This is a genomic window from Sporosarcina sp. P12(2017) (assembly GCF_002743035.1).
Lineage (GTDB): Bacteria > Bacillota > Bacilli > Bacillales_A > Planococcaceae > Sporosarcina > Sporosarcina ureae.
Genome location: NZ_PDYL01000005.1, coordinates 57,672 through 173,014, shown reverse-complemented (window position 1 = coordinate 173,014; position 115,343 = coordinate 57,672). Strand labels below are relative to the sequence as shown.

Here is a 115,343-nt window from a genome sequence, read left to right as displayed (position 1 = left end):
CCTTTTTGTGTCCGGTATGTATGATACCATAAACTCTTTTGGTGTTCTTCTGATAGGCTGCGTTGAGAAACAGGTACCAGGTCCCCACACAACTTCCACACAATTCGCGTAGTTGAAAAGGGGGAATAGAAGGGAAAAGTTTTTGATTCTACCAGTCCGCTATTTATCGCTTACTCATCCCCTCTGTTGAAATCAAGAACGGGTGCAACGAGTAGGCGTCTTTTCGGTGTCTTTGGCGTGACTAGTTCATTGACATAGTTTTCAAAGTTCGTTGCGTTAAACAACGTAGAGGGTCGCAGGAATGCGCTGAATTCATGACGGTTTAACCACTGCTTGGTCTTTAGATCAATGACACGGATGAAATCTTCCTGTGTGTAGCCTTCTTTGATTCGACCGTTGATGAATTTACGGGTAGCAGCGGACTCTGCTTTAAACTGTTTTCCGGTTTTGTCGTTTAGGTACTGTATTACAGAATGTGCTACGTCGAGATGGTTCTCGACAATGGGTTTATTCTTTTTATTCTTTTTATTCTTAAGTTCTTTGGTTATTGGCCGTCCCATAGTGGGATACGCCACCGTCCCAGTGTGAGTTGGCACAGCGTCCAATTGTGGGTTGGTAGGTGTCTCATGTTGGGTGGGGGCCACGTCCCATTTTGGGTCAGCCGGTATCTCACTTGGTTTATAAACTGATGGCAGCTGTTCATAATCGATTCGATACCATTTCGTGTTATCTATTTTCATCTTGTTGTGCTTTGGGTGATGCACAGGCACTGGTTCTACAAATAGATGAAAACGTCAAAGGGGGGAGTGAAGTGAAAGTGCATGCCACATTCACAAGTCCGCTGTCCGGTGAGGTGGAGGAGGATCAGCTAACTATTCGTATTGCCGACAATACAATACCGGGAAAGGCTGTCCCTTTTAAAGAGGTTACATCCAAAATTCGCTATACTACAGAATTAGCGAATGAAAAAGGCGAAGCGTTCCTGGTACATTTGCTGGGCATCAACGACAAGAAGGAGATTATTACCATTAATGAAATGTGGGCAGGAGAAAATATCGGAGACGTCATGTATTCAGGAGATTTCGAACTTGGAGTACAGAAAATCGACAGCGATACCGTCTATTTGCAGCCTTATCCAATTCGAAATTATGATTATAACCAGACCATGGATCTGGCATTCAAAGTAGGAACCCAGTCCATTGGCCAGCCGGATCTTCTCTTCCTTTCTGAAATTGAAGAAACCATTCACCGCAGGGCAGATCTATTCTATATGCACGGTAATACACTGAAAATCGCTGAGGAATATGGATATTATCTCCGGCCGAAGACAATAGGTCATAACTTGATACAGTCTGTTTCCTATGTTAGAAACGAAGAACTGGGTTACTTCTTCGTAACCACTGAATTTGACCCGGAGACAGGCACATTTGAAAACAAGGGCCGTAAGTTTTTCGTTGGAGATAAACTATATGATCAAGGGGTAGAAGAAGTGAAAAAGTGGCAGGCAGACCCGGGATATTACGTGAAGACATGGTAAACGAAATACAGTAATCAGCATAAAGATCACCTTCATCTATACATTGTAATGCCAAATACAAATCGAAAGACCTTACTGCCACCATCGGAGTAAGGTCTATTTTAATTGGAGGGATTGCAGATGATGAAGTACGAAATGAGTGGGAAACAGATGGCGTGATCACTGGTAAATGAAGAGAGGAAGCCGATGTCTGCAAAAAGTGTGGATATTATGTCGATACCTCTTCTCCATAGAAGTTCCGTGTATCAGTCACTTCAGCGTTTTAAAGCAATAGGGGACTGATGTCTTTACCTTGAAATTAACACTAGACTTATTTACCATACACGCTGACCTCGAACAGTAGGACAAATGTAAGTTTTATTTTCATTTTTTGGGGTATGCCAACGTGTAAAGTAAATATTCTGATAGTAACTTGATGGCGGGGTCCATCAAGAACGCTGAAAGGGGTTTTGTTAAATGAAGAAAAATATATTATGTTTAATTCTGCCTGCTGTTTTTATAAGTGTTTTATCAGGTTGTAATAATAAGGAGCAGGCAGATTCTTTTGGACCGGAAAGTTGGGAGCAATACCGGTTGAACACTTCAAATAATGCAGTTTTTACAAATGACGATACACGTAAAGTAACGCAGAACTATAAAACAGATGACGAAGTGAGAGCGAATCCAGTGGTCGTGGGAGACAATATGTATGTGGGCACCCATAACAGCGGGACTTTGTATTCGTTTGATGTGTTTTCGGGCGAGGAAAATTGGCAACAGGAGCTTCCTAACTGGATTCATGAAGATGCCATTTACGCCGATGATACTGTTTTTGTCGGCTACGGAAACAGGAAATTTGAAGATGCACTCCACCCTGACGTCAGGGGAACAGAAGAAAGTGGTGTTGCCGCTTTCGAGGCTGAAACGGGAGAACAAGTTTGGCAATATGAGACACCCGGAGAAGTCATGCCGGCCCCTGCCTATCAAGAGGGCAAGCTTTATTTTGCTACTGGTGACAGTAAGCTTTATGCAGTTGATGCCGAAACAGGAAAACTGGAATGGGATCTTGACCTTCCAGGTTGGGCGAGCATGTCAGCACCACATATAGAAAATAATATTTTATATGTAGGAGCACTGGATAATCTGGTAGCTGTGGATCTTGAACAGCGAGAGATTAAGTGGCAGGAAGGCAAATTGGGTTCTGTTACAGATGTCCCGCCAGCCCTTTCAGAAGACGGTATAGTCATGGTAACCGGCGCAAAAATGAATCCTTCGTTAAGCAAAGATGAGCTGTATAAAAAATACGGTGAACACATGCCGAATCTCACTTTTACGCTAACAGAAGAAGATAAAATGAAGTATGGTGATGATGACCCAAACTATCATTTCATCTATGCATTCAACGCGGAAACAGGCGAGTTATTATGGAAAGATCTCATGGGAACAGGACCCGATCAAGACGTTCCCATCCCACATACCAATACATCCGGGGCAGTCACGATCACAGAAGATGTGGCTTATGTAGGCAGCCCTTATACAAAATCCATGATGGCCTACCAAATTTCCAGCGGCGAAAAAATCTGGGAGATCAAAACAAACACGTCTATTAAAGGGGCTCCGGCAGTAAAAGGTGAATTCGTGTACTTTGGCGATGCGGAAGGCACGCTGTATAAAGTACAGGCAGATGATGGGGAAATTGCCGAGGAGGAAGACGTTGGCGGCGCATTTGCTCCAGGCGGTCCTATTATTATTAACAATACCTTATTTATTGGCAACCAAGATCACAAAGTCTATACACGGAGTCTGGAATAGTTTGAAGCGGGTACCTACTAGTGTGCCAAACTTTGCAACGCTAGTGGGTACGCCTCACTAAAAAGGACTGTATACAAAGTCGAGGGTATCTCAACTTTGTATACAGTCTTAACTTTCATGGTTTAATTAACTGAAATACGAAACACTTATTTTTCTTTTTTACTTAACACTTACGAAATCTTCTTTTTGCGGTCCATTAACTCTTGCAAAAGACCTTGCCCCAGTAGAGACAGCCAATGCTACGAGAATTTCATCTTTTAATGGAGATCCTGGGACAGTGACTTCCATAGAGTCGGCATGAGAAACCACCCATTCCGAGTTTTTATAGAACAGTGGAACATCAATTGTTGTTCCTGGTAAACCGACCTTTGCTGTACACGGCATCACGGCTTTCGCATTGGCTTTCCCTCCAATGAATTGTCTAAGCAAGCCGAACTTCGGATGAATGATGGCATGCCCTTGTTCTAAATCACCGTCCACGCCTACTATCATTGCTTTTCCGTAACTATCAATTGCGTCGTTGGCGTCATCCTGTTCTACTTCAAGAGCTTTTAATGCGTCTCAAAAGCGTTACCTGTGCATGACACAAGATGCTTTGCTAGAGGGTAGAGGTTGGGACGTACTGAGCATAGCTTATAAAGAAGCTGGAACTATTACGATGAGCCGTGATCAAGAAGCAAAGAATGAAGCTGATATGGGTTATTTCCCTATTGCTGAAATAGATAAGAATTTGAAGTGAAGTTGGACAGGTCTCTATTGCTCACTTAGTTCAGACATGAATTTACTGATTTGAAATAGCCCAAAGTAAGAAGTCTTCTGATTGTACAATCGATTAGAAGTCTTCATTTTCTTTTTTTAGTTTTAGGTACCTGTACATCACTTAATTAGTGCATTATTACGACAATTTAACAATGAAAAAGAAGAGTCTACTGATTTTGAAATCTGACATAGTAGGCTCTTTTATCTCTTTCGCTACCCTATACACATCATTTTCCAACAAAACACCCAAATGAATATCATCATTTGAATTTTGATCTAACTATGAAGAAAATTACGATCCTGTTATAGTTGTTGGAGAAACAGAAACTCCAATAACTGTTGCAGGCACTGACTACCAAGGTAACCTATGACCTTACCGGGTTATATGTTTAATTCAGGTAAAGAGTTGATTATTCATTACAGTACTCATTAAAAGTCAGACATATAGTTCATTAATACGCGCTTCAATTTATTACGAAATAGAACAATATATTCGACTCCAACACTCTACTCTACAGATGAAATCTGTAGAGTAGAGTGTTGTTTTTATTTCAGGAAAATACGAAATATCATGTTTTAAAGTTTCCGTCAAGAGCTAAGAAAAATGTGTAGTAAAAATAAATATCGCAGTAAAATAAACGATTAGTTAGAATATTATGTGGACGAAGTATTACTCTTAGGCTATGCTAATCAAAATGGCACGGGGAGGAAGACTCATGTTGGATGCGGGGCTTACTACCAGGATGACTGGTAGTAGTTATAAACAGTTTGGAAAAGAAGTTCTTTGCACTCAAATACACTTTTCCATGCTAGAGGCGATGTTTGAGATAGATCATGAGGTGCAACGGCAATTGGATCCAAAGAAGCGTAGGGATATTCGGAATTTCATACTTGATAGTCTGAAAAAAGGGGAGCCGTTTTACTTTTCACCATTTGTGTTCTCTAGTCGAGGAAATATACAAGAAGTGGATGGCGGTTTCGTATTGAAACCTGGATGTAGTATTTATGTCCTTGATGCACAACACCGCATGTCTGCGATTGCTTCTGCTATTAGTCAGTTGAAATCGAAGAAGGAAGCAGCGGAAGAGACGGGGAATCAGGCGGAAGCTGAGGAGGCGCGGAAGTTCATTCAAATACTAGCGGGATATCCTGTCTCGATGCAAGTATATTTGGATTTGAATCAGCGGGAAGAACGGCAGTTGTTTACGGATTATAATACCGAACGACGAGAAGCACATCCAGGATTCATGTTGTTGTATGATCAACGGGACGCCTATTCTGAGCTGACGCGTACTATAGCAGAGCAGTTGAAAACGCGAATGGATATTGATCAAGTGCGTTCGCGGCTCACGGAAGCGAATACGTCTATTACTTCTTTGATTACGATGAAGAAGTGTCTGCTTGCGTTGTTTGAAGGGTGCTTAACAGTGAAAACAGGTAATCCGTATTACAAAGGTTGTAAAGCAAGTGAAGTACCAGCTATTGCAGAAGCATTCTTTTCCTCTTGGTTGCAACTGTTTCCTAAACGCATGACAGACCGGAAGAACTATGCGTGTGGTGTAACGGGTGTTCAAGTAGCCCTTGCTTATACGGTCTATACGCTAACGCGAGAGCAGTCATTGACGCATATGGAAGCCATTCAGCAACTGCAACTGTTGAAGAAGAGATGCACGTGGAAACATGATGATCCTGCTTTTGATCATATGTACAATAAACCATCCAAACAAGTACGAAATCATTCGAATTCCACAGCGATTAAGCGAACGATGCTGGAGTTTTTACTGATCATTCGTGAGGAAAGGGAGCGTTTGAATGATCGTCAATAAGATATTTTCCAAGAGGCAGACCATAGTCGTCTATACGGTGAAAGAGTTGACGAAAATGCTTGACGATCAGCGCTTGGTACTAAGGGAAGTCAATGCGGGGCAGGCTCGGATGATTCGGCGGTATATACTCGACAATGTGATACAGGAACAAATTTATCTGCCGCCGATCGTTGCGGCAATCGAGTCAGGAAGTCTTGCAGATGGCCGGCCGGATTCATTCATTGTAATTGACGGCACGCAGCGTATGAAAGCGCTCTCTCAGCTTGAAGCGGCGGTTTCTCGCATGACGAGTAGTGATGATGTAGCGGAACAGAAGAAAGGTTTTACGTTGCATTATATGCTCAATCAAATCGAAGTAGCAGTGCAAGTGTTTGAAGGGCTGTCGCCAAAAGAAATGGATCAGCTATACATAGATCTCAATACAAAAGGAAAAAAGGTGTCTTTATCGAAGCGGATTTCTTACGACTCGCGCAATGAAGTGAACTCGCTTACGAACAGGTTACTCGAAAGTCATCAGTTGCTTCGAAAAGCGGGAGTGGAACTAGAGAAGGCTGCCGTCATGAGACCGCGTAATACGAATTTGGTTTCGTTGTCGCAATTGAGGCGATTGGTTGGCTATTTTTTGACAGGTAAAGTAGTGAGCGGAAAAATTGCGATGCACAGTGAAAATACAGGAGAAGTTGAAGAAACTTACGAACTACTGATGACATGGTTTGATGAATTGTTCAATTTGCATGATGCGAAAACAATAGGAAACTATACGGTATCTATGTTGGCAAGCTATTCAGTATTGTCAGCACTAACTCAGTATGCTTACAGTGGGGTGGAGAACGAAACGTACGCAGTGAAACAACAAACGATCCAAGAGCGTATGCGAAAGCTTTCCCATGTAGATTGGTCACCGAAACGGGATGTTTGGAAGAAATTCGATGGTGATGAAAGAGGTAAAGACAAATTCTATTATCTTAAACACGATAAGAAAACCAATAAGGCTTTGATTGACTGGCTACGCCTTGAAGGAGGTGAGTAGGTAATGACAGGAAAAAATCCCCGAGTGTTAGCAGTCTGCGGAGACTCACTCGGGGATTACCGATTGGAGTATACCAATCTATAGACAGTATACTCTTTTTTGATTGATTTCTAAAGTAATTAAGAAAAAAGGAGGCAACACAATGAAAGTTGAAACGAACTTTATGATGACGAAAGCAACCTGCATGATTTATCCTACGTACAATGAGGTAGGTAAACTGCAGTCAGTGGTGATGGAAAACAAAGAGTTGATCCAAGTTGATTTCAAGCCGACCGATTTACTGGACCAAAACATTCGTTACCATGGATCCAGTTTGCGAGGTGCCTGGGAAGGATCGCGCGCCATTTTAGGCGGAAGATTCGCCATGATACCCGTTATAGTCAATGAGAAGCTGAATATGTATTGGTTTCCTCTTTACTCTCCATCTCGACCTGATTGTGTGTGGTTTGCACTGCAACGGATCCACAGCTACCATCGTCTGAATAAAAAACAAACACATGTCTTGTTCGACAATGGCGAAAACTTCATTGCGAACATTACGTATACTAATTTTGATGGCAAATATGAACGAGCCTGCAAGTTGAAGAACTGGACGGACAGAAGGACAGAGTCACTGATGGTGTGTGAGAGTCCGCAGTCTGCGACGTATTTGATTAGTAGGGACACGAGTGACAGGAACTATAGTGTGGAACTGGATTGAATGGAGTAGTTCAAGAAGTACGGGTATGAACATGAGGGATCCGATTACCGGGTGACCGGTAAGGGTGTACCACTAGTACCGGCATTATTCTAATGGCGTATGTTTCTATGAGTACACGATGGACTGTGGTAAAATAATTGTATTAAATGAATGAACGGAGTGACGGATGTGGCGAGTAATCAGCTCCTATATCATATGACACACATAACTAATCTACCTTCTATTCTCAAATGTGGAGGATTACAGTCACATGCAGTGATGCAGATGAATCAACTAAAGCATCAGGACATTGCAAATCAAGATGTCCAAGCACGGAGAGACCGAATCAAAATACCTGTAGGTAAAGGTGGAACATTACATGACTATGTTCCTTTCTACTTTGCACCGCGTTCGCCTATGCTGTATTACTTGCACAAACAACATCTTCAACAAGAAGACGTTGTTTATTTCATGACAAGTATAGCGTCTATCCAAGTACATGCATTAGACTTTGTATTTACAGATGCACATGCTATTAGACGCTTGACGAAATTCTTTACTGATCCAATTCATTTAAATCAAATTGATTGGAAAGTTATGACCTCAGATTATTGGCATGACATAGATGAAGACATGAGCCGAAAAGCTAGAAGACAGGCTGAGTTTCTAATCCATGAAGCAGTACCCCTCTCAGCATGTTTAGGCTTTGCAGTTTTTAATGAGCGAGCGAAAGAAAAGCTAGAGAAAATGTTACAAGATGCAGGCAGTACATTATCGGTTGCTGTTCGAAGACATTTCTACTATTAGGAGGTGATGGAATGATCTATTCAATGAAGGGGAACTTACTGGAAGACCAAGCGGAAGCGTATGTAAATACGGTAAATACGGTAGGGGTCATGGGAAAAGGAATTGCATTACAGTTTAAACAAGCCTTCCCAGATGTGTTTAAGGAGTATGCTAAAGATTGTAAGACAGGTAGCGTACAAGCCGGGAAGATGCATGTGGTTCCTGTCCATGGTTTAGCTTCTCCAAAGTATGTCATTAACTTCCCAACAAAAGAACATTGGCGCAATCCGTCTACACTTGATTATATACTCGATGGCCTTCAAGATTTAGTCCAAGTGATCCAAGAGCTTAACATTCAGTCGATTGCCTTACCTCCATTAGGATGTGGAAATGGTGGCTTGGACTGGTCCATTGTTAGACCTTACATTATTGAAGCACTACAGCCACTTTCGATTGACGTACATTTGTATGAACCGGTAGGTGCACCGCCACTAGATAAAATGATTATCCGAACGAAGCGTCCTAATATGACAATGGGCAGAGCTTTATTATTGAGCGCTATGGAACAGTATGCTGGTCCAGGGTATAGAATGTCTTTGCTAGAGGTACAGAAAATCGCATACTTTTTGCACGAAGTAGGGGCTTTACCTAAACTACACTTTGAGAAGAATCGTTTTGGTCCTTACGCTGAAGCGCTCAATCATGTATTACAAAACATGGAAGGTCATTGGATTCGGGGGTATGGAGATCGAACAACGGGTGCAGAAATCTATCTATTGGATGGTGCGATTGAAGAAGCGAAACAGTTTTTAGATAAACATCTTGAAGCTAAGCCTTATTTAAATCGAGTATCTGAATTGATTTATGGTTTTGAAACACCTTATGATATGGAGTTACTGTCCACTGTCTGTTGGGTGCTAAAAGAAAACGCGTCCAAAGCAACTGACAAAGAATTCATTGTCCAATGTGTTCAGCAATGGAATGATCGAAAGAAAAAGATGTTTCCGGTTAGCGACATTGAACAAGTGTGGAACTATTTAATTCATGAAGTGAAGTTTGCATCGTAAGTAAAGAAGGTGCCCACTAGCGTTGCATAGAATACACGTATAAACATAAATGTTCATTTATTCCATATATATATCTAAGATCAAATGAAAAAAGGGAACAGGGGTATGCAACTAAACCAGTTCCCTTTTTTGGTTATTCATTTATTTATCTTTCATCCGTTGTTCTTGTGCTTTCTTCTTCTTTTCCTTTTCCCGGTCTACAAAATGTTGACGGTTGATCGGGCTGACAACCGCATGATCTTCACCGAAATTGCGCTGCTTGTCGCTTTTGATAGGTACTTTCTGTCGCCCCTTGCTTTTTCGAAGCGTTCGGGTAAAATCCTTCTTCAGCCGACTGATCGGTTCGAATAAAAACTCCTGTAGCGCACTAAGAAATGTCCAAGTGGTCTTTCCAGGCGCTGTTAAAAGACGCATAATCTCGAAATGAAGACTTTCACTATGGCAAGATCGGTAAGTTTCCGGGCATCATAATTGAAAAGTGGGCAGGCTAGTACATGATTCGGCAGGTTCGATAGATATTGACAAAAGACTAAATTTTGGTTTACACTTTTCATGAGTAGTGCTCCTTTTGATAGTGTAGGGAACTGATTTAGTCGTCATCCCTATCTACAATAGGAGCTTTTTTAGTGGGGGGTGCCAGGTCCCCACACAATTCCCACACAATTCGGGTAGTTACTATGGAAATGCTAGAGAGTCTTCTGATCGCGAAAACGATTGGGAGGCTTTTTTTTGTTTACGTACCAGGTTCCAAGACAATTACAGCTATACAGTATTAGTGGGGGAGGAAGTAGAATGGGGTAGTCGGGAGAACAGCAAGTGACTACCGCCATAGCCGATTATTCTGGGGATGTGGAAGAGATTTCGAGACCTTTTTTTGGTATTGTTTTTTTCCTTCTTTTCATGGCTTTTAGCAAATAACCGCCTTTAAACTTTCTAGGTTCATAGGTAATAATAAATGCGTTTGGCTGATATTCACCAATCATTTCATATAAACCTTCTTCTTGATTTCGCTTCGTCAGGATTTCAAGTTTGTACCTGATACTGTCTCGTCCGGTACCTTCGAAAACGGTTACGCCATAACCTTCTTCCCGAAGTTTGTCGATGAGAGGCTGGTTCAATGTAGGAATATTTACTTGAATGCATGTGTAGCCAATTGCAAGCTTTTCTTCTATCATGGTTCCGATATAGATGCCGATACTGAACCCAAGCGCATAGACGAGCATGCTCCAAAAACTTTGTTCTCCGTCAAATACTAGCGACAAACCAAAGATATAGATCAATGATTCCACCGCACCAAGGAGTGTAGCTTGCGTTCTAAGTTGCTTCACGATGAAAATCGTGCGCAAAGTAAAGCAGGGAACGTACAACAACTGCAAAATCAAAATCATGAGAATATTATTCATTACACATCTCCCTTCAGGCATGTAGAGAAGCTATTAATATTGTATTCTACTCGTCTTCCATATAATCAAAACAGTCCGCGGAGAAGGATCACGATTTTCTCTGCAGACTGTTTTGGTAGTAATAAAAGCATTGTTGTTATTTTTTAGAAGTGATATTTTGCGTGATAGGAATTTGCTGTGGCTCCATTGAAACGCCTAATGTTGTTCCTTCTTTTTGTTCCACTAAAGAAGGGAGTTTATCTATCGTTCGCGATGGAATCTCTTCCTTTGATAATTCCTTAATGAGCGCATAGCACATAAATAGCATTAAAATGGTCAGCGGGAATGATGTGATAATCGCCAAAGTTTGTATGGTCGACAAGTCGCCGGTTAATAAAAGAAGACCTGTAACGACTGCCATGTAGATCCCCCAAGTAGCTTTTACTTTTCTGCTAGGATGCAGTTCGCCGTTTTGACTGATCATCGCCAATACGAATGTAACCGCTTCGGCATTTGTAATGAAGAATAAAGAAATCAAAAGAATAGTGATAATACTCATAAATGTAGTTAACGGCAAGTATTCCAAAAACGCGAACATACTGAGTGCGTTATTTGCAAATACTTGATCGGCCAATGCCTGATAGCCAAGGTCATGTAGGAAATGCAAGCCTGTTCCACCGAAAACCGAGAACCAGAGCATCCCTAATAGTGACGGGGCAAGAAGAACTCCGGCAATAAAGCCGCGAATTGTCCGCCCGCGAGAAATACGTGCGACAAAGATGCCGACTGCAGGGGCCCAAGAAACCCACCATGCTAAATAGAACACCGTGTATTCACCAAGCCATTTATTATCTTTAAATGGTTGGATTCCTAAACTCATAGAAACGAAGTCGCTCATATATGCGCCAAGTGAGCTGACGAACACTTGGATAATCTGAAGCGTTGGTCCAAAGAAGAAAACGAAAAGTAACAGGAATGCGGCCAATGCAATATTAAGACTAGACACAAACTTAATTCCTTTTTCAATCCCAGAGACGGCAGCGGTGATATAGATCAACGAAATGACGCCGATGATGATAAACTGAGTCGTCATAGTATTAGGGATGTTAAATACGTGTTCCAAACCCGCTCCCATTTGCAATGTCCCGACTCCGTAAGAAGCAGCAACCCCGAATACAGTTGCAACTATACAGAAAATTTCTACTGTATATTTGAAAACCTTTTCATTTTTTCCTTTGTAAAGATCGATAACAGTTGAACTGATCAGTGCTGGCCTGTTTTTTCTATATTGAAAGTAAGCTAATGCTAGACCGAAAATGGCATACATGGCCCATGGATGTAGACTCCAATGGAGAAAGCTGTATTTCATGGCGACTGTTGCAGATTCCGCTGTATTCCCTTCACCGTATGGAGGGTTTACATAATGGTAGATAGGTTCAGCCAGTCCAAAAAATACTAAACCAATTGCCATTCCTGCAGTAAATAGCATAGCAAACCATGTCATGTTTTTATAAGTGGGACGATCAGTATCCTTTCCGAGCCGAATTTTGCCATAAGGAGAGATACACAACCATGCCAGTAATACAATGACTAGAAAAGCGGAGGTTAAGTAAAACCAACCGAAATAATCTACAGCTAAACCTAAAGCGGACGAAGCGAAGTTACCAAGAGCCTTATTAAAGAAAAAAGCAAAAACGATGAAAACTGTAATGATTGAAATGGAGACTTTAAAAATTACATTGTCTTTTTTGATATGATCTTGCATAGTCATCCTCCTCGAATAATAAAGTAAATCCCTCCAACATGCCTTGGCACAGTATTTCGACAGTAAAACGTATTCATGACCTGAAAATTATTGAATCTAGGTATTAACCACTTACCCATCCCCTTCCTAATCGCATGAACTTGTAATTTAAATGAACAAGTTCTTCTAGTGAACATATTATAGGTTAAATTATTTGAAAAGTAAATATCTTAAAAATATTAACTTTATTTTCAGAAAAGCCATTGTAAAAGAAATATAATAATGCTATTATCTGAACATGTTCATGAACGCGTTCATTAATTGAACTTGATCAAAGTCTGGAAAGGTGATGATTACAATGAATCAGCTGGAAGAATTTATCCCTGTTGCTCTGATTTCGGAATTGGAAGATGAAGAAATGATTAGTGTGGAAGTGGATGACGAAGAAATTATGATTTGTCAGGTAGATGGGCAGTATTATGCGATTAATAATATTTGTAGTCATGCACATGTCGAGTTATCCGATGGAGAGCTTGAGGGATGTTTTGTTACCTGCCCCCTTCATTTTTCTCAATTCGATGTCCGGACAGGGCAGCCGCAAGGTCCTCCTGCAAAAAGTCCGGTAGAAACATATGAAGTCCTAGTAGTAGATGATCAGATCTTTATCAAACTTTAATGAATGGAGGCGGAAATTTTGAGTACTACTAATCGTATCGTTATTCTTGGAGCAGGCATTGCTGGGGTAAATGCAGCCAAAACATTACTAGATCATGACTTTGAGGGGAAAGTGATTCTGATAGATATGGATGAAAATCTCCCATATGATCGGCCGCCATTGTCAAAAGAATATCTGGCGGGTACCAAGGATCATAACGATATCTTGCTGCATCCCGAAGAATTCTATCAAGACAATAGAATTGAATTGAAATTAGGAAAAGCTGTAGCGGACTTGCAAATTGATAGAAAAATAGTGATTCTTGAAGATGGAGAAGAAGTTGATTTTGACAAATTGTTGATTACAATAGGTTCCAAACTGAGACGCTTGCAACCATTAGATGATCAAGAGTTTGATAATGTCTTTTATTTGAAGACGAAGAGGGATGCAAATCGGCTACAAGAGCAATTATCTTCTATTAACCATCTGGCCATTATCGGTGCGGGTTTTATAGGGCTCGAAGTAGCAGCATCGATGCTAGCATCAGGGAAAAAAGTAACCGTATTCGAAGCAGCAAAAACACCTTTATCCAGAGTGCTCGGTGAAGATATGGGCAATTATATAGCTTCCAAACATCGAGAAAAAGGAATTGAGATTTTCACGGATGATTATATTACACATTTTATTGGCGATTCAGCTATACATGCCGTCGAGACAAAAGAGGGTAGAAAAATAGATTGTGACGCTGTATTGGTAGGAATAGGAGTTTCAACTGATGGTTTGTTAGTACAAGATCAATTGAATTTTAATGACGGAATCATAGTAAATGAGTTTTGTGAGACGTCTGTTCCGGATATTTTTGCAGCAGGGGATTGCGCCAGATGGACTTATCCGGTGAGTGGAGAAGCCATCCGGATTGAACACTGGGATCATGCTATGAATCAGGGGGCTACCGCCGCAGTGAATATGCTTCAGCCTGGTTCAAAGCCTTTTACAACAATTCCTTATTTTTGGTCTGATCAGCATGATTTGGCCATCCAATATGTAGGGCATCCGACTCAATGGGATCAAACGGTGATGCGAGGGACGATAGAAACGGACCAATTTACGATGTTCTATTTACTAAATCAACGAGTGGTGGGGGCGTTGATTGTGAATCAGCCTGTGAACGTATTACCTGTACGCCGTTTAATCAGCCAAGCTGCATTGGTTAGCACAGATCAACTGGGCGATGAGAAAGTAAAATTAAAAAGTATCATTAAACAAGCTGCGGCTATTAAATAAAAGGGGTGTTGGGTATGGTGATTAATACAGGAAATACACAAGTCAATGATATGGAGTCAAATAAGAAAACGCAATTGATTGACGTAGATGTTCACTGCTTTTTAGGGTCTTTGGATGAGTTGGTGCCATATTCTGACGAATGGTTGCAAAAGATGATGAACTTCGGAAAGTTCAGCAATAGATTTTTGACTTCTCAGACTGCGGGTGCATTCGAATTTCCAAAAACACGCTATCATAATCCGAATCACGTGTTGCGCTTGGATGCTACAACTCCGTCGGGCGGGGTTCCGGGTTCTGATCCTGCATTTGTAGGAACCGATTTATTCGATAAATTTGGGACAACGTACGGGATATTGAACGTTGGTCACGGTACGATGGCACCTTATCATAATGTAGATGTAACTACCGCCTACAGTTCAGCCTGCAATGATTGGCTATATGATAAGTGGGTAAATGTAGATGAACGTTTCAAAATTGACATGGTTGTATCGACTGTTGATGCCAATGCGACAGTGAAAGAAATTGAGCGAATCGGCAAGAAGCCAGGGGTTGTCGGAATTAATTTGCAAAATATCAATATTCCTTTAGGTAAGCGTCATTTCTGGCCAATCTATGAAATTGCTGAAGCATATGGTCTGCCGATTGTTCTGCATCCCGACTCTGAAGGTTCAGGTGAATACTCACCACCGCAATACATCGGACCTGCATCTACTTATATGGAATGGCACTCATCATTGTCAATTGTGCCGATGCGACAGATTAACAGTCTGATTTGTGAAGGAGTCTTCGAACGATTCCCGAAGCTGAAAGTAGTCTTCGTTGAATATGGTTTCTCTTGGATGCCGCATTTAATGTGGAGATTAGATAAAAACTGGAAGGCATTGAGAGATGAGATTCCTTGGGTGAAAATGTTGCCAAGTGAATATATTAGAAGAAACATCCGCCTGGCCACTCAGCCATTCGAAGAACCTTTCCACCCGAAGGATTTGGTAACATTAGTGGAGATGATCGATGCGGAAGACATGCTCATGTTCTCTAGTGATTACCCACATTGGGATGGAGAACATACAATGGATATTTTCGCGCATTTCCCGGATGATTTAAAGCATAAAATTTTCTATAAAAATGCTTTGGAAACGTACAGATTCTAACATAGGGAGGGAATAGAATGGTCACAAAACCCAAAAATGAAATTGTCGTCTGCAAGGCGGAGGAATTACCGAACGGTAAACGTAAAATTGTAGCTATCAAGAATATGTCGATTGTAGTCGTGAACGTAGAGGGGAAACTGCAGGCATTTAATAGTACGTGTCCACATCAGGGAGCACCGTTGGAATTCGGCTCGATTTCGGGTGTCATGGAAGCATCTGATCCCCAGCAGTATAAATACGGCTGCCATGACAAGTTCGTTAAATGTCCTCTGCATGGCTGGGCTTTTGATATGGATACAGGGAAATCGCTTTTCAGTGATAAAGTGAAGATCAAAACATTTCCAGTGAGGGAAGAAGAGGGGTATATTCTTCTATCTGCGAAAGGAAAGCAGGAGGATGTTGTAATTTCAGATGTTCAGCACGCATGTGAATAATGCATAAAAAATCATTCCGGTTATCAGCCGGAATGATTTTTTATTTTACTTTGTATAATGGCTCATGATTTCCCGGATGTAATTCATTGTGATGGCGGTAGCTTCTTCAGGGGTATAATTGGCGCGGTTATTAAGAAGAGTTGTCAGCATGCCTTTCCACATGAGGATGGTGATATCAACGATCGCATCTAGTTTTTCATCAGTCAGGTATCGTTTCTTTACTGCATCGGAAATCATCCCTTTGCTTCGCTTCGATAGATCATTTTCCATCACAAGCATTTTGATTTCCTCAGGTAGATTCAACAAGTCATTTGGATAAATTTTATAGTATCGCTTCAATAACTCATTTGGTTCAGAACCTAAATCAGAAATGAAGATCATGTTATAAATTTGAGGATTGTTGAAAGAATGTTTGCAGAAGCATTCCCAAGAAGAGAGGTATTTCTCAAAAGGCTCCTCCTCTTTATCCATGTATTTTGATAAGTCATTTACATACTCATCCAAAAACCGGAGTGAACCGAAGAAGATTAGATGATTAAGTTCTTCAAAATAATTATAGATTGTCGAGCTAGTATACCCTGCTAATTCTGCGATCTTTCTAGCTGTAACATGCTCTATGCCTTCCTCTTCGATGACTTGCTCGGTTGCTTCGATGAAAAACTCTAGCATTCGCTTAACTTTAATCTCTCGTTTCTTCATCATAATACTAATACTCCTTCATTTTTCTTTAAAAATATAAATAGATAATTTGAACTGTAATAAGGTAGTGGTACTGCAGTGGTTTGTTTTCTGGTGTATCTAATCATTCACCTCATATAACTATAGTGTAATAATACGGGGGAGAAATATCAAACTTTAGATGAATTACGATTCATATGAGGGGATTCAAAAAGAATAGTAGATCCTCACTAAATTATAACATAATTCCGACATTTTACTCTACATATTTGTAGGGTTCATCTAATCAAACAAGAAGTATATGATTCATTTATCACCGGTTAAAAAAGATTCAAGTCCCCATACAAAATACTACTTCTATGACAGATCCTACAAATTAAAATATTTCTTCAGAATACCCTCTTCCAAGTCCTATCAGTCATTATGTGTGAATAAAATGACAGGACAACATATTATAGGGGGGATTTTGTGAATTCAATTTTTCTATATATATTCTTGGGAGCATCCTTAGCCGCGCCAATTGGTCCTGTTAAAACTGTTCTGCTAAATACAGGAATTAAAAGAGGTTTTTTTCATGCTTGGGCTTTTAGTTTTGGTTCCGTGACCACGGATATTATGTATATGTTCCTTGTGTACTTTGGAGTCGGACAATTTATTGATTCACCGTTAATTAAAATCATTCTCTGGTCGTTTGGGTGTTTTGTGCTGATGTATACAGGTATAGAAAACTTGCTAACGTTGAGTAAAGTTGAAACGAGTGTCAAATTAGGTAAACGGGTCAGACTACGAACATCTATGATGACCGGATTTTTGATGTCATTGTTGAATCCGCTGACGATTATATTTTGGCTCGGTATATACGGTTCTATACTTGCCAAAACAGCTAGTGGAACAACGGGATATCAAATCATTATCAACAGTCTTGCGATTTTATCGGGTATCATCATCGTGGATTTGTTCATGGCTTTTTTATCCAGTGGAGCACGCAAGTTCTTATCCTCAAGACTTTTGCTAATTGTTTCCATTATATCCTCTATATCTATGATCGGTTTTGGAATATACTTCGGTATTCAGGCTTATCAAGCGTTATTTTAACAACTCTTCACTAGACTGTGTTTGCTTGATTTTTTACATAATCTCATGATTGTGCCAATAAAAATATTGAAGTATAAAAAAATCCCGTTAGGAAACCATACCTCTAATTAGTAGAACTAAATAAGATGAGGTGTGGTAATGGATAAAAGTGCGGACAAGGTTAGTGTATGGTGCATTGTTAGTCTGGCTTCAATTCCTCTTATTATGACGCTGGGGAATTCTATGCTCATACCCGTGCTCCCTTTATTGGAAGATAAAGTGGGAATTACATCGTTTCAATCGAGTATGATTATTACCAGTTACTCGGTGGCGGCTATTTTTCTTATCCCAGTAGCCGGATATTTATCAGACCGTTTCGGACGGAAAATGGTGATATTGCCAAGTTTAGTCTTTGCATTGATCGGGGGTCTGATTGCTGGATTTGCTTCGTGGAAGATGGATGACCCGTATATGATGATTATTATTGGTCGGGTATTACAAGGTATAGGAGCAGCCGGTGCCATGCCAATCGTGCTACCGCTAGTGGGTGACTTATATAAAGATGATGGTGAAAAAAGCAGTAAGTGTTTAGGAATTATTGAAACGTCAAACACGTTTGGAAAAGTATTAGCTCCTATCTTAGGTTCAGCATTTGCTGCTCTATTATGGTTCCTGCCATTCTACTCTATTTCTGCACTCAGTGTCATTTCTTTTGTACTCATCTTCTTCTTTGTTAAAGTCCCGAAAGAAAAAGATGAACCCGTAAAGTTTAAGGTGTTTATCAAGAACACTAAAAAGATATTTGCGTCAGAAGGTAAATGGTTGTATACCGTATTTTTGAATGGAGTTCTGGTCATGCTGGTATTATTCAGTATGTTGTTTTTTTTATCGGAAAACCTGGAGAAAACACATGATATTGAGGGGATTAAGAAAGGATTCGTTTTGGCCATTCCGTTATTATTTCTTTGTATTGCTTCCTTTTTATCGGGTAGAAAAATTAAAGGCGAACTGAAAACTATAAAAAGAGTCATGGTCATTTGCTTAATCGCCATGTCTGCTAGTGTCATCTTTGTTGGGTTTACAAGCAAGAAATTGATCCTCTTGTTGATTGTGACGAGTATAGTCGGAATAGCCATAGGCGCATTATTGCCTGCATTGGATGCCATTATTACGGAAAATATTGAAAAAGAGCTACGTGGCACGGTTTCCTCTTTTTACAGTTCAGCCAGATTTATCGGTGTAGCCGCAGGCCCTCCATTGATGTCAATTGCCATGAAAGATTTTCTGAACGGCAGTTATATCATTGCCACTGTACTGGGAGTCATTTTGACATTTATGGTGTTTAAGTTCATAAATGTCGAAGAAATTGAAGAATCCAATCAAAGAAACTGAAAAGGACCCGACAGTAAAAAACTGTCAGGTTCTTTTCTATTTATAGATATGTATGGAATGAAGTATTTATTTAGATTTTAAACTAAAGAGGATGAGAAAAATACCTGTGAATAGACAAATCATTCTTACTAAAGATACTTTTTCAGTGAGGCCGTGTAATGCGATTCCTGTCGTTACAATTAATATAAATGGCCCTACTAATGCAAGTAAAGAGTTAATATAAAACGCTTTTTCTAAGTCATTGAATTTAAACATGAGTGCAGCAGCTGTTATTTCTATACTACCTGAAATAACTCGTAATAGAATAATGAAAAGCAGCGCCCTTTCTATCATGAAGACCACTTCCTTTGATTGTATTTATGCTCACTATATGCAGCACGTCCATCAGTTATTTAACCTCTGCTTATATATACTCGTTGCGTGTAAAATTCTATGTTTGACTGGAATAATTGACGGTGTATCTCCACCGTGAATACATACATAAAAACAGCAACTACACATAGTATGAATAGGGAAGAAGGCTACTGAAAATGGAAGTCTCTTTACACTTTATTGGCGTGTGAAGAGAATATCTACTGTCAGAGACCTCAATGAATAGGGAGGGAATGTATTGAAAAGTTTACAGGAAGAGATGTCATTTGAACTGCGTTTTTGGTTACAGATATTAGGTGATCATGCACGCTTCATTCACGATTCTTTAGCGCCGGATGAAGTGGCAAATATTGAGACAGCCAGTTATTATATACAGTTATTTGATGGCCTTCTTGCTAAAGCAAAGGGAGATCTCGATACACAATCTCTACGGACAATAGCGCAAGAAACTCTAAAAGCGAGTGAAGATATTCGCAAGTTTAAATTATTATTAATACAGCAGCATTTAGTCGGCAACATCAAAATTTCTCTGCCACCTTCATTTATTAATCACATGGTGAATGAAGTAGAGGAGGCTATACGCATATTTAAATGCTTTGCAAAAGGAGAGAAACCACCGACTGTACATCCTCTTCACCATGACTTGCTGTGGTTACTCGATGCGGCAGGGCATGCAGGCGCTCTTGATGCAAATTTAGACCGTGTGGAAACTAAGCTCAAAAAGAAAAGTGAACGATTTACTAAAGAGTGGGAAGCATTTTATTTAAAAGCAATTGAAATGGCTGGTTATTTACGTACGAATATTATGAAATTCCCAGCGTTAACTAAATTCCATCAAGACATTAACTTAGAGATGACTATTTTTAAAGCATTTTTAAGAGAGTTGGAAGAGATGGATTTGAAGAAGGAAACGCTGGGGACACTTACTCCTTTAATGGCTGATCATATGGCGCGTGAAGAATTGTATTATTTAATGAAATTAGCGGAGTCTACTGACATTCCATGGCCAACGGGTGATCCGACAAAATCACGTATTGAATCGTAAATGGGATGACGTACCAGGTACCCAATTTGCTCATCACCTCTGTTGAAATCGAGCACGGTGCAACGAGTAGTTGTCTTTTCGGTTTCTTTGACACGACTAGTTCATTGACATAGTTTTCAAAGTTCGTTGCGTTAAACAACGTAGAGGGTCGCAGGAATGCGCTGAATTCATGACGGTTCAACCACTGCTTGGCCTTTAGGTCGATGACACGGATGAAGTCTTCTTGCGTGTAGCCTTCTTTAATACGACCGTTGATGAATTTACGCGTAGCCGCGGATTGAGGTTTGAAGTGTTTTCCGGTTTTCACGAGTACCAGGTCCCCACACAATTCCCACACAATTCGGATAAACTCACTTATGCATCACTCAAGCAGTTTTCAAAACCATCCAACGCATGATAAAAGTCATTTTTTCATCTTTATAGCATCACAAACCATACATAGTACATCATCAAATCTCAACCTATCCAAAGAATTCATTCACCTCTATTCCTATTTCCAACATAACCTATAAAAGCACTGCTAAAAGTAGGAAGGGGAATGATGTATGACAAATGAATTTCATTATGGAGAGTCACAACCGAACATTCTGTTTTTAATGGTGGATCAGGATCGATTTCCGCCTGTTTATGAAACAAAGGCGATACAAAAGTGGAGAAGAAAGAATTTAGTTGCGCAGAACCTATTACGAAAAAATGGTCTTTCATTTTTGAACCATTATGCAGCGAGTACGGCTTGCGCTCCCAGCCGGACATCATTATATACAGGGCACTATCCTTCATTACATGGTGTCACGCAAACGCCGGGTGCTGCAAAGGGTTCTTTCGATGCGGATTTATTCTGGTTGGATCCGAATACAGTTCCAACTACAGGTGACTACTTCCGCGCTGCGGGCTACAAAACGTTTTGGAAAGGGAAATGGCATGCGTCGGAACCTGATATCCTCATTCCAGGAACAAAGAATTCGTTGCCCAGTTATGATCCAAATACGGGGCTTCCTAATAAACAAGACGAGAGATTGTATCGAAAAGCAGACCGACTGAATGAATACGGTTTTTCTGAGTGGATTGGCCCAGACCCGCATGGTGCGAATCCCAGAAATTCAGCTTCATCTGCAGGCACCGGTACGAGTGGACGCGATGAAGTGTATGCAGCGGATACCGTGAAACTGATTAAACAATTAGATATAGATAGACAGTGTGATAAAAAGGATACCCCTTGGTTTATTCAATGTTCATTCGTCAACCCACATGATATCGCATTGTATGGTATATTTTCTGCCATTTCTCCTAACTTTAATTTCGAAGTGGATCCCACACTACCTTTCATCCCTCCCGCCCCAACAGTTCACGAATCGCTGCAGTCTAAACCGTCAGTACAGGAAAGTTATCGGCAAACGTATCCAAAAGGACTTCAGCCCATACATGATAATAATTTTTACCGTCAGCTTTATTACAGTCTTCAAAAAGAAGTGGATAACGAACTCCTCAAAGTTCTTACCGCTCTCCAACAGTCCAGTTTTTTGGATAATACGATTATCGTGTTCACATCGGATCATGGTGAGCAACTGGGTGCACACGGCGGCCTGTATCAGAAATGGTACACGATGTACGAAGAATCCATTCATGTTCCTCTCATCATTCATAGCCCGACACTTTTCAATAAAGCAGCATCTACAAACATGCTAACGAGTCATGTCGATATTTTACCTACTCTTCTAGGATTAGCCGGAATTGACCCCGCGGCTATACAACGGAAACTATCCTGCGATCATACAGAAGTACAGCCGCTCGTTGGACGGAATCTAACACCGCTCTTTTACGGCCGTGACCATTTCTTCCGAGCAAATGAACCGTTGTATTTCATGACAGAAGATAATGTCTTCAAAGGCCTCCACCAAACCAACCCGATTACCGGGCGTCCCTATGAACAGGTTGTCCAACCAAGCTCTATCGAAGCCGTCTTTGCCTCATTTCAAACGGGATGCAACAATGAGTATGAAATTTGGAAATTCGCCCGATACTTCGACAACCCTCAATTTTGGTCGGACCCCGGAGTTAGTGATACAACACTAGTTGAGAAAGATGGGTGCTGGGTGGAGATCATCAAAACAGAGCCGGTTGGCGATCAATTTGAAATCTACAACCTTGCCGAGGATCCGCTAGAGACGAAGAACTTGGCTGATCCTGCCCATGCGTCGGAGGAAATAGATGTGATTCGTTGTAAATTGGAACAGTTGTTGGCGGATCAGCGTTCTGAAAAACGATTGAGTCCAGGGGATTAAACAGGTACCAGGTCCCCACACAATTCTCGCACAATTCAGGTAAATGAATATAGGAATGATCATTCCTCCTATAAAGAAAAGCGTCAACTCCAAGATTTCGGAGTTGACGCTTTTTGATAATTGAGCTAGATAAAAACAGTTTTTGCGTAAAAAGTCATGCATGTTTACATATACATAGATAGTCTGCAATACAAAAGCGTACTGACTCTACTATGAGTTACTAACTCAATAAAAATACTAAATTGAAAGAAATCAAACGTTACTATATACTAATATTAAGATTAATGAACTACAAAGATGGTAGTTATAGTATTATTACTAAGTATATTAATTTAAAAGTGGAGGTTTTAATATGAAACAAAGTATCCTCTTGCGCAATAATGTTAAAGTCACTGGGAAAGGTGAAAGAACGATTATATTTGCGCCTGGCTTCGGGTGTGATTTGAATGTATGGAACTTGACAGCGCCTTACTTTGAAGACCATTTCCAAGTTGTTTTATTCGATTATGTTGGTTCGGGACAATCTGATTATCAAGCGTACAGTGCGGAAAAATATCAAGATCTTAATGGGTATGCACAGGACGTGCTCGATGTGTGCAATGCTTTAGAATTGAAGGAAGCGATATTCGTCGGACATTCTGTCGGAGGTATTATCGGTATGCTAGCGGCAATTCAGAAGCCTGATTTATTTGAACATCTTATATTAATAGGTCCTTCTCCTTATTACCTGAATGAAGTACCTGATTATTACGGTGGGTTTGAGAAGGAAGATTTAGAAGGTTTGATTCAGATGATGGACATGAATTATATCGGCTGGGCGAATTATCTAGCGCAAGTCATAATGAAGAACCCTGAAAGGCCGGAACTTTCACAGCAATTGGAGGATAACTTCTGCTCGACAGATCCGGAGGTTGCCCGTCGTTTTGCGATTGCGACCTTCTTCTCTGATCATCGAGATGATGTGAGGAAAGTGATAGTGCCATCGCTCATTCTCCAATGTTCCGATGATAGTATTGCGCCTGTTGAAGTGGGACGTTATATGCATCGGCACCTCCAGAACAGCACGCTTGAAATCATGGATGCGACAGGACATTGCCCTCATATGAGTCATCCAGAAAAAACCATTCAGCTGATTAGAAATTATTTGACTTCCGTATACAAGAGTCTTGTCACAAATGGATAGACAGCTAGATTCTGCGCCGTTCGGTTATTTCACACTGGATGATACAGGGATGATTGTTGAAATCAATCAGACGCTGCTTAGTTTACTTGGCTATCAGCTTCATGAGGTAAAGGGGAAACACATCAATCTGATATTGCCGAACGCAAGCCGGTCTTTTTATCAGCTGTACTTTTTTCCGATGATTCGATTGCAGAATAAAGTAGAAGAGATGTATTTTTCATTCAAGTCCAAAGACGGGCAGGAAATTTCCGTGCTATTGAACGCATTGCGTAATGAACGAGATGGAAAGGCTTTCAATGATTGTGCATGTCTGCGCATGAAGAATAGAATCGAGTATGAGGAAGTGATTCTTGCGGCCAAAAAGGACACGGAAACACGCAATCTACTGAAGGTGAAGCAGATACAAGAATTGGAGCGCTTGCGGATCGAGTATGAAGCGAAGCAAAATAAGTTATTAGCGTTAAATGAGACACTTCAGGAGATGGCCATTACGGATGGACTCACAGGTCTCAAGAACCGTCACTACCTACAAGAAAGTCTTTCTTCCTATTTTATGCCGCACAACGAACGGTCCTTGTCTCTTTCTTTTCTGTTAATCGATATAGACTTTTTTAAAAAGGTAAATGATACATATGGTCATTTGACGGGCGATAGCATATTGCGGGAGTTGGGACGCTTGTTTAGGGAAGAATCCAGGACAGAAGATGTGGCTGCTCGTTACGGGGGAGAAGAATTTGCTTTAGTTCTTCCAGCAACAGAGAAAGTGGAAGCTTTAGAAATAGCGGAGAGAATTCGTTGCCGAGTTGAGAATGCGGATTGGAATAGCTATGGTGTTACCGTCAGTATTGGGGTAGCGACCAAGGTGCCAGGAGATACGGAGAATTCTTTGCAGTCTAGAGCAGATTGGGCATTGTATACTTCAAAAGATAATGGACGGAATCGGATTACGTTTGGTTAAGGTACCAGGTCCCCGCACAATTCAAACACAATTCGGGTAATTGAATATGGGAAAGATAAAGGCGGTAAGGCCAAAACATTTTATCGAACGACTGGCATCCTTGGTATATGGAATTTCTGTCTGCAGCATGGACTTCCTTCACATCAGTCAATCACTGCGGAGCAAAAGAAGAATATGGCAGACGGGTTGTCGAGTATTGCGATCACCAATCTAAAGAAGAGTGGTGGCGGTGTAAGTAGCAATATGGACGAAATTCTACTACAAGACGAATATGCAAAAGAATTGTGGATGAAAGAGATTGAATTGATTAACCCCGATATAGTTGTGTGCTGTGGCACGTTCTCGGTCGTTAAATCAGTAGTAGGTTTTCAGACAGAAGTCTGTGACTCAGGTGCGCTGTATGGAGATGCTCTTGGCACTCGCTTTGTTGAATTTATGCATCCAATGTATCGTGTCAGTCCGAAGATTATTTATGCTTATTTCAAGGAAACTATGCAGTCGTGCCGTTCATAAAAAAGGGGTACTGATCCACTAAGTAAATTAGAAAACTTAACAGATCAACAACAAAAAGCCTCCTTGGTTATTTTCAGTCGAGGAATTTTTGTTGTTTTCAAATTGAAGCATTAACTAAAGTAGTTGCGTGAAAAATCTAAAGAGGAATCGCTTTCGGGTACGCTGTGCACGAAACTATTCAGCCCATACACTACAATTGCATGCAAAATCACCTTGCACAGGCACCGATCCACAATAAATTTAAAATGACAAATTCTAACTAGTATGTTAATCTGAAAAAAATGAATATTCATCCACTGGAGGTGCCTTTGAAAAAAGGCTGAGATCAAAGTGATTGACTTTGGGACTCTTGGAACCTGATCCAGCTCGTACTGGCGAAGGGAAGTGGCACTGCTTACATCACTTGTATGTTATGGACTGTATACATGAGGCGCTGCTTTCTTCTATGAAAGTGGCGTTTTTCACTTCCTAACAGGCCGGTATAGATGTTCAATGGTATCAGTATTTAGGTCATCTTTGAGGAGTGGAAACAATGAAGACATATGATCATATTGTTATTGGCGGAGGAGTAATAGGTTGTTCCATTGCTTATCGACTGGCCAAAGAAGGCTTAAGCGTAGCTGTTTTTGATGCAGGCAAAGCCGGACAGGCCTCTATGGCAGCAGGAGGGATGCTTGGGGCGCAAAATGAGTTTGAGCAGGACAATCCGTTGTTGGGAATCGCACTGGAAAGCCGAGCGATGTTCCCTCAACTTCGTGATGAATTGCTGTCCGAAACGGGTATAGACATTGATTTACGAACAGCTGGCCTGATCAAAACGGCCGCGACAGAACAGGATCGTGACGAGCTGCATCGGCAGTATCACTTTTTATCCGAAAAGGACCCATCCATTCAGTGGCTTGAGCCGGAAGAAGTGCCGAAGATCGAACCTTGTATGATGTCCCAAACTGCCGGTGCTATTTTTCTGGAAAAAGACCATCAAGTGAAAGCCCCCTTGCTCGCACAGGCCTTTTTGAAAGCAGCAATGAATGCCGGTGCCCATGTATATGAAGAAACAAAGGCTCTTCGTCTGCTGATTCAGCACAACCGGATAGTGGGGGTTGATACTTCAATCGGCTCGCTTTATGCAACTCAAGTGACGATTGCAGCCGGTGCCTGGAGCAGCCATCTCTTAGCTGACACTGATTTTTCCTTGCCCGTCATTCCTGTGAAAGGTGAATGCTTGTCAATCCGGCTGGCCGGCCCTGCACCGGTCAAAACGGTTTTTGCGGTAGACGGCTGTTATATTGTGCCGAAACGAAATAAGGAAATGCTCATCGGTGCAACGTCTATTCCCGGTTCCTTTGATACATCAGTAACGGCTCATGGCATTCTTTCGCTATTACAACGGGCTTCCCGCCTATTGCCTGTGCTTAGTGATGGAGTGATCCACCGAACATGGGTCGGTGTACGTCCCCAAGCCGCAGACCATCTGCCGATCATGGGGTCTCATCCGTTCATCGACGGGCTGCATATATGTACCGGTCATTACCGAAACGGCATTTTGCTTAGCCCGATTACAGGTATACTGATGAAGGATTACATAAACGGCTGTCAGAAGACGCATGAGTTGCTTACTCCTTTTGCTTTAAGTGGCGCCAGGTTGAGTTACCAAGCCTAGGTTGCAGCATATAGTGGGTGGAAGTCCTGCCGAGAATGAATTAGCCATTCACTCGTAGCGAGTCTTGGAGGATGTGAGGAACATACTGTGCATGTGTTAAATGGGCGAAACGAATGCTATCATTGCTGTTGATTTTGGATAGTTATCGCGGTGATTATGTTGTCGTTTGCGGTCCAGTGTAATTTTTAGGAATCATTACACTACGTAAAGTATGTGCTACTTAAATATTTTTTCAATTCACGTAGTTCAATATATGTAAAAATACAGCTGCCACTATTAAAGTGGCGGCTGCATTTATTCATCAGTGTTTACGATGATGAAACAGACGGGACAGGCCTTTCAGAATGATCGCCAAGGCGAACAACACGATGATGATCACGATGATCACTGCAACGGCTAAAAGCAGCAGGTTTGTACCGACGACCGCCAATACAGCGGGCACAATTAAAAACAAGCCGAGCAAAGCATATCCGGCTATAAGCCCGAAGAAGAAAAGCTGTTCTTTGCTTACATGTTCATGTTTTGACATAAACTTCACCTCCTTGCTGTACTATATGTAACCTCCAGCAAGGCGAACTAATGCAATACACACGGTTGTTGTAAATAAAAGAGTATTTATATAGAAACGGTAAGAAACGGTACCAGGTCCCCACACAATTCAAAACTATTCAGACAATTATAGTTCTATAATACGTAAAACACCTTCTCTCTGTTTAAAACAAAGAGAAGGTGTTTTCATATTGTATAGTACTTACTCCCAACGACCAGTAAGTACTTTTTGACGTGTATAGAAGTTCAGTCCATCTTTTCCATTGGCGTGAAGATCACCATAGAAGGAATCTTTCCAACCGGAGAACGGGAAGAAGGCCATAGGAGCAGGTACGCCGATATTTAATCCGAGCATTCCTGCATCGATGTTTTCACGGAAGTTCCGTACATTTCCACCGTCTCTTGTGAAAATACAAGCGCCGTTTGCGAACTTGGATTTATTTGATAATTCGATTGCTTCATCTAAGTTTTTCACACGGCTGATGGATAGAACAGGAGCGAAAATTTCGTCTTGCCAAATTTTCATCTCGCTCGTTACATGATCAAAGATGGTAGGGCCGACAAAGTATCCTTTTTCTTTAGCTGCGCTGTCTTGGCGGCCGTCGCGAACGAGTGTTGCGCCTTCTTTTTCACCAGTGGCGATGTATTGTTCTGTTCGTTCTTTGTGAGTATCACGAATGACAGGTCCAAGGAAGATCCCTTCGTCCAAACCGTTTCCGATGGTGAGTTCATTCGCACGATTAAGTAAAGTTTCAACAAACTCGTCTGCAATGTCATCTTCTACGGCAACGACTGAACATGCCATGCAACGTTCTCCGGCTGAACCGAATGCTGCGTTGATAATTTGAGTAGCGGCGTTGTCCAAGTTCGCATCTTTTAATACGATGGAGTGATTTTTTGCTCCAGCAAGTGCTTGAACGCGTTTTAGATTATCCGTTCCGCGTTTGTAAACATACTCTGCAACAGGCTGAGATCCTACGAAGGAAATGGCAGCTATTTTTTCGTGATCGAGAATGCTATTTACTACGTCATGTGCTCCGTGCACAATATTGAAGACGCCTTTTGGTAAGCCGGCTTCTTCGAGTAGTTCAGCTAAGCGGTTTGCCAGCATCGGCGTACGCTCGGATGGCTTGAGTACAAATGTATTTCCTGTTGCAATCGCCATCGGGAACATCCAGCATGGCACCATCATCGGGAAGTTGAATGGTGTGATCCCGCCGATGACACCGATTGGGTAACGGTACGTTCCGGATTCCAAACCTGATGAGACGGATGGCAAGTTATCTCCCATCATCAAAGTAGGCGCTCCTGCGGCAAATTCTACACATTCAATTCCGCGAAGTACTTCACCGTGCGCTTCGGTAAAGTTTTTTCCGTTTTCGACTGTGATGATTCTAGCGAGTTCATCCCAGTGATCTACTAATAGCTGCTGATATTTGAATAGAATACGTGCGCGACGTGGGACGGGTACTTCTTTCCAAGTAATGAATGCTTCGCTTGCAGCTTGTACTGCCCGATCCAAATCTTCAGTAGTTGAGATCGGAACGTGTGCAACTACTTCTCCAGTGGCGGGATTATATACAGGCTCTGTTTGGTCTGTCGTAGCGGATACCCATTCACCGTTAATATAGTTTTGTACTGTCAATGTAGAGTTTGTAGTCATATAGATGACCTCCTATTGTAATTACATATGATATTAAAATTGGTATTCATAGCATATTTGATATAGCTCTGCGATTTCCTCTTTTGAAGGCGTTTTAGGATTATTGCTTGGACTTCCGCTATCAATCGCGTCTGTAGACATTTTTCTGAGAGCGCTTACAAATTCTTTGCGTGGGATTCCCCATTGTTCAAGATTCGGGATCTCTAATGATTTACATAAGTCCTTCACGGATTGTACAGCAACTTCTGCAGCGTCTTCATCTGATAAATGTTCTGCTTCGGAAGAAAAAATTCGACCGATGTCTGCCAGTCTATCAATACATGCGTCTTTGCTATATTCCAGTATAGCAGGTAAAAGCATCGCATTCGAGAAACCGTGCGGCACATCAAATAGGGCACCGATTGGTCGGGACATACCATGGATTAAACAAACAGACGCATTGGAGAACGCACTTCCAGCTTGAAGGGCAGCGAGTGACATGCCTTCTCTAGCTTCAATGTTTTGACCGTCCGTGAATGCTTTATGCAAATTCTTTGAGATTAACTTGATTGCGGATAAGGCCATCATATCTGTCATCGGCTGAGATTTTTTAGATATGTATGCTTCAATCGCGTGACTCAGTGCGTCTACGCCGGTCGCAGCTGTTACTTTTTGAGGAGAAGAGAGCGTCAGCAATGGATCGACGATCGCTACATTCGGCATGAAAGCGGGCTGTTTAATCATCATTTTTACTTTAGTTGCTGAGTTCGTGATGACAGTTACGTCTGTTGCTTCTGAACCGGTTCCTGCAGTAGTTGGAATGGCGATATGAGGTACAGGTGCTATTTGCGCAATTTTCTTCATGCCAACGTAATCCTCAATGTTTCCGCCATTAGTCGCAACTACTGCAACCGCTTTCGCAGTATCGATACAGCTTCCGCCACCTAATGAAATAATTAGGTCGCATGTTTCATCTTGAAATAATTGAAGTGCATCCTCTACATATTGATCATTAGGTTCTGAAGCTACACCGAGGAATACTACGCTGTCGACAGAATGATCAGATAATTTCTGCTGGCAATTTTCTACGTAACCGAGCTTCTGCATAATTTGGTCGCTGATGATTAGTGCTTTTTTACCGAGAAGCTCGGCTTTTTCACCGATCTGTGCAAAAGAATTTTGCTGATACAGTATCGTCGGCGGCATTTGAAACGTTTTGCAAGTTTCCATTCGGTCAGCTCCTTAAATTATAATACTTGTAATAGAGTAGTACATTTAAAGCAGGAGTGAAAAAAGTGTAGCGACTAGGCTACACTTTTATTTATAAAGCGAGTCTTCCTAAAAAACAAGTAGAAGGTGTTTGGTGTTTACTATAGTTGAAACCGAGTGCTTTCGTGTAGTTTCTGTTGTGCATGAAAGAAGCAATATATAAATAACAAGCGAGTGGTAAAAGGAGTCTAATATGTTATTACACTCTCTTGATAGAGTCACATTCACTATCACATTTCAATCCATCCAACACTACAGAAGTGATACTGTGGATTTCTACTACAGGATCCAGACGTTCTCTAAAAATGATCCAATCGTAGATCGTTCCGCGCATGCAACGTGTGACGAGCATTGAAATCTCGTCAACCGAAAGCTCTCGTTTAAACTCTCTTCGTTCTACTCCTTCTTCAACATAAGAGCGAATGATTTGATACAGTTGGCGATTTTGGTCAGTTAAATAATGATCGTCATTTATCGTTAATGCTAGCGCACTTGTGTAAATCGTATGAATGAAATCTTTTCCTAAAATATCCCTCAAATACGTCATTTGACCTTTATAAAAAAGAAGAATTTTTTCTGAAGCCTTGAGATCAGCGGGAATGCTAGGAATGAATGATAGGTAAAATTCATCGATATCTTTAAACTTTTCCAAGAAGACATCATATTTCGAAGTAAAATGGACGTAGAATGCTCCTTTGGAAACATTACATGCTTTTGCAATACTTTCTACCGTTACATTATCGAAACCTCTTTCATGGAAAAGCTCTAAGCCTTTTTCTAGGAGGTTTTTCTTCGTTTCTTGCGCTTTTAATTGTCTAGGTGTAAGTTCTGTCATGTTTGTTCCTCCTCTACCATGTTTGTTAACAGGATACCATGTTCACGAATATATTTAAAATTTTTAGAAAACGGGTTGACTATTTGGATAATTATAGATATTATTGAGTGACTGTAGTATGTGACTACGGTATGCGAAAGAAATTATTACTTAATTGAAAAATAGTTTAACGTTTACAAACTGTTAGGTATCTATATTTTTTTATTATTAATGATAACGCTTACATACGTTAAGCGAATTAAAAAGGAGGAATATGTATGGCTAATGAAAAGAAGATTGGATTTATTGGGCTTGGGAATATGGGCTTCCCGATGGCGCGTAATTTATTGAAAAAAGGTTACGCGGTTTATGCGTTGGACATCAATAAAGAGTCTGAACAGAGCTTCGGTGAATTGGGGGGGCATGTCAGTCTGACAACTGCTTCATTACTAAAGGAAGTGGATCTCGTTTTCACTAGTCTACCTACTCCTGCTGTTGCGGAAAATGTGTATTTAGGCGAAGAGGGTATTGTAAATAGCGCTACAAAGCCATTGGCGTTAGTAGATTTAAGCACGATCTCACCTGATTTGAACAGGAAAATTGAAAAAGAAGCATTGCAAAAAAATCTTGAATATTTGGGAGCTCCAGTCAGCGGAAGTGTCAGTGGTGCGGTGAACGCTACGTTATCCATCATGGTAGGGGGCGATAAAGAAACGTTTGAATCGGTACTGCCTTATCTACAGGCTATTGGATCGAATGTATTCCATGTAGGAAAAGATCCGGGTGTTGGTACTATCGTTAAGCTCATTAATAATATGATGGCAGGTATACACAATCAAGCCGTTGCTGAAGCACTTTCATTAGCAAAGCTTGCAGGTGTTGATCAGGATATCGTGTATGACATCGTCAACGTCAGCTCGGGTGCAAGTACAATTCTTACGCGTAATTATAAGACGTATATTTCACAAGATGAGTACACTAAAGGTGCATTCACGACTTCATTACTATTAAAAGATTTGAAGCTTGCAAAGCACGTATCGGATTCTCTTGACGGAGAGCTACCGATTGCGTCGCAACTTATTGAATACTATGAAGCGGAAGTAGAAAAGGGTCACGCACATGAAGATATGTCTTCTTCCTACTTGATGATCCAAGATAAGTTGAATAAACAAAAGCAAAACGTATAAGAAAATCTACTATAAATTAGGAGGAATGGACATATGCAAAAAACAGATGTAAAGACATTGACTCATTTTATTAATGGTGAAGAGGTAGAAGGCAAGAGTGGACGATTTGGGGATGTCTTTAATCCATCCACTGGAGAGAAAATTGCAAAAGTACCATTGGCTTCAACAGAAGAAGTGAATGAGGTCGTGAAGCTAGCGAAAGAAGGATTTACTCATTGGTCTAAGGTTTCAGTAGGCAAGCGAGTGGAAGTCCTTCACAAGTTTCGTGCCTTACTTGTAGAAAACACGGATCGATTGGCCTATGCGATAGGTGAGGAAAATGGAAAAACCATCTCTGATGCAACAGGTGAGATTACACGTGGTATCGAGTCAGTGGACTTTGCGATTGGCGCTCCACACTTGTTAAAAGGTGAGCACTCGGTGAATGTAGGGGGAGAGATCAATTCGTATTCCATGCATAAGCCATTAGGAGTTGTAACATGTATTTCACCATTTAACTTCCCGGTAATGGTACCTGTCGCGATGAGTACGATGGCAGTAGCAGTGGGTAACGCAATGATTCTGAAACCTTCAGAAAAGGTGCCTCATTCTGCATTAATTCTTGCGGAACTATGGTCTGAAGCAGGACTGCCAGCTGGTGTTTGGAATGTTGTCAATGGCGATAAAGAGGCTGTGGATGCACTGCTTACGAATAAAGACGTTATGGCTGTTAGCTTTGTAGGATCGACGAAGGTAGCTGAAGCAGTTTATGAAAAAGGAACGAAAAATCATAAGCGTGTACAGGCATTCGGTGGCGGAAAGAATAATATGGTCATCATGCCGGATGCGGATATCGATACAGCGGTCAATTCATTCCTCGGTGCAGCTTATGGAGCCGCATCACAAAGATGTATGGCGATCTCTACTGCGATTCCTGTAGGTGAGAAAACAGCTGACGCATTTGTTGCGAAGCTAACAGAGAAAGTGAACGAGCTAAAAGTCGGCAAGTTCGATGACCAAGAGGCGGATTTTGGACCTGTGATTAGTGCAGAGGCAAAAGCGAGTATTATAAAATCCATCGATTTGGCTATAGAAGAAGGAGCCGTTCTTGCAGCGGATGGACGAAATCCTAAAGTAGCGGATGAAAATGGCTATTACTTAGCGCCAACATTGCTCGATCATGTAACAACCGATATGAATGTGTATAAGGAAGAAGTCTTCGGTCCTGCACGAATCGTTGTTAGGGTAAATACGTTGGAACAGGCGATTGATCTGATTAATGAGCATGAATATGGTAATGGCGTTACGATCTATACCAACAGTGGAAGCGCTGCAAGAACGTTCACGGATCAAATTGAAGTGGGAATGGTAGGAGTGAATGTTCCGATTCCGATTCCGGTTGGTTACCATAATTTCGGTGGATGGAAGCGCTCCAGATTTGGTGAAGGGCAAATGTTCGGTCCGGATACTGTTCGTTTCTTTACAAAAACTAAAACCGTTTCTGAGAGATGGTTCGATACTTCTTATAATGATGAAAGCAAAACAGATTTCGACTTCCCGAGTAGTTGATTGACCATAAGCAGGATCGTAGTGAATATAAAACTTCGATCCTGTTTTATTTCTAACATAAAGTAGTTTGACAATTGAAAAGTATACAGCCTGATGGAGGAGGGATAGGATGTTAGGGATATTTATAGGCTTAGTGTTGCTTATGGTATTGGCTTATAGAGGTTGGTCGATCATCTGGATTGCACCGATTTGTGCAGGAATTGTTGCGTTATTTGGTGGATTGAACTTATTGGATGCGTATACGGATACATATATGACGGGTTTCGTTAACTTTGCGAAGCAATGGTTCCCGGTATTTATGTTGGGGGCGATTTTTGGGAAATTGATGGAGTACAGCGGCATGGCCCATTCAGTAGCTATTGGAATTTCACGTGTTTTTGGTAAAGAGCGTGCGATCATTGGTGTCATTGTGGCAGCAAGTGTATTGGCTTACGGTGGCGTGAGTGTGTTCGTTGTAGTATTCGCAGTCTATCCATTGGCACTTAATATGTTCCGTGAAGCGAATATAAGCAGACGTCTCCTACCGGGAACGATTGTTGCGGGGATGATGACATTCGCCATGACGGCATTACCGGGCACACCGCAAATCCAGAATCTAATCCCGACACAGTACTTTCATACGACAGCGGCAGCGGCTCCGATTATAGGACTTGTTTCATCAGCGTTCATGATTGTCTCTTCCATATTGTATTTGAATCGTAGAGTTCGCGTGTTAAGAGAAGCAGGGGAAGTTTTCGAAGAACGTGAAGAGGATTTGAATGCAGAACCACGTACGAAGTATCCACATATCATTCTTTCTTTACTACCTTTACTGGCTGTAATTATAACATTGAACTTTTTAAAATGGGATATTGTCATATCTCTTGCAACGGGAATTGTTCTTATATTAATCATTTCAATCAGAGAATTTAAAGGCTTCACAAAAGCGGTAAACAGCGGAGCTAGCGATTCCGTCATGGCGATGATTAACACGAGTGCTGCAGTAGGATTCGGAACGATTGTACGATCGGTTCCAGGCTTTGAAAAGTTAAGTGATGCGATTTTAGGAATCAATGCAAATCCTTTAATCTCTGAAGCCATTGCGGTAAACGTTTTAGCAGGAGCGACAGGGTCGGCTTCCGGTGGTCTTGGTATCACATTAGAAGCACTAGGCTCGCACTACTATGAAATTGCGACGACTACTGGTCCTGCGCCTGAAGCTTTTCACCGAATTGCATCGATTGCTTCGGGTGGATTGGATTCCCTTCCTCATAACGGGGCGATCTTGACGATTTTGATTGTGACAGGGATGACGCATAAGGAATCGTATAGAGAGATGGGTGTGATTGCGATTATATTCCCTATGCTCTCGTTGATTCCTGCGATTGCGCTTGGGATTATGGGGATTTATTGATGGTGCTGGTGGTTGTTGGTCGGTGGCGGTACCAGGTCCCTGCACAACTTCGGTGGCGGTACCCGCAAACGGTACCAGGTCCCTACACAACTTCGGAACTATTCAGACAATTAAGTTTGCAGTGCAAAAAGACTTCTAATCCAGTACATTAGAAGTCTTTTGGTGTTTCATTTTATTGGAATTACGATAGTACTTCTAGAATGTCCTTACTTTTGTGGTGGTTCAAAATATCCTCTATGTCCATCAAACAATAGTGCACGTAGGCTTCTGTAGTTTTCTCGAATGGTTGAGGTAGGCAGTGTGGGAGTTTTGATGTATCAAGATAAGGATAAGGTGACGGAGCAGATGAGTGGTAGTAGGGGAATGTACTGAATGGATAATCAGCTAAATGTTTGACCATAGGTGTTTTTGTTGCGATTGGATTTCGGTGAATATAGCGGCTTACGGCAAGCATTGCGTAAGGAGATTTTACTTCCTTACAATAATATCGACCCTGGTAAAGCTGTCCAACATATCCGTAACGTTTAGAGTAATAATCACTGTATTTCCGATTGATATGCCGCATGATTTTAGATAGGTTGTCTTCAGATTGTAGCAAAATGTGATAGTGATTTGTCATGATACAGAACGCAAAAACTGTAAACTGATAATCGATAGAAGCATGGCCCATGCATCGCATCCAATGCAACATGTCTTCATCGGTGGAATAGATGTTCTGTCGGTTATTCCCGCGCATGACGACATGGTAGTTTGCACCCGGCCTCCAATTTCGTTTACGTCTTGCCATTGACCTCTCCTCCAATTATTTTGTGAATATATTGAGTATAGAGGAAAAGTTTTATTTTGGTCAAAAGGGCGAAATTGAATTTTGGAAAGTGGAAAGTGTGTACAGATCATGTTGTGAATTTGAAGAATTGAATTCTTGCAGCAATTTCAATAGAAGAATTGAATTTCTGAGTGAATTGTGTCTGAGTTGTACGGGGACCTGGTACCGTGCCGATATTTACGCATATGCAACGCTAGTGGGTACTGTGCCGAAGCAGAATTGTGTGCAAATTGTGTGGGGACCTGGCACCGTACCACCCACCCCAAAAACCCCTTGCAACCCCAAAACATATCCCGTATAGTAAGTGTAATATTCAGAATATACCAACTGGTTAGTATAAACGAAAGGAAGTCAAAAACTATGAATTTTTCTTATTCCGAGAAAGTAGTGAAGTTGCAAGAGCAATTGACGCAATTTATGGAGGACTATATTTATCCGAATGAAACGGTGTTTCGCCAGCAGCAAGAGGAGCAGGGGGATCGTTGGAATACGATCCCGCCGATTATAGATGAATTGAAGGCGAAGGCGAGAGAGAAGGGTCTTTGGAATCTATTTCTTCCTGCCGATAGTTATGGAGCAGGATTGACGAATCTGGAGTACGCGCCACTTTGTGAAATAATGGGGCGTTCATTCTTGGCGCCGGAAGTATTCAATTGTAATGCGCCGGATACTGGCAATATGGAAGTGTTGGCTCGTTATGGCACGGAGGAGCAGAAGAAGCAATGGCTCGAGCCTTTACTTGAAGGGGAAATCCGCTCTGCGTTTGCGATGACGGAAAAAGACGTGGCGTCGAGTGATGCGACGAATATTGAATCGAGTATTGTACGCGACGGCGATGAGTATGTGATAAACGGTAGGAAATGGTGGACTTCGGGCGCCGGGGATCCTCGCTGTAAAGTGATGATCTTTATGGGCAAGAGTGATCCGAACGCTGCGAAACATGAACAACAATCGATGATTCTTGTGCCAATGGATGCGGAAGGTGTGACGGTGGAGCGCATGCTACCAGTGTTCGGCTATGATGATGCCCCGCACGGACATGCAGAAATTCTCTTTACCAATGTACGTGTGCCAGCAGAAAATATATTATGGGGTGAAGGGAAAGGATTTGCGATTGCACAAGGTAGATTAGGGCCTGGCCGAATTCACCATTGTATGCGTTTGATCGGAGCGGCTGAACGTTCGCTAGAATTGATGTGCAAAAGAACAAGTGAACGAGAGACGTTTGGTCAGAAAATTTCCAATCATGGTGTCGTGCAGCAATGGATTGCGGAATCACGGATGGATATTGAACAGGCGCGTCTGTTGACATTAAAAGCCGCGTACATGATGGATACGGTCGGCAATAAAGTAGCAAAATCAGAAATCGCTATGATTAAAGTGGTGGCGCCGAATCTGGCATTGCGTGTGATTGATCGGGCGATTCAAGCATTTGGCGGAGCGGGTGTTAGTGAAGACTTCCCGATTGCGTATATGTATGCAGCAGCGCGGACGTTGCGCATTGCAGACGGTCCGGATGAAGTGCATTCGAGACAGATTGCTAGATTAGAATTAAAGAAGTACCGATAAATATTGGATATGATAGGTCTACTATTTCGTTCGTTTTGCATGAGGATTCGATCCGCTGAAATGTGATATAGTATGAGGTAAATAACATGAAGAGGGTCGAGGAATGAGTATGAAAGCTAAAATTACACAAGCGAGTGTGTTGTTGTTTGAAGAAAAAGGATTTAGCGATACATCGATTCAAGATATAGTCGAAGCAATCGGTGTGACAAAAGGGACATTTTATTATTATTTTAATAGTAAAGAGCAATTATTGATGGAAATTCATCTCGAATATATTTCGGATTTGCTGAAACGCCAACAGTCGATTTTAGAATCGGATCATTTATCAGGTCGTGAAAAGCTTGAAGCTATTATCGCGTTGCTCATCCATGATATTCAGTATAACGGGCCAAGTGGTCGTGTGTTTTTCCGTGAGATGCGCCATTTAGTTGAACAGAATGTCGATACCATTGAAAAACAACGAGATCTATTTCGTCTAAATATCGAGCAGCTGATTACGGATAGCATCGAAGCGGGTGAATTCCGCCAAGATTTGCGTGCAGATATTGTGGCTTTTGGCGTATTAGGCATTACGAATTATAGCTACAACTGGTTTAATCCAAAAGGGAATATGTCCGCTGATGAATTAGTTGAACTATTTTCGAGTCTATTGCTTGAAGGAATCATTCCACGCTAAGCTGAGCAATCAGCTTACGCACAACATACCTACTGGTTAGTATAAAGGAGGATTAACTATGGAGAATGCTACTACAATTGATGTACGGTCTGGGGAAGGACTGAATAAAGAGAAGCTACAATACTTCATTCGAGAACATATTCCAGAAGCACCAGAAGGAGAATTGCGCATTCGTCAGTTCAGTGCAGGGCATTCCAATTTGACGTATCTTTTGCAAATTAATGAATGGGAAGCGGTATTACGCAGACCGCCACTAGGGCCGGTTGCACCGAAAGCGCATGATATGGAGAGGGAATATCAAATTTTATCGAGTTTGCATCCGTATTTTAAACCGGCTCCAAAATCATATGTCTTTTCTAAAGATAAAGAGATTGTTGGAAGTCCGTTTTTCATTATGGAACGTCGGAATGGCATCGTGCTAGACACCGAATTCCCTACCGACACGGTGTATACGCCTGAACTCGGCCGGAAGATTTCCGAATTACTAGTGGAGCAACTGGTTAGCTTGCATCAAGTGGATTATAAGAAAACGAAGTTAGTAGATATGGTAAAACCTGAAGGCTTTATGGAGCGCCAAGTTGCGGGGTGGATCGGGCGCTATGAACGTGCGAAAACAGATGACGTCAAAGATCTGGACGAATTGACGGAGTACTTGCAGCGTAATGTGCCGGAGTCCGCAGAGCCTACAATTATTCATTATGATTATAAATTAAACAATGCAATGTTTTCGGAAGACTATTCTGAAATGACAGGGTTATTTGACTGGGAAATGACGACCGTAGGTGATCCGCTCGCTGATGTGGGCGCTGCGATGAGTTATTGGATTCAAGCAGACGATCCTGAAATGCTGAAAAAAGGACTGGGTAAACCACCGGTCACAGTGATGGAAGGGTTTTTCACAAGAGATGAATTTATCGAGCGTTATGCGGAGAAAAGTGGACGTGATGTGAGTTCAATTGATTATTATTTGACGTTTGCCTATTTTAAATTGGCGGTCATTTGCCAGCAGATTTATTACCGCTATAAAAAGGGACAAACGCAAGATCGACGTTTTGCTCACTTCAATGTGTTTGTTGAAAATCTGATTCAGTACGCGTTAATTAGCGCTAGGAAGTAAGAGGTGACAGGATGAGAATTCATTTGCTTTTTAAGAAAGAAGAGTTGGATGAGGCGAAGCTCGATGCAACCAAAACAGTTGTAGTCTTTGATGTGTTGCTAGCGACTTCTACGATTTCTGCCTGTCTGTCGTTTGGCGCACGGACAGTGATTCCAGTTGCTGATGAAGAGGAAGCGCGTGAGATTGCGAAAAACTTGCCGACTGAAGAGTATTGTATGGCCGGTGAATGGAACGGTTTACCTATTGAAGGGTTTTCCTATCCATTGCCGCTAGCCCTTCAAGGGAAAGTCGCGGGTAAAACGTTGATACTGAGAACGACTAACGGTACAGTGGCCATCCGAAAAGCTGCAGCTGCGCGTAAAGTGTGGATTGCTTCATTACTAAATAGTCCAGCAGTTGCCAGAAAAGTATATGACGAATATGAAGATGAAACGATTTTGCTCACTTGTGCAGGATCTGCCAATCAATTTTGCTTAGAAGACTTCTACGGTGCAGGGTACTTTTTATCCGAGCTGATTCAGCTAGCAGGGGAGAATGCTGTTCAATTAACGGACAGTGCGCTCGCTGCCAAGTTGTTTTACGACAGTCGGAAAGATCAGAATGAAACGTTACTCGCACAAACGCAAGTAGGCAGAGCAATGCTGGAGATGGGTGTAGGTGAAGATTTACATTTCGTCAGTCAAAAAGGGCAGTTGGAGGTTGCGCCTTATTTGTCTGGACATAAAGTCGTCTGTGATACGTGTGTAAGCGTATACAATAATTGAGGAGTGAATCGAATGAAACATACAGCTCATTATGAATTTTGGCCGCCACGCATTGCAAAATCCCTTACATTACCTGAAACAACGATTTATGATAATTTGGCGATCACCGCGAAGAAATATCCGAATAAAACTGCGTATGAATTCTATGGCGGATCCGCAACATACAGTCAATTACTGGACGAAACAGAGAAGATGGCGGGGTATCTGGAACAGGAGTGCCAGGTGAAGCAAGGTGATCGTGTCTTGTTGCTTATGCAGAACTCGCCACAATTTCTTGTGAGTTTGTTTGCGATATTGCGCGTGCGGGCAGTAGTGGTCGCGATCAATCCGATGAGTACGACTAAAGATTTGCAGTTTTTCCTAGAAGACGGCGACATTCGACTGGCATTTATCGGACAGGAACTGTATCCGAAACTAGAGCCGCTAATAGGTACGACGACACTTCAAACGGTGATTTCTGCCGCTTATTCGGATTATATTGATGAAGGGAAAGCGTTGGCTGAAATTCCTGGAGAAGTAAAGGCGCCTGCTAAAAAACTAGCGAAGACTGTTTCGTGGAAATCCGCGTTGGATGCGGCTCAAACTCCGTCAGACTACGCAGGTGAGAGTGACGATATGGCGATGATCCCGTATACGTCAGGAACGACAGGAGCCCCTAAAGGGTGTATCCATACGAATCGTACGGTGCAGGCCAATACGACAGGTTCGTATCACTGGATGACGATGAGTCCGGACACGGTCGTATTGACAAGTTTGCCTTTATTTCATGTGACTGGACTCACGCATAGTGCGTTGAATCCTATTTTGGCAGGGAGTAATATGGTGATTCTGACGAGATGGGATCGCGACTATGCGATGAAGGCGATCGAGCAGTTCCAAGTTAGTCACTGGATCAACATCAGTACGATGCTGATCGATTTCCTCGCGAATCCTCAACTCGCGGATTATGATATTTCATCTCTTGAGCTTGTCGGTGGCGGAGGAGCTACGCTTCCTATCGCAGTGGGTGAAAAACTGCGTCAACGAACGGGACTTGATTATGTAGAAGGGTACGGTCTATCCGAAACGATGTCGCATACTCATTTCAATCCGCCAAACCGTCCTAAGTTGCAATGTCTTGGTATTCCGGCATTCGGTGTAGATGCCCGCATTATCGATCCGACGACAGGAGAAGAGCTCGGAGTAGAAGAGGAAGGCGAGCTAGTGGTCCATGCGCCTCAGATGTTTAAAGGCTACTATAATCAGGAAGAAGAAACGAAAGCGAGTCACATGATGCTAGACGGAATACAATTCTTCCGCACTGGCGATATCGTGCGAATGGATAACGAAGGCTATTTCTTTATCGTAGACCGCGTCAAGCGGATGATCAATGCGGCCGGCTTTAAAGTGTGGCCGACGGAAGTGGAGTCGATCCTTTATAAACATCCAGCGGTTCAGCAAGCATGTGTCGTTCGGTCTCCTGATGAAGTGCGTGGTGAAACGGTTAAAGCACTCATTATTTTGGATCCGGAATATAAAGGAAGTGTAACGGGCGAAGAGATTATCGAATGGTCGAAGGGGCAGATGGCTAGCTATAAATATCCGCGAATTGTCGAGTTCCGGGATAGTTTCCCGACTACGAGTAGTGGGAAAATCTTATGGCGTCAGTTGCAGGATGCGTAAGAGATAACTAGATGAAACACCATGACTATTATATAGAAGTGACCCAAAAAGCTGCACCGAATAGACCGAATCTTGCGGTCATCTCGGTGCAGCTTATAGTTGTTTCCTATCGATCAAAGTCCGACTGCGGATTGATTACGAAGAGCTAGAAGGTCTTTCAACGACTCTACTTGTTCGTCAGGCAACGCAATCATTGGTAAACGAACGCCACCCACCGGTACACCTGTCAAGTTCAATGCAGCCTTTGTAGGTGAAGGGTTCGGAGCAGCGAACATCGCTTTCATAATGGGCAATAGACCGCGGTAGATGGTAGCCGCTTGCTTTGTATTGCCTGTTTTGAAGTGACGCACCATTTCTTGCATTTCATTGCCTATAATATGAGCGGAAACTGATACGACGCCTGTGCCGCCAATAGCTAGTACAGGAAGTGTAGACGAGTCATCACCCGTATAAACAAAGAAGTCGTCTCCCGTATGCTCGATAATCGCTGCAACAGCATCTAGATCACCGCTTGCTTCTTTGACAGACGTAATATTCGAAACGTTGTTAGCTAATCGGATAATCGTATCTGGGAGCATATTTACAGCGCTACGTCCCGGGATATTATAGAGCATGATCGGTAATGTAGTCGTTTGTGCAATCGTTTGGAAGTGCTGGTACAACCCTTCTTGACACGGCTTATTATAGTACGGCACGACAAGCATGATTCCGTCGACGCCAGCTTCTTCTGCTTGGATCGTCAAGTCAATGGACTCTCTTGTACTGTTCGTTCCTGTACCTGCAATAACCGGTGCACGACCTGCAACTGTTTGCACAGTGAACTTGAATAGTTCCACTTTCTCTTGCGCAGTAAGAGTAGGGGACTCACCTGTCGTACCTGCGACGACTAATGCGTCTGTTCCATTGGCTAGTAAGTGATTGATTAAGTTTTGTGTTGCTGGGTAATCGATGTCTCCTCTTTCATCAAACGGAGTAACCATCGCTGTCATAATTGATCCGAAATTCATTATTCTCCACATCCTATCATTTTATTAAAAAACATAGAGGTGGGGGCGATACGTAATTGAACGCAAAAAGCAACAACGAGGGCTCGCTGTTGCGTTGAAATAATGAATTATTTCTTTGCACGAGATAGCCCACCATATAGTCTCCTATATGACAATCCTGCACTTGTTCAGTCCAGGATCAGCTTAGAGATCATGAGCATCTCGCCGCTTCGGCAAATTCCCCTTTCCACAATCTTCACAGAACCTCATGATTCTCCGATTGTGTACTAATGGTTTTTGCGCCTCTATCCTTATTTCCGAATTATCGAAATAAGTGAAAGTTTAATTAACCTTACTGTACTTGTTATCCGCGAGAAATGCAACCTTAATTTTTCTAGATGTTTTATAGGTGTACCTTCTGTCTATCTATGACACATTGTGCAATAATACGTCAACCCGTGTATCGTAGTCGCCTCATTCCTTCGACAATTCGTGGCCCAGTATTGTGTTAGCCACCAAAAAGTGCTATCTTATCAGTATAATAGCCTAAGCTTAGACTGGGCTTTTCTTGCTTGATTTATGCATTATATGTTTTCTGAAAAGGGGAATTCGATGAGTACTATACATGAGTCCGCGAATAACAGGCCGGAAGAGTTACAGCGTTTATTGGATAAAGAATTATTACAACTGGAGAAAATTACGATTGAAGATTTCGAAGTAGATCCTATTGAGAAACCCGTTACGCAAGAAGACTTGAAGCAGTTTCAGCAGTTTACATCGACCAGTTTCCGATCTCTAGAAGAGTTGCTCGAAAGCAATCAAGCTGTTTTGCCCGTTGATGAGGCCATTACACGTTTGCAAGATGAAGCATTGCAAGACCGTGTACAAATGGCGAAACGTGCAGTGCAGATCTTTACTTTATTTGAAGATGTACGTCAGACGGTTGACCCTGAATCTGTCGATTTACTTGCACAGTTAGATGCAGCGATGGATCAAGCACATCTTTTGCTTGAAGAAATCGGTATACAAGAGTTATCAGTGTACGATGAGTATTTCGATGAAAGTTATATGGAAGCGGTTGGAACTATACCCGCTGAAGAAGCGCAAGGAATTGAGCGTTTTAAAGTAGCGGCTGTATTCCGTAGAGCCTTTTCAATAGAAGGTCTAGTCATTCAAGATGCGTTAGTGAAAACGGTTTCGTAAAAGGGGGGACGTTTATGACGAGCATTACAAATGATCAATGGGTGAGTCACTACGTACGCCCGTTTAGTAGGTGGAGGTGATTCGATGAGTTCATTCACTAACGTTCCTATGCTGATTCAGCAAATGCAACAAGCAATACGACAGAAGCGTTACACGCTGGCGCTTGATACGATACGCGAACTGGAAAAACTGAATGTTAGCCGTAAGCAAATTCTGTGGCATAAAGCATTGCTTGAAAGTAAGGTCGGGAATTTGCATGTGGCCTTAGCCTACTTGAAGGAATTAGATAGCGACGAGCTACATGCTATCAAGTTACAGCAAACGATCGTCGACAATTGGGACACGTATACGCAGATCATCGCTAAATATAACGATGCCGTATCGGAAATTCAGTTAGGATTTGGCGAAAAAGCACTACATATTATCGATCACGCGATGGAACTTGCAGGAAAACTGCCTATTCCGATTGAATTATATCGCATGAAAACGGTGTTGTTGGCACGTTATGAAAGTGACCCTTTATCTCGCTATACGGCGGGGTTACCTATGTATGCGCTTGATGATCCGACAATCAAACGTGTCGTGGCGGCAGAACCTCCACGTCCAGATATCCCACGGCCGGTTCCGAAGCCGAAAGTTAAGCGTAAGCTAAAAAAAGAAGCGGCAGTACTACTCGCTAGTATAGCAACCGTCCTATTAGTATTCGTCGTCTGGTTAGTTGCCAATCTCATGGCACAGCCTGAAACCGCTACGGAGTCGCCAACTACAGCACCCGTGAAAAAGCCGGCTATAACGGAGACTGCGTCTAAGAAAGACGAGCCGGTTAAAGAAGTGGTCGCAACACCTAAAGAAGAAACTAAGCTTGAATTCGTTTCCGATGAAGCGGCGAGAACGTATTATAATGAAGGCTATAAGCAATTTATGAAAGAAGACTTCCCAGCGGCTGTTGTGTACTTGGAATATGCTATGCGTACGGAGGAAAGTGATTACTTCACGGACGATGCCTCGTACTTCCTAGCTTCGAGTTATTTGCGTGAGCAGAAGTATGAAGACGTGGTGAAAATCGCGAAAGCATTCCGTAAAGAAAAAGATGTGAATTATAAGGAATCACCTTATCGAGAGGGAATTCGTCTTCAAGAAAGCCGCGCTTTGTGGCAGCTTGGTAAGGAAACTCAAGCTATTTCGATTTTGGATGAATTGATTAACAAGTCCGATGAAGATTGGGTGACGTATGAAGCGAGAGCTATGAAGAAGTTCGTAGTGGATGGTGAGAGTAGTAGTGAGGACGAGGAAGAGACTGGTTGAGTTAGCATGGGGTTGCGATTTTTTTGTCGACATCGCGCCCTCCACCAGTGCGCCCAAACCACACAAAGAAGGAGCAAACCGGGAAGTCAACATGACTTAACGGATTGCTCCTTCTTTTATTCCAGTGATTTAATCAATTCAACATTATGTTTCTCCCACTCGGTCATCTTGCCATCGAAGGATGGATCCGGGCTGTACCAAGACTGTGAACCAAAGTAGTTTTGCATTTCTTTTGATTGGAATACATAGCCATGTCGTGCATAGATTTCATTGCGCGCTAAACGTAAATCATCTTTTGACAGTCCTTTTAAATCGGATTCGTCGAGGAACACGTCACCGCTGTATGAGATGATGAAGTGGTCGTTTGAAGCGTCAGCTGGAACTTCTTTAATCACCTCTTTGACAATAACGGTTTCGACGGGTTCTTCTTCCACGACGTCGTTTTGCACGACTGGCAAATCATTGTCGGTTTCCACGTTCGTTGCAATGGCCAATTCTTTGATGGAATCAAAAGCGAGGTGAACTGATTGCTTCGCTCCAAATACGTTCGCCTGAATTTCTTCTCGCACGCTTTCGTCATTCAAAGTCGTGGTCATTTTGATGGGATAAATTCCTGCCATATACGGGCCGAATTCTGCTTGTTCTTTACTCTTTTTAATATAGCCCATCTCGGTATCGTGAATGGATAGCACCGTTTCGTCTCCGATCGATTTCACTTTGAGGATATAGCCCGCTGGATTAATCGTATAGCGGGGAAAGAGGCCGAATCGCTTACCATCCGCACGTATGGAGAACATGCCGTCGTCGGTCTTTTCTCGTAAATTGTTTTCTATTACTTGTACGATGGAAGGGTTTTTCTCGACCAATGTAAGTAAGGCTTGTATGCTAACCCCGTTGATCGAAATACGACTATCTTTCGGTACAATCAATTCATGCAACTCGTCTTGATCCTGCTCAATCAGCGCTGAAATGAATTGCTCGGTTATTGCCTTCCGACCATATTTATTTTCAATAGTGTAATAACCTATAATCGCGACAAGCACAGCAGTTATCAATAAAAGGGGATACAGTGGTGTTTTCAATAACGAACGTTTTTTATTGGAATAGCGGGATGCAAGAAACGCTTTACAGTGTGTACAGTACTCTTGCTGATTTGTATTCATTTCTTTACATATCGGACATTTTTTCATGTGAATTCTCCTACTTCATGCTATGGCTCTATCTTTTGAAAGCGAGTATAGATACCAATGTAGTCAAGATTATACTATGACTGACGGGATTATTCTAGATGTAAGGACGGTTGTTGTGTAAAGGAAGTAGGTCGCAGGATATTCATTACAAGGGATTTTTCAAAATTCGCCATTTAAAGTAGTTCTATCATACGCCTAGGATGTATGAAGATGGTAAATAGTGAGTTATAATGGTTTAAAAGAATCCCATATTACTAAAGTGTGGCAGGGAAGAAAAGAGGGGCGAATGAAAAGACAGCTTCATATAGTTTTGATTGCCTGCATTGGATTGCTGGCGGTACTTGGATTTAAAGGGGTAGTCAGTGCAGAAGCTGCTTCAAATGAGTTATTGGTAGAGTACGAAGAAAATCGTCATACATTTTCTGTAGACGAAAACTTACCCGGTGTAGAAAGCCGCGAACCTATCACAGACGAAGTGGAGTTATGGAGCTTTACAGATTCAGCTGAGATGCTATTAATGAAGGAACAACTTCTCGAAGATCCTAACGTCTTACATGTTGAACCGAATTATGAGCGCTATTCGCATATCGTATTCGATGATCCTATTCTCGTGAAGCAATGGTGGATTCCACAAGTGAAGCCGCAGTGGATGTGGTCTAGGGTGCAAGAACAAAAGAAAATGACCGTCGTGGCGATCATTGATTCCGGCATTGATCTACAACATGAAGATTTACAGGGTCGAATTCAGCCAGGCGGTTATAATTTTTACGCAAATAATTCGAATGTTCAGGACGTCAATGGCCATGGCACAGCTGTCGCAGGCGTAGTCGCGGCTAAGGCTGGAAATAATCTAGGCGTAGTAGGTATTGCGGGAACATATGAAACCAAAATATTGCCGTTGAAAATCTCGCATCTGAACGGTCTCAGTAAAGTGTCGGATAGTATTAAGGCGATTGATTACGCCATCAAGAAACAAGTCGATGTAATCAATATGAGTTACGGAAGCAGCATGTCTTCTCAAATGGAAGAAAAAGCGATTCAGCGTGCAGTCGAATCGGGTATCACGGTCGTATCGTCTGCAGGGAATGATGCAACGAAAGGGAATTCGATCATGTTTCCTGCATCTTATCCTTCCGTTATTTCAGTTGGCGCAACGGAAAGAGATAATCAGCGCGCTTTCTTTTCAAACTATAACTCTCACGTGAGCTTAGTCGCTCCAGGTGCGGCAATCTATACGACAACCCTTGCTAATAGCTATAAGTCAGTCAGTGGAACATCTTTTTCGGGACCAATGGTAGCAGGTGCAGCGGCTTTGGTAAAATCATTGAAGCCTGAAGCAACCCCAGCTGAAACCAAACAGTTACTAGAAATGACCGCGACAGACCTAGGCGCGCCAGGTAAAGATATTCATTTTGGAGCAGGGGTTGTAAATTTAGAGAAGCTGAGCCATGCGTTACCAGCTAGTTCTACACCCATTCCGCCAAATGAATTTACAGGCGATTTTCCAGAACTGAAAGTACAAACGAATAAAGTATTCACAATCAAATTTACTAATGAATTACTACTTGGAAAAGACTACTCAAAACATATTTACATTACCCGTTCGCCAAATAGCGCAGAACGTATCGAAAGCTTTACAGCGAAAGTGGATCCTACAAATAGCAAGCAATTATTAATTACACCAACTAAAGAGTGGCAACTAGGAGTTCATTATTTACGCGTGGAGAAAGGGTTGCAGAATAAAAAAGGTGTCGCAATGAAAAAGTCATTTGCTGTGAAGTTTACGGTACTTCCTCGCTAATTCTATAGAATAGAAAAAGGCTATTGCAGCCAGTCATAGAGACTTTTGCAATAGCCTTTTGTGTGTTACTTCGTTATTTTAGAAAACATGTCACCTGTGCTGACGTCTAAAATCATATCGTCCACTTCAGGTTTCGTCTTGATCAATTCCATCTCATGTAGCCAGTCACGCACTTCTTCCCAAGATGTTTCATCAAGCGTACCAAATGCTTCACCGTCTGTATCCATCTTCGGTAATAACACATTTAAACTTTCCGTTTCAATTGCTTTGTCTAACGGGAAGTTCGCTTGATCTTGGTTGCTTAGCAAGAGGTCGAGTGCTTCTTCGGGCTGTTCTACCATAAATTCATACCCTTTTTGTGCTGCCCGCCAGAAAGCCTGGATTGCGTCTTGTTCTTTGTCCCATGTATCATCACTCGTCAACAACACAATTTCACTATAATTTGGCACGCCATAGTCTACTGGATTAAAGTAGCGCGTTTTGAAGCCTTTCGAGTTCATGACAGGCACTTCGTGGTTAATAAATGTTCCTGTCACGGCATCAACACGTTTTGAAACGAGTGAAGATTCCAATTCGAATCCAACGTCGATCATATTCACTTTGTCATAATCGCCGCCGTCATTCGTTACCATCGTTTTAATCAAAGATTCGTTTAGTGGAATCCCTGGATAACCGATTGTTTTACCTTCGAGATCTTTAGGTGATTGAATCGAACTTTCCTCTAGCATGACAGTATAATTTAGTGGCTCTCGCACAATCGAGGCGATTGCTTTAATCGGAATGTCTTCATTGGCTTGCGCTAAAATGACATCCGGTTGGTAATACAGTCCAAGAGTCACTTTTCCTGCTGCGGTCAAGTTCATTGGATCGGTCGGATTGGCAGGGAATTGTATGTCCACTTCCACGTTCTCTTCATTAAAATAACCTTTTTCCTGGGCTACATAAATATAGCTATGTACTGCATTTGGATACCAGTCGAGCATGATGCTGACTTTTTTCTTTTCATTGTTCGGTGTCTCTTCGTTATCTGCGGGAGTCTTATCATTATTGCACCCAGCTAGCAGTACAAGAAGAAAAATGATGCTAAGGAACAGACGTTTTCTCATTGGTGATTCCTCCATTGTAAAAAGTGTTTTTCCAATACGACGACGAGTAGAAAGAAGATAATGCCTACTGCAGATAGCAAGACGATCGGTGCGAATACGGCGGCACTGTCAAATTGCGTCATCATTCTTCTGCTGAAGTATCCAAGTCCTGCCTGAGCACCTAGCCATTCCCCAATGGCCGCACCGATTACACTCAGTGTGACCGCCACTTTGAGTCCAGAGAAGAAAGATGGCAAAGCGGAAGGCAGGTCTAATTTATAGAAGATATCTTTTGCGGACGCACCCATTGTTAGCATTAATTCACGTAAATTTTTATCTGAAGAGCGCAAGCCGTCGAAAACGCTGACGGTAATCGGGAAAAAAGTAATCAGTACCGTAACCGCGACTTTACTCCAAATGCTGTAGCCGAACCATAAGACGAAAATCGGTGCGAGCGCGATGACCGGAATCGTTTGCGACGCGATCAGGATAGGGTAAAACGCCTGCTCGATCGGTTTCTTACTATACATCGCAATTGCCAGTGTGGATCCGAGCATGATTGAAATCGATAAGCCGATTAAGATAGTTAAAGCAGTCGGAGGTAAGTGGTGGATAAACAGCTCCGTCTTCAGCTCCCATAATCTGATCAGAATCGCTGAAGGGGACGGGAAGAGAAAGCTTTTGTCGTAAAGACGTGCGCTAATTTCCCATAGGCCCAGTAAGATCGCAACGAAAAGTATAGACCAACTATACGAAGTGATTTTCTTCATAGCCGCGCCTCCGAACGAAGCTCGCTAATAAGTTGCTCCTTCATTTCCATCACTTCGGGCTGTGCCAGGTCTCGCATAGTACGTGGTCGGCTGAGAGGCACGATGACTTCGCGAATCGTCTGTACTGGTCTTTCAGCGAGTACGAAGATGCGATCGGATAGAAATAAAGCTTCGTCGATATCATGTGTGATGAAGACAATCGTTTTATCGAGCTTCTGCCATTGATCGATCAGCCACTCTTGCATCGTCAGCCGTGTGATCGCATCGAGTGCGCTGAATGGCTCGTCCAGCAATAAAATATTGGAGCCGGTCAGGATCGTTCGTAAAAAGGAAACCCGTTGTCGCATCCCGCCTGATAAATTTCCAGGATAAGCGTTTTCTTCGCCTGCCAGTCCGAAATCAGCGAGTAGCTGGATGATCTGGTCGGCAGTAGGTTTACCGCCTTGAAGTTCTACTGGTAATTGGACATTTTCAAGAATCGTTCGCCACGGCATGAGTAAGTCTTGCTGCGGCATATAGCCCACTTTGCCTAATCGCTTCGTTGTCACTTCTCCGTTCAATGAAATCTCACCACTGTCAGGATTCTCTAGACCGGTGACCAGTCGGAATAAAGTGCTTTTCCCGTAACCACTTGGTCCAATGATGCTGACAAATTCGCCTTCATTTACATGCCAATCGACTTGGTCAAAAATTGCGGTTGGTTTAGAAGCATTGGTTGCTCGATAATGAAAAGATACATTCGTAAACTCTAAAACCTTATTCGTCATCATTCTTACCACTTCTCATTTCTTCAAAAAATACACACAAAAAACCACTTCTCTGTGCGAAGTGGTTGCATAGTACGGTCGAAATCCGTCATATGTCCACTTCCCTCCGCTAGCATTATCTAGAGCAGGTTTCGAGGGTTAAGGCGAACGCCTCTCTCAGCAACAGCACCCCTAGTGTTTATCCATATCTTATCGTTACATAGTCTGAAAAGATAGTCAAGATAGGACAGGAATAAATTGGTCATTTATAGGGAGTTGGAAAATATCCTACACGTCAAAAATCTCGCTATTGCAATTGTTTTGTCGACTCATTATGATTAAGGATAGTTTATAGCGTATTTTGGTGTCTTGCTAGTTTGCAAGACGTAAAAAGGAATCAGGTGAAAATCCTGAACGGTCCGGCCACTGTAATTGGAAAGTAACTTCTGACAACCACTGGTATTCATACTGGGAAGGTTGAAGTTGCGTTCGTATCCAAAAGTCAGGAGACTTACCATAATACAATGCTTACAGCCTTCCGGAAAAAGGTGTGTATGTTGTGTTGTATTATGTATGTCTAAACACGCATCCATCCATCCTTGTCTCTTTCCGGAGGCGGGATTTTTTTATTGAAAAAAATAGGGGGTAGGAGTCGTTGAGGAAAGGTAGTCGAGTAAGCAAGACATTATCTGTGTTGCTAAGTTTATTGTTGGTGTTGTCGGTTTTAACTCCAACAGTACAAGCAGTTGATACAGGAGTAGAGAATACACAAGGAATGGTTGAAGAGCAGACAGATGTGGAAGAATTATTAGCTAGAACCGTTCAGTTTTATAAAAACAAAAAGATGAAATTGGATTCGTGGCAATTATTAGTCGGGCTTTACGCAGCAGGTGAAGACCTGAATGATGGCGAGTGGGTATTACCAGAATGGCAAAAAGAAGATCCAGATTATCTAGAACCTATACATTATGGTACAGATCATATTCGCTTTATCTTCGGATTGCTTGCAATGAACGAAGATCCAGCCGATGCATGGGAAACGAATCGTAATCTTTATGCGGAATTAGCATCGCAACAAAACGAAGAGACAGGCTCATTTGGCGGCATTAATAAACATATGTGGGCCGTGCTTGCGATGGATACAGGCGAACGTCTAGGAGCCGATTTAGGTGAGTGGAATACAGATAAGAAACAAAAAGCGCTACAATTTTTGATCGATAACCAAAATGAAGATGGTGGATATTCATTCTTTGGTCCGGTTTCAGACCCAGATATGACAGGTATGGGCATGATCGCGTTGTCGAACTATCAAGGGGAAGAAGCGGCAGATGCAGCTATTGAAAGAACGAAGGACTTATTACGAGCTAGACAACTAGACTTAACGACGGGTGGATTTAATTCGCCAGGTAATTTTGGAATGGGCGATAATGCCAACTCCACAGCGACAGCGATTTGGGGTCTAGCTGCAGTCAATGAGAATGTACTAGCAGAAAAGTGGCATGTAGGCAATCAGACAGTAGTAGATGCAATAAAAGGTTTCCAGTTTGAAGACGGGTCTTATAAGTGGAAAGTGACTGATAAAAGTACTAATTTAATGGCGACAGAACAAGTATTACTTGCGCTAGCAGACATGAAAGCGGGAAGTTCTGTTTGGAATCGAATTGCTTTAAAAACAGAGCGGCCTACAGCCTACGTGAAAGTCGATGGGGTAGATGCACCGATTCTTGCAGATACTGCAGTGGCATTCGAAGCAGGCGATACGATTGTACAAGTTGTTGAACAGTTGTTAAAAGAACAAAATATTCCTTACGAGTTGGATCAAGCGAAAGAGAATTTTGTATCGATTAACAACGTTCAAAATGGAAATTTACATGGCAATGATCAGTGGGTTGTTGATGTTAATGAAGGATCATCTACTTCACTTTTCGATAATGTAGTAAACGACAATGATAAGATTCACATTTTCTATAAACGCAATGCAGTTCTTGAATCCATTACGAAGTTGAAAGTCGGGGACAAGGATCCGACTATTGAACTCACATTAAGTGGAGACACGTTTACGGAAGCGGCTTCAAATGTTAGTAACTGGACTATAGGTAATGGAGCCCTAACAGTTGGCTCAGTCACAGTTGAAAGTAGTCAGAACGTACTTCTACATGTGCAAGGCGAAGTACCAAATGTAACGTTATCAATAACTGGGCTTGCTAAAGCAGTGCAGTCGAATGTAAACACTACTGCAAATAATACTCCTGCTATACCAGAAACTATTCGTACGGTAGACGATATGCTTGCGGATACGTTACGTTTCTATGAAGTGGAGAGATATAATAAGGATAATTTCAGATGGAGTATGCCTGGAATCAGTTGGACGGAATTGGTTGCATTGGGCGCGTCCAGTTCACAATTAAGTGATGGTACAGCACAATTACCAGAGTGGCTCACTAAAGATCCAGGATTACAGAAAGATGAAGCAGATACGGATCATATTCGCTATATCTTCGGTTTGCTAGCAGTAGGTAAAGATCCATCTACTGCATGGGAATCTAAACGAAATCTTTATGCAGAGCTAGCGGCACAACAAAAGGCAGACGGATCAATTGGTGGTATAAATAAACACGCATGGGCGATGCTCGCTTTAGATACAGGTGAGAAGCGCGGGCAGGACGTAGGAACATGGGGTGCCAATGCAAAAGAGAAAGCGTTACAACATTTGTTAAAGCAAGAAAAGGAAAAGGGTGGATTTTCGCTTTCATTAAATGAACAAGACACAGCTGATCCTGATATGACGGGCATGGTCTTGTTGGCACTAGCAAATTATCAAGATGATAGTGCGGCGAATGCTGCAATTGAACGTGCAAAACAAGCCTTGCGCGAACAACAACTTGATACAGCTGGCTGGGGCGCTTGGGGAGAAAACTCCAATAGTATTGCGACAGTCATTTCAGGTCTGGTTGCGGTAGGAGAAGACGTTACATCGGATAAGTGGCAAAAAGGTGAGGAATTACCCTTAGATGCTTTAAGCAAATTCCAAACGAAAAATGGTGCATTTGCCTTTACTTTACCGGCCGATCAATGGGTCAATACGAAAGCAGTAGAACAATCCTTAATTGCCCTACAAGAAATTAAAACGGGGAAATCTGTATGGCAACAATTTTCTGAAGTAGAAAATGTAGAGCCGCCAGCAGATGAAACGTCTATTACATTTTCCGTAGAAACGCGCACAATGGATACGGGGGATATTATTAGCCCGAAATCGTTGAAAATTGAATCAGGAGATACCGCATTTACGGTACTAAGACGTGAAGTAGAAAACCGTTCCATACCATTTAAATTCACTGGTGCAGGTCCAACTATATACGTCAAGAGCATTAATAATATAGGTGAATTTGATGGCGGCCCACTAAGTGGCTGGATGTATTCAGTCAATGGTGAGTTTCCGCAGTATAGTGCTGGAATTTACGAATTACAAAAGGATGATATTCTGCGCTGGCAGTATACAAGGGACTTGGGAGCAGACTTAGGAGATAACTGGAATCCTACACCTGAAATATCAGTCGACGCACCTGAAAACGTACAAGCAACAATTACAGATGGAAAGCTTCAACTTCAGATAAAAGATGAAAAGACTGGCGAACTACAAGCTGCTAAAGTAGAGAAAACAGAAGTGGTTGGCGGATTTATGATCGTTCAAATCGGAGAGACAGGCAATGTACTCGATTCATTAGAAGGTCTTGAATTGACCTCGGGAATACAGCAAGTTGTAGTACTCGATAACGACAAACCGTATAATTATTTCAAATCTGAAAGTGAGATAAAATCAACGAAAGAATGGAATATTAAGTTCTCAGGTGCATTACAGAATGATGCTAAGAACTTAGAAAAAGTTGTCATTCGAAATGCAGCGGGCGAAATCGTTCAGGTTTCTACAACGCTTGGAGAAGATGGAAAGTCGTTAAAGATCAAGCCGAGTACTAGATATACTCAAGGTGAACTATACTACTTGACGATTACCGATGTACTATCAGCAAATGGAGAAGTGATTAAAGAACCTATTCGAAAAATATACGTGATTGAATGAAAATTATAGACTATCATGCAAGTCATTACCATATGGCTTGTATGATAGTTTTTTTGTGCAATATCTTGCATTCATTCATCAATCTATGTAGTATAATGACTAACAGACTGAAATGGTATTTCGGTCACTTTTAAAGGGAGTGTCATAATGGATCGCAGAGAAGAAATTATGTTGGCAGCTGAAAAATCATTTTCGATGTTCGGATATAAAGCGACAACGATGGACCGGGTCGCGAAGATTGCGAATGTGGGGAAGGGCACAATCTATACATTTTTTTCAAATAAAGAAGAATTATTTCATTCGATTGTTTGGAAAATGGTTGAAGAAATGAAAAACGTCTCCGAACGAACTGCTAAAGAAGGAGCATCTTTTCAAGAAAATGCCCATGCACGTATTATGCAGTTGCTGGAGTTTCGCGAGACGCATCAGCTATTCATTAAATTGATTGAAGAAGAGAAAGAGTTGCGTACACCTGCTGTAGGAGATGCGTTAACTTCTATAGAGAAGGAAATATTGAAATTCATTGCAGGAAAGATTGAGCGCGGTGTCGCAAAAGGTGAATTGAAGCCATGTAACAGCGAACTGATTGCTTTCCTTTTATTCAGATCTTATTTAGCACTAGTTAATGATTGGTCAAAAACACATGATGAACAGCTGACGGAGAAGCAAATAACGGACATTTTGAACGGTACGATCTTCTCCAGTTTGTTAGTTTGACGTGCGCATGACGGAATATAGAGTGAGGGTTTATACGAAATGAATAAAATATGGTTTATAGTCAGACGGGATCTCCGGAATATCTTCAAGAATAAAGCAGCACTCATTGTCATTGCGGCGATTGCTTTTCTGCCTTCCCTATATGCTTGGATGAACATCCTCGCTTCGTGGGATCCGTATTCCAATACGGAAGGCGTGGAAGTCGCAATCGTCAGTGAAGACGTAGGGGCGAAGATTGAGGACAAAGAATTCAATGTCGGAGATGAAGTGATTGTCTCGCTGACCAATAACGATGATCTCGGCTGGCAGTTCGTAACGAAAGACGAAGCGTTAAAAGGCGTGAAGCACGGGGATTATTATGCTGCGATCATCATTCCAAAAGACTTCTCGGAGAATTTAAGCAGTGTCGTCACCGACGATATGAAGAAGCCGACATTAGATTATTATATCAATGAAAAAATTAATGCGATTTCCCCGAAAGTAGCGGGTAAAGGTGCATCTGCGATAGTAGAAAATATCGATAAAACATTCGTTGAACAAGCGAATGAAGCAGTCATCAAAGTATTCAATAATCTGGGAGTAGAACTTGAAGACAATCGTGGGAATATCGAAAAGCTACGTGATTTAATTTATCAATTAGAATATGACATTCCAGATATTTATTCGAAATTACAGATGGTAGATAAAGGCTTGGATTTTGCAGATACTTCTATTGATCGCGTAGATGTCGTGCTTGACGACGTCAATGTAGTGCATGCCAATGCGAAAAAGTTAAACGCACGGCTGATTAGTAAGTTGCAAGAGAATGAAAAGACCGTGGATCACACATTGCGTATCATTACGTCTAACTTGGAGAGTGCACAAACAGCATTCCGCAAAGTGCCCGATTTGACGAGTGAGCTGTCAGGTAAAGGAGAAGACGTCGATCGTATTGTCGATTCGCTACGGGATAAGCAAGACAAATTAGAAGATACGAATGCACGATTAGATGATATTTACGATTATTTGAAAAAGCAGGATCAGAATCTAAAAGACTCAACGAATATTAAAGATTTGCAAAGTTCCTTGAATGATAGCGTCACCGATTTAAACCGTTTGAAAAAGAATTTGGAAACAATCATTTCTGATTTGCAGAGCGGTAAGAACCCAGCAACTGATTTGATAACACAAACACAAGCGTTGTCCGATAAACTCGCTGAAGATATGGAAAAAATCAAAGGCAATTACGAAAATGTATTATCGCCGCAAACTGAAAAGCTTATGAAGCAGTTGAATGAGCTTTCCGCGAATATCACGGGCTTATTGGATCGTGGGACCGAAGTGAATGGCAATGCGCAGGAATTCGTTCAAGGCTTGATTGATAAGCGTGAATCTATAGATTTCAGCAAATACCAAGAACAACTCGACAGTATGTCCACTGCGATAGAAAGTCAGATTGGAAAAGTGGATTCGGTCATTTCGGTTTTAGAAGCTGCAGGTAATGTGACGGGCAGTGACCAAATTGTCGGTCTGCAACAGCGATTTGTCGCGTTACGTGATCAGTTATCGTCAACTCAACAAGCCATCGATAAAGTGCAAGCTGCCATCGACAAAGGCGAGAAACCGAGCCTCGAGTTGTTGAATCAACTTCAAGGACAGCTACAGGCGAGTCAGCAAAAGATTGCGGATGCACGAAATCAATTTGATGCAAATAGCCAAAAAGCGATTGCAGAGGCGATTAAACAATTACAAAATTTCGATGAAGGACTGCGCGATCGGTTCAATGAACTCCAAGCATCGAAGACAGAAATTGATGAGAAGCTTGCAGGGTTGCTAGAGACAGCGGAAAATCCTGAGGTTACGATCGGTGCTCTTCAAAAAATGGTTGGCCGGATTGATAATGGACTAACGGCAATCGGTTCCATTAACAATGGATTAACAGATCTTGAGAAATTCATTCATTCGGATAAACTGTCTGCTGAAATTGAGCGAATCAAAACGGTTCAAGACAGCTTGTCGTCTGCCCATTCATCCGTTGACGGCCTAGTTGGTCGAATCAATGAATCAAAAGCGAACGGTAAAAAGCATTTGGCTGAAGTCGATCGTGTATCGGGGGAATTAGATCGTTCGGTTGGCGAAGCTATCGATTTCGTCAACAGTGATTTGACGAGAAAGTATAAATCCGCTATGCGTGATGCAACCAATGCGTTGTATGACGTGTCCGACGTATTAGACGAAGTAAATGGACGGATCCCACGTCTTCGTAATGCGCTTGAAAAAGCGGATGCAGGGGTGGTACTTGGGAAAAAAGATTTGGCGAAAGCTCAGGAACTCTTCCCAGAAGCTCGTGAAACGATAGAAACGATGGCAGAGAAAATCCGCAAGTTAGAAGACGAAGGAGACTTGGATAAATTATTGGATGTCCTCTCAACGGATCCGATAGGTGTCAGTAAGTTTCTCGCTGAACCGGTTGTCTTAAATGAACATGCGTTATATCCAATTCCAAACTACGGTTCAGCCATGAGCCCATTCTATACGACACTTTCATTGTGGGTGGGCGCATTGCTCATGGTATCCACGCTGAAAGTCGACATCCGAGAAAAGACACGATTCAAGAGTTATCAAACGTATCTTGGACGGTTGATTATCTTCGCTGGAATAGGCACGGTTCAATCATTGATCGTTACGCTAGGTGAATTATTCATCATGAATGTCTACGTCGTGAATAAACTACCGTTTGTATTATTCGGTGTACTGATCAGTGTCGTATTCGTTTCCATCGTGTACACACTCGTGTCCGTATTCGGTAACACTGGTAAAGTTATCGCGATCGTTTTGATGGTCATGCAGCTCGGTGCATCAGGAGGTACATTCCCCATCCAAATGGCACCAGAATTCTTCCAAAAGATTTCCGCATTTATGCCATTCACACATGCGATCACGTTATTGCGTGAATCCATTGGTGGAATTATCTGGGCAGTGGCGTTAAAACAAATACTCTACCTGTCCATCTACTTCGCGTTAGCGCTCGTAGCAGGGCTTGGATTGAAGAAGTTCTTTAATAAATCGAGTGATAAGTTTATTGAGAAGGCGAAGGAAAGTAATATTGTGATGTGATGGAAAAAGACTGTACAGAAAGTAGTTTTACTAACTTTTTGTACAGTCTTTTTATGTGTAATTAGATTTAGAGCACTCAATTATATGATTTTTTAGAAGCTACTACATTAAAATAACTTCATTTGCTCCGAATTACTATTCTCACTTGTCCCATTAACATAGCCTAAATCCCTAAAGCCCTTGGAGCGCTTCTTAGACATATTTATAAGGGCAGGAACCTTTTGGTCAATATAATCATATACGCGTACTTCCTGTTTTTCAGAGTGATTACGGTGTAACCGTCCTACGTATTGAGTTAATAAACCCTTCCAAGAGATTGGCATAGTTAGAAACAGCGCATTTAATCGTGGAAAATCAAATCCTTCACCTATATATTTTCCTGTCGCTATAATTAAGAGTTCTTCTTCGCTCGGTAGATCCCGGATGAAGTTTAATGCCTTCTCTTGTTCTTTTTTTGAGAGTTCTCCGGAAAGAACGATAATATTTTTTGCGAATCCCTTAAACAAACTATGAAGTATATGTACATGATTTATTCGTTCGGTCAGAATTAATGGTGTCATACCTTCCTCTAATGCTAAAAGCGCGTCTTCGAAAATAAGTCCATTTCGCTTAGTATCCTCTGCCATTTCATTGTACATTTGCTGAATATTTTCATATTTAGTATTATAAGAGGTTTTTCTTTCAAAGATAAGATGATGAAAAGGGCGAACCAGGGCCTGTTCTTTAGCATCTGTTTTATATAAAATTGGACCACATTGCATCGTAATTATTGGGTGAAGTCCATCTTTACGAGCCGGCGTAGCTGTAAGACCATATACATGTTTCGCTCGAACCATCTTCATTAATTGTTCAGAAGTATAAGCAGATAGATGATGGCATTCATCTATAATAATTTGACCGTATTGGGTGATAATAGGATCAATTCCGTTAGAGGTCAATGTTTGTATGGTGGCTACATCAATTTTTCCTGTAGGCTTCCGTTTTCCACCGCCAAATTGGCCTATATCCTTAGGGGGGGAGTCCAGAAACAATGAGAGCTGATCAATCCATTGATTCAGTAACTGTTTACGATTCACTATGATAAGGGTATTCACTTTTTGCTCAGCAATAAAAGCAGCTGCTGTTACGGTTTTTCCGAATCCAGTGGCGGCTGCTAATACACCGCCATCATGGGCTTGCAACTGTCGAAGTGCGTCTACTTGTTGTGAAGATAGGGTTCCGTTGAAGTTTGTCTCAATTGGGTTTCCTGAAAAACGTTCATCTATCCAATCCAATTCAATTCCCTTAGAAGACATTAAGTCCTGGATAGCCTGCTCACATCCTCTTGGAAGGATTAAATGAGAAGTAGTTTTATCAAAACCTTCAATCGTTGAAGGTATGGTATATGTAGACAATCTCTTTGCTCTTGCTTTAAAATACTCAGGGTTTCCAAAAGAAGCTAAACTTTCGAGTTGTGATGTAAGTGAATCAGGAAGTTCTTCCAATCTGAAATGAATGCCGTTCTTTTTAATAGCTTGTAGAGTAGTTGGATAATCAGTGGCATTATTAGCGGGAACTTGCACATTAAGTAACTGAAGGTATTTGTAAATCATATTCTTATCCACTTTATTTAAACAAGATAAATAAAGCCACTGATCTTCAAATGGTTGAAAGGCTTCATTAACAAAAACGCTATTGCCAAGATCTCGGGCATAGCGTTGTAGTGGTAGGGCGATTAGGTTTCCTAGGCTTCTAGTATTTGCAAGAGAATCCTGACTTGGAAATAAACGATCAAAAGAATCTAACTCAGCAGATGTTTTCTTATCCGCATGTGCAATCAGTGCTTTGCCGAGAGTGCGAGCTAAAGAGGAAGGTAAGGCTTCTGAAAAGAACAGCCAGACATGCGCCCCATTGCCAGAACGGGATCTTTCAATACTACAAGGAAGCTGAAGACTTTTACAAATATTTACGAATGCGAGCACATCATTTTGCCAATTCTTTTTATCAAAGTCTACAACTAGAAACCAACAAGAGTTATCTACTAACAAAGGATATAGACCGACAATGTGCTTGCCACTCAAATGATCATAAATTGTTTGATCTGTAAGAGGGATATAGGATTTATTCCGTCGAACTGGAGAATATCCGTTCTTACCATTCTCCAACTTCCATCTAGTTGCATAGACATCCGCTCTACCCCGAAAAATACTTTGAAATAATTGAACTTTCTGTTGTGCCGTTGAAGTATTGGTAATTAAACTAGTAGATTCTTTAATTTGAAAATCTGGCAAATAATTTTGTACTATCATTTTTAAGTACTTATTCTCAGTCTGAAGTTTTTCTAGTTCTAGATTCATTTCCTGTTCAGATATCTTCATAAACATGCACCTCTTATAATTCAATTCAGTGATTCGCTATCCTTAGTGTACTAATAAAGATAGAGCTAATACAAGAGGTCTCTCAATATTCAGTCTTATGGAATTGTATTTAATTTACAAAACGTTTAGAAACTTACTATTCACATCAAATCCCAAACTGCCTTGATAATATCATTGGACTTCACAAAAAGTGAACTCTCTAAAACAAATGTATGCAGAGTACCGTCTTTTAACTCGACGGTAATTCCGTTTGGGACAATACCTAACACATAGGAAGAGTCAATATTATTGATGTCGGTAATATTGAACTCCAAAATATCTCGTTGAAAATGCATATTGTATGGATGAAAGATGAAGCGCTGATTTGTGATAAATAAATTCCCACTGACGTAATCTATACTTTTGCGTAAGTCCACTGGTATTTCATATTGGACTGTTTCGTTTTCTCGATAATTCGTCATGCAGATCTCTCCTCTATGGATTTTATCTATGACTCTAATTTCATATTACCTCTATAGATATGTATAGACAAGACATCTTGATTTATGCTCTATTGTTTGCGTTAGCCGCTCGATTTAGTTGTGTATCCGCTCAAAGTATATCCGCGAGCGCTCTATGTTTCGGCTCAAGCGCTCAATAGCCCGTGCTATCCGCTCAAAGCCTGTCCGGGAACGCTCAAAGTGTCTTCTCAAGCGCTCTATCACCCGCGCTATCCGCTCAATCCAAGTTCGCGAGCGCTCAATGTGTTGGTCTAAGCGCTCTAACGCCCGCGCCATCCGCTCAATCCCTGTCCGCGAGCGCTCAATGTGTTGGCTCAAACGCTCAATAGCCCGCGCCATCCTCCAATCCAAGTCCGCGAGCGCTCAAAGTGTCGACCTAAGCGCTCTAACGCCCGCGCCATCCGCTTAATCCATGCCCGCGAGCGCTCAAAGTGTTGGCTGAAGCGCTCAATCGCCCGCGCCATCCGCTCAAACCCTGTCCGCGAGCGCTCAAAGTGTCGGCCTAAGCGCTCTATCGCCCGCGCCATCCGCTCAATCCAAGTCCGCGAGCGCTCTAAGCAGCAGTGTACCCGCTCAATGTATCACGCAATCCGCTCTAAGCAGCTGTATAACCGCTCAATCCCGCCCCGACAACCGCCCGATCTAACCCAATATTCACTCAACAATCCACATCGCCTCCCAAAACCATTTCGCTATTGACACTAAAAATCTCCGTCTGTTATCATTATGTGTAACCGGTACCACATAGAACAGAATGTAGGTGAAATAGTTGGCAAATATACGGGATGTGGCTAAAGCTGCTGGAGTTTCAGTTGCGACTGTTTCACGCTATTTAAATAATAAAGGATACATAAGTGAAGAGGCGAAACGGGTGATTGCTAAGGCGGTGGATGAGTTGAACTATCAGCCTAGTATGATTGCGCGTTCTCTTAGTACGAAGCAATCTACTTTTATTGGCTTGATTGTTCCGGATATCGTCAATCCGTTTTTTCCGGAACTGGCGCGTGCGATTGAAGATGTTGCGCTGGCGTATGGGTACACGTTGATTTTGTGTAACTCGGATGAGGATCTAGAGAAGGAAATTAATTATGTAAAAACTCTGCAACAGAAATATGTGGCGGGGTTTATTGTTGCGTCGAATCATGTAGAAGCGGAGCATTATATGGGGCTGGATATCCCCATTGTAGCAATCGATCGAAGAATTCATTCGTCGATACCGTATATTGCGACCGATAACCGCGAAGGCGCTCGTATAGGAACTGAGCATTTATTGGATAGCGGTTGCAGAAACATTCTTTGTATGCGCGGGCCTTCAGGATTAGGTCCTGCTGATGATCGATTTGCTGGATTCATGGATGCGGTAAAGGGGAAGAATATAGAAACACATATTATTGAATGTCCCTTCCATTTTGATATAGCGGAAACGATGGTGAAAAAGATTTTGCAAGAAGTGTCAATTGACGGGATTTTTGCGAGCAGCGACGTGACCGCAGCGGGTGCAATGAAAGCTGCGTATTCAGCGGGTATTCATGTACCGAATCAGCTTCAAATCGTTGGATATGATGGAACGATGCTTGCGAGCCAATTAACACCAGGCTTAACGACGGTAGCGCAGGACTTATATAGAATGGGTGCGATGGCAGCGAAGATGCTCATTGAATTAATTAAAGGGCAAGAGCTGACGGAGCGTGAAGTACTGATTCCGGCAGAGTTGCTCATTCGCCAAACAACGAGGAGTGAAGCATGATGATAACGGTAATTGGCAGTGCCAATATGGATTTGGTAGTTGGTACGAAAAATTTCCCGGACCAGGGCGAGACGGTTCTTGGAAATGTGTTCGACACAGTGCCAGGTGGAAAAGGTGCGAATCAGGCAATTGCTGCAGCACGACTTGGCAGTGAAACACATATGGTTGCGTGCGTGGGAAATGATTTATTTGGTACGAGCATAGTGAACAATCTTCAACAGAATAAAGTCGGCGTCACCGGTGTAGGTACAGTGGATGGAGCTTCCGGCATCGCAAATATTTTGCTGTCAGAAGGAGATAATCGGATTATCGTCGTACCAGGTGCCAATTCTTTGTTGATGCCAGCACATATTGACGAAATAGAAGACCTGATCAAACGTAGTGACTTGGTGATGCTACAACTAGAAATTCCTATTCCTACTGTCATTTATACATTAGCGAAGTGCCAAGCGATTGGTGTTCCGGTGATGTTGAATCCTGCTCCAGCGCGTGGATTTGAGCTCGACATGATGCCTTCGATTACTTACTTAACGCCGAATGAAACGGAATGTGAACAGATTTTTGGCATGGACATGGTCAGTGCATTAGAAAAGTACCCGAACCGTTTGATTATTACGCTAGGTAATGACGGCGCACGATTCTTTGATGGAGAAAAGCATGTCATAGTAGAAGGCTTTAAGACACATGCCGTGGATACGACAGGTGCGGGTGATACGTTTAACGGAGCGCTTGCACATGGAATAGTAGCGGGGATGGAACTGGAACGAGCAGTTCGTTTCGCGAATGCGGCCGCTTCACTTTCCGTAGAGAAGTTCGGCGCACAAGGCGGCATGCCTTCATTTGAAGAAGTGGAAGCGCGTTTGGAGGAGAGTCGATGAAAAAGCACGGCATGATCAATCGCGATATTGCGGCTGTGCTGGCTAAAATGGGTCACACCGATCAATTGACGATTGCGGATTGCGGTCTGCCGATTCCTGAAGGTGTTCCGAGTATCGATCTTTCGTATACGATTGGAAAACCTGAATTCACGGAGATTTTATTGGAATTATTGAAAGACTTTCAAGCAGAAAAAGTATATATTGCAAGTGAAATAAAAGAAGAGAATCCTACAGTCTATAGTGAAATTACACAACTAGAATGTCCGATAGATGAGCTAACACATGATCAATTAAAAGAACTATCTAGACAATCGAAAGTGATTATTCGGACAGGAGAGGCGACACCTTATGCCAATATTATCGTCCAGTCAGGCGTCATATTCTGAAAGTGGGTGTGCAGAGATGATTGCGATGAGTGGGATATCGAAAAGTTTCAATGGAAATAAAGTACTCGACAATGTGGAATTTAATGTAGTCAAAGGTGAAATCCATGCGCTCATGGGAGAGAACGGTGCAGGGAAATCTACGATGATGAAGATTTTGACAGGGATTTATTCTCGTGATTCAGGGGAAATCTCGGTCAAAGGAAAGAAAGTAGAGTTCAAGAACGCCAAGGAAGCTGAAGCAGCGGGAATTGCGGTCATTCACCAAGAGCTCAATATTTTACCGGATTTAACAGTTGCTGAGAACTTTTATTTAGGTAAAGAAAAGACGTTCGGAAAAACCGGGATTTTGAAGACGAAGGAAATGAATCGTCAAGCGGAAGAGATTCTATCGAAGTTAGGCTTGCAAGTTGACGCGCGTACAATCACGCGTGAATTATCCGTAGGTAAACAGCAGATTATTGAGATTGCGAAGGCGGTTTCTTCTAATGCAGAATTAATTATTATGGATGAGCCGACTGCAGCATTGACGGACCGTGAAATCAAAACGTTATTTAAAACTGTTCGAGCATTGCAGGCGGAAGGCGTTTCATTCGTTTATATATCACATCGGATGGAAGAGATTTTCGCGATGTGCGATCGTATTACTATATTACGGGATGGTCAATACGTCGGTGTGCGGAATATAAAGGACACGACGTTTGAAGAAATTGTGCAGATGATGGTTGGACGTGAATTGGGTGAACGATTCCCAGCACGAGCGTGTGAAATTGGCGATGTGAAACTAAAAGTAGAAAGTCTCTCGCGCAATGACTATTTTGAAGATGTATCGTTTGAAGTGCGAAAAGGTGAAATCGTCGGTATTGCCGGATTGATGGGTGCGGGGCGTACGGAAGTGATTCAATCGATTTTCGGCTTTAAGAAACCGACTGCGGGCAAGATTTTCATTGATGGGGAGCAAGTGATTATTTCAAATCCGTTGCAAGCAAAAAAGCTTGGGATCGGATATGTCACAGAAGACCGGAAAACTGAAGGGTTGATTCTCGATTTTTCGGTTCGGGAAAATATGTGCCTGACAAACTTCAATCGAATTTCAAATTCAGGTGTCATTCAACGAACGAAAGAAAGTCAGTTGTATGACACGATGTCTAAACGTCTCGGGGTTCGCACGTCTGGACCTGAACAAATCGTTAAGTCATTGAGTGGTGGTAACCAGCAAAAGGTCGTCATCGCAAAATGGCTTGGTATTGAGCCAGATATTCTGTTTTTGGATGAACCTACAAGAGGAGTCGACGTGGGTGCGAAGAAAGAAATTTACAGCATCATCAATGAATTGGCTGAGCGTGGAGTCGCGATTGTGATGATTTCATCCGAACTACCGGAAGTGATCGGCATGGCAGACCGCGTGCTCGTCATGCATGAAGGCCAGTTGATGGCAGATGTACCGAAAGAGGAAATGACACAAGAACGAATTATGCATTTTGCAACAGGAGGTGACAAAGTTGTCCAAGACTAATATGAAATCGTCATTACAGAAATTAGGACCGTTCATTGGTTTATTATTGATTGTGGTCATTATTTCCATTATGAGTCCAAGTTTTTTAACGCTGAACAACTTGTTCAACGTATTGCGTCAAGTGTCAATTAACGCATTGATTGCGTTCGGGATGACGTTTGTTATTTTGACAGGTGGAATTGATTTATCAGTTGGATCGATTCTCGCGTTAACCGGAGCCGTGACAGCAGGTATGATGTCAGGCGGTATGGATCCAATTTTAGCTATGCTGCTCGGCGTATTACTAGGTGTGCTGCTTGGTGCAATCAACGGTTTGATTATTGCGAAAGGCAAGGTCGCACCATTTATCGCAACACTCGCGACGATGACGATTTTCCGCGGATTGACTTTAGTCTATACTGAAGGACGCCCGATTTCAGGACTTGGCGATTCATTCACATTCCAAATGCTCGGAAAAGGATATATTTTCGGTATCCCAGTTCCGGTCATCACGATGGCGATCTCCTTTGCAGTGCTGTACTTTATATTGAAGAAAACGACATTCGGACGCCGTGTATATGCGGTCGGTGGCAATGAAGAAGCGTCACGTCTTTCCGGAATTAATGTCGATCGAGTGAAGATTTATGTCTATTCATTGGCAGGCGGTCTAACGGCAATCGCGTCACTTATTTTGACGTCACGCCTAAACTCCGCACAGCCAACAGCGGGTAATATGTTTGAACTCGATGCGATTGCGGCCGTTGTACTTGGCGGGACAAGCTTGACTGGCGGTCGCGGTTGGATTGTCGGTACTTTAATCGGTGCATTGATTATTGGTGTCTTAAATAATGGTTTGAATTTGATAGGTGTTTCCTCTTTCTTCCAACAGGTAGTAAAGGGTGCAGTTATATTAATTGCAGTACTCTTAGATCGCAAAAAAACCGCATAAGGAGATGTGAATTGTATGAAAAATATCAAATGGTTACTACTTATGGCCATCGTGCTCGTTTTGGCTGCTTGTTCATTAGAGCAACCAGGTTCGAATTCTTCATCAGATGATCAAGGCGAAGCTGGAAATGATGGCGACAAAGTGTATAAAGTCGGTCTTTCCGTATCGACGCTAAACAATCCATTCTTCGTGACATTGAGTGAAGGTGTGAAAGAACAGGCGAAAGAGTCTGGATCTGAAGTGATCGTTGTCGATGCACAAGATGATGCGTCTAAACAAGCGAGTGACGTAGAAGATTTAATCCAACAAGGTGTAGATTTGTTAATCATCAACCCGACGGATTCTGAAGCGGTTGTATCTGCAGTGGAATCAGCAAACAGCTCGAACGTCCCGGTCATCACAGTAGACCGCAGAGCAGAAGGTGGAGAAGTCGTTTCTCATATTGCCTCAGATAATAAAGCAGGCGGTGTGTTAGCTGGAGAATACCTGCTCGAGTTACTTGGCGAAGATCAACCACAAGTAGCAGAACTTGAAGGGATCGCAGGTTCATCCGCAGCGCGTGACCGTGGAGCCGGCTTTAACGAAGCGGTTGACGGCAAGGTGAATATCGTGGCGAAACAAACAGCAAACTTTAACCGTGCAGAAGGTTTGACGGTAATGGAGAATATTTTGCAAGCTAACCCTGACATCCAAGGCGTATTCGCGCATAATGATGAGATGGCGTTAGGTGCGTTAGAAGCTATTCAGTCGGCTGGCAAGGATATTATCGTCATTGGATTCGACGCAACAGACGACGCTGTAGCATCTGTCAAAGATGGTAAGTTGTCCGCAACGATTGCCCAGAAGCCTGAGGAAATTGGGGTCAAGGCAATGGATGCAGCGGTTGCACTGTTAAACGGTGAAGATGTAGAGGCGGATATTCCAGTTGATTTGGAGTTAATTAAAGAGTAAGTTTGTGTTTTAGTTTGAGCGGAGCTCTCTGGCCAGATTTTTTTGGCTGGGGGGCTTTTTTGTTTTATGGAGGGAGTGGGGCGGGGGGATTGAGCGGTTGCGGACTGCTATAGAGCGGATAGCTGGCGTGATAGAGCGATTGCGGGCCATTATAGAGCGGATAGCCGGTGTGATAGAGCGATTAGGGCCCGCAGTAGAGCGGAAGCCGTGTGTGATAGAGCGGGTGACACTATAGAGCCGGAATCGCGTGTCATAGAGCGGATAGCCCGTGCTATAGAGCGGATATCTCACGCCATAGAGCGCTCACCACATATCATAGAGCGAATCACCAGTTAGATAGAGCACATAAACAATTTATTGAGCATTCAAGAAATAAACATCCATACTAAAAGCACATTCTACCCATATCCTCGCGTAAAAAGTGTCAATTACTCCGCTACAACACCGAATTCAAAACTATGTACCAATTTTTCCAAACTTCCTATCAAATCTAGCAATAACCTGTATAATTGACACTAAAAGGAGGTTGCTAGATTTGAAATCCATGACGAAACTACTTACAACTACAGTCATCGCCTTTCTGCTTACTTTCGCGATGACGCTATCAACTAAAGCGGCTACTTGGGAGGACCATTCGGCTGACCAGGATCCGGACAAGCCGTGGACTGTCACGTTCAATAAACCAGTAAATAAAGATACGGTCAATAAAAAAACAATTTATATCACGGATTCTAAAGGAGTTACGCAGAACAATGAAATAACATACTCAGACTCCGACCAGAAAGTACATATTGCACCGCCAGCAGGAAATTATCGTAGTGGTGAAACTTACACATTACATATTACGCAAGCCGTGCATAATACCGATGGCAAACCATTAAAAGCACCGGTTACTAAAACATTTTCCATTAAAGCGGGAATAACATATGACTTGGCGAATGTACAAGCTAATGGCACGACAACTATAGCGGAAAAGTTTCCAAGCTTTGAAGCAGCAGCCGGCCGTATGAAAAGCAATCAAGTCGTGTTGTTCCAAAATAAGATAGTTCATATGCCAAAAGGATTTATCTCGACCGTGGCATATGGTGGCAGCTCATTGACGATTTTGTATGCTAATGAAAATTTGACACGACAAGAAACCTATGTCCCAGCAGACACGGAACTTGTGTACGTTGACTCAACTGAGACCTCTGTAAAAGTCGAGTTGGCAGGAAGAAACTTTTACATCAAACCACAAAATGCAACGATGCTACCGAGCCAGACTGTAACGGATCGCACACACTATAAAGTGGTGAATGGTTCGCTCTATCACTCGATTTACTCGCATAAGACAAAGACGTTTGCTTCGTATGAAATGGGTGCTGCCCCAAACTTCATGCAAGAAGGGATAAGGTATTACAGCACGGACGGCAGTCATTTCCATAATGAAACGGGGGATTTGATTGGCACGGCACATCAATACTTCCAGTACTTGCCGATGCGTAGTATGACGCGCTATACAGCTGAAGAATTGGATGCGTATATTATGAAACTGTTGCGAAGCCTAGAAAAATCCTATCCTAACTCCACAATTTACAAAGATGCTACGACAAGAAGTAAATTGATAGGATTAGGAACCGAGTTAAAACGTATCGAACGAGAAAGTCATGTGAACGCGATGCACATTTTAGCGTTGGCACAACATGAAAGTCAGTACGGTCTAAGTAAGCGCGCGTTGGACAATAATAACTTATTCGGTTTGTATGTGACAGATGATGATCCATCCAATCAAGTCTTTGCTTCGGTGAGTGAAAACATCCAAGAGCTAGTCGATTCGTTCTTGAACAGAAACTATCTACCACCGAACGCTGCATATGCAAACGGTACAAATTTCGGTAATAAAGCAGTTGGCATAAACGTCAAATACGCTTCCGATCCATACTGGGGTTCTAAGATCGCGGGGCATCTGTATCGAATGGATCGTTCGATGGGTGGGAAAGAAATGGCGAATCAGTTGAAGATTGGGTTGACGAATTACGTTGATTTAAAAGTGCGTATTGAACCATTAAAAGAGTCGCTTCAGATTTATTACTATCCAAAAGTGGGCATGCCGCTCATTATCCAGGATGATCAGTTACCAGAAAATCCATGGATTAAAATCCGTTCAGATAAAACACCGTATGGCTCGCTATATGTACATGGTGATTATGTAGATCGACTTGAATGGCAATGAACACTGAAACACCCCCTTACCTTAATTGTTGGTAAGGGGGTGTTCTTAATCTATTCGATTGAAAAACTCATTCGTCAAGTCACCATTAATCCCTATAGCAGCAGCGCTTCCGGTTCCCGCTGCGACTAGTAGCTGTGAAGGGACGATATGAGAGACGTCTCCCGCTGCGTAGACATTCCAAACGGTTGTCCGTCCATATTCATCAGTTAGGATCCCGCCGTGTTTATTGCGCTCACACCCTAAGTCTTGAGCGAAATGATTGGGATGACTCCATAGAGGAGAGGCAAATCCTCCTGCGCGGTCTATCAATGTACCATCTTCAAGCCTCACACTGTGCAATTGTCCATCTTCGCCTTCAAGCCCCGAAATGATATCATCTAAAATTTGTATCCCTTTCACACTCAACTTCTTTTGTTCCTCTGCCGTTAGCTGACCTTCTCCACCTGTAAAAACAATTAGATCCTGGCTCCATGTATAAACTTCTGCCGCCAATTTAAACACATTTTTATCCGCAAATACAGCCAATGAACGATCTCTTAATTCCCAGCCGTCGCAATACGGACAGCTGAAGATGGATGTGCCGTAAAAGCGCTCAATACCCGGCACGTTAGGCTGTTCATCACGCAAACCGACGGCGAGAAGGACTTTCTGTGTGCGGAACATCCTGCCGTCTGCTGTCATCAATTCATAATGCGATTCGTCCAAACGTTCCACTGCAACGACCTTTTTATGATGAAAGTTTACTGACGGATAGTGTTTAAGCTCTTCACGCCCCATCTGACGTAACTCTGCAGGATGCACGCCGTCACGTGTCAGGAAACCGTGTGATGCACGAGAGACGCGATTTCTTGCCTGATCATCATCGAATATAATAATATTCCGTCTTGCCCGTCCGAGTACTAAAGCCGCACTTAATCCAGCGGGTCCGCCACCAACGATTGCACATTCATAGATCATACCTATTTTCATCCCTTTTACATTCCATTTTAGTTATATGACTTCCCATGAAATGCATGAATTAAACTGTAGGGTGTGTAGTTTAACTAAATTAGCACAGAAAATACTGAACCATATTTTTTCGGACGTTATCAAAGTTAAGTTAGTTCCGTGATACGATAGAAAGAAAACTTCTGAGGAGATCAAATACATGAAGAATCCACAAGAAAAACATGTCCTAATATACGGAGACATTTTCGTAGACTACATCGCAACAGATGAAACGAACACCGAATTCTCCACATTCCTCGGTGGAGCAACAATTAATGTAGCAGCAGGTGTCTCACGCCTAGGTGCAAAATCTTCATTAATCACCGTAATCGGGGAAAACGAGGATTCGATCTTTGCAGAAAATCAGCTGCGACAAGAAGGTGTTGATGTAACGTTCGCTGTCCGTTCACCGGAGAAGAAAGTGAACCGTGTATATGTACATTTGACTCCGGAATATGATCGGGTATTTGTAAAATATATAGACGACACGCCCGATCTTCAAGTCCAACCGGGTGATTTACAAGAGGAAGCTTTCGAAAATGCTTCGATTTTACATATATGTTCCGGTACGATGTTCCAACCAACTGCTTTAGCAACAACGAAAAGAGCTGTCGAATTAGCAAAAGAAAATGGTCTATATCTATCAGTAGATCCTAATATTCGTCCGTTACGTTGGGAAAGCGAAGAAAAATGTCGTAATACCATTCTTTCATTTTTAGATCAAACGGACTTGCTGAAACTTACGGAAGAAGAACTCACTTTTCTTATGCAAGAATCGAATATAGAAAAAGCACTAGATCAACTGGCCGCCTATAATATCCCTGTCATTATGCTGACGATGGGGGAGGAGGGAACTCTTGCCATTATTGAAGGGTCGCAACATCATGTAGCGGTGGAGCCAATCGATCCCGTAGATACCACAGGAGCAGGAGATGCTTTCTTGGCGGGCGTACTTCGTGGTCTTCATCTAACTGGCAAGCCTAAATCGCTCGAAGAAATGCTTGCACATATTGAGTTTGGCAATCAAATGGGGGCGCTATGTGCAATGAAAGTCGGTGCGCTTTCCGCGATGCCTCGTGCGGATGAATTGGAGTGATGTTGCAATTTCGATTTTGATTTAGCGCTCAAAGCATGCATTTATCCGCTCTATCGTGGCCCGCAAGCGCTCAATGCGTGCGTATCTCCGCTCTATCGCCACCCGTAACCGCTCTATCCACATTTTCCAACAGGGCTACATGGCGATATAACTTAATTTGTATAGAACCGACTTTCATTGTAGGATAATAAGTTATCTGTTACTTCTGTAATAGAACTTTTATAAGAAAACACTGTGCATATTTATATACCGGCAGTCATTTTAATGTTAAAGTACTTAACGATATAAATTGATGAAAGTAGTGAATGCATGAAACTGACAAAGAAATTGATCATTTCCAATACTATTTTATTTATTTTCATTATCGGATTTGTTGTGGGCTTTGGCGCCTTGTTTGGGAATGAAAATATTTTAATTGGTGTCTCGACGATTACTGCCATGCTGATGTTGCTTGAACGTGATTTAACGAGTCATCCATTCAGCAATACGATGAAATTTATTGCCCTCAATGTATTTATGGGAATCGCCGCATATTTAACAGGCTTTAACGTGTGGTTGGCAGTGCCGATTAACTTTATCACCATGTTTGTAATCAGTTATTCGTTACTGTTTAATCTGAAAAATCCTCTTTATTTAACTTTTACTCTTCAATATTTATTTCTTCTGGCTATGCCTGTAGCGGCTGATGCAATGCCGATGCGACTAGGCTCTCTCGTCTTTGGTGCGTTGGCTATCATGGGTGTCCAAATGATTGCCAATCGAAATAAAGTACAGAAAAGCGGCAGTAAGAAGGTGCAGCTGATTTGTGAATCGCTTATTGAAAAGATTCGATTACTGCAAACCGGGGAACCGCGAGAAGATATTACTACAAAAATTGCCAACGACATCAACAGTTTGAGAAGCATCATTTATGATAAACGCGAAGAAAATTATTATTTGACAGAAGAAGGTCGCCTGAAACTAAATATCTCCGTTGCGTTGGAGAAGATCGATATTCTACTTGATGATGTAACGGATGAAGAACTGGATCAAAAGCTACTTGAAGAAGTAATACTAACTCTCCAGTTGGCTGCTGATAGTATCCTCGACAAAGAAGCGATGGCAGCTCTAGAAGAATCATTTGATACCATGCTAAAGAAATATAAAGCAGAGCATAATCATAAATTATTTGTGCTCGGCATGCTGAATCATATTGGATTCCTCCAGTTAAACTTGAAAGAGTTGACTTCTATAGAAAAAGGCCAAGCCAATGTCGTTAAGCGGCTGGAACAGATTCCAAAGAAGTTCCAAAAACTGACGATTAGTGAGAAGAAAAGCCATACGAATTCCATTAAAATATCCTACGCGATCCGCATGGCAATCGGAATCTCGATAGCAGGTTTCATTACAGACTTCTTCGACTTGGCTGAAGGACGCTGGATGATGTTCACGGTAATGTCCGTCATTATTCCGCTATATGAACAATCTAAGAAAAAAATGCGCGACCGGATATTCGCCACTATCGTTGGTTCGGTGGCGGTCACATTATCATTCATGGTATTCCACAGCAACACCGCCAGATCTATCATCTTAATGTTTTCAGGTTATTTGATGAGTTATGTGAAGACTTATCGTTATAACACCATTCTTGTGACATTTTCCGCTATCGGTTCGGTAGCTCTAATAACGGGCACGACGCACGTCCTGACGCTCGAACGAGTTTTATTTGTCATAGCTGGAGTAGTTTTGGCGCTACTGATCAATAAATTCATTTGGCCATATAAATTGGAAGATGCGAATCGCGATTTATGGGATATGTACGAAGATACGATTCATGAAATGACAGTTGAAGTAGATAGGAAAGTGAAGGGTGGCGGAAATGAACATGCCATCAAAAACTTGCTGTTGATTGCGAATATGATTGAAGATCGTGTGAAATTGAATAATCAAGGCGCGCAAAGTAAAGAAAGTATGACTTGGCTCAAGCATCAGAGACGCGCCGCTACGACACTATTTGAATTATACGGTTGGCTAAATCAGCGTGGCTTGCGTGAATCTAATATCCCTGCAATCACTTCAGGTTTAAATGTACTTCTGCAACGCACGATTCCTGAAAGTGAAATGGAGCAAGCTATCACAGAAATGGAAGAAGTGATTCACGCCACTCCACGGATCGAGGATCGGATGGTGTTGAGTATGTTAGTGGAAGTAATGAGAGAGTTGAAAGAATCACGTAGCGTGATGGATGATGGAATGTAGGACTGTGCTCAAAGTACATGGTTAACTGCTCTATCAAGTCCGGTATCCGCTCTATATAGACCTCTGAACGCTCTATTGCGGTCCATAATCGCTCTATGACGATGTTCATCCGCTCTATCACACCCAGCAACCGCTCATACACAAACTACCCAACATATAAAAAAGCAGCTCCGCATATGCGTGGGCTGCTTTTCTCACGAATCAAATATTAAATTTCTCAATCATATTTTGCAATCCCAATGTCCGCACAGTTTGTTCTGATGATTCATCAGCTTCAATTAGATGTAATAATTTCAGGAGCCATACCTAATAGTACAAATATCTTCTACACCAATCTCCTGGACATCAGAATCTCCAAATGGTTGAAAGTGGATAGTACGAACTTTCCGATCAAACTGTAAGTAGTAACCGTTATATTGTACCTCTTTGGAATCCTTCAATGTAATCTCTACAGGCGCGCCCATTGTCAGGTCGGCAAGTATATGAATGATTTTCTTTTCCTCATAACATCGCGCTTTTCGTTTCGGAATATACGGCACATCGTATTCATGGTGAGGTCTGAACTTTCTAGATGACATGTTTTCATGCACCTCCTTCTCTCTTTAGCGTATGTGGAAATTTGCTAGAGAACTGTGCCGCTTCATTGGATATATTCAATAAGGATGAATTGGTGTATGTATGTTGAAAGAAAATTTACGGGAAGTCTTATTCTCGATATTGAAAGGGGTAATTGAACTAGAAAACTCATCAAGAGAGAACTGAATTCCACTATATACATCATGTCTTTTGTATTAGTCCATATGGTATCAATAAAGAGAGAAAACTATTCAAAAGCATAGGGGGATGAAAGAGAGGAACACTCAAATTAAACAGATTCGAAATAATAATAAGTCGCTGCAGTGACCGTCATTAGGCATCGCAACGGCTTTTTGAATCTTTAAAAGTAGAGCTTGCCATGAAGTCTAAAGGCGCGAAATGAAATTGAAATATGCTATACTTTGCCTAGAATAGGGGCGATGTGTCATGGAGCATAAAAATTCAGAGCGTTTTCTCATTGCGTTTAACCGAATCGATAAATCGTTAATGAAGATGACAGGTTTGCCGAATCATTTTTCATTCTCAAAGAAAATCGATCGAGCTAAATCGCAACATGCGTTGGTTGCTCATTATGAAGATGATCTGCGTGAGTTTGGCAGTTTACGTAATGCGATTGTGCATAATCGGACAGGCTTTGACTATGCTATAGCGGAGCCTCATGATGAAATTGTAAAACTGATTGAGAATATAGATGAACGATTATCCAACCCGGTCACGGTCAAAGATTTATTCTCTGGAAAAGTACATATCGTGCAAGCAGATGAATCACTCGCCACAGGTCTGCGTTTAGTAAGAGAATGGAAAATCAATCAATTACCTATTTACAAAAAAGGTCAATTTATCGGATTAATTACCGCAGATGGCATCATGAATTGGTTAGCGGATCAGGAAGCAGATTGCATTTCCCGGGAAATACCGACATTATTAGACGTATATAATCACGAGAAAAGAAGGAAAACCTATCGTTTTGTCAAAAGTTCGATGTCGGTTTATGAAGCAGAAGGATTTTTTAGAAAGTCCATTGTGTCGGGGAAACGTCTCCAGGCTTTGCTCATCACCGAGCAAGGTGGTAAAGATGAGAAACTGATCGGCATCATTACTCCATTGGATTTATTGAAAATAGATGAATGAAGAAGTGTGGAAAAGGTGAGATGGATGGATAGTGAGCAGAATACAACCTTGTATGAGCCTGCGATTCATTTTCAAAATGTATCGTTTGAAGTGGAGGGCACGAAGATTCTCGATTCGATAACCGGATCTTTTCCTACAAATGAGATTACGGTATTGGTCGGACCTTCGGGTGCCGGGAAAACGACTTTATTAAAAATGTGTAACGGTCTGCTGAGTCCTACTAGTGGGGATATTACGATACAGGGGCAGGCAATTCATGAAATGTCGCCGATCGATCTCCGTCGAAAAGTGGGGATGGTGTTACAAAATTCACCAATGATCGCTGGAAGCGTCTATGACAATTTGGCACTGCCATTGCGTTTACAAGGCAAGACGTTGAGTAAAGAAAAAGCGTTGGATATTTTAGATCAGGTCGGTCTTGAAGGAGAGTATCTTGAACGTGACAGCCAGAACTTGTCGGGTGGTCAGCAACAAAAAGTATCGATTGCCAGAACGTTATTGAATCAGTCGAAGATTTTGTTGATGGATGAAATTACGTCTGCGCTAGATCTGTCTTCGTTGAATGAAGTAGAGGTTTTGATTCGTAAACTGCATAATCAGCATGCTATTACGGTCATCTGGATTACGCACAACTTGGAGCAGGCGAAGCGAATGGGGCAGTATGCATGGATTATGGTGGATGGGAAGTTAGTGGATGCCGGCGAAATATCTGTACTTGATCATTCAGATATCCCGTCAGTCCATCGCTTTTTGAAAGGGGACTTTTCATGAGTACGACTGCTTTATTCCTGACACTGATCTTTGTGCTGATCCCGCTAGTCCTGTCCAAAACACTCGGATTGCAGTTGGAGAAAGATACCATTGTCGCGACGATCCGTTCAACTGTGCAATTAGTGGCGGTAGGCTTCGTACTGAAGTTTGTCTTCGATTCGGAAAGTTATGTGTTCATCTTCTTGATGGTCATCTTGATGATTGGAGCAGCCGTGCAAAATGCGCGTAAAAAAGGCCAAGGTATTAAAGGGATCACGTGGAAGTTGATCGTGACGTTTGTATTGCTGGAAGTGTTGACGCAAAGTATCTTACTAGGCTTTAAGATTGTCCCAGCTACTGCACAATATATTATTTCATTGACCGGTATGGTAATCGGAAATTCGATGGTCCTAGCGATTTTATTCCTCAATCGTTTCGTGTCGGAAGTTGAAGCGCATCGCTCGGAAAGTGAACTGATCTTGTCACTTGGCGGCACACCAAAACAGGCGATACATAAGCAATTGATGCGCTCTATTCAAGCAAGTATGATCCCGACAATTGAAAGCCAAAAGACGATAGGACTCGTGCAATTGCCAGGTATGATGAGCGGTCAAATCATTGCAGGGGCGGACCCGTTAGAGGCTGTCCAATTTCAAATCTTAGTCATATTTCTATTATTGACAACGGCTGCATTAACGAGTGTTTGTTTAGGGTTACTTTCCTATCCGACTCTGTTCAATGAACGCATGCAAATGATTCAACGACAACAAAAGCACTCGAAGTAATTACTTTTCGAGTGCTTTTGAAAGTGGATAAATACCAATACTTTGCACGACGAGTGACAACAAGACTACGGCGAATCCTAACGAAACGAGAGCATCCGCGGAACTGTCTGCGGCATCAGCTAAGCTTAACAATAAGAAAATCGACATCGTCCCCCGAATGCCTGCCCATGATAGGAGCGAGGCTTTTTTGATGTTTAATAACTTTCGATAACTTGAGAATAATTGCATCGTCCCGGTGATTACGATAAATCGTATGATAATCGAAACGATAAATATTCCGATTGCTAGCCACCCATTATGCAAAGGGAACAAGTAGTCAGCTGACACAATTCCGATAGCTAAAAACAATATCGAAAGCAACGCAGGTTCCGCCACATCCCAAAACCCATCCAACGACTCTCGGTGCATTTCCTCCTCATCAGCACGTCCTAGTTCGGCAGATAACATAATACCCGCCGCAACTGTTGCCAATACACCTGAAAACCCTAATGCTTCGGCTAAATGAAACGCTCCGTACGCAATGATGATACTGAGTAATACTTGATTTTCCCGATGCGTTGAAAGGTGAATTGCTTTACTGACTATCCAACCTGCGACTAATCCTGTAGCCACACCACCGATCGATACGGAAAGAAACTCTCCTACGAATGACCAAAATTCAAACTTTTGCTGCGTCGTGAACATCTTCAACAGTACAGTGAATAACACGACACTAGTCCCGTCGTTAATCATAGATTCCCCGTCGACAATATCCGCAACCGAAGGATCATCCAACGACTTTTTTAATATGGATACAACAGAAACAGGGTCAGTCGGCGTCAAAATAGAAGCGACCAATAATGCCCCTACTAATGAAATCTCTATACTCGCTCCCATCCAATATGTAGCGAGTCCTAAGAGGAGAGCGGTCACGAGTAAACCAGCAGTACTAAGCGTTCCGATAACTCTGGCATGCTTTCGTAATGAGCTAGCCGAGTAGTGGTACGCAGATGCGAATAGCAGTCCTGGTAAGAAAATAGTATAGATGATTTCTTTGGATATATTGATGCTATCGAAGTAGGGGATGAATGACAGCCCAAAACCGATCGCGACTAGAAAGACAGGAAGTGGAAAGTTCTTCTGCTTTTTATCGATTGTCATCGCGACGTAGCCTATGGTTAATAAAATGAGGATTTGTACAGTGCTCATCCCATTCACTCCTTTCTTTGAGGGTTGTGTTATAGCTAGCATTCCCTTGATGAAGGAGGAGGAAACAGGTTTTAGCGGTTACATTCAAGATTTAAGCATTGTGATAGGTGGGGAAGAAGCGGCTTTGGGTTTTGGTTCTTGTACGTGCTTTCCTGTTCGAGTTTGGTCAGGTGTTCGTTTTTTGCTGGCAATGAAAATAGAAATCACGATGTTGCTGATCTTCTTCTAGTTAAAACCACAATCAAATTAAATTACACTCAGTAGCGCAGGCACAACTGCGGGGTAGGCCGTGGCCAGGAGACAACTGGCAGCACTACCGCCAGCTGGCTCCTGGCTGGAGGCAATCCCCCACGTGCCTGTGCGGGTCTTGAAAGCAGACACTCACTAACTTCAGTACCCAACAACCAGTCGAGCAACGACCCCCTACAATAAGAGTTTCCTTGTTGGGTAACGTACAAATCCCTCACCAGTTACAACATCCCAACACTAGGACAAAGTATTCATTCTTGTGAACCTATTTGACAATGATTCTCATTATCGACTATGATATTCCTCAATGAGAAACATTCTCATTATATTCGAGGGGGAATGAAGAGAGATGAAAAGGTTAGCAGGTGTGTTAAGCGTACTGATGTTACTGTTTATACTCAGTGCGTGCGGTGCAGAGGAAGAAAAAGCGGAAGATAAAACAGACGCATCCGCAGTGAAAGCAGAAGAGATTGAGAAAACAACTGATACAAGCATCGAAGTGACAGACATGACCGGCCAAACATTAACATTCGACGAAACACCAAAATCTGTCGCCACGCTAAGTTCAGGTGATCTCGACATGCTTCTAGCGCTTGGAATAGAAGTAGATGGACGACCGACAGTGCAAGGACCTCCGAATAAAGATTTAGAAGGCATCGCTGAAATTGGGAATCCGCATCAGCCGAATTTTGAGAAGATTGCGGAAGTACATCCTGAAGTCCTGATCGCTGCACCAAGCTTCAAGCAACATGAAGCGAATATGAAGCGCCAAGGAACGAAGACTGTCTACACAGCAGCTAACTCTGTGGAAGACATTCAACACACGATTGGACTATTCGGTCAGCTGTTTGATAAAGAAAAAGAAGCAAAAACCATACAAAACACTATCGCAGAACAAATTGAAAAAAGCACAGCGGACAAAGCAGATGCTGTGAAAACTTTATTAGTATACGGGGCACCGGGTACATACATGGTGGCGCTTCCGAATTCATTATCAGGTAATCTACTAGAACTGGCTGGTGGGGATAATATTGCTAGTGATTTCCCGAATGAAGAAAAATATCCACAGTACGCAAGCTTAAGCGTCGAGAAAATCATCGAACGCAATCCTGAAATGGTGATGTTGATTACACACGGTGAGCCGGAAGCTGTCAAAGCGGCATTTGAAAGCGAAATGTTGAAGAATCCAGCGTGGAAAAACTTAGATGCAGTGAAAGCAGGAAATGTCATTGTCTTACCTTCCCACTTATTCGGTACGAACCCTGGGACAAAAGTAGTGGAAGCACTTAACGTGATGAAAGAAAGTTTAGGACAGGTTAAATAAGGTGATTGCAACAGGAGAACAGACCCAGAAAGAACGTCATCCACTTGCCAGAAAGCGGCTCTTCGTCCTCGTAACGAGTGGCAGTTTACTCATCATCGCAGCTGTCTTAAGCTTGATGATTGGCCCGGTTTCATTCTCTATGCAGGAAATTTGGAACGGAATCTTTATAGCCAATGACACGATGGAACGGCGAATTGTATGGGAACTTCGCTTTCCACGTGTGTTGGTCGGCATAATTGTCGGGATCAGCCTGGCAGTCGCCGGTGCCATATTACAAGGGGTTATGCGGAACCCATTGGCTGACCCAGGTATTATTGGTGTCTCATCTGGAGCTGGACTTGCGGCGACAGTGATCATGATTATATATCCAGCCTACATCATGTTCTTACCGCTAGCTGCATTTCTTGGAGCGCTTGCAACAGCCGTTGTCATCTATGCATTGTCATGGAGAGGCGGGGCATCGCCTTTACGAATCATCTTAGTCGGTGTCGCAATTAATGCAGTGATCGGTGCGTGTATGAGTGCATTGATGCTACTATACAGCGACCGTGTGCAAGCGGTGTTGCCTTGGCTTGCTGGAGGAATCGCTGGTGTCGGCTGGGTACAGTTTGAAATGATCATCTATTATGCGATTGCTGCATTCGTGCTGGCCATCTTCTCAGTCAAGCATATCCGTATACTACGTCTTGGAGACGAAGTGGCGAAGTTGCTTGGACATCATGTGGAGCGAAGTCGATTTTTCCTCATCGTGTTGAGTACGCTGCTTGCGGGAATGGCTGTCAGTGTTTCGGGTTTGATCGGTTTCGTTGGTCTTGTCGTTCCGCATATTATGCGCTCCATAGTAGGAGGAGATTACCGGTTTTTATTACCTGCATCTGCGCTCGGTGGAGGATTGCTAGTCGTAGTTGCGGACACGATTGCCCGTACGTTATTTAATCCAATCGAACTGCCAGTCGGAATTTTACTCTCATTCCTCGGCGGACCATTCTTCTTGTATCTCATTCAAAAACGGAGGGATTCATTTGCTGATAACTGAGGAACTTACCTATCGTCATTCGGATTCATTCGAATTAACGTCCATTGATTTGCATATTAAGCAGGGGGAAATCGTTAGTTTGCTAGGCCCTAATGGTTCAGGCAAGTCGACATTTCTGCGGTTGATATCTAGACTGATCACACCGGGAAGCGGCGAAGTTCTGCTAAACGGCGAACGATTGAAACGAATGAAATCTCAAGAAGTGGCTCGGAATTTAGCTATGCTCCCGCAAATGCAAGATCATCAGCTCGACGTCACGGTAGGCGAGTTGGTAGAATTCGGACGACATCCTCATCGGTCAGGCTACGGCAAGTTAAGTCGTGAAGATCAGGAGATTATTAACTGGGCAATCGGTGTAACGAAGTTAGAGAAGTACAAGAATCGCATGTTGCAGTCATTATCCGGTGGCGAACGTCAGCGTGCGTGGATTGCGATGGCAATTGCTCAACGACCGAAAGTGTTATTGCTAGATGAACCCACTACGTATTTGGACATTTCACATCAATTGGAAGTCATGGAATTGGTCACACAATTAAATGAAACGTACGGAATGACTGTCATTATGGTTCTTCATGATATTAACCAAGCGGCAAGTTACAGCGATCGTCTCATTGTGTTGAAAGACGGCAGTGTACGTTTTGACGGAATTCCACAATGCGTCCTTTGCAAAGAAATGTTCCATTCCATTTTCGAAATCGACGCAGAGATTTTCATGAATAATGGGAAATACTTTTTCACACCAAGTACATTAGAAAAGGGTGAGTGCTATGAGGGCTGATGTAGAAAAGAAGCAACCCATTGATCAAGCGCTGGTTCGTGACTATTTGATTGCAGCACATGGGAATTTTGAAGAAGTACAAAAGCTCATTGAACAGGAGCCTGATTTGGTACATGCCGTCATGAACTGGGGTGGCGACGACTGGGAAAGCGGTCTCGGGGCTGCGGCGCATACCGGAAATCGCGATATTGCGGAATATTTATTGGCAAAAGGTGCACGTATGGATATATTCGCAGCCGCTATGCTCGGTGAACTCGAAATCGTGAAAACGTTGTTGAAATGGTATCCGAGCTGGGACGAACTGAAAGGTCCACACGGCATTCCGTTACTTCGCCATGCAGCAGTGGGTGGGGCACAATCAGCGCCCGTCCTCGAATATTTACAGTCAATTAAACTGGAGGTTGTATGATGCAGAAAATGATTGCAATCAATACGATATACGTTGAAAAAGGGAAAGGCGAGCAAGTAACCGCACGTTTTGCAAAAGCAAAAGCTGTTCACACATTTGAAGGCTTCATTCGCATGGAAGTATTGTTGAATGAAGACAACGAAGAACATGACGAAATAAAAGTATGTACGACGTGGCAAGAACGTCAGTTTTTCGATAGTTGGCTACATAGTCGTGAAAATGCGAAAACACATGACGTCAAAGCACCGACTGAATCGAGTCCAATCCTAGGCAATGAAGTGAAAACATTCGATGTGAAAGTTCAGCACTTACCGGCAGAGACAGTAGAAACCAAGTAATTCATCACAGCGGCAAGACAAAACTTGTCGCTGGCATTCCGAAGGTGATCTATGCAGTGGAATAGGCCTCCACTGTATAGATGGCTTTCGGTAACCCCGTCAGCATACACGTATATCGCGTAAACACTTGAAAGCAAACTGTACACGTCTATTCATTGTCAATTAGCGTCCAAATGCCCACCATTGCTTTGCCACGCTAATTTCCAAACGCAACCCTCCCTTTACTTGCGGACATTCACGACATTCCAGCAGGGTTGCTTTCAAGCTGTTTCATTTGGCTGCTCTCTTTCATGAGAGCAGTTTTTTTGTGTTGGAACTTGATGAAAGTGGATGGTGTTGTTGGGGGAGTGCACTATGTTGGGCTTGGAGTGCTCTATAGGTTGTGCTATCCGCTCAATGTTGGGGGTGGAGCGCTCTATCGGTTGTGCTATCCGCTCAATGTTGGGGGTGGAGCGCTCTATCGGTTGTGCTATCCGCTCAATGTTAGGCGTGAAGCGCTCAATCATTCGAGCAATCCGCTCAATGCTGGGGGTGGAGTGCTCAATCAGTCGCGTTATTCGCTCTATGTTAGTCGTGGATCTATCGGTTGTGCTATCCGCTCAATGTCAGGCGTGAAGCGCTCAATCAGTCGAGCTACCCGCTCAATGCTGGGCGTGGAGCGCTCTATCGGTCGAGCAATCCGCTCAATGCTGGGCGTGGAGTGCTCAATCATTCGAGCTATCCGCTCAATGCTGGGGGTGGAGCGCTCAATCATTCGAGCAATCCGCTCAATGCTGGTGGAGCGCTCAATCATTCGAGTAATCCGCTCAATGTCATGCGTCGAGCGCTCTATCAATCGTGTGAACCGCTCAATCTGAAGCTTCAAGCGCTCAATCCGTCAGGTAAACCGCTCAATCCCAAGCATTATCCGCTCAATCTCAAACATAAAAACCCGCCACTTCAAAAAGAAGTAACGGGTTCTCACCCTACTTAAAATAATAAATGCGCAATACCAGCAATGATTGGCAAGGCAATGATCGTACGCAACAAGAAAATGATGAGTAAGTCAAAAATATTTAATGGGATTTTAGTACCTAGGATCAAGCCACCGACCTCAGACATGTAGATCAACTGGATTACGGATACTGCCGCAATCGTAAATAGCGTAATAGGCGATGTAATGACGCCTTCTGCTAAAATAACAGGCAAGAACATATCCGCGAATCCGACGACCATTGTCTGTGCAGCTTCGGCAGCTTCAGGAATCTGCAAGAAATTCAGAATGTATTCGAACGGCTTACCTAAAATACGGAATACGCTCGTATACTCGGCCATCACTAAAGCGATCGTACCGAAAGCCATAACGACTGGCGCCACGCCGAACCACATGTCGAGCACGTTCTGCATACCTGCACGTACCGTCTTCACAACAGAGCGTTGTTTTGAAGCCGTATCAAGTGCGCTAGTGAGACCTAGTTTAAATACGCTTGTCCCGGCAGGCAGTTTTTCATTCTCCATGGAATATTCCCGATCGTCAATATACGTATTCTTAATAGAACGTAATGGATAAATTCTTGGCATAATGAGGGCGAGGATCAACCCTGTGAACAGAACCGTCGCATAAAATGGTAGGAAGTAGTTTCCAAGACCAACTTTATCAATGATGACGAGTGTGAATGTAATCGATACAACAGAGAACGTAGTCGAAATAATCGCCGCTTCACGTTGTGTATAGTGGCCTTCTTCATACTGTTTGCTTGTTAGCAAGACACCTATTGTCCCGTCTCCAATCCATGAAGCGAGTGCATCAATGGAAGAACGTCCAGGCAATTTAAATAAAGGTCGCATAATCTTTACCATCAACGTACCGAAGAATTCGAGCAAACCGAAGTTCAGTAATAAAGGAAGCAATAGACCAGCGAAGAAGAAGATACTGAACAGGAAGGAAACGAGTCCGTCACCTGCAAGTAGCAATCCGCCTGTATTCTCACTCCAAATTGCTTCGGGTCCTAATTTATAGACGACCATGATCGCGAAGATTGCCCCTACAATGCGGGTAATTGTCCAAAACGGTGTCACTTTGAATAAGTTTGTAAAGAATGAAGGTCTGTTTGGATCTTTTTTAACGAATAAATAGAGTACGGATCCGAGTGCAGACGCGATGATCAAGTACATCATAAGTTGTGGAATAATTGGTTCCAATGCGCCTGACAATAAATCCGCCAATTTGGCAATGGGTACTTTCCAGCCTGCTGTAAATGGCAGTGGAATCATGAATAATAGCACACCGATTATTGATGGAAGTAAGAATACTAACCAAGTGCTAGCTGTATATTTTTTCAAGGTATTTCTCTCCTTGCGTATAATCTAGTTGATGTATATTTATTCATTATACTGTTTAACGAGTCGATGTAAATACTTTAGCACAAAGTGTAACTTTTCAGTCAGCGAGCAGTCTATATTGAAACAGGATATACAAAAGCATATGATCGATAAAAGGACGGGAAGCGAGGTGTATGCATGATTACAGTAATTGGCAGTGCGAATATGGATGTCATTGCACAAGCGGACAAGTTTCCGTTACAAGGCGAGACGGTTAGGGGAAAGGACTTTCAGACGGCACCAGGTGGTAAGGGTGCGAATCAATCTGTAGCATGTGCAAGACTTGGGCAGAAAGTACAGTTGATCGGCACGACGGGTACGGATTCATTTGGAAAAATGATTATAGCTAATTTGCAGAATCAACAAGTGGATACTTCATATATCACACAAGCAGACGGTCCTTCCGGTGTAGCCGTTATTTTATTGACGGAAGGAGACAACCGAATCATTTCCATACCGGGAGCGAACCACGCGTTGACTCCAGAGCGAATGGGGGAATTGAAATTTGTTATTGGAGCCAGTCAACTGGTGATGATGCAACTGGAACTTCCTATAGATACGGTGTGGTCTGTGCTCGAGCTATGTAATGAATTAGAAGTGCCTGTCGTGATGGATCCGGCTCCTTCGAGTAGCTTTCAATTGGAATATATGCCGTATCTTCACTATTTGACTCCTAATGAAACGGAGTGCGCGCAACTCTTCGGCACTTCGATAGAAGAAACTGTGACAAACTATCCGAATCAACTGCTCGTAACACTAGGAAAAGACGGTGTTTGTTATCATGATCAAGAGCAAATCATCTACGTGCCAGGTGTGCCTGCAAAGGTTGTGGATACAACAGGAGCGGGAGATACATTTAATGGTGCGCTCGCTAGCCGATTAGTGCAAGGGAGCAATTTACAGTCTGCCATTCAGTTCGCCAATGTGGCGGCTTCATTATCGGTAGGCAAATTCGGTGCGCAAGGCGGTATGCCGACTGCGCAAGAAGTAGTAAATAAAGTAGAACAACTAGCGTATGGAATAGAGTAGAAATCCTATTATATCAAGGCTGGTTGGCACCCTTCTGTCACCATTGACAAGCTTTACTAAAAATATAACCGTTCCCCCTTTAAATCTCTGAGTAAAAGGCGTATGCTATGGCAATAGAATGGATTATATGGAAGAAATGGAGGTAGATGTTGATGGTTTTTGGAGAAAATATCAAGGTCCGTAAACGCATCTTGCAGTTGATTGATGGCTTAACAGATGAGGAATTTAACGGAACACCATCACATGGCGGCTGGTCACCCAAACAGATTGTAGAACATTTAGCATTAATGGAATGTCGAGTTGCTACAAACATCGCCCAAGAATTGAAAAATCCTGAGAGTTTGCGTGTATTCAAAAAACCGATTAGTGTATCGGCAAGTCCTTTAGTAAAGGCGTATTTCATGGAATATACACAACCAACAGATATGCATCTTTCTATTCCAGAAGTTAAAGAGAAGTTGCATGCATCTAGAAATTATTTGCTGGATATCTATGAATCTGCCACTATTACAGAACTTCGCTGTAAATCGCTCAAGCATCCGGTTTTTGGCAATGTGCCGTTAATTCAATGGTTCCGTTTCGTAGGATTCCACGAAAAACGTCATCTACGACAATTGAAACGTGCAGTGGAGCAAGTGAAGTCGGCTCGCGTACAGCTAGTTTCCACGTCTGAATAATAAACAAAGAGCTTTCCTACTAACGTCAACATCTGACATTGTAGGAGAGCTCTTTATTTTATAGATTTAGTTTGATTAAAGAATTTTACCTGGATTCATAATTTGATTTGGATCCATCAGATTTTTAATTTGTTGCATTAATTCTAATGCGGCTCCGTGCTCCGCTTGCTGGAATTTCCGTTTTCCTATGCCTACACCGTGTTCACCTGTGCAAGTACCCCCTAGCGAAATTGCGCGGTTTGTTAGCTTTTCATTCACTAATTCTGCATTTGCCTGCTCACCTGCATCATGTGAGTTAAATGAAAGAAGCGTATGGAAATTGCCATCTCCAATATGACCTAATATCCCGCCTTTCAATCCACTCTCATCTATTAAAACTCTTGCATATTCGACTAATGAAGGTAATTGGGAGATAGGGACACAGACATCGGCTCCTGCGATTGCCACTCCCTTTTTATGTCGGTAAGCGTAAGCCATCTCATGACGCGCTCTCCACAGTTCATTACTTTGTGTAGGTGTGTCAGCTTCTTCCCAATGCTCGCATACTAAGTCATTCATCAATTCCTTAGTTAACCGTACATCGGCTTTCACACCCTCTTCGTTCCCCGAAAACTCCAAGAATAATGAATGAGCTTCCGGAAAATTATAATCTCCATATTCATTAACTGTTTGAATGCTTATTTGATCGACGAGTTCCATACGCAAGACGGGTATGCCGCTCATTAGTATAGTTTGAGCTGCCTGCGCACAGGTTTCAATCGTATTAAATGTGCAACGTGCAGTTTGTGTATATTCAGGAATGCCGTGCAAGCGCAATGTAATTGCCGATATAATACCCAATGTACCTTCAGAACCGGCGAATAATCCATTTAAATGATAGCCAGATGAAGATTTCTTAGCTTTGGTTCCTGTATGAATAATCGTACCATTTGGAAGTACAACTTCTAAATCTAGTATCTGATCTCTGACAGATCCGTATTTTACTGCAGTTGTACCACTCGCGTTTGTCGCTACCATACCCCCGATTGATGCATCTGCTCCGGGGTCAATTGGAAACATTAACCCTAAGCGATTGATTTTTTCATTTACCGCGGTCCGTGTGATACCTGGTTGGACTGTAATGGTTAAATCCTCGGGTGAGAATTCGAGAATATCCGCCATTTTTTCAAAGCTAATCGATATCCCTTTTTTTAAGGGGATGGCTTGACCTTCTAATCCAGACCCAATACCAAAAGGCGTGACAGGGATAGAATATTCATTAGCCACGTAGAGAATATGTACGATATCTTCCGTGTTTTCAGGGAAACATACTACATTCGGCTTAACGGGGGGATGAAAAGACTCATCGTGACTATGTCGTTCTAATTCAGTTTCGTTTATGCTGACTTTAGCGGAACCTAAGTGTGAAATTAATGAAGTAATATATTTCATTTTACCCAACCTTCCAAATTGTCAAATTCTTCTTTACAACCATATTAATTTAAATTAGTATAGTTGTATACAGTATACTTCAAAAAGAAGGGAGGATTAATTTGGAGAAAATAGTAAATTCATTTTCTTTGGCTGAACAAGCTTATAATATGTTGAAAAAGTCTATTATATCTGGTGAACTTGCGCCACTCACGGAGCTTAAAGAAGGAAAAATAGCTACAGATCTAGGAATCAGTAGAACACCACTGCGTGAAGCTATACAAAAACTAGCGATGGAAGAATTGGTTGTACTTAAGAAGGGAAAGCCTGCTACTGTGGCTACTTTTACGAATGAAGAGTCTGTTGAAATTATGGAATTACGACAACTTTTAGAGATTCCTAATTTAGTAAAAGTAATTGCCAACTGTGACGAGACAGGGATTACTAGTCTAGAGGATAACCTGAAACAGCAAATGAAAGCGATTACAAATAATGATTATCATCAATTTATCGATTATGATAGGGAATTTCATTTGATTCTAGCTAGCTACAACGAAAATAAAAAAGTACGGGCGCTAATCCATCAAGTTAACACCGAAGTCAATCGAGCCTTTCTAATATTATCCAACACATTGGGAATGAGCGCCTACGAAGCTTATAAAGAACATGTTCACATTTTAGAGGTTATAAAAAGAAAAGATATAGACGCTGCTAAAAGTGCAATGCTCATTCATCTGCAAAATGTCCGTGATCGATTTCAAGCCTATTATAAGGAGGAAGATATAAAATGAAAAGATTTTTACCGTTAGTATTTATTATGATACTTGTTTTAGCAGCATGTGGAAGACCAGGTTCAGGAAGTGATTCTGCTAGTGATACTGAGAATTCGGAGAGCGACAGTACATACAAAATTCGCTTGCCGCATTTAGTTTCAGAAGAGCAATCGAGCCATGTAGCAGCGCTTGATTTTAAAGAGAAAGTTGAAAAAGATTCTAACGGAGAAATTGAAGTAGAGATTTATCCTAATGGATCATTATTTGGTTCAGACCGTGAAGCAATTGAAGCCGTACAACTTGGTAATGTAGAGATGACTATTCCAGCGGTTGCTCCACTAGCTTCTTTTAATGATCATTTCATGGTATTTGACCTGCCGTTCCTATTCGATGATAACGAAGCGGCATACCGTGCGTTAGATGGTGAGGTCGGAGATGAATTACTGAAGGAATTGGAAGAGAAAAATCTAAAAGGTCTAGTCTTTGGTGAGAATGGCTTCCGTCATATGTCTAATAATAAAGGGCCTATTACGCAACTATCTGATTTAAAAGGACTTAAATTGCGGACATTAGAAAACCCGCTTCATACGGATACATTTAAAGCGTTTGGCGCTAATGCTTCACCGTTTGCATTTGGAGAACTATACACTGCACTACAGCAAGGAACTTATGATGCAATGGAAAGTCCGATTTCACTTTACTATTTAAATAAGTTTTATGAAGTACAAAGTGACTTAACACTTACTGGACACGTATACGCGGCAACCATTCTTTTGATGAATAATGACTTCTATAATGAACTGCCTGAGGATCTTCAAGAAATCGTAATGACGGCAGCAGAAGAGTACCGTACAGAACAACGAAAGTTAGCACAAAAGCAAGACAAAGAATTCATGGATGATTTAAAGGAACTGGGAATGAAAATTCATGAGATGAAACCTGAGCAACGTGAAGTATTCCGTAAAGCAACAGAAGGTGTATATGAGAAATACACACCGATTATTGGAGAAGAGTTAGTAGAGAAAGCAAGAGCAGCAAACGAACAATGAGCTAATAGTGCATGACGAAATACGAAATCAGGAAATTTAAATACCTCTGTTTTTTAGAAAGGAATGTAAGTCGATGGGGAAAACATTCAAAAAATCGGAAGAGGGTATCCTTGTTTTCACGCTGGTCGCAATGGTTCTCCTCATTTTCTTTCAAGTAATAGGTCGTTATATATTCGGTTCAGCTCCTAGCTGGACCGAAGAACTAGCTCGCTATATTCATATTTTCCAAGTCTGGATTGGCGCTAGTTACGCTGTAAAGAAACGGGATCACATTCGAGTTGGTGCATTCATCGAGCGATTTGAAGGACTACCTCGAAAAATTCTTGAAACAGTGGGAATTGTGATTTGGTTCTGTTTAGCATTGTTCCTCGCTATCTATGGTACTGAACTTGTTTTGACGAGCTTTCAAAATGGACAAGTAACCCCAGCACTCCAACTCCCGATGTGGGTACCGTTTTTAGCCGTACCACTAGGGGCGATTGGAATGTCTATTCGCCTAGTCGGACAAATTGTTAAAGTATGGCGCGGAGACTATGAGCAAAGCGAGGAGATGATTGTATGACGATTGCATTATTATTTGGCACGTTGTTCATCTGTCTTTTTATCGGTGTACCTATCGCGATCTCGCTCGGTGCCTCAGCACTTGTTGCTATATATTTTGGTTCTAATTTACCGCTTGGAATTATTACTCAAAAAGCGTTTACTTCATTAGATTCTTTCCCATTATTAGCGATTCCATTCTTTATGTTAGCCGGAATTTTAATGGGGAAAGGAGGAATTTCTAAACGACTGCTGGATTTAGCATCTGCTATTGTCGGATGGATGACTGGCGGACTTTCAATGGTAACAATTGTAGCTTGTATGTTTTTTGCCGCTATATCAGGTTCTGGTCCTGCAACGGTTGCGGCGATTGGAGGATTTATGATTCCGGCTATGGTAGCACGTAATTATAGCGGTGGCTTTGCGGCAGCCCTTACAGCTTCCGCGGGTTCCATCGGTGTTATTATTCCACCAAGTATACCGTTTGTTCTGTATGGTGTAATCGGTGGTGTGTCAGTCGGGAAAATGTTCCTAGCCGGTATAATTCCAGGATTGCTTATAGGTGGCGGATTGATGATTACTGCATACATAATAGCTAAAAAACGGGGGTATAAGGCGGTAGAAAATACGCGCTTTTCATTTAAGGATGTAATAAAAGCAACTATTGACGCATTTTGGGCATTATTGATTCCGGTTATTATTCTTGGCGGAATTTATGGTGGTATTTTCTCTCCAACAGAAGCGGCGGTTGTTGCATCGGTTTACGCATTTGTTATCGGAAAATTCGTCTATAAGGAATTGTCGTGGGGGTCAGTGTTTGATTCGTTTTTAGAAGCCGTAATGATTAATGCAACAACTATGATCATCATTGGCTTATCGGTGTCATTTGCTTACTTTATGACATTAGAACAAATACCAAATCAACTATCATCTTCTATCTCGGAGTTTTCACAAAATCCAATAGTTATTTTGCTCCTCATCAATATTCTATTGCTAGTAGTTGGTATGTTTATTGACACGATTTCCGCATTGGTCGTTTTAACACCTATTTTATTACCTATAGTTACAACTGTCGGTATTGATCCTGTTCACTTTGGTGTCATTTTAGTAGCCAACTTGGCAATTGGATTCATTACTCCACCACTTGGAGTAAATCTATTTGTGGCTTCTAGTGTAGGAAATATTAAGTTAGAGAAAATTGTGGTGGCTATTCTACCTTTCTTGGTATCTATGATTATTTGTCTTCTTGTCATTACATATGTACCAGCACTGTCTCTATGGTTGCCACAATTTCTAGATAAATAAAGTTAAGGAAGGTGCATGTAGTGACAATCTCCATAAATCAATTCGCTGAACAATTGCAGGTCCCTGGTATACGAGAGTTCGCTAATCAGCTCGTACATTATCCGACTGCAGTAAACCTGACAATTGGACAGCCTGATTTTCCGACTCCTGAACGCGTCAAATCTGCAGGTATACTAGCTATTGAAAATAACTTGACCGAGTACTCACATAACGCAGGTCTATTGCAGCTGCGAGAGGCAGTCGCTTCATTTTTTTATGACACGTATGGTATTAATTACAACTCGGATCATGAGATTGTGATTACAAGCGGCGCGAGTGAAGCGATTGATAGTACATTTCGAACGATACTATCGCCAGGTGATGAAGTTATTTTACCGACGCCCATTTACCTAGGATACGCGCCGATCATTGAATTATGTGGAGCTACAGTTGTTTATTTAGATACTACGGATACAGGGTTTAAGCCGACACCGGAGAGTCTAGAGGATTTAATTACACCTAAAACGAAAGCCATTCTATTTAACTTTCCCACTAATCCTACGGGGGTAACATTAAATAAAAAAGAAATGGACGAGCTCGTGGGCGTATTAAAAAGACATGAAATATTTGTGCTATCAGATGAAATTTATAGTGAAAACACATTTGGCGCCAAGCATGTCTCTTTCGCACAGTATGAAGAAATTCATGACCGGGTATTTTTAATCCATGGTTTGTCAAAGTCACATTCAATGACCGGATGGCGGATCGGCTATGTACTAGGACCAGCTCAGTATATGGAAACTGTACTTAAGGTACACTTGTATAATTCAATTTGTGCCTCATTACCAAGTCAGTATGCAGCTATTGAAGCATTGACCAATTGCCGTGATGTTCCGGCTGAAATGAATATTGCATATGAGGAAAGGCTGGAATACGTCTATCAGCGTCTAGTGAAAATGGGATTAGATGTCGTGAAACCTTCTGGTGCATTCTATATTTTCCCTTCTATTAAAAAGTTTAATATAGATTCGTATACATTGGCTACACGATTACTTAAAGAAGCAGATGTAGCAGTCGTTCCTGGTGTAGCATTCTCGCAGCATGCGGATGACTTTCTACGTATTTCCTATGCGTACTCTATGCCTGTACTAGAAGAAGGAATGAATCGCCTTGAACGTTTCTTTATAAAAATAACTCAAGAGCTGAAGGGGGAATAGAAGTGTACCAATTCGAAACACCAGAGAAACTTCGTAGTTTATTATGTGAACTAGTAAGTTGGGATAGTCGTACGTTGACGGAAGGAGAGCGTTTCTTTTCCTGGAAGTTGCAAAATAAGTTGAGTGAACTGGAATATTTCACTGAGAATCCTGACAATATTACGCTTCATGATGCGGGTCTCGGTCGACAAGTCGTGCATGCTTTATATGAACATCCGGATGCTATAGATACCATTGTCTTGATCAGTCATTTCGATACTGTGCAGACAGATGAATACGGAGCGCTTGAACCGCTCGCTTTCCATCCAGAAGAACTGACGAAGAAGTTGTTAGAAAACAAAGAGATGTTGCCTGAAGCGGCACGCATTGATTTGGAATCTGGAAAATATCTATTTGGCCGAGGTACGATGGATATGAAGATGGGTTTGGCTTTACATATTCAGTTAATCGAACGAGCAAGTATAGAGAAGTGGCCTATTAATCTATTATTGTGCACAGTACCGGATGAAGAGGTAAACTCAGCGGGCATGCGTGCTGCTGTAAAGGAACTTGTCCGTCTGCAAGAGCAGGAAGGTCATCGCTTTAAATTATTCCTAAACGGAGAGCCTTCATTTTCACAAGGGCCTTCGGATACGAAAGAATATGTTTATTCCGGGACAATCGGAAAGATTATGCCTTCCGCTTTATTCTATGGGAAAGAAACGCATGTCGGTGAACCTTTAAAAGGAATTACTGCAGATTATATGGCATCATTTTTGACACATAAGATGGAGTGGAATCCTCTATTCCGTGAAATACATCAGGACGAATCAACACCTCTTCCGGTCACACTGCATCAAAAAGATTTGAAAATCCAATACTCTACACAAACACCACAGCGGGCAGCTGCGTTATATAATGTCTTCTTATTCAAGCGCACAGCCGCTGAAATCATGAGTTTATTTGAACAAGTGGCGAATGAAGCGATGGCACAGTGTAATGAACATTATAAAGCAGTATGTGATCGTGAATCGGCGGTGCCGCTAGGAGATATTCGTGTACTGCGGTTTGAAGAGTTATTAAAGTACGCTGAAGAACAGTTAGGGAAAAATGAAGTGAATCGATTGAAGCAAGAAGTGCTGTTACAAGAAGAATGGGATGACCGCGAGCAATGCATACGTATTGTCGATACGCTAATGATGGAGTGTCAGGAACTAGGTCCAGCGACTGTGCTATTCTATGCCCCGCCATATTATCCAGCTGTCAACTCGTCTAAAGATCCGCTTGTACAGGAATCAATCGAGTTTTTGCAGGAGCGTGCACAAGTATTTGATCTAACCATTGAGCAAGTGCATTATTTCAACGGAATTTGCGATTTGAGTTATGTGCATTATAAGGATGAAGAGGATCATTGGAAGGCGTTTGCAGAGAATACACCGGTCTATGGTGCGACGTATTCGATTCCATTTGAAGATATGCGTAAGCTAACTGCGCCTGTGTTGAATGTAGGGCCGTTTGGTAAGGATGCGCATCAGAAGACGGAGCGGTTGCATATTGATAGTGCGTTCAGGGAGATGCCGGTGTTGTTGGAGCAGTTGGTGAAGAAGCTTGCGGGCATGAATCAGCCGAAGTCTAGATGACGTTTCTTAACGTTTACATGTCAGCAGAATTAGTGTTGGGGCGTTGCGTTCGCTATTTCTATCGCTAGTAAAGTATTACCCGATTAACAAACGCGTTTGGCGGAATAACTATGCGGCTGCGGGTCTTTGATACTTTTTGTTGGGGCGTTGCTCGACTAGCTGTTGGGGATGGAAGTTAGTGAGTATCTGCTTTCTGGACCCGCGCAGGCACGTGGGGGATTGCCTACAGCCAGGAGCCAGCTGGCGGTGGTGCTGCCAGTTGTCTCCTGACCACGGCCTACCCCGCAGTTGTGCCTGCGCTACTAAGTGGTAGTTATTTTGGTTGTGGTTTTAAGTAGGATAGAGAATGATAAATTGCGATCAGTACCCAACCTAGAAACGCGGTTGACGGAAAGACTAGGCGGCTGCGGGTCTTTGTTACTTTTTGTTGGGGGCGTTGCTCGACTGGTTGTTGGGTATTGGAGTTAGTGAGTGTTCGCTTTCTGGCCCCGCGCAGGCACGTGGGGGATTGCCTCCAGCCAGGAGCCAGCTGGCGGTGGTGCTGCCAGTTGTCTCCTGGCCACGGCCTACCCCGCAGTTGTGCCTGCGCTACTGAGTGGTAGTTATTTTGGTTGTGGTTCTAATAGGAAGAAGATCAGTAACATCGCGAAAGCCCATTGACCCCACCGGCGCCGTAGTGGAGTCAATGGGCTTTCCACTTATATTGCCAGCGAAACAACAAATTCATGATCCAACAAGCACTTCATCCCTAACTCCCGAAAAACAACTTCCTCAGACCTCTCCAAACATACCAAGACACCGTACACAAACGTGCATGTTTTCAACTTACCCGAATTTCGGCTATACTAGGACTAGAAGCAATTTAAGAATAGGATGTGCCAGGATGAGTCATTTAGTAGTAGAGAAATTAACCAAAACAGTTGGAGAAAAAACACTTTTTAAAGATGTAGGATTTAATTTGAAAAGTGGAGACAAGATAGGTTTGATCGGGATTAATGGTACTGGGAAATCTACGTTACTATCCATAATTTCGGGGCAGGGAAGTGCGGATACGTTGACAATGGATCATCCGAATAAGTTCCGTGTGGCATATTTGCCTCAAGAACCGATTGTCAATCCGGACTTAACCGTGATGGAAGCAGTATTCGAAAGTGATGCACCTGTTATTCGTACAAATCTTAATTACGAGCATGCATTGCAACTACTTACCGAAGATTCTTCAAATGAAGAGTATCAGGAGCGTTACTCATTCTATCAAAATGAAATGGATTCAACGGGTGGCTGGGATTTGAATGCATTGGCACGTACTATATTAATGAAGCTAGGTATCGAGACATTCGATAAGAAAATGGGCGAATTATCAGGTGGTCAACTGAAGCGTGTGGCTCTTGCTAAAGTATTAATCGAACCAGCAGATTTATTATTATTGGACGAGCCAACGAACCATCTGGACGTTGCATCGATTCAGTGGTTGCAAGACTTCTTGCAAAATGTTCAAGGGGCAGTATTATTCGTTACACACGATCGATACTTCTTGGATCAAGTCGCTACGCATATTTACGAGTTAGCCGATAAAACACTTTATTCGCATACTGGAAATTATGCAGATTATTTGGAGTCAAAAGCACTGCGTGAAGAGATGTCAGCTGCTTCGGATCAGAAAGACCGTAATCGCTACCGTAGTGAATTGAAATGGATACGCCGCGGTGCTAAAGCGCGTTCGACGAAACAGAAAGCGCGAATTGATCGCTTTGATGATCTTCAAGCGAAAGTGAAGCAGACCGATGAGTCATTGGACTTTGAAATGGATTTACAAACGACACGTCTTGGTAAAAAAGTGTTGGAAATCAATAATATTACGAAAAGATTTGACGATAAAGTTATATTGAACGGTTTTTCTGCTATTCTACAAGCAAAAGAACGTATTGCGATTATCGGACCAAACGGTGTAGGGAAGACGACACTTCTTCAAATGCTGGATGGAACGACTATGCCGGACACCGGTGAAGTCGATAAAGGCTCCACCGTAAAGATTGCTCATTTCCATCAACATTTGCCACCAATGAAGGAGAATCAGCGGATTATTGAGTATATTCGTGAGACGTCCAATGACATTGAATCAGGAGACGGTGAGCGATTATCTGCGACGCAAATGTTGGAGAGATTCTTATTCCCTTCCTCTGCACACGGAACGCCAATCGGTAAATTATCAGGTGGGGAACGTAAACGTCTCTATCTATTGAAGTTGTTAATGGAACAGCCGAACGTTTTGCTGCTAGATGAGCCCACGAATGACTTGGATCTCGAAACACTTTCCGTTTTGGAGTCATTCATTGACACGTTCTCTGGAGTCGTCGTGACGATTTCCCATGACCGTTTCTTCTTGGATCGAATCTCACGTAAGCTGTGGATTCTAGACGGCTCAGGTGAAATCGATGTACGTCTTGGCCTGTATTCAGACTACCTTGATGAAAAGAATACAAAAGACGTGAAGCCACAAGCGAAAGTTGCGGTTGTTGCTCCGGCTCCAGAAGTTAAAGAACCTAAAAAGAAAATGACATACGCTGAAAAAAGTCAGTGGGAAACGATTGAAACAGATATAGAAGTAATGGAAGAAAAAATAGCAGCGATAGAACAACAAATGACCACTACGGGTTCAGACTATGATCAGCTTCGCCAATTGGATGAAGAGCTAGTAACGCTGAATCAACAATACGAAGAACTGGTCGAGCGCTGGTCTTATTTGCAGGAATTAGCTGATTAATTATATTGGAGGAGATTTTCTTGAAAATCAAATCGATTGAACCAACACCGAGTCCAAATTCTATGAAAATTGTTTTAGATACCCCTTTACCTGATGGAACTAGCCATAACTATAAGAAGAAAGATGAGGCACAGGCACCTGAGCCGATTCGTTCTCTTTTGGCTATACAAGGGATTAAAGGAATCTATCATGTATTAGACTTCATGGCAGTAGAGCGAATCGGAAACGTTGCGTGGGAATCCATTCTTGCCGAAGTGCGTTCTGTCTTAAATGAAGGCGGCGAATCGCTAGAACAAGCTGAGGAGCAAAAGATAGATGAGCACTACGGAGAAGTCTACGTTCATGTACAAACGTATAAAGAGATTCCGTTACAAGTGAAAGTGTTCAATAGTGATGAGGAGTCTAGGTTTGGATTAAGTGAACGTTTCATTCAGGCAATGGAAACCGTTCACCATTCTGAAGTAGAAAACTATATTTTACTTCGGAAGTGGGCTGATTACGGAATCCGTTACGGAGAATTGCAGGAAGTAGGCGAGCAAGTTGTACAAGAACTTGAAGCCGCGTATCCTGAAACACGCTTGCATGAGCTTGTGGAAAAAGCGGAAAAGGCAGACGAGGAAACAAAAACTCGTGGGCAGAAAGTAAGTGTGGCAAAATTTGCTGTTCCCGAATGGGAAACGCGCTTCCGCTTACTGGATCAAATGCCGGATCCGGACGTATCGGATTATCCAGTATTAACGATGGCACTTGAAGATGAGAAAATGTCCATCCGTAGATTGGCCACTGTATACCTTGGTATGATCGAAGATGAAACGGTCATTCCGTTTATCGAAAAAGCACTTAAGGACAAAAGTTGGGCAGTTCGTCGTACAGCCGCAGACTGCATGAGTGACCTTGGCTATGTTGGTTTTGAATCTGCTGCTATCCGTCTATTACAAGACAAAAACAAATTAGTACGTTGGCGTGCAGCTATGTTCCTCTATGAATCGGGAACGGAACAAGCATTACCTGCGTTGCACGAAGCCGAAAACGATAACGAATTTGAAGTGAAACTGCAAGTCCGGATGGCGATAGCCCGAATTGAAGAAGGCGAAGAGGCAAAAGGTTCCATCTGGCGTCAAATGACTGAAAGAACTAAATAAATGATGTAAGTCTATGGAGATTCTTGTCGAATCTTTATAGACTTTTTTAATAGAATTGTTGACAGAGAATTCAAACGGGTTTATGATAGAAGTAGATATTCGGAAAGGCATTCCGATAATCGTAAAAGTGCATATTTGTGGGAGTAGAAGAATGGAGGGTTTTACATGTTTAAATTAGCTATTGAAAATACAGATGCGCTAAGACCGGCATCTGAAGTAATGGACATCCAACGACTAGGCGTAATGCGCTCAACAAGTCTTAGCTTTTTACGCATTTTAATTCGTAAAATGATGCGTGAAGCTTGGGAAATTGAGCAAACGACCTTTGATATAAATGACGAAGGATACGGTGAAGCGCTTTATAGTATTACTACCCCACAAGGTACGTATACATTTGTCGCATTATCCCGTGAGATCAGTGAAGAAACTCGAAGTGATCGGGTCATTTCTGAAAGATGGGATGTAACATTTGCGCTTTGCGATGGAGCAATTTCCGATAAAAAACTAAAACGAATGAAACAAGAACTTCCGAAACAGGAAGTGGGCCGAGGAGATGTCACGGATCTCGTATGGTCGAGAGCGAATAAAAGCCAACGTGTCTTTTCTCATGTCGTGGAAGCGCTATCTCAAGGTAAGCAGCCAGATGCAGAAATGATTTACGATATTGGTTATCTATTCCGCACAACTGCAGTCTATGGAAATGGTAAATTTGGAATTGCGCCTTATGAACATATGAAAGATAATCATACGTTCAGCGGTGCCTATCAATCTCAAATGTTTGCTGTCTATATGTTACGTCACTTCAGCTTTGATCTGGTTGAACATATCGCGCGCAAGAATAATCCTAAAGCGGCTACATTAAAGCCGGAACTAAAGAAATTACTTGGAACAGGTAATGCAACGGGACTTGGAATGGTACCTTACTTGATATCTCATCCAAAACTTCTTCATCAATGGATGTGGATTCGTGAAGTAGCATTGGCACGTGCAAAGAAAATGAAACCAACGGCAGATGATTGTCAGCGCTTCATTGCCAAACTACAACAAATACGCACATTCTTTGAAGACGCTCCAATACCGGACATGGAAGTATTTAGAAATCCGAGAGACTTGGCAAAAGAAGTCGGAGAGATTTCCAAATTAGTAGAAGGTGTGTGTAACACTATAGAGCGTTCCAATAGTGAAGTAGGAGGACTGTGGTTGGAGTTTGCTGATAAAGTACAAGCGAATTTCACAATGGAAGCACAGGAATTGATTAACTCAGAACTAATCGATCTCTATCCTGAAGTAATCGTCGACTTAGAGCATCAGACGAATGCAGACGACGGTCTCCATTTGATTCCTGAAATGTCAATTGGTTCATTACGCGAAATTATTAAAAAACAATACCAGTGGGCATTCCAATACGACTTCACAAAACGCGAGTCGAGACATTATTTCTGGTACCGTTCAGCTGAAAAAGAAGAACCCCGTATTGGAGAACGTGGAATCGACCCGGGCGATGAATTGTATATGCCAATGAATATTGCAGAACAAGTCCAGCAACTAGCTACGGAAATAGAAGTCTGTGATAATGATCTGAAAGTAGCGGCGTTTTTATTGAAAAAGCCGGAGCTCAGAGGGATCGTCAGAAGAATCCAATCGTTGGACGGTCTGGAGTATGGTGAGATACAAGCGAACTTGACAGGTAAAGATCTACTTCCGGTATATCTATTGCGTTGTAAACTAGCGATACTTGGCGCTGAACGGTATGATCCGAAATCCAATCGGTGGGTACGGATTACGCTATTCCAAGGAGCACCGCTAGTTGAAGAAATCGGAACTACTTCATTCGAGGATGATTGGTTCTATCCATTAATAGCGAAAGCGGAGGAGATCAAATGACTATAGACATGAAAGATATGATTGTAATAGATGCTTTGGAATTAAGTAAATGGGACCGTGATTTTGTCATCATGCTACAAAAAGGTGGCGTTACGGCTGTTCATGCTTGCGTTGGACTGTGGGAAAATGCCCGCGAAACATTAACCAAAGTAGCGGAATGGCATCGCTTCTTTAATGAGAACAGTGATTTGGTTATGCCTGTAAAAACAGGAGAAGATATCGAAACGGCGAAGCGTATCGGTAAACTAGGAATCATTTTAGGCGCACAAAACACTTCTGCTTTAGAAGATGAATTAGGTCTCGTTTCTGTATTCAATGAGATGGGCGTTAAAATTATGCAATTGACATACAACAATCAAAACTTGATCGGTAGTAGCTGTTATGAAGAAACGGATCCTGGTCTTTCTCGATTCGGTAAGAATGTGATTAAAGAAATGAACCGAGTAGGAATGGTTATTGATTTATCGCATGTCGGAACGAAAACATCACTGGATACATTGGCGCTTTCAAGCCGTCCTGTCGCAATTACACACGCTAATCCGGATTGGATCTACCCATCTAAACGTAATAAATCAGAGGAAATTCTTTCCGCTTTACGTGACAACAAGGGAGTGCTTGGTGTTTGTGCATATCCTCATTTGATTAATGGGGCGGATACAAAACTTGAAGAGTTCTGTGATATGATTGCTCGTACGGCTGATTTCATGGGAATTGACCATGTAGGGATTGGAACGGACTTAACACATAATATGTCTACGGACTTCCTTGCATGGATGCGGATGGGTCGCTGGACTCATGAAATCGATTATGGTGCAGGTTCGAAAGCGAGTCCAGGATGGCCGGATTGGCCGGAATGGTTCCAGACGCCTGACGATTTTCCAAATATCGCAAATGGATTAGAAGCTCGCGGTATGACATATGAGGAAATATCTAAAATTATGGGCGGTAACTGGCACCGGTTCTTTACGGAAGGGTTCAAGTCTGAGAAGGAGTTGGAGAAATGCGTGTCTCTCACTTAGAATTATATACTCATTGTAAAAAAATCTTCCAAGCTCTTGGAGTTCCTTATGGCTATGCGGAAGAAGGAGCAGAAACGGTAGCAAATGCTGAGTTTCTTGGATTGTATGGATTACAACAACTTTACGATGAACTGCAGGATTTGCAAGGTGAGTTTGAAGAGTTGGAAGTATTGAATGAATCGGATCGCGTAACTGTAATAGATGGCGGGAAGCAAAGTGGAATGCTACTTGGAAAAGCATGTGCCGATTATTTAATCGCGCGCTTGGAAGCTCAACCGTCAGTAGCTGTCTGCGTCCGGGATGCACGACCGTCCCGGGTGCTTGCACAACAAGCGATGTATATATCAAAAAAAGGATTGGCTAGTATTATTTTGTACAAGAAGCCTAGTCACTCATCATTAATCATTTCATCACCGAATTTCGCATACCCGATCATGGTCCACAAACGTAATAATGAGGATATCATGGAAGGAATCAATAAAGAACTAGGCCTAACAGGTGATCAGAAATTGAAATTGCCAACTGTTACAACAAGATTTTGTATATTTGGTACAACCGATATTGAAAAAATTGATGATGTGATTGAACGCTTCGAAAACACAATAGACACATCCTATATTTTAACGACCACAGATGATTTTGAACAACGATGGGAATCTTCGTGGCAATTTGGAACAGAAGTCAGCAGAGAACTGTGGCTTGATTTAAACGAAACAGGCAAGCGTATGCTGGTAGAATCTACTGATCAATCGCGTGAACGCGGTGCAGGAGAAATGGCATAAAACTACATTATTTACTGGAGGAGACTATACATGATGACAGTTACAAGTGAAGTTAAAGTATTAAAGAACTATATTAACGGTGAGTGGGTAGAAACTTCGGGTACAGATATGTTGGAAATCAGAAACCCAGCGAACACAGATGAATTGGTTGTGAAGGTTCAGCAATCCAATGCTGAAGATGCACAAGCGGCTATTGAAGCAGCAGAAAAAGCATTCCCTGAATGGAGTAAGACACCATCTCCTGCGAGAGGCGAGTATTTATTCAAAATTGCTGCAATCATGGAAGCAGAAGCTGATGAAATCGCGCGCATCATTGTACAAGAAGAAGGAAAAACGTACGCGGATGCATTCAAAGAAGTAAATTATGCAGCGGGTATCGTTAAATTCTACGCAGGTGAAGGTCGTCGCATGACAGGCCGTATCGTTGAGTCGGACATGCCAGGTGTACAAATTGAATTACACAAAGAAGCACTTGGTGTCGTGTTAGTCGTCACGCCTTGGAACTTCCCGCTGTCTATCCCAGCTTGGAAAATTGCACCGGCTATTCTAAGCGGTAACACAGTCGTGTTGAAAGCTTCATCTGAAACACCATTGACAGCACAGAAGTTCATTGAAATTGTTGAAAGAGCTGGCGTTCCTGCAGGTGTCGTCAACCAATTAGTGGGACCAGGTCGTTTGGTAACAGATATGATCAATCACCCAGCTGTAAAAGCAATCACATTCACTGGATCGAATCGTGTAGGAAACTTAATCTATAAAGAAGCAGCAAAAGATATGAAGCGTGTATTACTTGAAATGGGTGGTAAGAATCCATTACTCGTCATGGAAGACGCAGACGTGGACGCAGCTGTTCAACTTGCAGTAGCAGGTGGATACGGTCAAACAGGTCAAGCGTGTACTGCAACTAGTCGCGTACTTGTCCACAAAGATATTCGTCAAGAGTTCACGGATAAATTAGTAGAAGCTTCTAAGAAAATTAAAATTGGTAACGGTATGGACGAAGGCGTAACAATGGGACCACAAGTTAGTGATGGAGAGCGTCAATCTACACTGGATCTTATTGAAAAAGCTAAAGCTGAAGGTGGAGAAATCCTAACAGGTGGCGGTATTCCTGAATTCGAAGGGTCAGATAAAGGATACTTCGTGGAGCCGACAGTAATCGGTGGCGTGAAGACAGAAATGACGATTGCACAGGAAGAAGTATTCGGTCCTGTAATCAGCATCATTGAAATCGAGTCGATTGATGAAGCGATTGAAGTAGCGAACGATGTAGCATTCGGTCTGTCTGCAGCTATCTGCACACGTAACCTGACATACATGAACCGTGCATTGAATGAAATTCAGGCGGGGATTGTCAAAGTGAACATGACGACAACAGGTACGTTCTTCCAAGCACCATTTGGCGGTTATAAGCAATCAAGTACTGGAACGTATAAAGAACTCGGCAGCGAAGCGGTCGAATTCTATTGTCAGAATAAAACTCGTTACATCAACAGCAACTAAGTAAGAGTGGATGAAGAAGAGGAATAGAGCAGTCTTTCCTCTTCTTTTCTATTCATCACATAAAAGGAGTTTATGAAAATGACTAAGACACAGGAGGTTTCATCCACAGTGGTGAAGGCCATATCCGTCATCAACTATTTGAATGAAGTGTCAGGTCCTCAAGGAGTCAGTGATATTAGTAAAGGTCTCGGTTTATCGACAACGATTGTACACCGTTTGCTGACTACATTGAAACTGGAAGGTATGGTTTTTCAAGATCCGCGTTCAAAACTATATACGTTAGGGACCATCTTTTTAGATTATGCCAATAAAATCTTGACTGAAATGCCGATAGCACCGGTTGTAGAACCATGGCTTATGTCGTTGCGCAACAATACAGGAGAAACAGTCGGATTCTACATGCCTACAGGACAAATGCGCATTTGTGTATTGGAGTATGAAAGTCAACAAGAAATCAGACGCTCAGTCGGAATCGGGAAACGCCTACCCCTACATTTAGGTGCAAGTGGAAGAGCAATTCTCGCCTTCCAATCACCTGACCAGCAGGATAGAGTGCTAGGTACGTTGTCTGTACAAGAACGAAATGAACTAGAACATATTTTACAAGAAGTACAAAATCAGGGGTATGCTACCAATGAAGAGGAAATTAGCTCAAATGTTGCGGCTTTGTCAGTACCTGTGTTTGATAAGCAACAAAGCGTCATTGGTGCATTATCTGTTTCAGGACCATTATTCAGGTGGAATCGTAAAACGATGGAACTGCATGTAGCTTCAGTGATTGCTGCAAGCAAAGAAATAACAGACGCATTATAAAAGGATGGGATTAGAATGAGACCAGAAGATAAATTACAAGAATTAGGATTGGAACTACCTGTCAAACGTGCAAAAGGCGGCAACTACATATCTTGTGTGCGCACAGGAAATCTTTTATTTCTATCCGGTTCACTGTCATACGATGTACTAGGTAAAGTGGGCGATACGCTTACAATAGAAGAGGGTTACGCTGCGTCTAGACAGGCCATACTATTTGCACTTTCAACTATCAAAGAAGAAGTGGGCGAGTTGTCGAACGTCACGAAGTTTGTGAAGCTTCTCGGCATGATCAACACGGCTTTTGATTTCACTGGACAAGCAAAAGTAATGAACGGTGCTTCGGATTTATTGGTAGAAGTATTCGGTGAAGAAGTAGGTACGCACGCACGTACAGCAGTTGGGATGATGTTGCCACGCGGTGCAGCAGTTGAAATTGATGTCATTGTAGAAGTGAAGTAAGGAAGTGGAGATGAATTCTCCACAGCTTTCTAAGTAAGCGGTTACAAGTATGTGCAGCCTAGAGGAGGTAGAACTTTGAATAAATATGAATCAAAAACGGACCGTCCCGTTTTATTTATTAGCGGTGGATTGCTTGTAGCATTTGTCGTCGCATCATTTATTAACTTGGATTTCGTTGCAAACATGGTAGATTGGGCATTTGCATTTGCGGTGAAATACTTTGGCGCGTTCTGGCAATTATTATTATTGGGTACATTTTTCATTGCGCTATTCCTGGCATTCTCAAAGTACGGGAAGATTCGCTTAGGTGGAATGAATAAGCCGGAAATTGGTTATTTCAAATGGCTGGCCATGATTATGACGACATTGCTTGCGGGAGGCGGAGTTTTTTGGGCGGCTGCAGAACCTATGTATCACTTTTTGGATCGTCCTCCGTTGTTTACAGGAGTCGAATCGGCAACGGAAAGTGCTATTATACCAGCATTTGCTCAGTCCTATTTGCATTGGGGATTTCTTGCCTGGTCGATTCTCGGTACGTTAGGGACGATTGTGCTAATGTATGCTCATTATTCAAAAGGGATGCCGTTAAAACCGCGTACATTGCTTTATCCAATACTCGGTGAAAAAATCATGCGTAAAAGCGCTTTGGGTACTACTATTGATGCATTTTCCATCATTGCAGTAGCTGCCGGCACAATTGGACCGATTGGCTTTCTCGGTCTTCAGGCAGCTTACGGAATGGAAGCACTATATGGCGTGCCGAATACGTTAATGACTCAAATACTCATTATTATTGGAGTGGTGGCGATCGCTACTATTTCGGCGGTAACAGGTTTACGTAAAGGGATTCAGTTCTTGAGTAATTTGAATGTTATCATCACGTTGATTTTGATGGTCGCAATCCTCATTCTTGGCCCTGGTGGATTTATCATCAATACATTCATTTCATCGTCGGGTGTGCATCTTCAAGAATTCCTCGGCATGGCGACATTCCGCGGTGATTCTAGTTGGCTTGGATCATGGACGATCTTTTTCTGGGGTTGGTTCCTCGGTTATGGACCCATGATGGCAATCTTTATTGCAACCATTACACGCGGACGTACGATTCGCGAACTTGTATTAGCTGTATCCATTACGGCACCCATTGTGACCGCTTTCTGGTTCACTACTGTCGGTGGGGCAGGTATATTTTATGAAATGACACAGCCAGGTGTAATATCCGAAGCATTGAATACATCTGGAATGCCTGCAGCGATGATTGCCATTACCGAGCAACTGCCGTTGAATATGATTATTGGGCCACTGTTTCTTCTCGTCACAATCCTGTTCGTAGTCACAACAGGTGACTCCATGGCGTATACGATTTCTGTCGCGATTACAGGTGACGGTCATCCACCAAAAGTCATGCGTGTATTTTGGGCGGTAATCATGGGAGCAGTAGCAAGCGTTCTATTGATGATTAGTGAAGGTGGAGTAGAAGCCATCCAATCCTTTATCGTAGTAACGGCCATACCGGTCTCACTTTTACTTTTACCTACATTCTGGGCTGCTCCAAAAGCCGCCAAACTCTTATATGCTGAACAATTCGGAGAAGAAGCGCCAGCGGAGAACGTAGAAGTCAACTTAGCAGATATAAAGGCTGAGGATGAAACAGTACAGAAAAAATTAATCAAATAAAAACTTCACAATGATCCATTTGTAACCTTGTCGATCCGGCAAGGTTTTTTATTGTGTGACATTTAGCTAAAAGGTATACATTTAACAAGGACTAAAGGTATACTACTAGTGTACTTATATTTTACTAGGAGGGCCTATAAAGTGAAGAAGTCTGCAAGTATTGCGATGAAACTCTCAAGACTCATTATCGCATTATTCTTATTATTGTTTTTGGTTTACTCAATCGTAACGAGCGTCATGTTACATAGGCAAAGCATTAAAGATGCGGAGGAATATGCGTTAGAAAGTGCAAATAAAAACTCGCTTGTTCTGAGTGCGAAACTAAGTGAAACAAATGAAATGTTGCGCACAACAAGTCACATATTGGAAACATTACAAACGACGGGCGATATGAAACCGGAAGAAGTTATTCGCATCATCAAAAGCAATTTGCAAAAAAATAATGACGCGACAGGTATGGCTGCGGTAATCAATCAGTCTGCATTTGCTAAAGGAGAAGTCATACCGAAGAATTTGCTTGATGAAAATCAGCAATTCATACCCTATGTCTTTAAGCAAGACAATACGACGAATGTAGAGCCGTTAAGTGGAATGGATGATACTACAGCGAACAGCTGGTACACCATTCCGAAAAATGAAGCACGTGCCGTTTTGACAGAACCTTATTCGTATGAAACGAATGGTCAAACGATTCTTATGACTACTATTTCTGTGCCGATGGTCGATGCATCAGGAAATTACTTTGGTTTATTGACAACCGATTTATCTATAGATTTCTTGACTGATGTAGTGAAGACCATTCAACCAAAAGGCGGTTATGCTTCTGTCATTACAGACGCTGGTTATATCACGGCGAATAGTTTGAAGGCTGAATTGAACAATAGCAATATGGCGGATGCGATTGATTGGAATAGTGCAAAAGTGAAACTGGATCAAGGTGAATTGGCGAGTATGTATGTAGATTCTCAAAGTCTGCATGAACAAGCATTTAATGCGTTCGCTCCCATTAACTTAAAAGGAATTAATGAGAAGTGGTCAGTGCAAACTGTTACACCAAGATCTGAGATTCTAGATACATTTACCACTATATTGTGGATAACCATTATATCTGCAATTGTTATCGTGTTACTGATGTCAAGTGCATCAACGCTCTTTATTTATCGTCAATTGAGACCGTTGAAAACATTACAACAATCTATGGAAACCGCTGCAACTGGCGATTTGACTATGATGGTAGATGAACAGAAAATTCGCCACGATGAGATAGGCTTAGTGGCGCTTGCTTATAACGATATGTTGCGTCGGACAAATGCGGCTCTACAAACCGTGCAGCAGTCCTCGGGGCAACTAAGTGATTCATCGACACAAGTCACATATGCCTTTGAAGAGCTAGTAGCTGCCAATCAGGAGGTATCAGTAGCAACGGATGAGATCGCTCAAGGGGCTTCGAAGCAATCCGAAGATACTGAAATAACCAGCTTACGAATTTCTGATTTAGCAGACCGTATGGATCATATCCACACGATGTTCATGACGATGAACGAGTTATCTACGGACGCGTCCAATTCTGCGGAAAATGGAATGTCGGAAGTGAAAAAACTACGTGATCATAATACGACAGCCAATGAAGTTAATAAAAAAGTACAACTACAAATACAAACACTGACCAATAAAATTTCATCTATCAATCAAGTTATTCAAACATTGCATGATATTACAGCGAGTACGAATCTTCTAGCTCTCAACGCGAGCATTGAAGCGGCACGAGCTGGTGAGAGTGGTAAAGGATTTGCGGTAGTTGCGAATGAAGTACGTCAGCTAGCGGAACAGTCCCGAAGAGAAACTGAAGTAATTCAAGAAACCGTGAAGGAAATCTTATCAGAATCACAACAGACAGTTGATGTCATAGAATTGAATATGAAGTCAATGGATGGTCAAAACCAGTCCGTTACCGATACGGAGGAATCATTCGTACAAAATGCAGGTATCGTCAATCAAATACGCGAATCGATTACGGAGCTATCTGAAAAGCTTGCAGAAATGATGGAATATAAGGATGAAGCCATTTTAGCAATCCAAAATGTATCCGCCATTTCCGAGCAAACGGCTGCATCTTCTGAACAAGTGAGTGCGTCAGCTGCAGCTCAGCAAGGAGAATTGGAGCAAGTAGCAGATTCCACCAATCAAATGAATCAGATCGCAGGGGAATTGCGGAGTGTAGTGGAACGATTCAAGTTATCATAATGTAGAGAAGTGGCTTAGTCCACTTCTTTTTTTGTCTTATTATAGATTTCATTCACGTCGATCGAAGTAAGAAAATGGTTAATAATTGTCGAAAAAGGTTATACTAACTTTTACTAGATATAGTTAATTAGCAGAAGGTTTACAAGGTAGATTGCCTTTCTAGTATGCATTGTAATTCTCTTTTGCTACACTAGGCAAATCAATAATTTTAGTATGAAGGCGGGTGTGTAGATGGAAGAAGCAGCACTGATTAGCATCGTAGCCATATTGGCGCTCGGTATCTTCTCGCAGTGGCTAGCCTGGAAAATCCAATGGCCTTCAATATTCATCATGTCCATTGCCGGCTTGTTGATTGGTCCGATTTTTGGCTGGGTGAATCCGGAAGTGGCATTGGACGAGCTGTATAGTCCACTAATATCACTGGCGGTAGCTATTATTTTATTTGAAGGAAGTTCTAACTTAGACTTTCGGGAGATAAAAGGCATTTCGAAGTCTGTTTTCCGAGTCGTTACATTGGGTGCGTTTTTAGCATGGGTTTTAGGATCGATTACGGCACACTTCATTGCCGGATTAACGTGGGAAGTGTCGTTTATCATTGGAGGTCTCTTCGTGGTGACAGGGCCGACGGTTATTATTCCGTTGTTACGTAATGCAAAATTAAAGGCACGAACCGCCGCCGTTTTGAAGTGGGAAGGAATTATCGTAGATCCCGCCGGTCCGTTACTTGCTTTATTTGCATATGAAGTGATTAAAGTATTAACAAATGAACACTTATCGATGAATTATTTATTGAACTTCTTTGGCGGTGCAGCACTTGCTGCGCTTCTTGGATTAGCGATGGGATTGTTGATCAGTGTGATGGCGAATAAAGGCCAGTTTCCTGAGTACTTGAAATCACCCGTCATTTTGGCATTTGTACTATTGTGCTTTACGATGGCGGAAATCATCATGCATGAAACGGGAATGCTTGCAGTGACTGTTATGGGGCTAGTACTGGGGCGCACGAAGCGCTATGTTTCGTCCATCGGAAACGTTGGGCATTTTGTTGAAAATGTCTCCGTCATGTTGACATCGACGGTCTTTATTTTATTGACAGCATCACTTGGGAGAGAAACCCTCTCACAAATCTTCACTCTGCCGATTATTGGGTTTGTATTGGTTATGCTATTCGTTGTACGTCCACTATCCATATGGATTTCGACGGTGGGCACTGAATTGGTCTGGAGAGAGAAGTTACTACTCGGCTGGATTGCACCAAGAGGGATTGTTGCATTAACCGTCGCGGGTTATTTTGCTGCGACGCTTGCAGAAGACGGTTACGAAGAGGCTACATTACTGACCGCACTGACCTTCGCTCTCGTCTTTATTACAGTAACTGCTCATGGATTTACACTCGGACCGCTAGCGAAAAAGCTGAACTTAGCGAGTAATGAACCACCGGGCGTGTTAATAGTTGGAGCGAGCAGTTTTTCGATTGCGTTAGCTATTCAATTAAAAGAAATGAAAATACCGGTACTGATTGTCGATCCTTCACAGGGACGTTTGCGCCCAGCGATTGAAGCAGGTATTGATACGTTTACGGGGCAAATGTTATCGGAACGGTCACGATTTTCCATAGATTTGGCGCCGTATGATACGATTTTATCGATGACTGGAGATGCGTCTTATAACGCATTGATCACACAATCCTTTGCGCCTGAGTTCGGTTTTAACAACACGTTCTCATTGACGGCTGTATCTAACCATACGATGAGTAAGTCCGCGTTGCCGATTTCATTAAAAGCGCATTTATTGTTCGGTGAAGAAGCTACGTTCCCTGAGTTAAACCGCAAGATCAATACGGATTATGAAATTGGTTTGTATGAGTGGGAAGGGACAGAGACGGATTTGGCGTTCAAGGAGGTTATTCCGAAGACAGCGACTGCGTTGTTTGTGAAGAAGAAGAATGACACGTTGGTATTCGCTACGCTTCAGAAGAAGATTTCGTTGGATGCGGGTGATCAGTTGGTGGTGTTGAAGTTGAAGTCTGGCGTTCCTGCCAATGTATAAGTGAATGGGGCTGTTAAAGTGCATTTCGGACTTTGACAGTCTTTTTTGCGTGGGGCTGAAGTTAGAGTACGTCTAGCAACACGAAAGATAGCGAACAGTACCCGACTTAGAAACGCGGTTGACGGAAAGACTATGCGGCTGCGCGTCTTGTTCAGTTTTTGTTGGGGGCGTTGCTCGACTTGTTGTTGGGTATGGAAATTAGTGAGTATCTGCTTTCTGGACCCGCGCAGGCACGTGGGGGATTGCCTCCAGCCAGGAGCCAACTGGCGGTGGTGCTGCCAGTTGTCTCCTGGCCACGGCCTACCCCGCAGTTGTGCCTGCGCTACTGAGGGGTAGTTATTTTGGTTGTGGTTTTAAGCGGTAAAGCAAAACAAGAGATGGCGTACAGTACCCGACTAACAAACGCGTTTGGTGGAAGAGACTATGCGGCTGCGGGTCTTTGTGACTTTTTGTTGGGGGCGTTGCTCGACTGGTTGTTGGGTATTGGAGTTAGTGGGTGTTCGTTTTCTGGACTCGCGCAGGCACGTGGGGGATTGCCTCCAGCCATGAGCCAGCTGGCGGTGGTGCTGCCAGTTGTCTCCTGGCCACGGCCTACCCCGCAGTTGTGCCTGCGCTACTGGGTGGTATTTAATTTGGTTGTGGTTCTAATAGGAAGAGTATCGGTGATTTGGTAATACTGAGTTTGTGTTTTTGAAAAAGAAGTATAGGAACTGTCCTACCCCCGATGCAACGAAGGCGACTGCTGTGGTAGGCGTAGCGATGAGACAGAGACAGGCGCACTTTCCTGTCTGTGGCTCCTCGCGAAAGCCATCCACCAGCGCCGTAGTGGAGGCAATGAACTTGCCACTTACATTGCCAGCTAAACCACAACCTCCTGATTAAACAGGACAAAGAAAAGCACTTGCGAGAACCACAACCCAACGCCGCATATTAGGCATGCTAAATAGAAACGTAATACGACAGCACTTCGACGATTAAAAACTACTACCCGAACTGCCCTACTCCCAATCTAACGAAAGCCATCCACCAGCGCCGAAGTGGGGGCAATGAACTTGCCACTTAGATTGCCAGCTAAACCACAACCTTCTGATTAAACAGGAAACAGAAAAAGCACGTGGCAGAACCACAACCCCATTGCCGCTTCTTACGCACTCTTAACAGAACCGTAATCCGTAGTCACTTACGCACTCATTCCATTTAAAACAACTATCGGAACTGACCTACAGACACTCTGGTGAAAGCCATCTGAAGGCCAGCATTCAGAAAAGAACATTAGGATGTCGTTTCAACGTTTAATACTGTCAATTCCTCGCTATTCTTAAGCAACTCAATAAACACTTGCAACGCCTTTGTTTGAAACGGCGAATTCGTCACGATAGAGAAATGACGCTTGAATGGTGTTCCTTTCACCGACAGGGTAGTTAAATTACCATAGCGCAATTCCTTTTGGATCGCCCACTGTGACAGCAGACTGACGCCGAGGCCAGCTTCGACGGATTCTTTTATCGGCTGCGTACTGCTGAATTGCATAATGCGCTTTGGATAGAACCCTGACTGGGAGAAGAATAAATCTGCTGCTTCGCGTGTACCTGAGCCTTCTTCGCGTAATAGCCAAATATCATCTTCTAATTCAGTAATCGATTGACGATCTTTATTCTGTGAAAGCGGATGATCGATGGAAGTCACGATGTACATTTCGTCTTCTGCAAAATCTTCATTTTGAAGCGGGGCGGCTTCCTTGAAGTGTCCTTCGATCAAACCGACGTCGAGCTGGTGAGTAATGACTAACTCCGCAATGTCTGCTGTATTACCGATTGTTACTTGTGGTTCAATCGATGGATAGTCTGCGACAAGTTTAGACAGAACATGGGGTAAGACGTATTCACCGAATGTATAGCTAGCCCCAATGGTTAGGGGGCCGCTCGCTTTATTGGCTAAGTCATCAACTAAGTTTTGCATTTTGGAGTATAGTCCGGCAATTTCTTTTGCGTGATGATAGACAATTTCCCCAGCTTGATTAAGTCGTACGTATTTATTGGTACGCTCAAGCAATCGTACCCCGATGGATTCTTCAAATGAACGAATGTATTGACTGACAGCGGGTTGTGTCATATGTAGTTCTTGCGCTGCTCTAGAGAAGTTCTTTTGCTCGGCTACCTCAATGAATACTTGCAGTTGCTGATCGATAGGAAACAACTCCTTTTCATGTATATAGAATTACTTATTATACCTATTATAAATAGTTATTTCTCTTATAGCTAGCTATTTTATATACTACTACTAGGAGGTGTTGTTATCGTGGTTTCTTCGAATATGACTTCAGAACAGCATGCACCGCAATATCCATCCAAATGGATATCGTGGATTGGTGGAATAGCTTTTACATTTTTTATTGCATTTTTAGGTTATTTATTAGCAAAAGTACCAGGTTTCGACCATATTGGACAATTGGCATGTGCAATCATTATCGCGGTGGCATACCGTCAATTCTTCGGCTATCCTGAAGTGATCCGAAGTGGAATTGTTTTTTCATCCAAGCGCTTGCTTCGCACAGCTATCATTTTATACGGTTTGAAATTAAATATAGACACGGTCTTAAGCGATGGGCTCGGCTTACTCGCTCGCGATGTAGGTGTTATCATTTTCGCTATCTTCATGACAATCTGGCTCGCTAAAGTATTTAAGGCGGATAAAAATATTTCCATGCTTTTAGGTGTCGGAACAGGTGTCTGTGGTGCAGCAGCCATTGCGGCAGTAGCACCAATCATCAAAGCAAAAGATGAAGACACAGCAATAGGTGTAGGAATCATCGCATTAATGGGTACAGTGTTTGCAATCGGCTACACCATTCTGCGTCCTATTCTTCCGCTCGATTCAATTGAATACGGGATGTGGGCAGGAATCAGTTTACATGAAGTAGCGCATGTAGCTTTGGCTGGGGCACCGGCAGGAGAAGACGGCCTAGCCATAGCTTTATTGGCCAAGCTCGGTCGTGTATTCCTATTAGTACCGCTCTGCTTCATTTTAATATTTATCGTGAAGCGTAAACATAAAGATACAGACGAAACGGGCGCTAAAATTGAATTTCCTTGGTTCCTGTTAGGCTTTATCATTCTAAGTATTCTAGGAAGCTACGTATTCGGTCACTCCATTCCTGTCTCAGACAACGTAATGGAAGGCGTCTTCACTCTGACCACATGGTTACTAACAGCGGCTATGGTAGGTCTTGGACTAAACGTCAGTCTACGAGATTTAAAAGATCGAGCTATGCGACCACTAGCCGCCATGACAGTAACATCTGTTCTACTATCGGTCATCGCGTACTTTATAATTTGATTCGGTTTAGCAATAAAAAGCTGGCTTCGGAGAAATATCTCTAAAGCTAGCTTTTTCAT

The 115,343-nt window shown here is 42.4% G+C and carries 99 protein-coding genes, 1 pseudogene and 4 riboswitches; of the genes and pseudogenes, 74 read left to right on the top strand and 26 right to left on the bottom strand.

What is annotated here, in order from left to right:
• Positions 1 to 170: 170 nt before the first annotated feature.
• A complete protein-coding gene (locus CSV80_RS05820; protein ID WP_143560457.1) occupies positions 171 to 740 on the bottom strand; it encodes a conserved phage C-terminal domain-containing protein in 570 nt (189 codons plus the stop codon).
• Positions 741 to 751: 11 nt separating this feature from the next.
• Here CSV80_RS05820 and CSV80_RS05815 point away from each other — a divergent pair, with 11 nt between their 5' ends.
• Together CSV80_RS05815 and CSV80_RS05810 are read left to right on the top strand one after the other, a co-directional pair.
• Positions 752 to 1,537 (top strand): hypothetical protein, encoded by a 786-nt coding sequence (locus tag CSV80_RS05815; RefSeq protein WP_158231977.1) that lies wholly within the window; start codon positions 752 to 754, stop codon positions 1,535 to 1,537.
• A gap of 456 nt (positions 1,538 to 1,993) precedes the next feature.
• Positions 1,994 to 3,328: an outer membrane protein assembly factor BamB family protein gene (locus tag CSV80_RS05810; protein WP_099669688.1), complete on the top strand. Its 1,335-nt coding sequence runs from the start codon at positions 1,994 to 1,996 to the stop codon at positions 3,326 to 3,328.
• Positions 3,329 to 3,487: 159 nt separating this feature from the next.
• Here CSV80_RS05810 and CSV80_RS05805 read toward each other — a convergent pair.
• Positions 3,488 to 3,844: pseudogene (locus tag CSV80_RS05805) on the bottom strand (amino acid synthesis family protein); the annotation flags it as partial.
• Positions 3,845 to 3,908: 64 nt separating this feature from the next.
• Between CSV80_RS05805 and CSV80_RS17465 the strand changes: the two are divergent.
• The 6 genes from CSV80_RS17465 (at position 3,909) to darG (ending at position 9,475) form a co-directional block, all read left to right on the top strand.
• Positions 3,909 to 4,067 carry a hypothetical protein gene (locus CSV80_RS17465; protein WP_158231852.1) on the top strand — a complete coding sequence of 53 codons (159 nt, stop codon included), beginning with the start codon at positions 3,909 to 3,911 and terminating at the stop codon, positions 4,065 to 4,067.
• A 763-nt stretch (positions 4,068 to 4,830) separates the two neighbouring features.
• Positions 4,831 to 5,913 carry a DNA sulfur modification protein DndB gene (locus tag CSV80_RS05800; RefSeq protein WP_233208468.1) on the top strand — a complete coding sequence of 361 codons (1,083 nt, stop codon included), beginning with the start codon at positions 4,831 to 4,833 and terminating at the stop codon, positions 5,911 to 5,913.
• Positions 5,900 to 6,943 carry a DNA sulfur modification protein DndB gene (locus tag CSV80_RS05795; RefSeq protein WP_099669691.1) on the top strand — a complete coding sequence of 348 codons (1,044 nt, stop codon included), beginning with the start codon at positions 5,900 to 5,902 and terminating at the stop codon, positions 6,941 to 6,943. Before CSV80_RS05800 ends, CSV80_RS05795 begins: the two co-directional genes overlap by 14 nt.
• Positions 6,944 to 7,085: 142 nt before the next feature.
• A complete protein-coding gene (locus CSV80_RS05790) occupies positions 7,086 to 7,643 on the top strand; it encodes a competence protein ComK (protein WP_099669692.1) in 558 nt (185 codons plus the stop codon).
• Positions 7,644 to 7,793: 150 nt separating this feature from the next.
• Positions 7,794 to 8,429: a type II toxin-antitoxin system toxin DNA ADP-ribosyl transferase DarT gene (darT, locus tag CSV80_RS05785; RefSeq protein WP_099669693.1), complete on the top strand. Its 636-nt coding sequence runs from the start codon at positions 7,794 to 7,796 to the stop codon at positions 8,427 to 8,429.
• An 11-nt stretch (positions 8,430 to 8,440) separates the two neighbouring features.
• On the top strand, positions 8,441 to 9,475 hold the full coding sequence (gene darG, locus CSV80_RS05780; protein ID WP_099669694.1) for a type II toxin-antitoxin system antitoxin DNA ADP-ribosyl glycohydrolase DarG: 1,035 nt from the start codon (positions 8,441 to 8,443) through the stop codon (positions 9,473 to 9,475).
• Between the two features lie 141 nt (positions 9,476 to 9,616).
• Here darG and CSV80_RS05775 read toward each other — a convergent pair whose 3' ends face one another.
• From CSV80_RS05775 to CSV80_RS05765, 3 genes are all read right to left on the bottom strand, one after another.
• Positions 9,617 to 9,889 carry a hypothetical protein gene (locus CSV80_RS05775; protein WP_099669695.1) on the bottom strand — a complete coding sequence of 91 codons (273 nt, stop codon included), beginning with the start codon at positions 9,887 to 9,889 and terminating at the stop codon, positions 9,617 to 9,619.
• A 422-nt stretch (positions 9,890 to 10,311) separates the two neighbouring features.
• Positions 10,312 to 10,878, bottom strand: coding sequence for a DUF2179 domain-containing protein (locus tag CSV80_RS05770; protein WP_099669696.1), 567 nt, complete (start codon positions 10,876 to 10,878; stop codon positions 10,312 to 10,314).
• A 136-nt stretch (positions 10,879 to 11,014) separates the two neighbouring features.
• Entirely contained in the window at positions 11,015 to 12,622 is a 1,608-nt protein-coding gene (locus CSV80_RS05765) for a BCCT family transporter (protein ID WP_158231854.1), read from the bottom strand.
• Positions 12,623 to 12,959: 337 nt separating this feature from the next.
• Between CSV80_RS05765 and CSV80_RS05760 the strand changes: the two genes are divergently transcribed.
• From CSV80_RS05760 to CSV80_RS05745, 4 genes are read left to right on the top strand one after another with little or no spacing between them, the layout of a single operon-like run.
• Positions 12,960 to 13,277 carry a non-heme iron oxygenase ferredoxin subunit gene (locus tag CSV80_RS05760; protein WP_099669698.1) on the top strand — a complete coding sequence of 106 codons (318 nt, stop codon included), beginning with the start codon at positions 12,960 to 12,962 and terminating at the stop codon, positions 13,275 to 13,277.
• Between the two features lie 18 nt (positions 13,278 to 13,295).
• Positions 13,296 to 14,540 carry an NAD(P)/FAD-dependent oxidoreductase gene (locus CSV80_RS05755; RefSeq protein WP_158231855.1) on the top strand — a complete coding sequence of 415 codons (1,245 nt, stop codon included), beginning with the start codon at positions 13,296 to 13,298 and terminating at the stop codon, positions 14,538 to 14,540.
• 14 nt (positions 14,541 to 14,554) lie between these two features.
• A complete protein-coding gene (locus CSV80_RS05750) occupies positions 14,555 to 15,691 on the top strand; it encodes an amidohydrolase family protein (RefSeq protein WP_099669700.1) in 1,137 nt (378 codons plus the stop codon).
• Positions 15,692 to 15,708: 17 nt separating this feature from the next.
• Positions 15,709 to 16,125: a Rieske (2Fe-2S) protein gene (locus tag CSV80_RS05745; protein ID WP_099669701.1), complete on the top strand. Its 417-nt coding sequence runs from the start codon at positions 15,709 to 15,711 to the stop codon at positions 16,123 to 16,125.
• Between the two features lie 45 nt (positions 16,126 to 16,170).
• Here CSV80_RS05745 and CSV80_RS05740 read toward each other — a convergent pair whose 3' ends face one another.
• Complete coding sequence (locus tag CSV80_RS05740) at positions 16,171 to 16,827, bottom strand: TetR/AcrR family transcriptional regulator (RefSeq protein ID WP_233201510.1); 657 nt, start codon at positions 16,825 to 16,827, stop codon at positions 16,171 to 16,173.
• Between the two features lie 444 nt (positions 16,828 to 17,271).
• Here CSV80_RS05740 and CSV80_RS05735 point away from each other — a divergent pair, with 444 nt between their 5' ends.
• Positions 17,272 to 17,898 carry a LysE family transporter gene (locus CSV80_RS05735; protein WP_099669702.1) on the top strand — a complete coding sequence of 209 codons (627 nt, stop codon included), beginning with the start codon at positions 17,272 to 17,274 and terminating at the stop codon, positions 17,896 to 17,898.
• A gap of 138 nt (positions 17,899 to 18,036) precedes the next feature.
• Positions 18,037 to 19,269, top strand: a complete 1,233-nt coding sequence (locus CSV80_RS05730) for an MFS transporter (RefSeq protein WP_099669703.1) — start codon at positions 18,037 to 18,039, stop codon at positions 19,267 to 19,269.
• A 66-nt stretch (positions 19,270 to 19,335) separates the two neighbouring features.
• On the opposite strand, the gene CSV80_RS05725 is transcribed toward CSV80_RS05730, so the two are convergent.
• Complete coding sequence (locus CSV80_RS05725) at positions 19,336 to 19,602, bottom strand: YqhV family protein (RefSeq protein ID WP_051210437.1); 267 nt, start codon at positions 19,600 to 19,602, stop codon at positions 19,336 to 19,338.
• A 298-nt stretch (positions 19,603 to 19,900) separates the two neighbouring features.
• On the opposite strand from CSV80_RS05725, the gene CSV80_RS05720 reads away from it, so the two are divergent.
• Positions 19,901 to 20,686 (top strand): DUF2935 domain-containing protein, encoded by a 786-nt coding sequence (locus tag CSV80_RS05720; RefSeq protein ID WP_099669835.1) that lies wholly within the window; start codon positions 19,901 to 19,903, stop codon positions 20,684 to 20,686.
• Here CSV80_RS05720 and CSV80_RS05715 read toward each other — a convergent pair.
• Positions 20,631 to 20,993, bottom strand: coding sequence for a conserved phage C-terminal domain-containing protein (locus tag CSV80_RS05715; protein ID WP_158231856.1), 363 nt, complete (start codon positions 20,991 to 20,993; stop codon positions 20,631 to 20,633). The two genes, CSV80_RS05720 and CSV80_RS05715, sit on opposite strands and share 56 nt — an antisense overlap.
• 238 nt (positions 20,994 to 21,231) lie before the next feature.
• Between CSV80_RS05715 and CSV80_RS05710 the strand changes: the two genes are divergently transcribed.
• From CSV80_RS05710 to thiO, 5 genes are all read left to right on the top strand, one after another.
• Positions 21,232 to 22,968: a sulfatase family protein gene (locus CSV80_RS05710; protein ID WP_099669705.1), complete on the top strand. Its 1,737-nt coding sequence runs from the start codon at positions 21,232 to 21,234 to the stop codon at positions 22,966 to 22,968.
• Positions 22,969 to 23,320: 352 nt separating this feature from the next.
• Positions 23,321 to 24,151 carry an alpha/beta fold hydrolase gene (locus CSV80_RS05705; RefSeq protein ID WP_099669706.1) on the top strand — a complete coding sequence of 277 codons (831 nt, stop codon included), beginning with the start codon at positions 23,321 to 23,323 and terminating at the stop codon, positions 24,149 to 24,151.
• Complete coding sequence (locus tag CSV80_RS05700) at positions 24,144 to 25,109, top strand: sensor domain-containing diguanylate cyclase (protein ID WP_099669707.1); 966 nt, start codon at positions 24,144 to 24,146, stop codon at positions 25,107 to 25,109. Before CSV80_RS05705 ends, CSV80_RS05700 begins: the two co-directional genes overlap by 8 nt.
• 174 nt (positions 25,110 to 25,283) lie before the next feature.
• Positions 25,284 to 25,622 carry a hypothetical protein gene (locus CSV80_RS05695; protein ID WP_099669708.1) on the top strand — a complete coding sequence of 113 codons (339 nt, stop codon included), beginning with the start codon at positions 25,284 to 25,286 and terminating at the stop codon, positions 25,620 to 25,622.
• A gap of 288 nt (positions 25,623 to 25,910) precedes the next feature.
• Positions 25,911 to 26,022: riboswitch (TPP riboswitch) on the top strand.
• Between the two features lie 132 nt (positions 26,023 to 26,154).
• A complete protein-coding gene (gene thiO, locus CSV80_RS05690; RefSeq protein ID WP_099669709.1) occupies positions 26,155 to 27,282 on the top strand; it encodes a glycine oxidase ThiO in 1,128 nt (375 codons plus the stop codon).
• A 301-nt stretch (positions 27,283 to 27,583) separates the two neighbouring features.
• Here the strand turns inward: thiO and CSV80_RS05685 are convergent, their stop codons facing one another.
• From CSV80_RS05685 to CSV80_RS05670, 4 genes are all read right to left on the bottom strand, one after another.
• A complete protein-coding gene (locus CSV80_RS05685) occupies positions 27,584 to 27,811 on the bottom strand; it encodes a hypothetical protein (protein WP_099669710.1) in 228 nt (75 codons plus the stop codon).
• Between the two features lie 222 nt (positions 27,812 to 28,033).
• On the bottom strand, positions 28,034 to 29,494 hold the full coding sequence (locus tag CSV80_RS05680; protein ID WP_099669711.1) for a CoA-acylating methylmalonate-semialdehyde dehydrogenase: 1,461 nt from the start codon (positions 29,492 to 29,494) through the stop codon (positions 28,034 to 28,036).
• Between the two features lie 33 nt (positions 29,495 to 29,527).
• Positions 29,528 to 30,703, bottom strand: a complete 1,176-nt coding sequence (locus CSV80_RS05675; RefSeq protein ID WP_099669712.1) for an iron-containing alcohol dehydrogenase — start codon at positions 30,701 to 30,703, stop codon at positions 29,528 to 29,530.
• A gap of 238 nt (positions 30,704 to 30,941) precedes the next feature.
• Complete coding sequence (locus CSV80_RS05670) at positions 30,942 to 31,577, bottom strand: TetR/AcrR family transcriptional regulator (RefSeq protein WP_099669713.1); 636 nt, start codon at positions 31,575 to 31,577, stop codon at positions 30,942 to 30,944.
• A gap of 257 nt (positions 31,578 to 31,834) precedes the next feature.
• Here CSV80_RS05670 and CSV80_RS05665 point away from each other — a divergent pair, with 257 nt between their 5' ends.
• From CSV80_RS05665 to CSV80_RS05655, 3 genes are all read left to right on the top strand, one after another.
• The gene (locus CSV80_RS05665; protein WP_099669714.1) at positions 31,835 to 32,743 is read left to right on the top strand and encodes an NAD(P)-dependent oxidoreductase; all 909 of its coding nucleotides are present in this window, start codon (positions 31,835 to 31,837) and stop codon (positions 32,741 to 32,743) included.
• A 33-nt stretch (positions 32,744 to 32,776) separates the two neighbouring features.
• On the top strand, positions 32,777 to 34,291 hold the full coding sequence (locus tag CSV80_RS05660; protein ID WP_099669715.1) for a CoA-acylating methylmalonate-semialdehyde dehydrogenase: 1,515 nt from the start codon (positions 32,777 to 32,779) through the stop codon (positions 34,289 to 34,291).
• A 109-nt stretch (positions 34,292 to 34,400) separates the two neighbouring features.
• Positions 34,401 to 35,684, top strand: a complete 1,284-nt coding sequence (locus tag CSV80_RS05655; RefSeq protein ID WP_099669716.1) for a GntP family permease — start codon at positions 34,401 to 34,403, stop codon at positions 35,682 to 35,684.
• 181 nt (positions 35,685 to 35,865) lie between these two features.
• On the opposite strand, the gene CSV80_RS05650 is transcribed toward CSV80_RS05655, so the two are convergent.
• A complete protein-coding gene (locus CSV80_RS05650) occupies positions 35,866 to 36,471 on the bottom strand; it encodes a transposase (RefSeq protein WP_233201511.1) in 606 nt (201 codons plus the stop codon).
• A gap of 399 nt (positions 36,472 to 36,870) precedes the next feature.
• On the opposite strand from CSV80_RS05650, the gene CSV80_RS05645 reads away from it, so the two are divergent.
• The 5 genes from CSV80_RS05645 (at position 36,871) to CSV80_RS05625 (ending at position 42,298) form a co-directional block, all read left to right on the top strand.
• Positions 36,871 to 38,079: an acyl-CoA dehydrogenase gene (locus CSV80_RS05645; RefSeq protein WP_099669717.1), complete on the top strand. Its 1,209-nt coding sequence runs from the start codon at positions 36,871 to 36,873 to the stop codon at positions 38,077 to 38,079.
• Between the two features lie 103 nt (positions 38,080 to 38,182).
• Positions 38,183 to 38,755 carry a TetR/AcrR family transcriptional regulator gene (locus tag CSV80_RS05640; protein WP_369802804.1) on the top strand — a complete coding sequence of 191 codons (573 nt, stop codon included), beginning with the start codon at positions 38,183 to 38,185 and terminating at the stop codon, positions 38,753 to 38,755.
• 58 nt (positions 38,756 to 38,813) lie between these two features.
• Positions 38,814 to 39,872, top strand: coding sequence for a phosphotransferase family protein (locus CSV80_RS05635; protein ID WP_099669718.1), 1,059 nt, complete (start codon positions 38,814 to 38,816; stop codon positions 39,870 to 39,872).
• An 11-nt stretch (positions 39,873 to 39,883) separates the two neighbouring features.
• Complete coding sequence (locus tag CSV80_RS05630; protein ID WP_099669719.1) at positions 39,884 to 40,636, top strand: 2-phosphosulfolactate phosphatase; 753 nt, start codon at positions 39,884 to 39,886, stop codon at positions 40,634 to 40,636.
• Positions 40,637 to 40,648: 12 nt separating this feature from the next.
• Positions 40,649 to 42,298 carry a long-chain-fatty-acid--CoA ligase gene (locus tag CSV80_RS05625; protein ID WP_099669720.1) on the top strand — a complete coding sequence of 550 codons (1,650 nt, stop codon included), beginning with the start codon at positions 40,649 to 40,651 and terminating at the stop codon, positions 42,296 to 42,298.
• Between the two features lie 113 nt (positions 42,299 to 42,411).
• Here the strand turns inward: CSV80_RS05625 and dapA are convergent, their stop codons facing one another.
• Complete coding sequence (gene dapA / locus CSV80_RS05620) at positions 42,412 to 43,305, bottom strand: 4-hydroxy-tetrahydrodipicolinate synthase (protein WP_099669721.1); 894 nt, start codon at positions 43,303 to 43,305, stop codon at positions 42,412 to 42,414.
• 117 nt (positions 43,306 to 43,422) lie between these two features.
• Positions 43,423 to 43,600: riboswitch (Lysine riboswitch) on the bottom strand.
• 296 nt (positions 43,601 to 43,896) lie between these two features.
• Between dapA and grpE the strand changes: the two genes are divergently transcribed.
• On the top strand, positions 43,897 to 44,487 hold the full coding sequence (grpE, locus tag CSV80_RS05615; RefSeq protein WP_158231857.1) for a nucleotide exchange factor GrpE: 591 nt from the start codon (positions 43,897 to 43,899) through the stop codon (positions 44,485 to 44,487).
• Positions 44,488 to 44,571: 84 nt separating this feature from the next.
• Positions 44,572 to 45,792, top strand: a complete 1,221-nt coding sequence (locus CSV80_RS05610) for a tetratricopeptide repeat protein (protein ID WP_099669723.1) — start codon at positions 44,572 to 44,574, stop codon at positions 45,790 to 45,792.
• Between the two features lie 116 nt (positions 45,793 to 45,908).
• Here the strand turns inward: CSV80_RS05610 and CSV80_RS05605 are convergent, their stop codons facing one another.
• Positions 45,909 to 46,982, bottom strand: a complete 1,074-nt coding sequence (locus CSV80_RS05605; RefSeq protein WP_099669724.1) for a YARHG domain-containing protein — start codon at positions 46,980 to 46,982, stop codon at positions 45,909 to 45,911.
• A 286-nt stretch (positions 46,983 to 47,268) separates the two neighbouring features.
• Between CSV80_RS05605 and CSV80_RS05600 the strand changes: the two genes are divergently transcribed.
• Positions 47,269 to 48,783: a S8 family peptidase gene (locus CSV80_RS05600; RefSeq protein WP_099669725.1), complete on the top strand. Its 1,515-nt coding sequence runs from the start codon at positions 47,269 to 47,271 to the stop codon at positions 48,781 to 48,783.
• A 65-nt stretch (positions 48,784 to 48,848) separates the two neighbouring features.
• Here CSV80_RS05600 and CSV80_RS05595 read toward each other — a convergent pair whose 3' ends face one another.
• The 3 genes from CSV80_RS05595 to CSV80_RS05585 are packed head-to-tail and all read right to left on the bottom strand — an operon-like array spanning position 48,849 to position 51,405.
• The gene (locus CSV80_RS05595; RefSeq protein WP_099669726.1) at positions 48,849 to 49,889 is read right to left on the bottom strand and encodes an ABC transporter substrate-binding protein; all 1,041 of its coding nucleotides are present in this window, start codon (positions 49,887 to 49,889) and stop codon (positions 48,849 to 48,851) included.
• A complete protein-coding gene (locus tag CSV80_RS05590; protein WP_099669727.1) occupies positions 49,886 to 50,638 on the bottom strand; it encodes an ABC transporter permease in 753 nt (250 codons plus the stop codon). Before CSV80_RS05590 ends, CSV80_RS05595 begins: the two co-directional genes overlap by 4 nt.
• Positions 50,635 to 51,405 (bottom strand): ABC transporter ATP-binding protein, encoded by a 771-nt coding sequence (locus CSV80_RS05585; RefSeq protein ID WP_099669728.1) that lies wholly within the window; start codon positions 51,403 to 51,405, stop codon positions 50,635 to 50,637. The genes CSV80_RS05590 and CSV80_RS05585 overlap by 4 nt, the downstream gene beginning before the upstream one ends.
• 84 nt (positions 51,406 to 51,489) lie before the next feature.
• Positions 51,490 to 51,588, bottom strand: a riboswitch (TPP riboswitch).
• A gap of 141 nt (positions 51,589 to 51,729) precedes the next feature.
• Positions 51,730 to 51,917, top strand: a riboswitch (cobalamin riboswitch).
• Positions 51,918 to 52,039: 122 nt separating this feature from the next.
• Here CSV80_RS05585 and CSV80_RS05580 point away from each other — a divergent pair.
• The 3 genes from CSV80_RS05580 (at position 52,040) to CSV80_RS05570 (ending at position 59,275) form a co-directional block, all read left to right on the top strand.
• Complete coding sequence (locus CSV80_RS05580) at positions 52,040 to 55,462, top strand: DUF4430 domain-containing protein (RefSeq protein WP_099669729.1); 3,423 nt, start codon at positions 52,040 to 52,042, stop codon at positions 55,460 to 55,462.
• A 147-nt stretch (positions 55,463 to 55,609) separates the two neighbouring features.
• Positions 55,610 to 56,179 (top strand): TetR/AcrR family transcriptional regulator, encoded by a 570-nt coding sequence (locus CSV80_RS05575; protein ID WP_099669730.1) that lies wholly within the window; start codon positions 55,610 to 55,612, stop codon positions 56,177 to 56,179.
• Positions 56,180 to 56,218: 39 nt separating this feature from the next.
• On the top strand, positions 56,219 to 59,275 hold the full coding sequence (locus CSV80_RS05570; protein WP_099669731.1) for a YhgE/Pip domain-containing protein: 3,057 nt from the start codon (positions 56,219 to 56,221) through the stop codon (positions 59,273 to 59,275).
• A gap of 107 nt (positions 59,276 to 59,382) precedes the next feature.
• Here CSV80_RS05570 and CSV80_RS05565 read toward each other — a convergent pair whose 3' ends face one another.
• A complete protein-coding gene (locus CSV80_RS05565) occupies positions 59,383 to 61,632 on the bottom strand; it encodes a DEAD/DEAH box helicase (RefSeq protein WP_233201512.1) in 2,250 nt (749 codons plus the stop codon).
• Positions 61,633 to 61,772: 140 nt separating this feature from the next.
• Positions 61,773 to 62,093 (bottom strand): GRAM domain-containing protein, encoded by a 321-nt coding sequence (locus tag CSV80_RS05560; RefSeq protein ID WP_099669732.1) that lies wholly within the window; start codon positions 62,091 to 62,093, stop codon positions 61,773 to 61,775.
• An 808-nt stretch (positions 62,094 to 62,901) separates the two neighbouring features.
• Between CSV80_RS05560 and CSV80_RS05555 the strand changes: the two genes are divergently transcribed.
• The 7 genes from CSV80_RS05555 (at position 62,902) to CSV80_RS05525 (ending at position 70,747) form a co-directional block, all read left to right on the top strand.
• The gene (locus tag CSV80_RS05555) at positions 62,902 to 63,879 is read left to right on the top strand and encodes a LacI family DNA-binding transcriptional regulator (RefSeq protein WP_099669733.1); all 978 of its coding nucleotides are present in this window, start codon (positions 62,902 to 62,904) and stop codon (positions 63,877 to 63,879) included.
• The gene (rbsK, locus tag CSV80_RS05550; RefSeq protein WP_099669734.1) at positions 63,879 to 64,757 is read left to right on the top strand and encodes a ribokinase; all 879 of its coding nucleotides are present in this window, start codon (positions 63,879 to 63,881) and stop codon (positions 64,755 to 64,757) included. The genes CSV80_RS05555 and rbsK (CSV80_RS05550) overlap by 1 nt, the downstream gene beginning before the upstream one ends.
• Positions 64,754 to 65,143, top strand: coding sequence for a D-ribose pyranase (gene rbsD, locus CSV80_RS05545; protein WP_099669735.1), 390 nt, complete (start codon positions 64,754 to 64,756; stop codon positions 65,141 to 65,143). Before rbsK (CSV80_RS05550) ends, rbsD begins: the two co-directional genes overlap by 4 nt.
• A 16-nt stretch (positions 65,144 to 65,159) precedes the next feature.
• Positions 65,160 to 66,656 (top strand): sugar ABC transporter ATP-binding protein, encoded by a 1,497-nt coding sequence (locus CSV80_RS05540; RefSeq protein ID WP_099669736.1) that lies wholly within the window; start codon positions 65,160 to 65,162, stop codon positions 66,654 to 66,656.
• Positions 66,643 to 67,584, top strand: coding sequence for a ribose ABC transporter permease (gene rbsC / locus CSV80_RS05535; RefSeq protein ID WP_099669737.1), 942 nt, complete (start codon positions 66,643 to 66,645; stop codon positions 67,582 to 67,584). Before CSV80_RS05540 ends, rbsC begins: the two co-directional genes overlap by 14 nt.
• A 15-nt stretch (positions 67,585 to 67,599) precedes the next feature.
• Complete coding sequence (rbsB, locus tag CSV80_RS05530) at positions 67,600 to 68,535, top strand: ribose ABC transporter substrate-binding protein RbsB (RefSeq protein WP_099669738.1); 936 nt, start codon at positions 67,600 to 67,602, stop codon at positions 68,533 to 68,535.
• A 544-nt stretch (positions 68,536 to 69,079) separates the two neighbouring features.
• Positions 69,080 to 70,747, top strand: a complete 1,668-nt coding sequence (locus tag CSV80_RS05525; RefSeq protein WP_158231975.1) for a glucosaminidase domain-containing protein — start codon at positions 69,080 to 69,082, stop codon at positions 70,745 to 70,747.
• A 45-nt stretch (positions 70,748 to 70,792) separates the two neighbouring features.
• Here the strand turns inward: CSV80_RS05525 and CSV80_RS05520 are convergent, their stop codons facing one another.
• The gene (locus CSV80_RS05520; protein ID WP_233201513.1) at positions 70,793 to 71,704 is read right to left on the bottom strand and encodes an NAD(P)/FAD-dependent oxidoreductase; all 912 of its coding nucleotides are present in this window, start codon (positions 71,702 to 71,704) and stop codon (positions 70,793 to 70,795) included.
• A 190-nt stretch (positions 71,705 to 71,894) separates the two neighbouring features.
• Between CSV80_RS05520 and CSV80_RS05515 the strand changes: the two genes are divergently transcribed.
• Together CSV80_RS05515 and CSV80_RS05510 are read left to right on the top strand one after the other, a co-directional pair.
• On the top strand, positions 71,895 to 72,830 hold the full coding sequence (locus CSV80_RS05515; protein ID WP_099669741.1) for a carbohydrate kinase family protein: 936 nt from the start codon (positions 71,895 to 71,897) through the stop codon (positions 72,828 to 72,830).
• A 309-nt stretch (positions 72,831 to 73,139) separates the two neighbouring features.
• Positions 73,140 to 75,068, top strand: coding sequence for an FUSC family protein (locus CSV80_RS05510; protein ID WP_099669742.1), 1,929 nt, complete (start codon positions 73,140 to 73,142; stop codon positions 75,066 to 75,068).
• Positions 75,069 to 75,361: 293 nt separating this feature from the next.
• Here the strand turns inward: CSV80_RS05510 and CSV80_RS05505 are convergent, their stop codons facing one another.
• Positions 75,362 to 75,646: a hypothetical protein gene (locus CSV80_RS05505; RefSeq protein ID WP_099669743.1), complete on the bottom strand. Its 285-nt coding sequence runs from the start codon at positions 75,644 to 75,646 to the stop codon at positions 75,362 to 75,364.
• 445 nt (positions 75,647 to 76,091) lie between these two features.
• On the opposite strand from CSV80_RS05505, the gene CSV80_RS05500 reads away from it, so the two are divergent.
• Genes CSV80_RS05500 through CSV80_RS05490 form a run of 3 tightly spaced genes read left to right on the top strand, consistent with a single transcriptional unit; the run spans position 76,092 to position 78,331 of the window.
• On the top strand, positions 76,092 to 76,796 hold the full coding sequence (locus CSV80_RS05500) for a CBS domain-containing protein (protein ID WP_099669744.1): 705 nt from the start codon (positions 76,092 to 76,094) through the stop codon (positions 76,794 to 76,796).
• 24 nt (positions 76,797 to 76,820) lie between these two features.
• Complete coding sequence (locus tag CSV80_RS05495) at positions 76,821 to 77,567, top strand: ABC transporter ATP-binding protein (protein ID WP_099669745.1); 747 nt, start codon at positions 76,821 to 76,823, stop codon at positions 77,565 to 77,567.
• Positions 77,564 to 78,331: an ABC transporter permease gene (locus tag CSV80_RS05490; RefSeq protein ID WP_099669746.1), complete on the top strand. Its 768-nt coding sequence runs from the start codon at positions 77,564 to 77,566 to the stop codon at positions 78,329 to 78,331. Before CSV80_RS05495 ends, CSV80_RS05490 begins: the two co-directional genes overlap by 4 nt.
• On the opposite strand, the gene CSV80_RS05485 is transcribed toward CSV80_RS05490, so the two are convergent.
• Positions 78,332 to 79,519 carry a cation:proton antiporter gene (locus CSV80_RS05485; RefSeq protein ID WP_099669747.1) on the bottom strand — a complete coding sequence of 396 codons (1,188 nt, stop codon included), beginning with the start codon at positions 79,517 to 79,519 and terminating at the stop codon, positions 78,332 to 78,334. It lies immediately after the preceding gene.
• A gap of 49 nt (positions 79,520 to 79,568) precedes the next feature.
• On the opposite strand from CSV80_RS05485, the gene CSV80_RS05480 reads away from it, so the two are divergent.
• The 7 genes from CSV80_RS05480 to CSV80_RS17300 all read left to right on the top strand — a co-directional run bounded on the left by CSV80_RS05480 (position 79,569) and on the right by CSV80_RS17300 (position 84,626).
• Entirely contained in the window at positions 79,569 to 79,748 is a 180-nt protein-coding gene (locus CSV80_RS05480; RefSeq protein WP_099671853.1) for a hypothetical protein, read from the top strand.
• 369 nt (positions 79,749 to 80,117) lie between these two features.
• A complete protein-coding gene (locus CSV80_RS05475; RefSeq protein WP_099669749.1) occupies positions 80,118 to 81,092 on the top strand; it encodes an ABC transporter substrate-binding protein in 975 nt (324 codons plus the stop codon).
• Between the two features lie 4 nt (positions 81,093 to 81,096).
• Positions 81,097 to 82,128 (top strand): FecCD family ABC transporter permease, encoded by a 1,032-nt coding sequence (locus CSV80_RS05470; protein WP_233201521.1) that lies wholly within the window; start codon positions 81,097 to 81,099, stop codon positions 82,126 to 82,128.
• Positions 82,115 to 82,906 (top strand): ABC transporter ATP-binding protein, encoded by a 792-nt coding sequence (locus tag CSV80_RS05465; RefSeq protein ID WP_099669751.1) that lies wholly within the window; start codon positions 82,115 to 82,117, stop codon positions 82,904 to 82,906. The genes CSV80_RS05470 and CSV80_RS05465 overlap by 14 nt, the downstream gene beginning before the upstream one ends.
• A complete protein-coding gene (locus CSV80_RS05460) occupies positions 82,896 to 83,315 on the top strand; it encodes an ankyrin repeat domain-containing protein (protein ID WP_099669752.1) in 420 nt (139 codons plus the stop codon). The genes CSV80_RS05465 and CSV80_RS05460 overlap by 11 nt, the downstream gene beginning before the upstream one ends.
• Positions 83,315 to 83,653, top strand: coding sequence for an antibiotic biosynthesis monooxygenase (locus tag CSV80_RS05455; protein ID WP_233201514.1), 339 nt, complete (start codon positions 83,315 to 83,317; stop codon positions 83,651 to 83,653). The genes CSV80_RS05460 and CSV80_RS05455 overlap by 1 nt, the downstream gene beginning before the upstream one ends.
• A 586-nt stretch (positions 83,654 to 84,239) precedes the next feature.
• Positions 84,240 to 84,626, top strand: coding sequence for a hypothetical protein (locus CSV80_RS17300; protein WP_099669753.1), 387 nt, complete (start codon positions 84,240 to 84,242; stop codon positions 84,624 to 84,626).
• Here CSV80_RS17300 and CSV80_RS05450 read toward each other — a convergent pair.
• On the bottom strand, positions 84,623 to 85,975 hold the full coding sequence (locus tag CSV80_RS05450) for a YjiH family protein (RefSeq protein ID WP_099669754.1): 1,353 nt from the start codon (positions 85,973 to 85,975) through the stop codon (positions 84,623 to 84,625). The genes CSV80_RS17300 and CSV80_RS05450 overlap by 4 nt on opposite strands.
• Before the next feature lie 177 nt (positions 85,976 to 86,152).
• Between CSV80_RS05450 and rbsK (CSV80_RS05445) the strand changes: the two genes are divergently transcribed.
• Both rbsK (CSV80_RS05445) and CSV80_RS05440 read left to right on the top strand, forming a co-directional pair.
• Positions 86,153 to 87,043: a ribokinase gene (gene rbsK / locus CSV80_RS05445; protein WP_099669755.1), complete on the top strand. Its 891-nt coding sequence runs from the start codon at positions 86,153 to 86,155 to the stop codon at positions 87,041 to 87,043.
• A 152-nt stretch (positions 87,044 to 87,195) separates the two neighbouring features.
• Entirely contained in the window at positions 87,196 to 87,720 is a 525-nt protein-coding gene (locus CSV80_RS05440; protein ID WP_051210430.1) for a DinB family protein, read from the top strand.
• Positions 87,721 to 87,795: 75 nt separating this feature from the next.
• Here the strand turns inward: CSV80_RS05440 and CSV80_RS05435 are convergent, their stop codons facing one another.
• A complete protein-coding gene (locus CSV80_RS05435) occupies positions 87,796 to 89,151 on the bottom strand; it encodes an FAD-binding oxidoreductase (protein WP_099669756.1) in 1,356 nt (451 codons plus the stop codon).
• 101 nt (positions 89,152 to 89,252) lie between these two features.
• Between CSV80_RS05435 and CSV80_RS05430 the strand changes: the two genes are divergently transcribed.
• The 18 genes from CSV80_RS05430 (at position 89,253) to CSV80_RS05340 (ending at position 112,622) form a co-directional block, all read left to right on the top strand.
• Positions 89,253 to 89,921, top strand: a complete 669-nt coding sequence (locus CSV80_RS05430) for a GntR family transcriptional regulator (RefSeq protein WP_099669757.1) — start codon at positions 89,253 to 89,255, stop codon at positions 89,919 to 89,921.
• Entirely contained in the window at positions 89,918 to 90,952 is a 1,035-nt protein-coding gene (locus tag CSV80_RS05425; RefSeq protein ID WP_099669758.1) for a TRAP transporter substrate-binding protein, read from the top strand. The genes CSV80_RS05430 and CSV80_RS05425 overlap by 4 nt, the downstream gene beginning before the upstream one ends.
• A 73-nt stretch (positions 90,953 to 91,025) precedes the next feature.
• Entirely contained in the window at positions 91,026 to 91,514 is a 489-nt protein-coding gene (locus tag CSV80_RS05420) for a TRAP transporter small permease (RefSeq protein ID WP_099669759.1), read from the top strand.
• Positions 91,511 to 92,797, top strand: coding sequence for a TRAP transporter large permease (locus CSV80_RS05415; RefSeq protein ID WP_099669760.1), 1,287 nt, complete (start codon positions 91,511 to 91,513; stop codon positions 92,795 to 92,797). The genes CSV80_RS05420 and CSV80_RS05415 overlap by 4 nt, the downstream gene beginning before the upstream one ends.
• A gap of 20 nt (positions 92,798 to 92,817) precedes the next feature.
• A complete protein-coding gene (locus CSV80_RS05410; protein WP_099669761.1) occupies positions 92,818 to 93,993 on the top strand; it encodes an aminotransferase class I/II-fold pyridoxal phosphate-dependent enzyme in 1,176 nt (391 codons plus the stop codon).
• A complete protein-coding gene (locus CSV80_RS05405) occupies positions 93,990 to 95,612 on the top strand; it encodes a M20/M25/M40 family metallo-hydrolase (RefSeq protein WP_099669762.1) in 1,623 nt (540 codons plus the stop codon). Before CSV80_RS05410 ends, CSV80_RS05405 begins: the two co-directional genes overlap by 4 nt.
• 883 nt (positions 95,613 to 96,495) lie before the next feature.
• Positions 96,496 to 98,376, top strand: a complete 1,881-nt coding sequence (locus CSV80_RS05395; RefSeq protein WP_099669764.1) for an ABC-F family ATP-binding cassette domain-containing protein — start codon at positions 96,496 to 96,498, stop codon at positions 98,374 to 98,376.
• A 20-nt stretch (positions 98,377 to 98,396) separates the two neighbouring features.
• The gene (locus CSV80_RS05390; protein WP_099669765.1) at positions 98,397 to 99,518 is read left to right on the top strand and encodes a virulence factor; all 1,122 of its coding nucleotides are present in this window, start codon (positions 98,397 to 98,399) and stop codon (positions 99,516 to 99,518) included.
• Positions 99,519 to 99,683: 165 nt separating this feature from the next.
• Positions 99,684 to 101,402, top strand: coding sequence for a hypothetical protein (locus CSV80_RS05385; protein ID WP_099669766.1), 1,719 nt, complete (start codon positions 99,684 to 99,686; stop codon positions 101,400 to 101,402).
• The gene (locus CSV80_RS05380) at positions 101,399 to 102,421 is read left to right on the top strand and encodes a membrane dipeptidase (protein ID WP_099669767.1); all 1,023 of its coding nucleotides are present in this window, start codon (positions 101,399 to 101,401) and stop codon (positions 102,419 to 102,421) included. The genes CSV80_RS05385 and CSV80_RS05380 overlap by 4 nt, the downstream gene beginning before the upstream one ends.
• Entirely contained in the window at positions 102,403 to 103,203 is an 801-nt protein-coding gene (locus tag CSV80_RS05375) for a DUF3726 domain-containing protein (RefSeq protein WP_099669768.1), read from the top strand. Before CSV80_RS05380 ends, CSV80_RS05375 begins: the two co-directional genes overlap by 19 nt.
• A 30-nt stretch (positions 103,204 to 103,233) precedes the next feature.
• The gene (locus CSV80_RS05370) at positions 103,234 to 104,706 is read left to right on the top strand and encodes an aldehyde dehydrogenase family protein (protein WP_233201515.1); all 1,473 of its coding nucleotides are present in this window, start codon (positions 103,234 to 103,236) and stop codon (positions 104,704 to 104,706) included.
• Between the two features lie 78 nt (positions 104,707 to 104,784).
• Complete coding sequence (locus CSV80_RS05365; protein ID WP_233201516.1) at positions 104,785 to 105,519, top strand: IclR family transcriptional regulator; 735 nt, start codon at positions 104,785 to 104,787, stop codon at positions 105,517 to 105,519.
• Between the two features lie 15 nt (positions 105,520 to 105,534).
• Entirely contained in the window at positions 105,535 to 105,978 is a 444-nt protein-coding gene (locus CSV80_RS05360) for a RidA family protein (RefSeq protein ID WP_099669770.1), read from the top strand.
• A gap of 75 nt (positions 105,979 to 106,053) precedes the next feature.
• Positions 106,054 to 107,655, top strand: coding sequence for a BCCT family transporter (locus CSV80_RS05355; protein ID WP_099669771.1), 1,602 nt, complete (start codon positions 106,054 to 106,056; stop codon positions 107,653 to 107,655).
• A gap of 141 nt (positions 107,656 to 107,796) precedes the next feature.
• Positions 107,797 to 109,899: a methyl-accepting chemotaxis protein gene (locus tag CSV80_RS05350; protein ID WP_099669772.1), complete on the top strand. Its 2,103-nt coding sequence runs from the start codon at positions 107,797 to 107,799 to the stop codon at positions 109,897 to 109,899.
• Positions 109,900 to 110,130: 231 nt separating this feature from the next.
• Positions 110,131 to 111,948, top strand: coding sequence for a cation:proton antiporter (locus CSV80_RS05345; RefSeq protein ID WP_099669773.1), 1,818 nt, complete (start codon positions 110,131 to 110,133; stop codon positions 111,946 to 111,948).
• Between the two features lie 341 nt (positions 111,949 to 112,289).
• Positions 112,290 to 112,622, top strand: a complete 333-nt coding sequence (locus CSV80_RS05340) for a hypothetical protein (RefSeq protein ID WP_099669774.1) — start codon at positions 112,290 to 112,292, stop codon at positions 112,620 to 112,622.
• 598 nt (positions 112,623 to 113,220) lie between these two features.
• Here CSV80_RS05340 and CSV80_RS05335 read toward each other — a convergent pair.
• A complete protein-coding gene (locus tag CSV80_RS05335; protein ID WP_099669840.1) occupies positions 113,221 to 114,135 on the bottom strand; it encodes a LysR family transcriptional regulator in 915 nt (304 codons plus the stop codon).
• A gap of 126 nt (positions 114,136 to 114,261) precedes the next feature.
• Between CSV80_RS05335 and CSV80_RS05330 the strand changes: the two genes are divergently transcribed.
• A complete protein-coding gene (locus CSV80_RS05330) occupies positions 114,262 to 115,284 on the top strand; it encodes a YeiH family protein (protein WP_099669841.1) in 1,023 nt (340 codons plus the stop codon).
• Positions 115,285 to 115,343: the final 59 nt, after the last annotated feature.

Excerpts from the sequence above, each read along its gene's own strand:
- CSV80_RS05820 (WP_143560457.1), bottom strand. The coding sequence starts at position 740 with ATGAAAATAGATAACACGAAATGGTATCGAATCGATTATGAACAGCTG.
- CSV80_RS05810 (WP_099669688.1), top strand. The coding sequence starts at position 1,994 with ATGAAGAAAAATATATTATGTTTAATTCTGCCTGCTGTTTTTATAAGT.
- CSV80_RS17465 (WP_158231852.1), top strand. The coding sequence starts at position 3,909 with ATGACACAAGATGCTTTGCTAGAGGGTAGAGGTTGGGACGTACTGAGC.
- CSV80_RS05800 (WP_233208468.1), top strand. The coding sequence starts at position 4,831 with ATGACTGGTAGTAGTTATAAACAGTTTGGAAAAGAAGTTCTTTGCACT.
- CSV80_RS05795 (WP_099669691.1), top strand. The coding sequence starts at position 5,900 with ATGATCGTCAATAAGATATTTTCCAAGAGGCAGACCATAGTCGTCTAT.
- CSV80_RS05790 (WP_099669692.1), top strand. The coding sequence starts at position 7,086 with ATGAAAGTTGAAACGAACTTTATGATGACGAAAGCAACCTGCATGATT.
- darT (WP_099669693.1), top strand. The coding sequence starts at position 7,794 with ATGAACGGAGTGACGGATGTGGCGAGTAATCAGCTCCTATATCATATG.
- darG (WP_099669694.1), top strand. The coding sequence starts at position 8,441 with ATGATCTATTCAATGAAGGGGAACTTACTGGAAGACCAAGCGGAAGCG.
- CSV80_RS05775 (WP_099669695.1), bottom strand. The coding sequence starts at position 9,889 with ATGCGTCTTTTAACAGCGCCTGGAAAGACCACTTGGACATTTCTTAGT.
- CSV80_RS05770 (WP_099669696.1), bottom strand. The coding sequence starts at position 10,878 with ATGAATAATATTCTCATGATTTTGATTTTGCAGTTGTTGTACGTTCCC.
- CSV80_RS05765 (WP_158231854.1), bottom strand. The coding sequence starts at position 12,622 with ATGCAAGATCATATCAAAAAAGACAATGTAATTTTTAAAGTCTCCATT.
- CSV80_RS05760 (WP_099669698.1), top strand. The coding sequence starts at position 12,960 with ATGAATCAGCTGGAAGAATTTATCCCTGTTGCTCTGATTTCGGAATTG.
- CSV80_RS05750 (WP_099669700.1), top strand. The coding sequence starts at position 14,555 with ATGGTGATTAATACAGGAAATACACAAGTCAATGATATGGAGTCAAAT.
- CSV80_RS05745 (WP_099669701.1), top strand. The coding sequence starts at position 15,709 with ATGGTCACAAAACCCAAAAATGAAATTGTCGTCTGCAAGGCGGAGGAA.
- CSV80_RS05740 (WP_233201510.1), bottom strand. The coding sequence starts at position 16,827 with ATGATGAAGAAACGAGAGATTAAAGTTAAGCGAATGCTAGAGTTTTTC.
- CSV80_RS05730 (WP_099669703.1), top strand. The coding sequence starts at position 18,037 with ATGGATAAAAGTGCGGACAAGGTTAGTGTATGGTGCATTGTTAGTCTG.
- CSV80_RS05725 (WP_051210437.1), bottom strand. The coding sequence starts at position 19,602 with ATGATAGAAAGGGCGCTGCTTTTCATTATTCTATTACGAGTTATTTCA.
- CSV80_RS05720 (WP_099669835.1), top strand. The coding sequence starts at position 19,901 with ATGTCATTTGAACTGCGTTTTTGGTTACAGATATTAGGTGATCATGCA.
- CSV80_RS05710 (WP_099669705.1), top strand. The coding sequence starts at position 21,232 with ATGACAAATGAATTTCATTATGGAGAGTCACAACCGAACATTCTGTTT.
- CSV80_RS05705 (WP_099669706.1), top strand. The coding sequence starts at position 23,321 with ATGAAACAAAGTATCCTCTTGCGCAATAATGTTAAAGTCACTGGGAAA.
- CSV80_RS05700 (WP_099669707.1), top strand. The coding sequence starts at position 24,144 with ATGGATAGACAGCTAGATTCTGCGCCGTTCGGTTATTTCACACTGGAT.
- CSV80_RS05695 (WP_099669708.1), top strand. The coding sequence starts at position 25,284 with ATGGCAGACGGGTTGTCGAGTATTGCGATCACCAATCTAAAGAAGAGT.
- thiO (WP_099669709.1), top strand. The coding sequence starts at position 26,155 with ATGAAGACATATGATCATATTGTTATTGGCGGAGGAGTAATAGGTTGT.
- CSV80_RS05685 (WP_099669710.1), bottom strand. The coding sequence starts at position 27,811 with ATGTCAAAACATGAACATGTAAGCAAAGAACAGCTTTTCTTCTTCGGG.
- CSV80_RS05680 (WP_099669711.1), bottom strand. The coding sequence starts at position 29,494 with ATGACTACAAACTCTACATTGACAGTACAAAACTATATTAACGGTGAA.
- CSV80_RS05675 (WP_099669712.1), bottom strand. The coding sequence starts at position 30,703 with ATGGAAACTTGCAAAACGTTTCAAATGCCGCCGACGATACTGTATCAG.
- CSV80_RS05670 (WP_099669713.1), bottom strand. The coding sequence starts at position 31,577 with ATGACAGAACTTACACCTAGACAATTAAAAGCGCAAGAAACGAAGAAA.
- CSV80_RS05665 (WP_099669714.1), top strand. The coding sequence starts at position 31,835 with ATGGCTAATGAAAAGAAGATTGGATTTATTGGGCTTGGGAATATGGGC.
- CSV80_RS05660 (WP_099669715.1), top strand. The coding sequence starts at position 32,777 with ATGCAAAAAACAGATGTAAAGACATTGACTCATTTTATTAATGGTGAA.
- CSV80_RS05655 (WP_099669716.1), top strand. The coding sequence starts at position 34,401 with ATGTTAGGGATATTTATAGGCTTAGTGTTGCTTATGGTATTGGCTTAT.
- CSV80_RS05650 (WP_233201511.1), bottom strand. The coding sequence starts at position 36,471 with ATGGCAAGACGTAAACGAAATTGGAGGCCGGGTGCAAACTACCATGTC.
- CSV80_RS05645 (WP_099669717.1), top strand. The coding sequence starts at position 36,871 with ATGAATTTTTCTTATTCCGAGAAAGTAGTGAAGTTGCAAGAGCAATTG.
- CSV80_RS05640 (WP_369802804.1), top strand. The coding sequence starts at position 38,183 with ATGAGTATGAAAGCTAAAATTACACAAGCGAGTGTGTTGTTGTTTGAA.
- CSV80_RS05635 (WP_099669718.1), top strand. The coding sequence starts at position 38,814 with ATGGAGAATGCTACTACAATTGATGTACGGTCTGGGGAAGGACTGAAT.
- CSV80_RS05630 (WP_099669719.1), top strand. The coding sequence starts at position 39,884 with ATGAGAATTCATTTGCTTTTTAAGAAAGAAGAGTTGGATGAGGCGAAG.
- CSV80_RS05625 (WP_099669720.1), top strand. The coding sequence starts at position 40,649 with ATGAAACATACAGCTCATTATGAATTTTGGCCGCCACGCATTGCAAAA.
- dapA (WP_099669721.1), bottom strand. The coding sequence starts at position 43,305 with ATGAATTTCGGATCAATTATGACAGCGATGGTTACTCCGTTTGATGAA.
- grpE (WP_158231857.1), top strand. The coding sequence starts at position 43,897 with ATGAGTACTATACATGAGTCCGCGAATAACAGGCCGGAAGAGTTACAG.
- CSV80_RS05610 (WP_099669723.1), top strand. The coding sequence starts at position 44,572 with ATGAGTTCATTCACTAACGTTCCTATGCTGATTCAGCAAATGCAACAA.
- CSV80_RS05605 (WP_099669724.1), bottom strand. The coding sequence starts at position 46,982 with ATGAAAAAATGTCCGATATGTAAAGAAATGAATACAAATCAGCAAGAG.
- CSV80_RS05600 (WP_099669725.1), top strand. The coding sequence starts at position 47,269 with ATGAAAAGACAGCTTCATATAGTTTTGATTGCCTGCATTGGATTGCTG.
- CSV80_RS05595 (WP_099669726.1), bottom strand. The coding sequence starts at position 49,889 with ATGAGAAAACGTCTGTTCCTTAGCATCATTTTTCTTCTTGTACTGCTA.
- CSV80_RS05590 (WP_099669727.1), bottom strand. The coding sequence starts at position 50,638 with ATGAAGAAAATCACTTCGTATAGTTGGTCTATACTTTTCGTTGCGATC.
- CSV80_RS05585 (WP_099669728.1), bottom strand. The coding sequence starts at position 51,405 with ATGACGAATAAGGTTTTAGAGTTTACGAATGTATCTTTTCATTATCGA.
- CSV80_RS05575 (WP_099669730.1), top strand. The coding sequence starts at position 55,610 with ATGGATCGCAGAGAAGAAATTATGTTGGCAGCTGAAAAATCATTTTCG.
- CSV80_RS05570 (WP_099669731.1), top strand. The coding sequence starts at position 56,219 with ATGAATAAAATATGGTTTATAGTCAGACGGGATCTCCGGAATATCTTC.
- CSV80_RS05565 (WP_233201512.1), bottom strand. The coding sequence starts at position 61,632 with ATGAAGATATCTGAACAGGAAATGAATCTAGAACTAGAAAAACTTCAG.
- CSV80_RS05560 (WP_099669732.1), bottom strand. The coding sequence starts at position 62,093 with ATGACGAATTATCGAGAAAACGAAACAGTCCAATATGAAATACCAGTG.
- rbsK (WP_099669734.1), top strand. The coding sequence starts at position 63,879 with ATGATAACGGTAATTGGCAGTGCCAATATGGATTTGGTAGTTGGTACG.
- rbsD (WP_099669735.1), top strand. The coding sequence starts at position 64,754 with ATGAAAAAGCACGGCATGATCAATCGCGATATTGCGGCTGTGCTGGCT.
- CSV80_RS05540 (WP_099669736.1), top strand. The coding sequence starts at position 65,160 with ATGATTGCGATGAGTGGGATATCGAAAAGTTTCAATGGAAATAAAGTA.
- rbsB (WP_099669738.1), top strand. The coding sequence starts at position 67,600 with ATGAAAAATATCAAATGGTTACTACTTATGGCCATCGTGCTCGTTTTG.
- CSV80_RS05525 (WP_158231975.1), top strand. The coding sequence starts at position 69,080 with ATGACGAAACTACTTACAACTACAGTCATCGCCTTTCTGCTTACTTTC.
- CSV80_RS05520 (WP_233201513.1), bottom strand. The coding sequence starts at position 71,704 with ATGATCTATGAATGTGCAATCGTTGGTGGCGGACCCGCTGGATTAAGT.
- CSV80_RS05515 (WP_099669741.1), top strand. The coding sequence starts at position 71,895 with ATGAAGAATCCACAAGAAAAACATGTCCTAATATACGGAGACATTTTC.
- CSV80_RS05510 (WP_099669742.1), top strand. The coding sequence starts at position 73,140 with ATGAAACTGACAAAGAAATTGATCATTTCCAATACTATTTTATTTATT.
- CSV80_RS05505 (WP_099669743.1), bottom strand. The coding sequence starts at position 75,646 with ATGTCATCTAGAAAGTTCAGACCTCACCATGAATACGATGTGCCGTAT.
- CSV80_RS05500 (WP_099669744.1), top strand. The coding sequence starts at position 76,092 with ATGGAGCATAAAAATTCAGAGCGTTTTCTCATTGCGTTTAACCGAATC.
- CSV80_RS05495 (WP_099669745.1), top strand. The coding sequence starts at position 76,821 with ATGGATAGTGAGCAGAATACAACCTTGTATGAGCCTGCGATTCATTTT.
- CSV80_RS05490 (WP_099669746.1), top strand. The coding sequence starts at position 77,564 with ATGAGTACGACTGCTTTATTCCTGACACTGATCTTTGTGCTGATCCCG.
- CSV80_RS05485 (WP_099669747.1), bottom strand. The coding sequence starts at position 79,519 with ATGAGCACTGTACAAATCCTCATTTTATTAACCATAGGCTACGTCGCG.
- CSV80_RS05480 (WP_099671853.1), top strand. The coding sequence starts at position 79,569 with ATGAAGGAGGAGGAAACAGGTTTTAGCGGTTACATTCAAGATTTAAGC.
- CSV80_RS05475 (WP_099669749.1), top strand. The coding sequence starts at position 80,118 with ATGAAAAGGTTAGCAGGTGTGTTAAGCGTACTGATGTTACTGTTTATA.
- CSV80_RS05460 (WP_099669752.1), top strand. The coding sequence starts at position 82,896 with ATGAGGGCTGATGTAGAAAAGAAGCAACCCATTGATCAAGCGCTGGTT.
- CSV80_RS05455 (WP_233201514.1), top strand. The coding sequence starts at position 83,315 with ATGCAGAAAATGATTGCAATCAATACGATATACGTTGAAAAAGGGAAA.
- rbsK (WP_099669755.1), top strand. The coding sequence starts at position 86,153 with ATGATTACAGTAATTGGCAGTGCGAATATGGATGTCATTGCACAAGCG.
- CSV80_RS05440 (WP_051210430.1), top strand. The coding sequence starts at position 87,196 with ATGGTTTTTGGAGAAAATATCAAGGTCCGTAAACGCATCTTGCAGTTG.
- CSV80_RS05435 (WP_099669756.1), bottom strand. The coding sequence starts at position 89,151 with ATGAAATATATTACTTCATTAATTTCACACTTAGGTTCCGCTAAAGTC.
- CSV80_RS05425 (WP_099669758.1), top strand. The coding sequence starts at position 89,918 with ATGAAAAGATTTTTACCGTTAGTATTTATTATGATACTTGTTTTAGCA.
- CSV80_RS05420 (WP_099669759.1), top strand. The coding sequence starts at position 91,026 with ATGGGGAAAACATTCAAAAAATCGGAAGAGGGTATCCTTGTTTTCACG.
- CSV80_RS05415 (WP_099669760.1), top strand. The coding sequence starts at position 91,511 with ATGACGATTGCATTATTATTTGGCACGTTGTTCATCTGTCTTTTTATC.
- CSV80_RS05395 (WP_099669764.1), top strand. The coding sequence starts at position 96,496 with ATGAGTCATTTAGTAGTAGAGAAATTAACCAAAACAGTTGGAGAAAAA.
- CSV80_RS05385 (WP_099669766.1), top strand. The coding sequence starts at position 99,684 with ATGTTTAAATTAGCTATTGAAAATACAGATGCGCTAAGACCGGCATCT.
- CSV80_RS05380 (WP_099669767.1), top strand. The coding sequence starts at position 101,399 with ATGACTATAGACATGAAAGATATGATTGTAATAGATGCTTTGGAATTA.
- CSV80_RS05375 (WP_099669768.1), top strand. The coding sequence starts at position 102,403 with ATGCGTGTCTCTCACTTAGAATTATATACTCATTGTAAAAAAATCTTC.
- CSV80_RS05370 (WP_233201515.1), top strand. The coding sequence starts at position 103,234 with ATGATGACAGTTACAAGTGAAGTTAAAGTATTAAAGAACTATATTAAC.
- CSV80_RS05365 (WP_233201516.1), top strand. The coding sequence starts at position 104,785 with ATGACTAAGACACAGGAGGTTTCATCCACAGTGGTGAAGGCCATATCC.
- CSV80_RS05360 (WP_099669770.1), top strand. The coding sequence starts at position 105,535 with ATGAGACCAGAAGATAAATTACAAGAATTAGGATTGGAACTACCTGTC.
- CSV80_RS05345 (WP_099669773.1), top strand. The coding sequence starts at position 110,131 with ATGGAAGAAGCAGCACTGATTAGCATCGTAGCCATATTGGCGCTCGGT.
- CSV80_RS05330 (WP_099669841.1), top strand. The coding sequence starts at position 114,262 with ATGACTTCAGAACAGCATGCACCGCAATATCCATCCAAATGGATATCG.